Raw genomic sequence first — 109702 nt, forward strand, 5'->3', positions numbered from 1 at the left:
CTAGGCAAGGTGGAGAAGATCACCCTTCGCGAAACCTACGTCCGCCAGCTTTCCAACGAGCTGACGATCATGCCCAATTCGATGCTGTTCAAGAACGCGGTGCAGATCCTGACCGACGACACCGTGCGTCGTAACGAGATCGTCGTAGGTGTGTCCTACGATGCGGATCTCGAGGAAGCGCAGCGGGTGATCGAGGAAGCGATGAAAACCGTCGATGCCATAGTCGATGATCGCCCGATCATTGTCTACGCGCAGGAATTTGGCGGGAGTTCGATCGACTTCCTCGTCCAGTGGTATGCCCAGTCCGCCGCGCGCGACCTGCGCCAGACCAAGAGCGAGGCGATCAAGGCGATCAAGAAGGGCCTCGATGCAGCGGGCATCGGCATCCCCTTCCCGATCCAGACCAACTATTTCGCCGAGCCGCTGCGGATCGAGCAGGTCGCGGTCGAAAAAACGGCGGACTAAGTCAACGAAAGCAATTGGCGCGGCGCGTCTGCTGTGCCATCTTTCCTCTCGAGGGAGAAGGAAGGATGGTGTTCGGCAGGCGCGCCGCGACGCGTGTGGCCGGGACCGGCCCTGTTCTCCGGAAGAAAAACTCTTGGGGGATCAGCCTATGCGCGCTCTAGCCGTCACCACCAGCCTTGCCGTCCTGGCCGCCTGCACCACTGCCGATACGGACGTGCCTGAAAACCCGCGGGGTGTGGCTCTTTCGGCCAACCAGTGCGAATTCCTGGCGACCGAGGAAGCAGGCGATCTGGCACTCTCCACAATCTGGGTGCCGGGCGCGGAGGGCCTCCCCTCCTATTGCGAAGTCACGGCCACGCTGAACCCGGTAGAGGGATCGGACATCGGCGTCGTCTACCGCTTGCCGGAGGACTGGAACGGCAACGTGCTGGGAATTGGCGGCGGTGCCTGGCTTGGCAACACTTCGCTCGATGCGGCGCGCGATGGGCTGCTGAAGGGCTATGCCGTGATGCAGACCAACGGCGGGCACACCAGCACCAATCCCTGGGGTAACGAGTGGGTCATCGACCCGGTGCAGGCCGCCGACTTCAGCTACCGCGCCATTCACGAGATGACACGGACGGGCAAGAACATTGCCGAACGTTTCTATGGCCGGACGCACGACACCGCCGTCTATTCCGGCTGCTCCACCGGCGGACGCATGGGCCTGATGGAAGCGCAGCGTTACCCCGCCGATTACGACGCCGTGATTGTCGGCGCGCCAGTCTACACGCTGCAGGTGCAGACCAGCGCGGTGTTTCGCAACCAGACCTTTGCCCAGCCGCAAGCCGCGTTCACCATGCCCGAGCTGCAGATGGTCCAGGACGCTGCCGTTGCTGCCTGCGACGCAGACGATGGACTGGAAGACGGCCTCATCAACAATCCGCGCGCCTGTTCGTGGCAACCGCGCGCTCTGCAATGCTCGCCGGGCGAAAGCGAGGGCTGCCTCAGCCCGCAGCAGGTCGATGCGCTGAATACGCTTTATAACGGTCGTAAGGCGGCTGACGGCAGCTGGATGATGCACCCGATGAGCCGCGGCGGAGAGGCCGCGTGGGGCTTCTTCAATCGCGCCGACGGCAGCGGCCAGAACGCCGATCCAACGCGCGGCGGCGGCCTGATGGGGCTGCAACCGGTAATCTTCGGCGCAAATCCCGTGGACTGGGAGAACTTTTCCGAAGCGAACTACATGACCGTGCGGGATTCGGACTTCGCCGAGATGTACGAGGCGAAGAACCCCGATCTCTCGGCCTTCTTCGAACGCGGCGGCAAACTTATGCTTTGGCATGGCGAGAACGACGCAGGGCCCAGCCCGGTCCTCTCCAACGACTATGCCCGCGCGGTGAATGCGCAGAACACCGAGGCCCCCGGCCAGTTCAGCTATTACCTCGTCCCCGGCATGGGTCACTGCGCCGGTGGGCCGGGTGCCGACCGTATCGATTACCTCGGCGCGATGGAAGATTGGCTGGAAAGCGGCTCCGCTCCTGATCGTCTGATCGGCACCAAGGCCGACAGCGATCTCGTGCGCCCGCACTGCGCCTGGCCCGACGTCGCCCGCTATGACGGTGCCGGCGATGCTAACGATCCGTCGAACTGGACCTGCGTGCCGCGAAGCTAGTCGCCGTCGCGGCGACTTGGCGAGAGCGACGTCACGATACGACCGTCGGGAGAGGTGTAGCGGCGCGGTGCCTGGGGCGGCTGCGAAGGCTGCGGCTGTCGTGGCCGTGTGGAGATAGTGCTAGTCACGAAGCCACCCGTATTCGCGGTCGAGGCCGGCCGGCTTGCTTGAACGAGTCCTGATGGATTGGGCGTTGCAGGCCGCGGCGGCGCGGCTGGCTGCTGTTCGGGTTCAGGACGCGATTGCGCAGGCTCGGAAGCCGGGGGAGCTTCGGGCGGCCGGTAAGGCTCGATCTTCTCGACCGTGAAGCCAACCTCGCCCTTCTGGCGCAACCACCACCATGCGCCCGCCGCCAATGCGGCAATCGCCAGCACACCTGCCAGAAGCCAGGCGAGCCAACCCCAAGATGTTTCAGCACTGTCCTGCGCCACGGGCGCGGGCACTTGAGATGGGACCGAAGCGTTCGGTGATGCGCTCTCTTCCGCGATATCCGGCCCTGTCGTAACAGAAGTTTCAGGCTCTTCCAGCGGTGCTTGCCCATCCACCGGTTCGGTCGAACGCTGCACTGGCGACGGGGACTGCGGAGTAGTTTCCTCGACCCGCTGCGCAGGTAGCGTAAGTCGCGGCGAAGGCGTGGCGACGGGAGCTGCCAAAGTCGGCGACGGGGTCGGGGACGGCGTCGGCGCAACTTGTCGGGGAACCGCGCTCGGCTGCGGCAGTGGCTGGATCGTCGGTTCGTTCCGATTGCGGCGAACTGTATCGGCCTGTGGTTGCAGGGTGAAATCGTCGGGCACACCCTGGACGCGCTCGATCGGCTGCGATGACGGCGTGGGCGTTGGCGCGGGCGTCGGCTGCCCGCCGCCATCCTGCGCGTGCGCCACGGCAGGAGACAGCAACAGCGCCGCTGAAACAGCAAGGAACGGTATGCGAGCCATGATCCTGAACGCCTAGGCAAAGATCATGTTTCGCTGCGCTGAACAAACGTGAGCGGGTGCGATATCGCGGCAACACCTGCGGCGAGGGGCGCGACACGATCGGCTGATGATCGCTTAGCCGGTGATGCCGCCCGTATCCACCAGGATGCGGCTGATCCGGCCATCCTCCACCCAGATCGCCGTGACGGTGCAGCAGATTTCCGTGCCGTCTCCGAAGACATAGGATTCGCGTTGTACGATCCCTCCGCCCGAGGCCCGGCCCTGTTGTTCTATCCGGGCGCGAGGCGCACCGGGTCCGAAGTTAGGCGCGTAGCTGGCAGCAATGGCCTCCTTGCCGCGATACTCGTGTCCTTCCACGATCACGACAGCGTCCTCGGCGAAAGTTTCCAGGAACCGGTCGAAATCGCCTGCTGTATAAGCGGCGTTGTGCTGGCGGACGACGTCATGGCTTTCCTCGCCGAACGGCTCTGCGGAGAGCGGCATCGCGGTCATTGCGATAGCTCCGCAAGCGGCGGCGGCACCAAAGATCTTGCGCATGGTCGGTCTCCTTCGTCTCTCGACGTTCCAGCTTTACCCGAGCCGCCATGAAGACGCCTTACGGCTTATACCTAAGGCCGGATTTACCCTCGCTCGCCCGCGTAAAAGGAGCTCAGAGCATGACTTCGCCACGCTCTTCCACGAGTTCCACGCGTCCTATCCGTTTACATTTCGTTCTCATGGGCGGTAGTGGAAGGAAATGGCCACCCCCGCCCTCCCCATCGAAGACGTGCCGCTCCCGGCCCTGCATGCCAGTCATGCGGGGAGCTGGCTGTGCGGTCCCGAAGGGTCCGTAAAGGCCGCGTCGAAGGGCGAAGCCGTGATGGCCGCGGCAGATACGCCGCATCTGATCCTCAACGCCCCCCTCGTGGCGACGCGACTGGGCTATCCCGATCTTTCCGGCCTCGACCTGCTGGAGCTTTTCGCCTTCGTCCACCCGGCACGGTTCTGCGTGCCGACCCCGAAGGGATTGGCACACGCGCTGGACCTGCCGGAGCCGGAGGACGGTGCCGAGGTACCCGGCATGTTGCGCAAGGCCGCCGCGCGCCTGCTGGCCACCTGCGAGAGTGAAGACTGGGCTGCGCGTGAAGGAGCGTGGAGTGCATTGCAATCGCTGTCACGATTGCGCTGGCCGTGGGCGGCGGTCCTCTCTCCCCACGTGGCACGCCCGGAACGGGCGGAAAAGTGGCTGTTCTCCCGGCTGCCGGAGTGGGAGGATTCAGGCGAGCGTCCGCCACCCGGGCAGGTCCTGCTGGGCGAAACCGCGATCCTGGGCCAGCTCGGACGGCTGACAGGCGAAGGCGCGGAACAGCGCGAGGGCCAGCGCGCCTACGCTGGCCAGGCCGGCAACATCTTCGCCCCGCGCGAGAAGCGGGACAAGCCGCACGTGCTGCTGGCGCAGGCAGGCACCGGCATCGGCAAGACGCTGGGCTATCTCGCGCCCGCCTCGCTATGGGCCGAGAAGTCGGGCGGCACCGTCTGGGTGTCCACCTATACCAAGAACCTGCAACGCCAGCTTCGCAGCGAAGCCAGCCGCGCATGGCCCGACCGCCGCCCCGACGGCTCGCGCCCCGTGGTGGTGCGAAAGGGGCGCGAGAACTACCTCTGCCTGCTCAATCTGGAGGACGCGCTGCAGGGCGGCTTCGGTGGACGCGCGGCAGTGCTGGCGCAGCTGGTGGCGCGGTGGGCCGCCTATTCGCAGGATGGGGACATGATCGGCGGGGACCTGCCCGGCTGGCTGGGCACGCTGTTCCGCCAGCGCGCCATCCGCAGCCTGACCGACCAGCGCGGCGAATGCATCTACGCGGGGTGCCCGCACTACCGCAAATGCTTCATCGAACGCGCATCGAGAGCGAGCGCGCAGGCAGACCTCGTGATCGCGAATCACGCGCTCGTAATGGTCAATGCCGCACGCGGGCGCGACCACGCGCAACGCCCCACCCGCATCGTGTTCGACGAAGGGCACCACGTATTCGATGCTGCCGATTCCACTTTCGCCGCTGCGCTGACTGGACAGGAGGCGATCGAACTCAAGCGCTGGATCCTCGGCCCGGAGCGCGGCTCCAAGGGACGCAGGCGGGGCCTCGCCGCCCGTCTGGCGGACGTTGCCAGCTATGACGAGGCCGGCGGCGCGGCCATCGATGCAGCATGCGAGGCGGCGCAGGCCCTGCCCGGCGAAGGCTGGATCGGGCGATTGGCCGAGAACGAACCATCGGGCGAGATCGAGCGCCTGCTCGCCGCCGTGCGCGCCGTTGCATACGCTCGCGACGAAAGCGGCGCGTTGGATGCGGGCTACGGAATCGAGACCGAGGCCGCGGGGCTGGAAGGCGATTTCGTCGAGCGGGCACAGATGGCGGCGCAGGCGCTGGCAGAAATCCGCACGCCGCTGATCAAGCTCGGCGTCCGGCTGGAAGCAATGCTGGAAGACCCGCCCGACTGGCTGGATGGCCAGGGCCGTGCGCGGATCGAAGGCGCGCGCTTCTCTCTCAGTTGGCGGATCGATACCCTCGCGGCCTGGGAAGCGCTGCTGGGGCGGCTCGGCGGCCCGGCGGACCCGGAATTTGTCGACTGGCTATCCGTCGAGCGCAACGAATCGCGCGAGTTCGACATCGGGCTCCACCGCCGCTTCCTCGACCCGATGAAACCCTTCGCCCGCGTCGTGCTTGAACCCGCACATGGCGTGATGCTGACGAGCGCGACTCTGACAGATCGGTTGGAAGATGGCCCGGACTGGCCCAGCGCAGTGGCGAAATCCGGCGCTCCGCATATCGAGGTGCAGCCGAAACTGGCCGATGCCATCAGCCCGTTCGACTACGCATCGCGCGCGCAGGTGCTGATCGTCACCGACGTGAAGAAAGGCGACCTGGCCAGCCTTGCCGGAGCCTACGCCCGCATCATCGAGGCCAGCGGCGGCGGCGTGCTCGGCCTTTTCACCGCGATCAGGCGCCTGCGCGCAGTGCACGGCCGCATCGCAGACCGGCTTGCGCGCGAGGGCCTGCCGCTGTTCGCCCAGCACGTCGACCCCATCGACACCGGCACACTGGTGGACATTTTCCGCGACGACCCGCGCGCCAGCTTGCTGGGCACCGATGCCCTGCGCGACGGGGTGGACGTTCCCGGCCATTCGCTGCGCTGCGTGGTGATGGAGCAGGTTCCCTGGCCCAAGCCCAGCATCCTGCACCGCGCGCGCCGTGCTGCGGGCGGCGGCAGCGCCTATGACGATTCGATCATTCGCGGACGCCTGGCGCAGGCCTTCGGCCGTCTGATCCGCAGCCGCGAGGACTCAGGCCAATTCATTGTCCTGTCGCCCGCCTTCCCTTCCCGCCTGCTGTCCGCCTTCCCTCCCGGGGTGCCTGTTATCCGATTGACGCTGGACGAGGCTTTACAACGCGTCGCGGCAGGTGTTTCGTGCGCCGACACCACATTGAAAGAGGACGCGCGCGAGTGAAACGCCTGGGCCTGCTGCGCCACGCCAAATCAGACTGGGACGATATGAGCCTGCGCGATTTCGACCGCGGGCTCAACGATCGTGGCCGTAAGGGCGCGCGATTGATGGGCGATCACATCCGCCAGCAGGGCGGCGCGTGGGACATGGTTCTTGCGAGCCCCGCAGAGCGGGTGAAGCTGACACTCGAAGCCAGCGGGCTCGAAATGCCGGTTCGCTACGAGGAGAGCGCTTATCTCGCCGACAGCGCCACCTTGATCCAGCTTCTGAACACCTGCGACGACGAGGCAGATGCGATCCTGCTGATGGGTCACAATCCCGGCCTTCAGGAACTGGCGCTGGACCTTGTCGCGCCTGATGCGGAGAACGATCTGTTCTCGGAAGTCATGCAGAAGTATCCGACAGCGGCATACGCCGTCCTCGAACTTGCCATCGATAGCTGGTCCGACCTTGCGCAGGGTTGCGGCAAACTGGTTCATTTCGCACGGCCGAGAGACCTCGATCCCGAACTTGGTCCGGTCCGCGTAGGCTAGGCGGCTTTCGCCGGCGCCCTCTTCTGCAAGGCTCTATTCCGCGAGCGCGCTGGCAAGCCGGTCGCGAATTGATTGCAGACCCGCCAACGCTTCGGAACGGTTTTCGTCACGCTCGAAAAGGGTTTGCCGGGGCGATTCGGCCTCGCTGGCGGTGGTTGAGCCGCCCCCTGTCCGCCCACCTTCCTGCAATGCCTTTTTCGCACCTTTCAGCGTGTATCCCTGCTGTTTAACCAACTGGTTGATACGCTCGATCAGCGATATGTCCTCGGCCCGGTAAAGCCGCCGTCCACCGCTGCGTTTCAGCGGCCTGAGCATCGGGAACTGCTGCTCCCAATAGCGCAGGACATGCGGCTTGATGTGAAAGGCAGCCGAGACTTCGCCAATAGTACGCATCGCGTCCGGCGCCTTGCCGTCGTCAAAGCGCGTGCTGCTGGGCGGAACCCCGCTCATGAAGCGTTCGCGATTCGCTCTTTCAGTTTCTGGCTTGCCCGGAAAGTCATCACCCGGCGCGGCGTGATCGGCACCTCGACACCCGTTTTCGGGTTGCGGCCGATGCGCTCCTTCTTGTCGCGCAGCACGAAGCTGCCGAAACCGGAAATCTTCACATTCTCGCCGTCCGACATCGCGTCGCACATCTTTGCCAGAATGGCTTCGACCAAATCGAGGCTTTCGGCGCGCGAAAAACCCATTTTGTGATTGATGGTCTCAGCAAGGTCGGCGCGCGTAAGCGTACCAACGGATCGCATAACATTCATGCGTCCAACTCCTCCAATGCTTACGACCCGAACAGTTTTATGTAGGAAATCAGTCGGGAACGCAAGGTCGCCCTGTCCTGACCGGGAAAATTCCTATGCACGCAGCAGGCTGGCGCCCCAGGTGAAGCCGCCGCCCATCGCTTCCAGCATCACGAGATCGCCCTTCTTGATGCGTCCGTCTTTGCGCGCAACGTCGTAGGCGAGTGGCACCGATGCGGCGGAGGTGTTGGCGTGCTGGTCCACGGTTACCACCACTTTCTCCATCGGCAGTCCTAGCTTGCGAGCCGTGGCATCGAGAATGCGGAAGTTGGCCTGATGCGGCACCACCCAGTCGATATCGGCAGGTTCGTGGCCTGCCTGTTCCAGGACCTCTTTCAGGACGCTGGAGAGGTTGGCCACGGCATGACGGAACACTTCGCGCCCCTTCATCCGCAGCTTGCCGACTTCGCCCGTGGTCGAAGGTCCGCCGTCGACGTAGAGCATCTCGCCATGCTCACCGTCGGCATGGAGGCGCGAGGCGATGATGCCCGCTCCGTCCTCGGCTACATCCTGCGCCTCGATAACGAATGCGCCGGCGCCGTCGCCGAACAGGACGCAGGTGGTGCGGTCATCCCAGTCCAGGATGCGGCTGAAAGTCTCCGCCCCGATAACGATCGCGCGCTTCGCCATTCCCGACCGCAGCATCGCGTCCGCCGTGGTCAGCGCGTAGAGAAAGCCGGAGCACACCGCTCCGACATCGAAAGCCGGGAAACCCTTCCCGCCAAGCCGCATCTGCACCTGCGTAGCGGTGGCCGGGAATGTGTTGTCCGGCGTGGCCGTCGCCAGCACGATCAGGTCGATATCGGCAATGGTGAGACCCGCATCGTCCAGCGCGGCCTGTGCAGCCGCGGCACCGAGCGAACCGGTGGTTTCGCCTTCGGCGGCGATATAGCGCTGCGTGATGCCCGTGCGTTCACGAATCCATTCGTCGCTGGTGTCGACGCGCTTCGCCAGCTCTTCATTGCTGACGCACGCCTTGGGAAGGGCCGAGCCGGTACCTAGAAGGACGGAACGGATCACTTGGTGTTCACCGGCTCTGCCGATGCCGTGCCATTTCCGCTCAATGCTTCCTCGCCCATCTTGCCGAGGTCGGCAGCGATACGGTCGGTCAGGTCATCCTCCAGCAGGCGCGCGGTAACAGCCACGGCGTTGGCGACGCCGTGGGCATTGGCGCTGCCATGCGATTTCACGATAACGCCATTCAGGCCGAGGAAGACCCCGCCGTTATGATTGTTCGGATCAAGATGGTGTTTCAGCAATTCGGTAGCAGGACGCGAGACCAGGAAGCCGATCTTCGAGCGGAGCGAACTGGTGAAGGCGGACTTCAGCAGATCCGTAACGAACCGTGCCGACCCTTCGATGGCCTTCAGCGCGATGTTGCCGGAGAAGCCGTCTGTCACCACCACGTCCACTTCGCCGCGATTGATCTTGTCGGCCTCTACGTAGCCGTCGAAACGCATGTCGAGGCCTTCTGCATCCTTCAGCAGTTGCGCCGCACGCTGCAGGTCGTCGGTGCCTTTGATGCTTTCGGTACCGATGTTCAGCAGCCGCACACGCGGCGTACGGCCCTTGTTGACAATGCGGGAATAGGCGGCGCCCATGATCGCGAACTGCACGAGGTTGCGGGCGTCGCAATCGGTGTTCGCGCCAAGGTCGAGCATGATCACATCATGCTCCTCCAGGGTGGGAAGCAGGGCGGCGAGCGCAGGCCGGTCGATCCCCGGCATCGTGCGCAGGGCCAGCTTGCTCATGGCCATCAGCGCGCCGGTATTCCCCGCGCTGACGGCAGCACCGCAGGAGCCATCCTTCACGGCCTGGATCGCCAGGCCCATGCTGGTGGTCTTGGCACGGCGAAGCGCGCGGCTGGGCTTCTCGTCGCCCGATACCACGTCGTCGCAATGCAGGATTTCGGATGCTTCGCGCATGCCGGGGTGATCTTCGAGCGCCTTCTTGATGCGCTCCTCGTCACCTACCAGCAGGAACTTGAACTTGTCGTGCTGGCGCCTTGCCAGCGCCGCGCCGGACACCATGACGCGCACGCCATGATCTCCGCCCATCGCATCAACCGCGATACGGGGCAGGCTCATGGGCGTACGCTCCTTGGTCCGGTTTGGACTTTACAGGCCCTTGGGCTCGATCACCTGGCGGCCGTTGTAGTGGCCGCAGGCGTTGCAAAGCATATGCGGGCGCTTCAGCTCGCCGCAGTTGGAGCATTCGTGGAAGGCTTCAACCTTCAGCGAATCGTGCGACCGGCGATTGCCCCGGCGATGCGGTGATACTTTTCTCTTAGGGACAGCCATGGCGGCACCTGTTCCTTGAATTCGTTCAAAATCTGTGTCGGAGCCGCCCTAGGCCAAGCCAGTCCGCTGCGCAAGCGCGCCGGAAGACCCATTCGAGGATGCGGCGAAGGCGCGCTCTTTAGCGATTTCTCACGCAGTTGCAAGCGCGCCGGGCTCGTTATAGCGATGACTTGGGACGAACGGGGGATATTATCAATGCTGGAACATCATATCGGTCTGCTCAGCGTGGCGATTGCCGCATTGATCAATTTATGGCTTTCGTGGCGGTGCGGGTCTGCGCGCGGGAAATCGAAGGTGCTTCATGGCGATGGCGGCGACATCGCTTTGCAACGCCACATGCGTGCCCACGCCAACTTCACGGAATACACGCCGATCGCACTGCTGCTGATCCTGGTGCTGGACTATTCGGACCAGAACCCCTGGCTGCTGGCCATCACGGCCCTCGTCTTTCTCGTCGGCCGCATTCTTCATGCCATCGGGATGCAGGCAGACAAGCCCAGTATGCCGCGCATGACTGGCATGCTTACGACGCTGGTCCCCTACCTTATCTGGATCGTCTGGGTAGTGCTGGTGGTGTTCCAGGTGGTCTAGCTACGCGCCATCGCGGCATCGCTCACATAAGGATTGGTCTGCCGTTCCTGCCCGAAGGTACTGGTGGGACCATGTCCCGGCACGAAGGTGACGTTGTCGCCCAGAGGCCACAGCTTCTGGGTGATCGCGTCAAGCAGGTCCTGGTGATTGCCCATGGGGAAATCGGTGCGCCCGATGCTTCCCTGGAACAGCACGTCGCCCACGAAGGCAAAGCCGGTGGCGCGGTGGAAGAACACCACGTGGCCCGGCGTGTGGCCGGGGCAATGCAGCACTTCCATCGTCACCTCGCCGAAGCTGACGGTATCGCCGTCGTTCAGCCAGCGATCGGGCTCAAAGATCTCGCAGGCCATCTGGAAACGCGGACCGTCGTCCTCCAGCCGGCTGATCCAGAACCGGTCGTCCTCGTGTGGCCCCTCGATGGGAAGGCCAAGCTCCTTCGCCAGCATCCCTGCCTGCCCGCAGTGATCGGCGTGGCCGTGGGTGAGCAGAATCTTCTCCAGCGTCACCCCGGCGCGCTGCACCGCGTCCTTCAACTTGTCGAGATCGCCGCCGGGATCGACCAGCACGCCGCGCATGGTCTTCGAACACCACACCAGCGAGCAGTTCTGCTGGAACGCAGTGACGGGAATGATGGCGGCGCGGATTGGGGCTTCGTGTGTCATGGCATGCTAGTTGGCGGTGACGCGGAAGCCTTGCAAGACTAGACAGTGCAGCATGACCGCCCTCACCTACCGCGATGCCACGCCTGATGACCTGCCTTTCATAGCCGCCCTCGGCGATGCAGACGAAGTCGCCGCTGCCCGTGATCCGGCACGTGCTACCATTGCCGAAGAGCAGCGAAAGGCACTCGCGGCAATCACCACCGATCCGAATCACCGCCTGCTCGTGGTGGAGCGCGACGGAGAGCGAGTGGGCAGCTTCCAGCTCAGTTTCATCCCCGGGGTATCGCGACAGGGCGCCTGGCGCGGCCAGATAGAGAGCGTGCGCGTAATCGATTCGCTCCGCGGCCAGGGCATTGGCGAGGCGATGATGCGATGGGCGATCGACCGCTGCGCGGAGAAAGGCTGCGGCGTGGTGCAATTGACGAGCGACCGCCAGCGCGATGCAGCGCACAGGTTCTACGAGAGGCTGGGCTTCGAGCCGACACATACCGGCTTCAAGATGAAGCTTCTCTAGCGGCTAGACCCGCCCACTTTTCCACACCACGCGCCCGATGATGGCAAATTCATCCGCGCTCACGTCGATCGGGGGATAGGCGAGGTTCTGGCTGAGGAGCGAGAAGCGTCCGCCACCCTTGCTCGCGACGCGCTTTACCAGCAGCAATTCGTCGAGCCGGACAACGTGCACACCGTCGCGGAATGGTTGGTCGCGGCGGTCCACAAGGACTTCGTCCCCTTCGCGAAGGAGCGGTTCCATTGAATCGCCCACAACCCGGATGGCGGACAGTTGCGCGCCTTCCAGGCCCTGCTCGGTCAGCCAGCGCTTCGAGAAGCGGAAGGCGTCGAACACCTTGTCGTGTCCATCCGCCGCACCGGGGCCGGCGGAAGCATCCACTTCCAGCCGGGGCACCTCAACCCAACGGCCATCGCCCGGACGGTCATAGGATTTATCCTTGGGGCCGCCGAGTTCCGAATCGTCCACCCCGAGGAACTGAGCGAGAAATCGGCGGTCCTCTTCCTCCAGCTTCCTGGGGCTGCCCTTGGTAATATATTGCTGAAGATAGGTAGGATTACGCGAGAGCATACGCGAAAGCGAGGCGAGGCTCGTGCCTCGCTCTTTCGCCAGATCTGCCAGTTTCTCACGAGGATCCATGCTGTGCTTCCTATACTGTGACGAAATTTCCTCCTACACGATGTATTTTTCCTAGACAAGTAGGATTTCGGCGGCAACACAACGTCCAGCGAGTCGCACAAGTGTCTCGGACAACAAGGGAAACTGGAAGAGGGGTTCGCACCATGCTCATCCGCAAGATCGAAGTATTTCTGCGCCACACGCGCATGCCGCCCACCAAGTTCGGCCGCCTGGCCACGCGCGATCCGCGATTCGTCCTGGATCTGCGCAATGGACGCACCCCGCGAGCCTCTACGGAAAAACGGGTGGAACATTTCATGAACAAATATCGGGAGACCACTGGTGCATACTGATCCGATCACCCCTCCCCCGGCAAAGCGCCGGGGCCAGCGCGGTCCGCGCGAACAGATGGCCGATGCCTTGCGCGCACTCGCAGACGGCAAGGGCCGGATCACGCGGCATTCGGAGAAAAGCTGGGCCAGCATTACTTTCGCGGGGGCACGTCACCGCTTGGAAATTGTTTTCGAGGGCGAGGATGCAGTCGAGGCAGGAGAGTGCTTCATCGCCTTCCTGCCCGAACACGAGTTCGCCATTCGCGGCCAACTGGTAGCCGATGCCGCCGTGGTGGAGGCAAGCAGCACGACCCAGCCGCCGAAACTGTCCGTGACTTGCGAAGTGCTGCTTCTCGAAGAAAGCTAGATCCGCCGGATCACGAGATTCCGGATCTCGGTCATGTCTTCCATGGCAAAGCGGATGCCCTCGCGGCCGAGACCGGAATCCTTCACGCCGCCATAAGGCATGTTGTCCACGCGGTAGCTGGAGACATCGTTCACTACCACGCCGCCGACATCCAGCGTGTCCCACGCATCCAGAACCTTGTGAATGTCGCGCGTGAAAATGCCCGCCTGTAGGCCGAACTTGCTGTCGTTCACCTGGTCGAGAGCGTCATAGAAGTCAGAGAACTTCGACAGGTTCGCCAGCGGACCGAAGGCCTCTTCCTTGCTGGCATTGCAGTCGCGCGGCACGTTCTCCAGCAAGGTCGCTTCCAGCATGTTGCCGTTTGAAAGGCCGCCGCCGCACAACAGTTTAGCACCTGCCTCAACGGCCTCGTCGATCCAGCCTTTCAGTCGCCCGGCTTCCTTGTCGGAGATCATCGGACCGATGAAGGTATCCCGATCCTTGGGATCGCCCGCGACGAGGGTCCTGGTCTTGGCCACCAGCATATCCTTGAATTCGTCGTAGATATCCTCGTGGATGATGATGCGCTGCACGCCGATGCAGCTCTGGCCGCTCTGGTAGAAGGCGCCGAATATGATGCGTTCAAGCGCATGATCGAGGTCTGCGTCCTTGTCGACCACCACAGCCGCATTGCCGCCAAGTTCGAGGATGACGGGCTTCTTGCCGGCCTTCGCCTTCAGATCCCAGCCCACGCCGGGAGAGCCTGTGAAACTGAGCAGCTTCAGGCGCTCGTCTTCTGTAAAAAGGTCCGCCCCGTCGCGACTGGCGGGCAGGACCGAGAACGCCCCGTCGGGCAGGATATCGCATTCAGCCAGCACTTCGCCCATGATGATGGTGCCGAGCGGCGTTTTCGAGGCTGGCTTGATGATGAATGGGCAACCCACCGCAATGGCAGGCGCGATCTTGTGCGCGGCAAGGTTCAGCGGAAAGTTGAACGGGCTGATGAAGCTGCACGGCCCGATCGGCACGCGCTTCCACATGCCCATGTAGCCTTTGGCGCGCGCGGATATGTCCAGCGGCTGCACTTCGCCATAGTTGCGCGTCGATTCCTCGGCAGCGATACGGAAAGTGTCGATCAGCCGGTCGACTTCGCCCTCGGCATCCTTGATCGGCTTGCCCGCCTCCACGCACAGCGAATAGGCGAGCTCGTCGTAACGTTCGCGGAACCGCTCGACACAGTGTTGCAGCACGGCCTGCTTCTCATAGCTGGCCAGTTTCGCCATCGGCTCCGTCGCCCGCACCGTTCCAGCAATCGCCTCCTCGATGATGTCGGGCGTGGCCAGCGCGGTGCGAAAGGCGACCTCGCCCGTGTACTTGTCGGTCACTTCGAGGTCGGTGTTGGGCTGCGCCGCCTTGTTGTTCAGGTAGAGCGGATAAACGTCCTTGAGTTCGGGCATGATGTCCTCCTGACGATACCACTCAGAGCTTGGCACTCAGTTCCTTGATGTCGTGATTTAATATCTGGTCGTTCTCGGAATAATCCACCGGGCAGTCGATCAGGTGCACGCCGTCGGTCGACAGGCAATGAGCCAGCAATTCCTTCAGGTGATCGGCGCTTTCTACGCGGTGGCCTTTCGCTCCGTAGCTTTGCGCGTATTGCACGAAATCGGGATTGCCATAGGTCAGGCCCCAATCCTTGAAGCCCATGTTCGCCTGTTTCCAGCGGATCATGCCATAGGCATCGTCGCGCAGAATCAGCACTGTCATGTTCAGGCCGAGGCGCACCGCGGTTTCCATCTCCTGGCTGTTCATCATGAACCCGCCATCGCCGCAGATTGCCATCACCTTGCGGCCGGGATAGACCATCGCGCTCATCATGGCAGAGGGCAGCCCGGCCCCCATCGTGGCGAGCGCATTGTCGAGTAGCACGGTGTTGGGCAGGTATGCGGTGTAATTACGGGCGAACCAGATCTTGTAGACGCCGTTGTCGAGGCAGATGATCCCGTCTTCCGGCATGGCATCGCGGATCTGCTGCACGAGATGTGGCGGGAAGATCGGGAACCGCGCATCGTCCGCCAGCGATGCGGTGTGGTCCTTCTCGGCCGTGCGGTAGGCCAGCATGTGGTCGAAGTTCCACTTGCCCTGCGGCACCACGTCTTCCTTTATCTGCCAGATGGCATTGGCGATATCGCCGATCACCTCGATCTGCGGGAAATAGACCGGGTCCACTTCGGCGGTCTTGGTAGAGACGTGGATTACGGTGGGCCCGCCCGGCTTCATGAAGAACGGCGGCTTCTCGATAACGTCGTGGCCGATGTTCACGATGCAGTCCGAATCCTCGATTGCGCGGTGGACGAAGTCTCCGGCCGACAGCGCCGCGCAGCCGAGGAACAGCGGATGCCGCTCGTCGATCACGCCCTTGCCCATCTGAGTGGTGACGAAGGGGATGCCGGTCTTCTCGATGAACTGGTGCAGCATGCGCCCGGTCATCTTGCGGTTGGCACCCGCGCCGATCACCAGCACCGGCGACTTCGCTTCCTCCAGCGCCTGTACCGCCATCCGCACCGCCTTCGGCTCGGCCGAAGGTCGACGCGCGACCGAGCGCGGGATCGGCCGGCTGTCGGTCATTTCCTCTGCAATGTCCTCGGGAAATTCGAGGTGCACGGCGCCGGGCTTTTCCTCCTCGGCCAGCCGGAACGCCTCGCGCACGCGGCTGGGGATGTTGTCCCCCGCGGCAAGCTGGTGTGCGAACTTGGTGATCGGTCCCATCATGTCGACCACGTCGAGGATCTGGAAACGGCCCTGTTTCGACTTCTTGATCGGTTTCTGCCCGGTGATCATCATCATCGGCATCCCGCCAAGCTGGGCATAGGCGCCTGCGGTCACGAAGTTGGTCGCTCCCGGCCCCAGTGTCGCGATGCAAACGCCGGTTTTGCCGGTATGCCGCCCGTAGGTCGCGGCCATGAAGCCCGCGCCCTGTTCGTGGCGCGTCAGCACCAGTTTGATCTTGTCGGAGTTCGAAAGGCTTTCGAGGAAATCGAGGTTTTCCTCCCCCGGCACGCCGAAGATGTATTCGACGCCTTCTTCCTCAAGGCATTCGATAAAAAGGTCTGATGCTTTCTGCTTGTCTGCCATGGTCGCTGTTCCCCCGGTTGCAGCGAATGCTTCCCACAGCATCCGCCAATCCCTCACTCGCGACCCGCCGACCCTTGCCGGGCCTGACCGCACAAGGCGTATCAGACCTGCGAAAGCCTGTCAGTTCCTAATATCCGCGCGCCAGATCGACTTCTCCCTCCAGAGGCTCCCCGGCCCGGAACCGCTCGCAGTTGTCGAGGAAGCGCCTCGCCGCCCGTTCGCGGCTGGCTTCGTTGGGAATGCCGCAAAGGTGCATCGTGATCTGCACGTTCTCGAGATCCCACAACCTGTGCTCCGGCGGCAGCGGTTCGGGCAGGGTGAGATCGAGAATGGCACCGCCGATACTTTCGGCTTCCAGCGCTGCGATCAGCGCATCCTGGTCCACCACTTCGGCGCGGCCGTAGTTCACCAGCACTGCGTCCTGCTTCATCGCGGCGAACTCGTCCGCACCGAGCATCCCCGTGGTTTCCGGCGTGTGCGGCAGCGACAGGACGATCCAGTCGAACTCACCGAGCTGCCCGCACCATTCGTCGGGGCCGAGCACGCCGTCGCCCGGCGAACTGCGCACCGGGACGCATTCGACATCGAAACCAGCCAGCATACGCGCGATGGCCTGCCCGATGGAGCCGTACCCCAAGATCAGCGCCCGGCTGCCCGCCATCTCGCGCGTGGAGGGCGGGCGCGACAGCCACTCGTGGCGGTCCGCCGCGCGGATAATCTCGGGGTAGCCGCGCGCGAAGCTGAGCATCGACATGACGGCGAATTCCGCCACCTGTCCCGCCGCCAGCCCAGCCCCGCACGAGAGCCTGACGCCGCGCTGCTGCAAGTCGCCCAGCGGCATCCAGTCGACCCCGGCATAGGCGGAGTTGAGCCATTCCAGCTTGCGCGCTTTCGCCATGGCTTCAAGCGCAGGGGCCTTCACATGCAGGTCGAACCAGCCGATCTCGGCCTCAGGTGCGAGCGCGAGAAGCTGCGCCTCGTCATCCCACCATGTGGCATCGACCCAGTCCGGCAAACGGCTTTGCAGCCGCTTGCGCATCCAGCCGGGGAGGACGGCGCGGGTCACAGCTTCCAGTCCCAGCCCAGCGGATCGCCGTCCATCACCTCGACACCTTTCGCCGCGAGTTCATCGCGGAGGGCATCGGACGCGGCAAAGTCTTTCTCCGCCCGGGCAGCCTTACGGCGTTCCAGCGCGCCCTCGATCTCCGCCTCGGTGATCGTCGCGGCCTTGGGTCGCAAGCGCAGGTCGCTGCGCGAGAGGTCCATCATGCCGAGGCCCAGCACCGCGTCCATCCGCTCCACTACCGCGCGCTTCACGCCCGCATCGACCTTCTTCATCGCCAGCGCGTCTTCCAGCGCGGTGAGCGCGATGGCGGTGTTGAGGTCATCGCTGATCGCGGCGTCGAACTTCTCCAGCAGAGGCGCGAACTTTGGATGATCGGCTTCGCCAGCCGCCGCGTCCTTCAGCCGCTCGGCCTGCATCACCATGCGCTTCAAGCGCGTGAGCGCTGCACCCAGTCCGTCCCAGCTGAATTCCAGCTCGCTGCGGTAGTGCGCCTGTAGGCACATCATCCGGTAGGCAAGCGGGTGGTAGCCCTTGTCGATCAGCAGTTGCAGCCGCAGGAATTCGCCCGACGACTTGCTCATCTTGCCACTGCGTTCGACGAGGAAGTTGTTGTGCATCCACACTTTCGCGCCGCTGTTCACAGCATCGGACAGCCCGCCGCAGCCGCAGAAGGCCTGGTTCTGAGCGATTTCATTGGGGTGGTGGATTTCGCGGTGGTCGATGCCGCCGGTGTGGATGTCGAAGGGGAAGCCGAGCAGCTTGCCGCCCATCACGCTGCATTCCAGGTGCCAGCCGGGCGCGCCCTTGCCCCAGGGGCTGTCCCATTCCATCTGCCGCGTCTCGCCCGCCGGGGTCTTGCGCCAGATGGCGAAGTCGGCGGCGTTGCGCTTGCCTTCCACCGCGTCGATCCGGCCCTCGCCCTCCTCCGTCACGGCGCGGGCTAGCCTGCCGTAGTCCTCCACGGTCGAGACATCGAAGTAGAGGCCGCTTTCCAGTTCGTAGCAGTGCTTGTCCGCGATGGTTTTCGCGAAGTCGATCATCTCCTCGATGTAGTCCGTCGCGACGGACCAGTGCGCGGGCTGGCGGATGTTGAGCGCCTTCACGTCGGCCCAGTAGGCCTCGGTATAGTGCTTCGCGATGTCCCAGATCGACTGCGCCTTTTCCGCCGCCATCTTCTCCATCTTGTCCTCGCCCGCGTCGGCATCGTCGGTGAGATGGCCGACGTCGGTGATGTTGATGACGTGGGTGAGCTTGTAGCCCTTGAAGGTCAGCGTGCGGCCCAGCACGTCCGCGAACACGTAGGCGCGCATGTTGCCGATGTGCGGGTAGTTGTAGACCGTTGGGCCGCAGGTGTAGACGCGCGCCTCGCCGGGGTGGACGGGCACGAACGGCTCCTGCCGCCGCGTGAGGGAGTTGAAGAGTTCGAGGTCAGCCATTGCGCGCCTCGCTTAGAGCGCGCCAGCGCGAGGGACAAGCCGCGAGGTGCGCGGCAAATCCAACTAACCTGGAACACATGGAACAGGGTCCTGGATCGAAAAACCGGATCGGCTGGCCCGCAGCATGGAAAGGGCCTTGCGAAGAATGGCGGGCGCGATGTGCTGGAGTGAAAGCCATGTCCCGTGCTCAAGCATGGCAATAACGGTGTAGGACACCAAAGTCAGGGCAGTTCGAACCCCGTCAGCACCCAGCCAAGGCCGTCGCGCTCGAAGATCAGGTCGGGCGCCTCGGTGCCATCGGCCAGCGTACCGACCGCGCGGAAGTGATCCAGCCCCTCCCGCTCGATATCGAATTCCAGCGGCGGGCCTTGTAGCGCTTTGGGCATCAGATCGCTGGCGAGGCTTTCGGAGAGCAGGATATCGACCATCTCGTTGGGCGTCGGCACGGACTCGCCGTCGCTCCGCCGCAGTACTTCGCCCGCCAGATCGCGCAGGTCACGGATGCTCACCCCCTCCTCGATCCGGCGACGGGCAAGCTCGGTCAGCTGGTCGGCGGCAGAGGCGCGCAATGCGGGAAAGTCGACGCGCCGCTCGATCTCCGCCCGGTCTCCGCTGCGCACAGCGTCCTGCAACCCGTTCAACGCGAGATAGGGCGAAGCGAAATACCACCCGCCGAACGCAAGGCCGACGAGAAGCAGAAGGGTGAGGAGTTTTTTCACTCCACCTCGAACAGGTCGGCAAGCTGCTCGATGATCGTGCCGCCCAGTTGTTCTGCGTCCATGATCGTCACGGCGCGCTTGTAGTACCGGGTCACGTCATGGCCGATGCCGATGGCGACAAGCTGGACGGGCGAGACCTTCTCGATCCACTCGATTACCTTGCGAAGATGCGCTTCGAGGTATCCGGCGTTGTTCACCGACAGGGTGGAATCGTCCACAGGCGCGCCGTCGGAAATCACCATCAGGATGCGGCGGTCCTCCGGACGGGCGAGCAGGCGTTCGTGCGCCCAGAGCAGTGCCTCGCCGTCAATGTTCTCCTTCAGCAGCCCTTCGCGCATCATCAGGCCGAGGCTGCGGCGCGCGCGGCGCATGGGCTCGTCGGCTTTCTTGTAGATGATGTGGCGAACATCGTTCAGGCGGCCGGGGTTTTCCGGGCGGCCGTCGGCCAGCCATTTCTCGCGGCTCTGCCCGCCTTTCCAAGCGCGGGTGGTGAAGCCGAGAATCTCGACCTTCACCCCGCAGCGTTCCAGCGTGCGGGCGAGAATGTCCGCGCTGATCGCGGCGATGGAAATGGGGCGGCCGCGCATGGAGCCGGAATTGTCGATCAGCAGGGTGACGACGGTGTCCTTGAAGTCCTGCTCCTGCTCCTGCTTGTAGCTGAGCGAGGATCCGGGGCTGACGATGACGCGGGCAAGGCGCGCTGCATCCAGCAGACCCTCTTCCTGATCGAAATCCCAGCTGCGGTTCTGCTGCGCCATCAGGCGGCGCTGGAGCCGGTTGGCAAGCCGCGTCACCACGCCCGCAAGGCCCGCAAGCTGGCTGTCGAGGTAGGCGCGCAGGCGGTCCAGTTCCTCGAAATCGCACAGCTCTGTAGCTTCCACCACCTCGTCGAAAGTGGTCGTGAAAGGCTTGTAATCGAAAGTGTTCGGAATGTCCTGCCACGGCGCGTTCTTACGCTGGGGCAGCTGCATTTCCTGCCCGTCGTCGCCGGGATCGCCTTCGGCCAGCTCATCCTCGCCGGGGGTCTGCTCGCCTTCCTCGCCCTCGCCTTCCTCGCCCTCGGCACCTTCGGCGCGGGTTTCCGGCTGGTCGGACTGGTCGGCGCCGTCCTCGTCCTGCTCGTCCTGCCCGTCCTCGGAATCGTCGTCGTCGAAGCCGTCGTCCTCGTTCTCCGGCTCCATCGGCACCATGTCGAGATGGCGCAGCATGTCGAGGCCCAGCTTCTGGAAGGCGGACTGGTCGTGAAGCGCGCCCGTCAGCTGCTCGAAATCGTCGCCGGTGCGGCTTTCCACGAATTCGCGGACCATCTCCACGCCTTCGCGCGCGGCTTCGGGGATCGGCTGGCCGGTCAACTGCTCGCGCAGCATCAGGCCCAGCGCGGTATGCAAAGGCACGTCCTCGGCGGACTGGGCAGTGGTGATGGGATCGCCCGCCAGCCGCTTTTCCTGCATCACCTCCATGTTGACGCGCATGCCGGAATACTCGCTCTCGCCGATGGCTTCGTAGCGAGCGCGCTCGATGGCATCGAAGCAGGCGCTGGCGGCGGCATCGCCGGGGCGCATCTTCGAATGCAGGGCGGGATTGTGATAGCGCAGGCGCAGCGCGAAACTGTCGGCAAAGCCGCGCGCCTCGCGGGCCTGCTCTGCCGTGACGTCGCGGCCCGGCATGGGCACGCGCGCCATCTTGCCCTGCTGATTCGGCTGGTCCGCCGTCCAGCCGATCTCGGCTTCCCGGTCGTGCGCAATGGCGCGCGCCGCGCCGGTCAGCGCGGTCTTGAAACGGTCGAGGGGGGATTCGTCAGACATTCGGCAGCTTTCTCGTCGCGCTGCCTAGAGACAGTCCCGCCCCCTATGCAAGGGACTTAAAGGGCACCCTGCGCACCGAACACGCCGATCAGCACCGGATCGTTGGTGGAGCGCGGGTTGCGGCGGATCTCGCTTTCCTCGAAGCCCATCTCTGTCCAGATGACATCGTCGATGGCGCCCGCGAAGTTTCGCGCCACGCCGCCAACGTCGATGCCGGTCAGGCCCGCCAGCAGTTCGCCCACCAGCGGCTCGTTTGCCAGGCGCATGGCATCGCCGAGTTCGGGCACCATCGCTTCCACCAGCGTTTCGCCCATGCTGCCGCGCAGGAACTGCGTTGCTGCCGTCGGGCCGCCGTTCACCAGCGCCAGCGCGTTGGAAATGCCGATCACCCGCACCGCGTCGGCAACGATGGGCGCAGCGCGATTCGCGCCTTCGATGGCAATATCGGCGAAGGCATCCTCCAGCCGGTTCTTGAAAAGGGTGGAGGTGAGGATGTTCGCCAGCACGCCGCCGCGCGATCCGATCACGTTGTCGAGGCCAAGCTGCGCCACCTGCTCGTCCCAGAAGCCGCCGGGCTGGGTCAGGCGCAGGAAGGCGCGCTCGCTGGAAACATAGAGCAGCTGCCGGATCGCGTCGGTCAGGCTCCATCCGCCAAGGCTCTGGCACGCGGGCAGCAGCAGCGCGCCGGAGGCGAGCGCCCCGCCCATGAAGCGGCGGCGCCCCATGATCGCGGTTTTGCTGGCAGATGTGGTCAATTCGGTCATAAGGCACTTCCTCTTCTTGCAGCCGGGCTGTTGCACCGCCCATATGGCTGGCAATGCCCGCAACCCGCGTCCGCCTCCTCGTCATGAACGCCGCTCTCGGCCCGCTCGACTATCGGGTGCCCGAAGGCATGGCGGTCGAACACGGCTGTGTCGTCGTCGCGCCGCTGGGGCCGCGTCAGGTGACAGGCATAGTCTGGGAAGATGAACGCCTGCCGACCAATCCTGTGCCCGAGGAAAAATTGCGTCCGCTGCTGGGCGTGCTGGACGTGCCGCCGATCGGTGCGCCACTGCGGCGGCTGATCGAGTGGACCGCGGACTACTACGTCGCCCCGCTGGCGGCGGTGGCGCGCATGGTAATCGCCAGCGGCGGGGCTCTGCGCGGCCCTGCCACGATGACCGAATACCGGCTGACCGGCGGCACGCCCGAACGCATGACCCCGCAGCGCGCCGCGGCCATAGAGGCGCTGGACGGCGAGCAGGCGACGATCCGCGAACTGGCGGGCATCGCGGGCGTATCTGAAGGCGTGCTGCGCGGCCTCGTGAACCAGGGTGTGCTGGAGCCTGTGGAAGTGGACGTCGACCGCCCCTACCCCCGTGCCGCCGCGGACCATCACCTTCCCGATCTTTCCGATGATCAGCGCGAAGTGGCCGATCGACTGGTGGAACTGGTGGAGGCGCGGGAATTTGCCCCCGTCCTGCTCGACGGCGTGACCGGCTCCGGCAAGACCGAGACCTATTTCGAAGCCATCGGCGCGGCCATCGCGCAGGATCGGCAGGTGCTGGTGATGCTGCCCGAAATCGCGCTGACCGAGGCGTTCCTCTCGCGGTTCGAGGAGCGGTTCGGCGCCCCGCCCGTCGTCTGGCATTCCTCGCTCAAGAGCACCGAACGCCGCCGCGCCTGGCGCTCCATCGCCAGCGGGGAGGCGCAGGTGGTGGTCGGCGCGCGCTCAGCCCTGTTCCTGCCTTACGCAAACCTCGGCCTGATCGTGGTGGACGAGGCGCACGAAATCAGTTTCAAGCAGGACGACGGCGTGCGCTACAACGCCCGCGACGTGGCCGTGATGCGCGCCCGGTTCGAGAAATTTCCGGTCATCCTCGCCAGCGCCACGCCCGCGCTGGAAAGTCTGCACATGGCCGACACCGGCATCTACGAGAAGCTGGTGCTGCCGAGTCGTTTCGGCGGAGCGCAACTGCCCGAGATCCACCTCGTCGACCTTACCGAGGAAAAGCCCGGCTCCGGCCAGTGGATTGCCCCGCCGCTGCGCCGCGCGCTGTTCGACCGGCTGGAGAAAGGCGAGCAGTCGCTGCTGTTCCTCAACCGGCGTGGCTATGCTCCGCTGACCCTGTGCCGCCACTGCGGCTTTCGCTTCCAGTGTCCCAATTGCAGCGCATGGCTGGTGGAACATCGGCTGAGCAAACGCTTGGCCTGCCACCATTGCGGCCACGAAACCGCGCCGCCCGAGAAATGCCCCGAATGCGGAGAACCCGACTGCCTCGTCGCCTGCGGCCCCGGCGTGGAACGCATCGCCGACGAGGTAGCCGAAATGCTGCCCGAGGCGCGAGTGGCGGTCGTCACCTCCGACACCCTCAACTCGCCCGAAAAGGCTGCGGAATTTGTCGCCATGGCAGAGGCCAAGGCCATCGACGTGATCGTGGGCACGCAGCTTGTCACCAAGGGGTTCCACTTTCCGGAATTGACGCTGGTGGGCGTAATCGACGCCGACCTTGGGCTTGAGGGCGGAGACCTGCGCGCAGCCGAACGCACCTACCAGCAGGTGGCACAGGTGGCGGGCCGCGCCGGACGCGGCGCGAAGCCGGGCGAAGTGCTGATCCAGACGCGCCATCCCGAAGCTGCCGTGATCGCAGCCCTCGAAGCAGGCGACCGCGACGCCTTCTACGAGGCCGAGACCGAAGCGCGCCGCTATGCCCAGGCCCCGCCCTTCGGCAGGTGGGCCGCGATCATCATCTCCAGCGAGGACGAGAAGGAAGCGCGCGAGGCGGCGCAGCGGCTGGGCGATACCCGCCCGATCCTCGATGATGTGCAGGTGCTTGGCCCTGCGCCTGCCCCAATGGCCCTGTTGCGCGGTCGCTACCGTTTTCGCCTACTGCTGAACGCACGTCGCAGCGCGGAACTACAGCAGGTGATTCGCGTTTGGCTTTCAGGGATCGATCATCCCCCGGGAATCCGGATCGGGGTGGATATCGACCCTTACAGCTTTGTCTGAGCGCCCCTCGCAATCGAGGTCGGGATTGCCATATGTCATAGCTTGAAGTCGATTTGTTGCTTAACCGGGCAATGAACGATCGGGGTTGAAGAATTTGCAGGAAACCGAAAAGACGATGAACAAGTCGCTCAGTGAACAGAAGCTTCACCCGGCAATCGACCCCAAGAATCCGCCTCCCTTCCCCGAGGGCATTTCGCGAGAGACGATGGAAGACCTGCCTTTTGCGCTGGTCATCGCGGACGCGCAGCTAGAAGACATGCCGCTGATCTACGTCAACAGTGCGTTCGAGCGGATCACGGGATACGATCGCAGCGCGGTAATCGGGCGCAATTGCCGGTTCCTGCAGGGCGAGAATACCAATCCCGAAGACGCGAAGGACATTCGCGAAGCGCTGGAAGACGGGCGCGAGATCACTGTCGACATTCTGAACTACCGTTCCACCGGCGAAGAGTTCATCAACCGGCTGCTGATCTCTCCGATGAGGCAGAACGGCACGATCACGCATTTCCTGGGCATCCAGTCCGAACAGCCCAAGGATCGCGCCATGGCGGAACGCGCGGCGAAGCTGGACGAGCAATTGCGCGAAGTGCAGCACAGAGTGAAGAACCACCTTGCCCTGCTGCTCTCGCTGATCCGCATGGAATCGAAGAAATCGACCGATACCGGCAGTTCGCTGAAAGTGCTGGCCAACCGGGTCGAAGCCCTGAACATGCTCTACGACGAGTTCTCGCGTGCCGGCAGTTCGGGCGCGGACTCCATCGCATTGGGCGCCTATGTCTCGCGCGTGTGCAGCGCGCTCAACATGCTCGACGGCAAGCGCGAAGTGCGCATGAACCTCGACATGGAGGAAACCCGCGCCTCGCTCGATTCCGCGTCGCAGGTGGGCCTGCTGGTCTCCGAGCTGCTCACCAATGCGTTGCAACACGCTTTCGAGGCTCAGCACGAAGGGGTGGTCAACGTGCGGCTTTGGCGCGACGACACGGACAAGAACGTGTGCCTCGTCGTGAAAGACAACGGCAACGGCATTCCCGACGATGTCGACTGGCCCAACGACGGCAGCCTGGGCGCACGCATCGTACGTGAACTGGTGAAGCGGCTCGACGGAAAGCTGGACGTCGACACCGGCAAGGACGGCACCGAGGTGACGATCACCCTGCCGCTCGCCACGCTCACTGCCGACATCGAAGAAGAGGCCGGGGGCTAGCGCGCTCTTCGCATCATGGCGCAGCCCGTACTCGTCCCGGTGCTGGGAGACCAGCTGACCCGCAACCTTGCCTCGATCCGCGGTCGCACCAAGGACGATACCGTCATCCTGATGATGGAGGTGTGGGACGAGGCGACCTACGTGCGCCACCACAAGCAGAAGATCGCCCTGATCTTTTCCGCCATGCGACATTTCGCCGCCGAGCTGCGAGATGCGGGCTGGCAGGTCGATTACATCCGCCTGGATGACGAGGACAATTCCGGCAGCTTCACCGGTGAAGTCGCCCGCGCCGTGGAGCGCCACGATCCGCGCGCGATCCGCGTGGTGGAAGCGGGCGAATGGCGCGTGCAGCAGGCCATCGAGGAATGGCCGGACAAGTTCGATTGCGAGGTGGAAATCCTGCCCGACGACCGCTTCATCGCCTCCATCGCCGAATTCCGCGAATGGGCGGAAGGCCGCGACACCTTGCGGATGGAGTTCTTCTACCGCGAGATGCGACGGAAAACCGGCCTCCTCATGGACGGCGACAAGCCCGAGGGCGGCGAGTGGAACCTCGACAAGCAGAACCGCGAATCGCCCGAAGACGAGATGGACCCGCCCGAGCGCGCCAAGTTCGAGCCGGACGAGATTACCTGCGAAGTAATCGCGCTGGTGGAGGAAAAGTTCGCCGACCATTTCGGTAGCCTCGACACCTTCCGCTGGCCCGTGACCCGTGACGAGGCAGAAGAAGCCGCCGACCGGTTCTTTGCCGAGCGGATCGAGAAGTTCGGCCCCTACCAGGACGCGATGGTGCACGGGCAGGACGACCTCTACCACTCGATGCTGTCGACCAGCATCAACCTCGGCCTGCTCGACCCGCTGGAGCTGTGCCAGCGCGCGGAGAAAGCTTACCGCGACGGCAAGGCGCCATTGAACAGCGTTGAAGGATTCATCCGCCAGCTGATCGGCTGGCGCGAATACGTGCGCGGCTTCTACTGGTATTTCATGCCGGGGCTGGAAAGCGACAACAAGCTGAACGCCCAGCGCGGCCTGCCCGAATTCTACTGGACGGGCGAAACCGACATGCGCTGCATGGCCGATTGCATCCGCTCCACGCGCGACAATGCCCATGCCCACCATATCCAGCGGCTGATGGTGCTGGGCAACTTTGCCCTGCTGGCGGGCATCAACCCGCGCGAGGTGCAGGACTGGTATCTGGTGGTTTACGCCGACGCCTATGAATGGGTGGAACTGCCCAACGTGGCGGCGATGATCCTCTACGCCGATGGCGGCAAGCTGGCGTCCAAGCCCTATGCGGCGAGCGGCAATTACATCAACAAGATGTCCGATTACTGCCGCGAATGCCGATATTCGGTGAGCAAGAAGACCGGCGAGGACGCCTGCCCCTTCAACCCGCTCTACTGGCATTTCATGGACCGTCACCGCGAACGGCTGGAACAGAACCACCGCATCGGGCGCATCTATTCCACGTGGGACCGGATGGATGAGGCGAAGCGGCAGGACTACCTCGACAGCGCGGAGGCCTTCCTCGATACGCTGAAGCCGGCAGGTAAAGGCTGGGCGCGCGAGGAATAGCCGGAAAAGGCGAAAGTTCAGGTTTCAATCAAAATCGGTCTCTCTAAGGTAGCAACTTCATCGAATCGCTGACTTTTAGGGACTATTGTCATGCGGCTGCTGCTTACCGCCTTTGCTTTCCTGTTCGTGTCCAGCCCGGCCGCTGCCGAGTGGTGGCGGGCGGAAACGAACAACTTCGTCATCATCTCGGATGACAGCGAGGACGAGGTGCGGCTGTTTGCGTCCGAACTGGAACGGTTCGACATGGCTCTTCGCTACCTGCAGAACATGCCGATCGGAGAGCCCCAGCCCACCGATGCCACCAAGCTGACCGTCTATCGCTTCGGCGATGTCGGCGACATCGGCCGCATGGCGGGCGCCTCGGGCGTCGCTGGCTTCTATATCCCGCGCGCAGGCGATTCGGTGGCTTTCAGCCCGGCGCGCGAGGAACGTCGCCGCTCGATGACGGTGGTGAACGTGGATCGCAGCCGTAACCGTGCCGCGCGGCTGGATGCCGTGAGCGTGTTGCAACACGAATACGTACACTATTTCATGATGCAGCATTTCCCCGCCGCCTATCCCGCCTGGTACGTGGAAGGATACGCGGAGCTGCTGGCCACCATCCGTTTCAACGATGATGGATCGTTCCACGTCGGCGATCCGCCGCAATACCGTGCACAGCAGATCTTCCAGCTGCGCCAGTTCCCGATCGAGGACATGCTGGACCAGGAGCACGAGCTTTCGGGCTACGAGGGTTACCAGTTCTACGGCACCGGCTGGCTGCTGACGCACTACCTCAACTTCGATCCAACGCGCCTCGCGCAGCTGAACGAGTATCTTGTCGCCATCGGCCAGGGCGAAGACAGCCTGACTGCCGCGCGCCGCATCTTCGGCGATCTCGACCAGATCGACCGCGAACTGCGAGAATACCGCGAAGGAAACTTCCCCGGCTACGACGTGACCACGCCCGGCTATGTCGAACCCCAGCCGCAGATGCGCCGCCTGACGGAGATCGAGGAAGAGCTGATCCGCGAGGAGATGGAACTGCGCCGCGGCGTCGGCAAGGACGACGCCGCCAAGATCGCGCGCGATATCATCCGCAAGGCAGGCGGTGGCTCCATGCCCGGTCAGTCCCACGCGCTGGGTCTGCTGGCCCGCGCCTATTACTATGCCGAGGACTACGATAACGCCCTGGCCGTGGGCGAGAGGCTGATGGAGGTGGACGACACGAACATCCTCGGTCCGCTGGTCGCCAGCTGGGTCGCTGCCGAACGCTCCGAAGACGATCCCGCGTGGCAGGAGCGCGCCGTTCAGTATGCCGCCGATGCGCTGATGATCGACGAGCACGATCCGCGCACCCGCATTGCCTATTACTACAGCTTCCTCGCCGCCGACATGGAAGTGCCCGAAAATGCGGTGATCGCGCTGGAACAGGCGTTCGACACCGCCGGCAGTGACCCGACCTATCGCGTGTTTCTGGCGCGGCAGCTGCTCTTCGAAGATCGCCTGGGAGACGCGAAAGCCGTGCTCCAGCCCATCGCCTTTCGAGGTCACAACCAGGGATCGAGCGACGACGATGAGGAGCGCGACCCCACCAAGCGTCCGCCGAATCTCGACGAGATCATGGCCGAGATCAACAAAGGCGACCGCGATGCTGCGCTGGCGATGATGGACGAACTTATCGACTGGGAAGAGGACGACGCTTGAGGCGACCGGCTACTTCTTCTCGCGCTCGCGCCGCAGAAGTTCGGCCTTGATCTTGGTGCCATAGGCATAGCCGCCCAGCCTGCCGTCCGCCGCGATCACCCGGTGACACGGGATCAGCACGGCGATGTTGTTCGCCCCGTTGGCCCCGCCCACCGCGCGGCTGGCCTTGGGTGAGCCCAGCGCAGCCGCGAGTTCACCGTAGCTGCGCGTCTCTCCCGGCGGGATGCGGCGCAGTTCGTCCCATACGCGCTGCTGGAATGCCGTGCCCTGCACGTCCAGCGGAATGTCCTGTCCCGTGCCGGGTTTCTCGACCGCCGCCGTTACTTCCTCGAAAAGGGCAGTGAACGAGGCGTGCCCCTCCATCAGCTCGGCGTTGGGGAAGCGCGCCCGCAGGTCGTCCTCGCCTTCGTTGAACGACAGGCGGCACACCCCCTTCTCGGTCGCGGCCACCAGCATCGGCCCCAGCGTCGTCTCGATCAAGGCAAAATGGACCTTTTGTCCTCTGCCACCATCCCGGCGTTCGCTCGCTGCCATGCCCTGCCCTTTCATGTCCTCGTAAAACCGCGAGGGTCCTGAATATCCTGCTGCATATATCGCGTCCGTCACCCGCTCCCCGCCGACCAGCGCCTCTCCCGCCCGCTCCCGCCGTAATGCGCGCGCGTAGGAGGCGGGAGACAGGCCGACGGCGCGGGTAAACACCCGTTGCAGGTGCGTGGGCGAATAGCCGGTGATCGCCCCCAGTTTCTCCAGCGACACCGGCTTTGTCGCATCGCGGAGCAATTCCAGCACCCGTAACACGGCTGCTTCCTCGCGCGATTGCTGGTCCGGCGCGCACCGCTTGCACGGGCGCAGACCCGCCGCCTCGGCATCGAGCGGGGTCGCATAGAAACGCACGTTCTGCCGCTTTGGCGCACGGGCCGGACACGAGGGACGGCAATAGATGCCGGTCGAATGCACGCCCGTAACGAAGGCGCCGTCGAAGCGGCGATCCTTCGCCAGAGCAATGCGCCAGCGGTCTTCATCGGAAAGGTCGTGGTCGGTCATGCCATCTATATGTCAGCTCGCCGCAGGCTGCGCGTCCCGAAGCTTGCGGTCAATGCACACTACTATAGAAGCGCGGGCCTATATGCATCGCATCCTTGCCCTTTTCGCCCTGCTGTTCGCAGCCTTCACGCTCACCTCCGCGCCAGCTTCCGCCGATCCGGCGGATATCGACGCGGCCGCGCGCGGCGTGGTGCGCGTGATCGTGATCGGTCATGACGGGGAGGAAATCTTCCCGGTCTCGCACGGCACCGGCTTTGCCGTCGGCGGCGCGCGCGTCGTTACCAATGCTCACGTCGTGCAGGAAGCGATGGACGACGACCGGCTGGATATCGGCGTGGTGCCCGCAGAGGGCGAACAGGCCGTCTATGCCCGCATCGTGTCGGTCAGCCCGCGCAACGATCTTGCCCTGCTGGAACTGACGGAGCCGCTGGGCCTGCCCCCGCTTACCATTGCGGGCAACCCGCCGCAGTCGGGTGCGGTGACGGCTGTCGGCTATCCCCTCAACGTGGACCGGGCGCAGGGCCTTGGCCAATCGGACATCTTCCGGGCTCAACCGCCCGTTACCGCCACCGGCTTCCTCTCCGGCCGTCGCCCCAGCCGCGAGTTCGATACCATCCTGCACACAGCGCCCATCGCGCGCGGCAATTCGGGTGGCCCGCTGCTGGACGATTGCGGCCGCGTCATCGGCGTCAACAGCTTCGGCACCGAGAGCGCAGGTTCCGATGCGGAATTCTTCTTCGCCATCAGCACGCGAGAGCTGCTGCCCTTCCTGCGCGCCAACGACGTGCAGCCGCGCATCAACTCGCTCACCTGCCGCAGCCTGGCTGACCTGGAGGAAGAAGAGATCGCCCGCGCGGAGGCACAGGCCCGCGCCGAGGCCGACCGCGCCGAGCGCGAGGCCGAGGCGCTCGCCCAGCAGACGGCGGAAGCGCGCCGCACCATTACCTTCGAGGTCATGGATTCGCGCACCAACGGCATGGCGCTGTCGCTGCTTCTTCTCATGATCGCACTTACCGCCGGCGGCGTGGCGGCGTTCGGCCACATGCAGCGCGACATGCGCCTGCGCGCCATCGGCGGCGCGGCCGCACTGGTGGCGATCCTGGGCGCGCTCGTCGCGTGGGTTTCGCGCCCTGCCTTTGCCGAGATCGACGAGCGGGTGCAGGAAACCCTGCGCGAAGGCGCGGTGGACGAAGGCCCCAGCGGCACCATCACCGCGCCGGAGCCGACAGCCTCGGGCGCGGCCAATCTCACCTGTGTGCTGGAAACCGATCGCAGCCGCGTGGTGGGCGACCCTGCGGAAGACATCGACATAGAATGGTCCGGCGATGGCTGCATCAACGGGCGCACCCAGTATGGACTTACCAGCGGACGCTGGACCCGCGTATTCGTGCCCGCCAACGAAGCCGCCGTGTCGGTCAACCGGTTCGACCCCGAAGCGGGCGAGCTGGTTATGGAACGCTACCTGCTGGACCTTGCCGCCATGCGTGAAGCGCGTGCCGCCCGCGGCGAGTTCGTCGCGCCCGAGTGCGGCGCCGACGAGGCCGCCGCGCTCGACCTCGCCAGCAACCAGGGCGCGATCATCAATGCCCTGCCCCAGCGACCCAACGAACGTCTCGTCTATCGCTGCGGCCCGGCGATGGGTGCGGCGGAGGAATAGTTCCTCGCCACCGGGTTGCATGAATCAAACCTCGGTGCTAGGCGCGCGCCAGCCTTAAGGGACGGTTTTGCTGCGCCCGCTAACAAGGCATCCAGTTTTTCCGTTACTCGGACCTTGAAGGACACTCGCGCGTGGAGCTTTCCGCCGGTATTCAGGCCAGCCTGGCAGGGCGTTATGCCTCGGCCCTATTCGATCTCGCCAGTGAAGCTGGCACGGTAACCGCAGTCGAGTCCGATCTCGACACGCTCGATTCCGCCTTGCGCGAATCGGCGGATCTTTCTGCGGTCATCACCAATCCCGAAATCAGCCGTTCGCAGCTGTCAGCCATCATGGCGGGCGTTGCCGATCACCTCGGCCTTTCGGCGCTGACGAAGAACTTCCTCGGCGTGCTGGCGCAGAACCGCCGGGTGTCGAAACTGCCGGGCATGATCCGCGCCTTCCACACCATCGCCGCTGCCCAGCGCGGCGAGGTGCAGGCCGAAGTCGCCTCCGCCCATGCACTCACCGATGCCCAGTTGCAGGAACTGGAAAGCAAGCTGCGGATGCGCGAAGGCCGCACGGTGAAATTGAAATCGCGCGTCGATCCCGAACTTCTGGGCGGGCTCGTCGTCACCATCGGTTCGAAGCGCATCGACAGCTCGATCCGTACCCGTCTCAACTCCCTCGCCCAGGCCATGAAGACCGCCTGAGTAGCCATATCTGAAGAAGGCTGATTGCAATGGATATCCGCGCCGCAGAAATCTCCAAGGTCATCAAGGACCAGATCGCCAATTTCGGCACCGAAGCCGAAGTGAGCGAAGTCGGCTCCGTTCTCTCGGTGGGTGACGGCATCGCCCGCATCCACGGCCTCGACAAGGTGCAGGCCGGCGAGATGGTGCAGTTTTCGAACGGCATTCAGGGCATGGCCCTGAACCTCGAAGCCGATAACGTCGGCGTCGTGATCTTCGGCTCCGACGCCGAGATCAAGGAAGGCGACAGCGTCAAGCGTACCGGCACCATCGTGGACGTTCCGGTCGGCAAGGGCCTGCTGGGCCGCGTGGTGGACGCGCTGGGCAATCCGATCGACGGCAAGGGCCCGATCACCGATGTGAAGCGTATGCGCGTTGAACAGAAGGCCCCCGGCATCATCCCGCGCAAGTCGGTTGACGAGCCCGTGCAGTCCGGCCTCAAGGCCATCGACGCCCTCGTCCCTGTCGGCCGCGGCCAGCGCGAACTGATCATCGGCGACCGCCAGACCGGCAAGAGCGCCGTGGCGATCGACACCTTCATCAACCAGAAGGATGCGCACGCCGGCGACGACGAAAAGAAGAAGCTCTACTGCATCTACGTTGCCGTGGGCCAGAAGCGCTCCACCGTCGCGCAGATCGTGAAGAGCCTCGAGGAAAACGGCGCGATGGATTACACCATCGTGATCGCCGCCACCGCGTCGGAGCCCGCTCCGCTGCAGTACCTCGCGCCCTACACCGGCGCCGCCATGGGTGAATTCTTCCGCGACAACGGCATGCACGCCGTGATCGTTTACGACGATCTTTCCAAGCAGGCCGTGGCCTATCGCCAGATGTCGCTGCTGCTGCGTCGTCCTCCGGGCCGCGAAGCCTATCCGGGTGACGTGTTCTACCTGCACTCCCGCCTGCTGGAACGCGCCGCCAAGATGAACGACGAGAACGGCGGTGGCTCGCTCACCGCGCTGCCGATCATCGAAACGCAGGCTGGCGACGTGTCGGCCTACATTCCGACCAACGTGATCTCGATCACCGACGGCCAGATCTTCCTCGAAACGGATCTGTTTTACCAGGGCATCCGTCCCGCCATTAACGTCGGCCTCTCGGTGTCCCGCGTGGGCGGTGCCGCCCAGACCAAGGCGATGAAGAAGGTGGCAGGCTCGATCAAGCTGGAGCTGGCGCAGTACCGCGAAATGGCGGCCTTCGCGCAGTTCGGCTCGGACCTCGACCCCTCCACGCAGAAGCTGCTGAACCGCGGCGCGCGCCTGACCGAGCTGCTGAAGCAGCCGCAGTTCTCGCCGATGCCGGTGGAAGAGCAGGTCGTGTCGATCTTCGCAGGCACCAACGGCTACATCGACTCCGTTCCTGTGGACCGCGTGACCGAATACGAAGCCGCGATGCTCAGCTATATGCGCAACGAACACGCCGACGTCCTGAAGACGATTGCCGACACCGGCAAGTTCGAGGACGACACCCGTGAAAAAGTGAAGAGCGCGCTCGACACTTTCGCCAAGCAGTTCGCCTGAACCGGTAACTCGAGAACGATAGGGAGCCGAAATGGCTAGCCTCAAGGAACTCAAGGACCGGATCAAGTCGGTCAAGTCCACGCAGAAGATCACCAAGGCGAAGCAGATGGTCGCCGCGGCGAAGCTGCGCAAGGCGCAGGCCGCCGCCGAAGCCGCACGCCCCTATGCGGAGCGGCTGGCCGGCGTCATGGGCTCGCTCGCCAGCAAGGTGAGCGGCGACAGCGCACCGCTGCTGCTGCGCGGCACCGGCTCCACCCAGCGTCACCTGCTGGTGGTGGTCAACACTGACAAGGGCCTGTGCGGCGGTCTCAACGCGAACATCGTGAAAGAGGCCAAGAAGCAGGCGCGCGCGCTGATTGCCGATGGCAAGGACGTGACCTTCTACCTCGTCGGCAAGAAGGGCCGCGCCCCGATCAAGCGCGACTACGCCAGCAAGATCGAGCACCACTACGACACCAGCGAGATGCGCAATCCCGGCTTCGAGGAAGCGGAAAAGATTGCCGATGACCTGGTGGCGCGGTTCGAGAAGGGCGAATTCGACGTCGCCCACCTCGTCTACCCGATCTTCAAGAGCGCGCTGGCGCAGGACCCGACCACGGTGCAGCTGCTGCCCGTGCCGGCCCCGGAAGACACGCCCGCATCCGACGCTGCCGTGGAATACGAGCCGGACGAGGAAGAAATCCTCGAAGACCTGCTGCCGCGTTACATCAAGACGCAGCTATTCGGTGCCCTGCTGGAACGCGAAGCCTCCGAACAGGGCGCCTCGATGACCGCCATGGACAACGCCACGCGCAACGCGGGTGAACTGATCGACAAGCTGACGATCCAGTACAACCGCAGCCGCCAGGCCGCGATCACCACCGAACTCATTGAAATCATCGCGGGCGCCGAAGCCCTTTAACACCGGAAAAGATCTCGTGAAAAAGCTCCTCATCGCCCTCCCGATCATCGCTCTGGCCGCTTGCGCCGAACCCGCTCCCGAGCCCGCTCCGGTGGAAACGGCAACGCCGGAACCGACCCCGTCGGCACCCGCGCCGGACCAGGCGCTGTTCTCCGAGCTTTACGCCGCTGCCTGCCCGGACAATGAAGCCGTCAACGAATCCATCTGCCAGCGTGCGATGGGTGCCGACACCGCCTCGTGCGAATTCAGCCTGGGCGACGACGAATACCTGCGCAACGATGCGACGCTCGAACTCGACGAAACCGGGGAAGCCTGGGTCCTCGCCGACGCCGAAGCCGTCTGCACCCAGTAATTTGAACCCGAACCAGACAAAAATCTGAACGCCACAGGATATCAATCATGGCTACCGCACCTGCAATCAACCAGACCACCAACGGCACCATCGCCCAGGTCATCGGCGCCGTCGTCGACGTGACCTTTGAAGGCGAGTTGCCCGCCATTCTCTCCGCGCTGGAGACCAAGAACGGCGACCAGACGCTCGTGCTCGAAGTGGCGCAGCACCTTGGTGAGAACACCGTTCGCACCATCGCCATGGACGGCACCGACGGCCTGACTCGCGGACAGGAAGTGATCGCCACCGGCGCGCAGATTTCCGTTCCGGTCGGCCCGAAGACGCTGGGCCGCATCATGAACGTGGTCGGCGCGCCGATCGACGAGCGCGGCCCCATCGGCGCCGAAATGACCGCTCCGATCCACGCCGAGGCACCGGAATTCGTCGACCAGTCGACCGAAGCCGACATTCTCGTGACGGGCATCAAGGTGATCGACCTGCTCGCGCCTTACGCGAAGGGCGGCAAGATCGGCCTGTTCGGCGGTGCTGGCGTCGGCAAGACCGTGCTGATCCAGGAACTCATCAACAACATCGCGAAGGGACACGGCGGCGTGTCCGTGTTCGCCGGTGTGGGTGAGCGTACCCGTGAAGGTAACGACCTTTACCACGAATTCCTCGACGCGGGCGTTATCGCCAAGGACGAGGAAGGCAACGCCATCTCCGAAGGGTCCAAGGTGGCTCTCGTGTTCGGCCAGATGAACGAGCCTCCTGGCGCGCGTGCCCGCGTGGCCCTGTCCGGCCTGACGATGGCGGAATACTTCCGCGACCAGGAAGGCCAGGACGTGCTGTTCTTCGTGGACAACATCTTCCGCTTCACGCAGGCCGGTTCGGAAGTGTCCGCACTGCTCGGCCGTATTCCTTCGGCCGTGGGCTACCAGCCGACCCTGTCCACCGACATGGGCAACCTGCAGGAACGCATCACCTCCACCAACAAGGGCTCGATCACCTCGGTGCAGGCCATCTACGTTCCCGCGGACGACCTGACCGACCCTGCCCCTGCAACCTCGTTCGCTCACTTGGACGCGACCACCACGCTGAACCGCGCCATTTCCGAACTCGGCATCTACCCGGCCGTGGACCCGCTGGACTCGACCAGCCGCGTTCTGGAACCGCGCGTCGTTGGCCAGGAGCACTACGAAACCGCTCGCCGCGTCCAGGAAATCCTGCAGAAGTACAAGAGCCTGCAGGACATCATCGCCATTCTCGGCATGGACGAGCTTTCGGAAGAAGATAAGCTGACCGTGCAGCGCGCCCGCAAGATCCAGCGCTTCCTTTCCCAGCCGTTCCACGTGGCCGAGGTGTTCACCAACATCCCCGGCAAGTTCGTGCAGCTGGAAGACACCGTGCGCTCGTTCAAGGCTGTGGTGGACGGCGAGTACGACCACCTGCCCGAAGCTGCCTTCTACATGGTCGGCGGCATCGACGAAGCCGTCGAAAAGGCCCAGAAGCTGGCCGAGGAAGCCTGAGTATCATGGCACTGCACTTCGAACTGGTCACGCCGAGCAAGCTGGTCCGCTCCGAGGACGTCCACATGGTGGTCGTGCCCGGCGCGGAAGGCGAATTCGGCGTGCTGGAGGGCCACGCGCCCTTCATGTCGACCGTGCGCGACGGCACGGTGCAGGTCTACAAGACCGAGGGCGCCGCGCCCGAGAACATCGAAGTGCGCGGCGGCTTTGCCGAAGTGGGCGACAAGGGCCTGACCGTGCTGGCCGAGCACGTCGAGGACTGATCGTCCTGTTGATCGGACACCGATTTACGAGAAGGGTCGCGGCGAAGGCTGCGGCCCTTTTTGCTTGGCGCAGAGTTCTTTGCCCGGATCATTTGGATCGCACCGTGCGAAACGGCGTTTCCCAAAGGATGCGACCTCACCTCTTGCTATCCGCTATCGCCAGCCTGACGCTGACCTCCTGCGTCGATACCAGCCAAGATATTCATTACATTCCCACGCCGCCAGCCGTGGTGAGCGAGATGCTGCGGCTTGCCGAGATCGAGAAAGGCGACGTCCTCTACGATCTGGGATCGGGCGACGGGCGCATCCCCATTGCCGCTGCGCGCGACTACGGCATCCGCGCTGTCGGTATCGAGATCGACGACGGGCTGCTCGAACGCGCCCGGCAGAACGCGCGTGAGGCGGGTGTCGAGCACTTGGTGGAGTTCCGCAAGGAAGACCTGTTCGCGACAGACCTGACCGATGTCGATGTGCTGGCGATCTATCTCGGCACGACGCAGAACCTGCGCCTTCGCGCGCGGATCATGGACCAGATGGAACCGGGCTCCCAGGTTGTCAGCCATGCATTCGGCATGGGCGGGTGGGTCCCTGATGTCGAAAAGGAGGTCGAGAACCGCAAGGTTTTCAAGTGGACCGTTCCCGAAACCTTCATCGACGGTTTTCCCAGCACCGTTCCCCCGGACGAGGCAACGCCAGTCGACTAATGTCAGCGATGGTGGCTCAAGCAAGGCGATTAGCGGAACTGTAACCGACAGGCTGCTAAGACTGTCGCATGCTCACCGGGATCGCTATTGCCGCCGCGCTCGGTAGCGCGCTTGTTGAAGAAGCTGACCGGCTCAACCTCGCGTACACGCAGTGCCTGTTCGAACAGGTACGGGCATCGCGCGAGGCAAGGCTGCCGGAAACGACCATGCTGGCGCGGCTGGACAGCGCCTGCGAGGCAGAGCGGATCGCGCTGGAAACCGTCACGATCGCCATTGGGCAACAGCGCGGCGAAAGCGAGACACAGGCTCGGGCAAACTGGAGCAGGGTTCACGCGAACAGTATCGAGGCAGTCCGCCGCGCCTACTCGCTGAGGCTGGATGAACAGCAACCCTAGCGCTTTCGCCTGGTCGGCGCGTGAAAATCCGGCGGCTTGTCTGCGATCCAGCCAAGAAACTTCGCAACTTCATCATTCGCAAGCAGAGGCGCGCGTTCCCCATCGATCCGTGCCAGCTCTGCGTTCGTGAAATGAAGGTGGATCGTGCGGTGGCAGATCGGGTGGACCGGCACGGTTTCGCGCCCCTTCTTAGCCTTGGGCACGGTGTGATGCCACTGAACGCGCCGCCCCAGCAACCTTTCGCAGAGCCAGCACCTGTCCGGTTTTTCCGCAGTCATAATCGGTTCTTAACCATGTTCGCGCAAGGCTGGCCACCATGTCCGCAGATGCGACCATCGATGTTGCGCCAAAGACCCGTGCCGTGCCTGCATGGTTGCGCGGAGATGCGCCCTGCCTTCTGCTGCTCGCGGCGTTCACCTTTGCCCACCGCGCCGTCTGGTTCGGCGATCCGGTGGCCGATTTCGACGAGCAGCTCTACAGCTTCATCGGCTGGCGGATGCAGTTTGGCGAGGTGCCATTCGTGGACTGGTGGGACCGCAAGCCGTTCGGCCTGTTCGCCATCTTCGGCCTGATCCATGCGTTACTGGGACCGAGCGCGCTTGCCTATCAACTCGCAGCGGCAGGGTTCACCTTCGTCAGCGGCTGGCTGACGTTCCTTCTCGCCCGCCGCTGCGTGGACCGGACAACGGCGACTTTTGCGGCGGCCATCGCGGTGATGCTGGTCGCCGCCTACGCCAACTATTCCGCTAACAGCGAGGTGTTCTTCGCACCGCTTGTGCTGGGCATGGCGGTGCTGCTGGTGGATGCCGAACACCCGCAATTCACCCGGCGGGCGATGCTGGCCATGCTGCTGGGCGGGCTGGCATTGCAGGTGAAATACACTGTGCTGCCGCAGTGCGCATTCTTCGGTGCGTGGGCGCTGTGGGTGGAGCATCGGCGCGGCCGAGCGATCGGATCGCTCGCGAGTCTCGCGGCGGCATTCGCGCTGCTGGGCCTCATGCCGACGCTGGGTGTGGCCCTCTTTTACGCTGCTATCGGACAGTTCGAGGCGTTCTGGTTCGCCAACTTTGCCAGCTTCTTCGAGCGCGCTGCCGGGCCGCAGGGCCGCTGGGCGTCGAACTTCTATGTCGGGGTGTCCCCGCTGGTGGTGCTAAGCGCGGGAGGAATATACGCAGCGTTCCGGATGAAGCGGCCCGAGCCTTTCGCCGCATGGGCCTTCTTCGCTGCGTGGGCGCTGTCGGCGCTGGCCAGCGTGCTGCTGCCGAGCACTGTCTATCTCTATTATTACGCCGCGCTGGCGGCTCCGGTCGCGCTGGTGGCCTTGCCGCTGCTGGACCGCACCGGTCCCTTGCGCATCGCACCAGCCATCCTGCTCTCTGCCGCGCTCCTGTTCCTGCTCTCCTTACCGGCCCGCTACGAACAGTCGCTCGACCAACGAGAGGCTGCGCACCAGCTTGCTGCCACGATCGCGCCGCATGTGGACGGCAAGGACAATTGCCTGTGGGTGTGGGACGGGCCGACCGTGCTCTATCGCCTGTCAGGAAGCTGCGTGCCCACCCGCTATGTCTATCCCGATCACCTCAACAACGCGCTGGAAACGAATGCGCTGGAAGTAGACCAGCTGGCAGAGGTCCGCCGTGTGCTGGCGACGCGGCCCGGCGCTATCGTTACGGCAGACAGGGGCATGACCATCCGCAACCCGGAAGCAATGGCACTGGTGGAGGCGAGCCTGCGGAGAAATTACGAACCGCGTCTCACCGTCACCATGCACGAACGCCAGGTTACCGCGTGGGTAAGGTCTTCATCTTCCGCACGCGCGTCTGCCACCACAGGAACAGCCCCGCGCCGATGATGATCGCCGCGCCCAGCAGCGCCACGGTATCGGGATAATCGTCGAAGAAGATGGCTCCCAGCGCAACGGCCATCAGCAACTGGCCGTAGGTCATGGGCGCAATGGTGCCAGCCCCTGCTCGCGCCGTGCCCATGTAGATCAGCCATTGCGCCAGAGTGGCAGAGCAGCCGATGAAGGCGCAGCGGGCGATGATGGTCCAGTCCGGCCAGTGCATGGTGAAGCCTTCCACGCCGCTGAAATGGCCCGCCGCCGTCGCGAAGATCAGGAAGACCATTGCCGTCGCGGACATCCAGTACTGCATCGAGAGAACGCTGGCGCGCCCGTGAACCTTGCGGTTGAGGATGATGGCAATGGCCATGCCGGCCGCCCCCACCAGCGGCAGGAGGACGCCCCAGCCCGCCGTCTCGAACGTGGGCCGCAGCACGATGAACACGCCGATGCTGGCCGCCAGCGTCGCCAGCCAGGTGCCCAGCTTTGCCCGCTCCCCCAGAAACAGCATGGCAAGCACCGCCGTGATGATAGGCTGGGTGAAGAAGATCGACGTCGCCTCCGACAGGGGCATGGCCCACACCGCCAGGAACATGCCGACGGCCGAACAGCTGATGGCAATACCGCGCATCCATTGCAGACCGGATTTGGGCGGTGCCAACGAGGCAAGGCCATGATGCCGCGCCATCATCACGGACAGCACCAGCGTGCCCACGATATAGCGGGTCGCCGCCATGGCCGTTGCAGGCCACTCGCCTGCCATGCCCTTGATAATCGCATCGCCGATCGAGAGGGTGCAGAACCCTGCGAGGGCAAACAGCAATCCCGCCCTGTCCGATTCCTCCATCGCGTTCATCCCCATCCTGTCACGTTGCCGCTTAAGGACACGGGCGCTCGCCTGCAATCAGCCCCGGTCCTTGGCGATCCGCTGCACGCGGCCGTCGCGCCACAGCCACAGGCCCGCCGCGATGATCAGCGCGGCACCCATCATGGCGACCAAGTCCGGCACTTCGGAAAAGAACAGGTAGCCAACCAGCGAGGCGGCGATCAGCTGGCCGTAGGTCATGGGCGCGACCCGTGCTGCGCCCGCCCTCTCCGTTCCCATGTAGATCAACCAGTGCGCGGTGCTGGCGGTGACGGCAATGATCGCGATGCGCGCGGGGATATGCCATTCCGGCCAATGCAGCCTCAGCTCGGCCATGCCGCTGAAATGGCCAAGCAGCATCGCCGCAACCAGGATCACGCTGGCGAAGATGGCGACATAGGCCTGCATGGCAAGTGCCGATCCGGTGCCTGCCACGGCGCGGTTGGCGGTGACGAGGATCGACATGCCGAAGCCCGCGCCCAGCGGCAGCAGCGCGGCCAGCCCGATCTCCGCAAAGTTGGGACGCAAGACGATCAGCACGCCGACGAATGCCACCAGCGTTGCCGCCACGGTCTGCCAGCGCAGCTTCTCGCCCAGGAATACGGCAGCGAGGACGGCGGTAAACATCGGCTGGGTGAAAACCAGCGCAATCGCTTCTGTCAGGGGCATCAGCCAGACCCCTGCGAAGAAGCAGACCGTCGCGATGCCAACGCCCGCCCCGCGCAGCCATTGTACGCCGGGCCGGGGAATGTCGATGAGCGCGCGCGGTCCCTCTCGCCACACCAGCAGCAGCGACAGGCCGAGGGCACCGAGGCAATAACGAAAGGCCGCAATCGCCGTGGGTGCCCAGGCTCCGCCGATACCCTTCACGATACTGTCGCCGATGGTGAGCGTGCAGAACCCGGCCAGCGCGAACAGCAGCCCTGCCCGATCGGATTGTTGCATTGCGACCTGTCCTTCGTCCTCGAAGGGGCCGCTTAGGAGCATGAGCAAGGCCGGGCAATCGCTTTCCCATGCCTTCCGGCGCCCGACTTTTACGAAGCGTTAAACGGTCATGCTTAACAAAGCCCTATGGCGTGCCTTCGCGTGCGCCGAAGCCGGGGGCCCAATGACCAAGCTGATTATCCAGATTCCCTGCCTCAACGAAGCGGAGACCCTGCCGACGACGCTGGCGGCCCTGCCGCGCCGCGTCGCGGGTGTGGACGTGGTGGAGTTTCTCGTGATCGACGATGGCAGCGACGATGGGACAGCGCAGGTCGCGCGCCAGTGGGGCGTGCACCACGTGGTTTCCCATCGCCGCAACCGGGGCCTTGCCGCCGCATTCCGCAGCGGCGTGGACCGCGCGCTGACGGAAGGCGCGGACATCATCGTGAATACCGACGGCGACGGGCAGTACGAGGGCGGCGACATAGAGGCGCTGGTTACGCCTATCCTGCGCGGGACAGCCGACATCGTGATCGGCGATCGCGGCGTTTCCGACAACGCGCATTTCTCTCCGCTCAAGCGGATGATGCAGCGTGTGGGGAGCGGCGTGGTGCAGCACCTTGCCGGGACCAGGGTTTCCGATGCTGTCAGCGGGTTTCGCGCGATCAGCCGCGATGCCGCCCAGCGCATCAACATCACCACCGAATTCAGCTACACCACCGACATGCTGATCCAGGCCGGGCGCAAGCGCATGGCGATTGCCACGGTTCCCGTGCGTACCCACGCCGCCGCGCGCCCCAGCCGTCTGTTCAAGTCCATCCCGCGCTTCGTAATGCAAACAGGCATCACGATGGCGCGCAGCTTCACAGCCTACAAGCCGCTGCGCGCTTTCGTCGGCACCGGTTCGATCATTGCCTTCATCGGCATGTTGCCTATCGTGCGCTTCCTGTGGTTCTGGAGCCAGGGCGACGGCGGCGGACACGTGCAATCGCTGGTGATCGGTGGTGCACTGCTGGTGCTGGGAACGCTGGTGGCGATTATGGGCATGGTGGCAGACCTTGTCGCCGCGAACCGCAAGCTGATGGAAGAGAACCTCGCTCGCACGCGCAAGCTGGAAGACATGGTGGCTGCGCTCCATCACCAGCGCGATGAGGCCGCAACGGTCCCGGTCAAGCCGAGCCACAAGGATGCCGCGTGACAGCCGAAACGCTTAAAGCGCCGCTCCTGCAACGCGCGCGCGTGACCTTGCCGGGACGTGACGCCATGGTCTGGCCGCTGCTTGCCCTTTTACTGATAACGGGAATGCATCTTTCCATCGCCCTGGAACGCGCGATCAATTGGGACGAATTCTGGCACTATTCCCAGATTCACGCCCGCCTGGCAGGTGAATTGCGCGCGCCGCTGCAAACCTTGCACGCGAGCCTGTTTGCCTGGGCACCCTCCCTACCCGGCGATAATATCGATCACCTGATTGCGTTGCGCAACGTGATGCTGGCGTTCCTTCTTGTAACGGCTGCAGCAACCTGGCTGGTTGCAGAGAAGTTCGCCGGACGGACGGCGGGAATCTTCGCCGCCCTGCTCTATCTTTCTGCAAGTTTCGTGATCGAGAACGGATCCTCCTTCCGTGCCGATCCGATGGCAGCCGCGGGCCTGATGGCAAGCCTGGCGCTGCTGGCGCGCGGAAAGCTGGCGACGGGGCCGACGCTCGCCGCCGGTCTCTGCGCCGGCTTTGCCGCTGCCGTAACCATCAAAAGCGTGTTGTTCGCCCCTGCTTTCGCAGGGATCTGCTGGTGGCTGCTGCAAACCCGCCCTGACACGCTCGATACCCTCAAGCGGCTCTTAGTGTTCGCGGCGTGCGCGCTTGCGAGTTTTGCGGCCTTTTTCCTCTGGCATAGCGCCGGACTGGCGCAAGGCACGGAAACGGCGGCCCACAGTACCGTTTCGCGTTCGTGGTCGCACATGCTTGGCGTAGGAGACCTGCCTTATCTGTGGCACAACGCCGCCGGGGCGATACGCTCACCGGTCTTTACTGGCATAATTCTGGCCGGGATCGCCACGATTGTGTTCACGCGCAAACAGCGGCCCGGCGCGGAAACGTTTGCCATTGCCTGCCTGATGGCGCCGATCCTGTCGATTTTCTTCTACCACAATACTGCACCCTACTTTCACGTCTTTATCCTGCCGCCTGTCGCGGCCGGGAGCGCGATTGCTGTTCCGCTGATCTGTAAACGTTACGGGTCTGCATCACTCGCGGCTTTGCTAGCGCTGAGCGCATTCGCCACCTGGGCCGCAAGCGAACGCGGCGTGCTGGAGAAGCAACGCACACTCGTTCTTGCCGCCGACACCATCTTTTCCGAACCGGTCGCCTATTTCGATTTTCCCGCCATGCTGGGCTCCTATCCCAAGGCCAACGGTTTCATCACGCCGATGGGCCTGCGCAAGTATCTTGATGGCACTGAACCCGGCATGGCGGAAACGATGCGCGCGGTGCCGGTGCCGCTGGTGCTGGAGAACGACCCCATCCTGTCGCAGGCTCTTGGAGACACGGGCCAAACCGCATCGTTGCTGCCTGAAGATATAGCCGCCCTGCGCGAGAATTACGTTCGTTTCTGGGGGCCTTTCTGGCTTGCCGGACGTGACGTCAATGCTGCGGATGGCCCGCATGTCACCGAGTTTCTGGTGCCCGGTCCCTACACCGTGCAGCACAATGCGATGATAATCGACGGCAAGGTGCACGAACCCGGCAGTGTGGTCATGTTGGGAAGAGGCCGCCATACGCTCTCTGCAAGAGATGGAGCCGCCCGCTTGCTGTGGGGAAACAAGCTTTCCCCGCCGCCTTTCGCACCGCCTGTGGAGCCATACTGGTCACAGTTCTAGTTCGCCGCATTCGGGTTCAGATGGCGTGCCGGTCGATCGCATCGACGATGAATTCTGCAAGGTTGCCCTTTCCGGCCAGATACCCTTGGCGCGCTGCTTCGAAACTTTCCTGGACTGCGGGCTCCAACAGGCGCTCCACTTCACCCAGCAAGGCACTTTCACCCGGCTGCCGCAGCGCCATGACCAGGCCATTCGCGGCAAGATCGCGGGTCGTGCCCGGATGGTCCGCCCCGTCATAGATTGCTGGCGTACCCAGTAACGCCGCTTCGTGCGCCATCGTCGCGCTCTCACCCACGTATAATGCGCATTTCGCCATCAGGTGATGCAAATCCTTCGCGTCGCCGCGATAGAGGTATGGCTGCAAGGCGGGAGACAATTCCCTCTCGGTGGAAAGGATGACCTTGCCGCGCGCAGCGAGAAATTCCACCAGCGCGGCAAGCGTTTGATCGCTCCAGCCGGTCTTGCCAATATCGTGATTGGCACCCCAGGCCACGGTGCGGATCAGGAAACAGTCCTTCTCCGGTTGCCACCCTGCCTTTCGCGCGCGATGCTCATCGATCGTGAAATTGTCGGGGTGGAAATAGGACAGTTCCTTGATACCCGGAAACCGCGTCGTGCGGCCCTCGGGCGTTTCTCCTTGATAGACTTCGGGCACGTACAGATGGGTGATGAACGGCCAGGTCAACCGGGTTTGCAGCTTGGCCGTGTCAGCGGCGTAAAAGGCGATGGAAGGGCGTCCCGTCAGCCAGCCGGCATGGGCGATCGAAACGCCGCCAAGACCGATCATGACATCGGGCCGAAAACGCCGGACTTCGCGCCACATACCGAAATCGCGCTGCGCCAGCTCCCGCGCCAGTCCCAGCGTACCGCTTCCCTTGGCCGAGATCGTGCGATGCACGATACCCAATTCATCGAGCAGGCGACAGGCGACGTCCTTCTCGCGCGACACCACGAGCACTTCGTCCCCTCGCGCCCGCAGTCGCGCCATGGGGTGATGGAACAGCAGTACATCTGCCGGATGAACGATATCGAAAAGCACGCGCATTCAGGCATTCTCCTTCGGCCGCATTCCCGCCGCGGCCACCACCGCCAGGGCCGCCGCGAGGCCGACGACCCGGTTTATCGAAAGCGCCAGGAACGCATTCGCGGGAGAGGCTTCGATGAGAAGGGCCAGAACGGATCCCATCGCTTCGGTAACGCCGAGGCCAGCAGGCACAATGCCGACGAGGGTGCCCACCACAGATACGCCTGAATAGGCGACAGCCGGCATCCAGCTGCCGGGCAACCCGATCGCCAGAAAAATGACAAGGATACGCAGAATGGTCAGCCCGATCAGAGCAAGACGGATCATGGTCAGGCGAAGGGCAAACGAGGCCGGTCCCAGCTTCGCCAGCCATACAAGGCTGACCGCCGTACCGCACAGCGCCGCCGCCAACGGCAAGACAGCGAAGGGCCAGGGCAGGACTGCCGCCAGTGTCACCGCTACGGCGAGCGTGGCCCACAGTGCACCGCCGGCCACGATCGCCTGGCTGCTCTTCCCTGCTCCTACCCCCAGCGAATGGAGCTTGGCTCCCCGCAGGATCGCTCCGCCGGGCAATGGAAGCAGGTTCGCCAGCATTGCCCAGCAAGTCACCTGCATTGCGCTGCCCAGGGATATCTCACTGTCCAGCATTTGCGCGGTAACCCGCAGTTCAATTGCGTTGAGCGCGAGCGCAGGGAAAATCAGGGCGATCAGCGCCAGCATCCAGCCCCAATCGATCGCGGCAAGGGAAACCCTGGTTTCTCCCAGCGCCCAGACGATTCCCGCTGCGAACAGCGCCATCGCCGCCAGCGTTGCGATGCCGCGGTGCTGCGCCAGTCTCTCCCGCACCGCTATTACGCGCTGCACCAGCGAAGGAGAGACGAGCCGCTGGGCCTTGTCTTGCATTGCTTTGGCCCCTTCCCTCAATTCAGGTCCCTTTATCGCGCAATCCACGCGCCAGCTACGGAAGTGGCCGAAGATCAGATCATCGTTCCTCGATGACGAACTGAGGCCTTCATCCAGTGGCGATCGGCCGTAGCGACCGCACCCGAGGGCGACCTTAGCTGCACAAACTTAACCAGTTCTTCACCTAAATTCGCAAGAAGCAGCATTCAGGAAATCCGCCGAAATCTTCGCGAAGACGGCCAGACTGGAATTTTAGGGGGTTTGCGAGAATGAGCGCATTCGGACGCAAGAGTGGCGCAGGCGGCATGTCCAAGGGTGCCCGCCCCAGCTTTGGCGTGGCAAAGCCCATGCGCGGCGGAAGCAGCCAGCCCAGCGGTCATTCCGCCGAAGACCAGGGCGCGCCCGTGCCCGGCGGCGATCAGTTCCCGCCCGTGCCTGCCGAAGGCGCACCGGTAGACGGCAAGCAGGGCGATGCGATGAGCCGGCTGGCCGATCGCTCCAACGCCGTTCACGACAACACCAGCGAACTCGGCGGGTTCGAAGCCAGCGTCCACAAGATCAAGGAACAGGTGCTGCCGCGCCTGCTGGAACGCGTCGATCCCGAAGCAGCGGCCACGCTGACCAAGGAGGAGCTTTCCGAGGAATTCCGCCCGATCATCATGGAAGTGCTGGCCGAGCTGAAGGTCACACTGAACCGCCGCGAACAATTCGCGCTGGAAAAGGTGCTGATCGACGAACTCCTCGGCTTCGGCCCGCTGGAAGAGCTGCTGGGCGACCCGGACGTGTCCGATATCATGGTGAACGGGCCGGACCAGACCTACATCGAAAAGGGCGGCAAGCTGCAGCTCGCCCCGATCAAGTTCCGCGATGAAAGCCACCTGTTCCAGATCGCCCAGCGCATCGTGAACCAGGTCGGCCGTCGCGTGGACCAGACGACGCCGCTTGCCGACGCCCGCCTGAAAGACGGTTCACGTGTGAACGTGATCGTGCCGCCGCTGTCCCTGCGCGGCACCGCGATCTCGATTCGTAAGTTCTCCGAGAAGCCCGTCACCCTCGATAATCTCAAGGGCTGGGGTTCGATGAACGACAAGATGTGCACCGCGCTGAAAATTGCGGGTGCCTGTCGCATGAACATCGTCATCTCGGGCGGTACGGGTTCGGGCAAGACGACCATGCTCAACGCCCTGTCCAAGATGATCGATCCGGGCGAACGCGTGCTGACGATCGAGGACGCGGCCGAACTTCGCCTGCAGCAGCCGCACTGGCTGCCGCTGGAAACGCGCCCGCCGAACCTTGAAGGCCAGGGTGCCATCACCATCGGCGACCTGGTGAAGAACGCCCTGCGTATGCGACCTGACCGCATCATCCTGGGTGAAATTCGTGGCGCCGAGTGCTTTGACCTTCTCGCCGCCATGAACACCGGCCACGACGGCTCGATGTGTACGCTCCACGCCAACTCCCCGCGTGAGTGCCTGGGCCGTATGGAGAACATGATCCTGATGGGTGACATCAAGATCCCCAAGGAAGCCATCAGCCGCCAGATTGCCGAATCGGTCGACCTGATCGTGCAGGTGAAGCGCCTTCGCGACGGATCGCGCCGCACTACCAACGTCACCGAGGTAATCGGCATGGAAGGCGACGTGATCGTGACGCAGGAGCTGTTCAGTTTCGAGTATCTGGACGAAGGCGACGACGGCAAGATCATCGGCGAACACCGTTCGTCCGGCCTGCGTCCCTACACGCTGGAAAAGGCCCGCCAGTTCGGTTTCGACCAGGCGTATCTGGAAGCCTGCTTGTAAGCAGGCCCCTCAAGCGCCGGGCGCGATGCGTCCGCATCGCTCTCCTCGCAAAAGCTCGGGCGGGCGTTCGCAGCGGGCGCAGCTTGCTGCGCATCTAGCGAGGACGAAAGCGCGGAGGCGCTTTCGCAAACCGACAATCTAGGCTCCGCCGATCCACCCAACTCCGGCAAAGGCCATCAGGGCTAAGCCGGCGAAGCCTGTAAGCGCACCGATATCGCGCCACGGCATGATGCCCACGCGGTCGATATCCTTGCGCCCTCGCCGTCTGTGCTCTCGCCATGAGGCGAAGGCGGATATGGCCAGCAGCGCCCCGCCCCACATTCCGTAGATCGTCGCTTCACTGGCGAAGAGGATGAAATCGGGCAGGTGCATCGGTCGCGCGCATATGGGTAAGCCGCCGTGCGCTGACAACGCTTGATCGCATCCGGCCAGGGCCTATGGCCCGGGGCATGACTTCCGCCGCAAGAGACGATTCCAGCGACCGGCCCATGCTGGCGCTGCTGATGCGGCTGGCAGGCGTTGCAGGCTTTGCGCTGATGGCCGCCCTGATCAAGCTGGCGTCGGAAACCGGCATCCACATCGCCGAATTGCTGTTCTGGCGGCAACTCGTTTCCATACCGATCCTGCTGGGCTGGGCCGTGTTGGCAGGCGGCATCGTGCAGCAGCTTTCCACCAGCAGGCCGAAGGCGCACGGGGTCCGCGCGCTCTACGGCATCGTGGGCATGGTGCTGAATTTCGGCGGGGTGATCCTGCTGCCGCTGGCGGAGGCGACAACGCTGGGCTTCACCGCGCCGATGTTCGCCGTGATCCTGTCAATCGTCCTGCTGCGCGAGAGCGTGGGCATCTGGCGCTGGTCCGCCGTGGCAGCGGGTTTCGTGGGGATCGTGATTATCGCGCAGCCGGGCGGTGGGCACCTGCCGCTCTACGGCGCGGCCGTGGCTCTGGGCGGGGCCTTCATGATCGCCCTCATTTCCATCCAGATCCGAGACCTATCGCGCACGGAAACGCCGCTGGTGATCGTATTCTGGTTCGCCGCCGCTTCCGTCGTCGCGACATTTCCGTTCATGCTGTTCGTGCATGAACCCCTGTCCGCCCACCAGTGGATGTTGGTGATCGGCATCGGCCTCGCGGGCACATGGGGACAGGTGATGATTACCAGCGCGCTGCGGTTCGGAAAGGTCTCCAGCGTGATTGTGATGGACTATTCCAGCATCATCTGGGCGACGATCTACGGCTGGCTGTTCTTCAGCAACCTGCCGCCCCTTACCACCTGGATCGGCGCTCCGCTGGTGATCCTGGCCGGACTGATCATCAGTTGGCGCGAGCACGTCCTCGCCCGCCGCGCATTCGTTGACCAGCGACAAGCCACAGGAACCTGATTCAATCTGGGCGGTTGATAGGCGCAGTGACCTAAATGATTGGTCCGCAAAAGGAGAAGCCCCCATGCGCAAGACGCTTACCGCCGTAGTGGCTGCCGTTTTCGTCCTCTCGACCGCCGCCTGCAACACCGTTCGCGGTGCCGGTGAAGACCTCGAGTCCGCCGCCGACGCCGTCGACGAGGAAACCTGATCCCAAAGAGCCCTTTTCCAGGGTCGCAAGCGCCCGCCGACTGGTTTCGGCGGGCGTTTCACGTTCGGCGGTAGACCAGCATCAGGTTGTTCGCCGGCATCGCGTGGCGCGCCGTGCGGCGTAGTCCATTTGCTTCCGCCACGGCGTCTATCCATGAGAGGTCGCGCAGTCCCCATTGCGGATCGCGCGCTCTCAGACTGGCATCGAAATCGAGGTTCGACTGCGTCGTCTCGACATCGGCTTCAAGGAACGGACCGTAGATTATCAAGGGCGCGGCAGGGTCAAGCAAGCGACCGGCAGCAGAGAACAGCCCCTTGGTGGCGGCGCGCGGGCTGATGTGGGTCATGTTGACGCACAGCATGGCATCGGCCCGCTCCACCGGCCACTCGGACGCGGACGCATCGAGTTGCACCGGCGGCAGGAGGTTTGCGCCCCCCTCTTCGTCCCGCCAGACCGCGATCGAGGCGATTGCCTCGGGATCGGGATCGGTAGGCTGCCATTGCCAATGCGGGAAAGCGTTCGAGAGGTAGACGGCGTGTTCGCCGGTCCCCGCCGCAATTTCCAGCAGCAGCCCGCCGCGCTCGGGCAGTTCCTCCTTCAGCACTTGCCGGATGGGTTCTCGGTTACGCTCTGTCGCAGGCGCGTACTTCTTGCTCATGACCTGATCCGTGCTCCCTTGCGTCCGGTTTTGCGTGCTCGTCTCTCGCGAATGATGAACCATAGCAGCAGGCCAGCAGGTCCGGCCACGAACGTCAGCAGCAGGACGGGAGCCTGCACCCAGCGCGAGAACTGTTTCTGGTCCGCATCCTTGGCAATCCAGAGCCCGGCGAACAGGTCCAGCGCGAGGTAGTGGATCCAACCCACCGTCACCCCGCCATCGGACATGAAGATGCCGCGCACGCCCTCAATCGTGGTGAAATTCGCGCCGCCACCGCCATCCACGGCATTCGCGTCCACGAAGCCGCCCGTCACCAGCACCAGGAGGACCGCGTAAGCAAGGCACAGCAGCCCCACGCCAGCGTAGAACACCACGCTCTGCAAGAAAGCACCGCGCGGCAGCAGGATCAGCGCGGCCCAGCAGGCCATGGCCCAGAGGTTGGCAAGTCCGAAAAGGCTATCCCACATCGTTTTCACTCCTGGCTTGCCGCGCCCAGATACCGGCGAGGAATGAGCCTATCACCACATGATAGACCGATGAAATGGCCGATGGCACAGGCGCGAGCGCCGCCTGCATCGGATTGGAAAACTGGCTGACGAAGCTGGGGGCAGAAGCCAGACTGGCCCCCAAGCCTGAATTCTGCATCCCCACCTCGATGCTGAGCGTGCGGCATTCGGGCGCGGCAAACCCCAGTAGCCGTGGTAGCAGGTAGCCGAGCGTGAAGCCTACGACATGCAAGGCGAAGACGGCCAGCAGCAGCACGCCGAAATGCGCCTCGATCAGCGATTTCGATACGCCGACAATGCCACCCACGATCAGCACCACGACGACGACGGAAACCAGCGGCGAGACCTTTGCCACCTTCCGCGTGATGACGGGCAGCAATCGCCGCATGGCCACGCCCAGCACGACCGGCACGAGCACGATCGCCACCATCTGCTGGAACAGCGCCCAGCGGTCGATGGCGATGAAGACACCGCCCAGCCAGCCTGTCAGCAGCGGCGTCATCACGATGGCCACCAGTGTGGAAGCCATGGTCATCGTCACCGATAGCGCGAGATTCGCCCGCGCCAGGTAAGCAACGACGTTGCTGGCCGTGCCGCCGGGGCAGCAGGAGACGAGGATCAGGCCCACGGCTAGGCCCGTCTCCAGCCCGCTCATCAGCGCCAGCGAAACGCCCGCCAGCGGCATGACCGTGAATTGCAGCACCACGCCTGCGGCAACGCCTCTCGGCATTTTCAGGACGCGGGCGAAGTCTTCCACAGTCAGCGTCAGGCCCATGCCCAGCATGATGATGCCGAGCAGCACGCTGATCAGAGACTGCCCCGCCACCTGCGTGGTGGTGATCCATGTGAAGTGCGCAGGGACGATCCATGCCCAGCCAACGCCGAGCACGGTCCAGACGGCAAACAGCGCCGTGGCGCGCTCGACAATCCGTTGCATCCCCCTCCCCCCGTTGTGCTTTAGCCCGACTGTGTTGCGACCTTTTCTGCCAGCGTGCGCCTGAAGTCCCGGATCAGCCGCATTATCGAATCGTGCTCGTGCACGAACTGCCCGCCAGCCTTCTGCATCGCGCAGGCGAGAGCCGCATCGGCCACGTCTATTGCCTTGATCGAGCGATACTTCGCCTTGGAGCCTTGCAGGAAAAGGTCGCCCAGCGGCGCGGCGACTTGCCCGAGCTTTTCCAGCGGGCGCAGGTCATTCTGCCTTTGTCCGCGCAGCAGGCTTGGGCGAAGGATATCCAGCCGTCGCAGTTTCAAGGCACGCAGATCCTTTTCCGCCTCGCCTTTCACCTTCAGGTAGGCGTTGCGGGAGAAGGGATCGGCACCCACGGACGAAACCTGCACGAAGTTCTTCACGCCCGCCGCCTTGGCCGCCTTGCCCACTTCCAGCACGAGATCGTGATCGACCTCGCGAAATGCCTCGTCGCTTCCCGCCTTCTTGCGCGTCGTGCCGAGCGCACTGATGATGGCGTCGGGCTCCAGCTGGGTGATGATCCCCGGCCATTCGTCGCTTTTCGCCAGCACCAGTTCCATGCGTACGCCGGGCGGGAATGGAATCTCGCGCCGCGCCAGCCCTTGCAGGCTGATACCGCCTATATCGGGAGAGCGCGCGATGATGGTGCGGCCGATCAGGCCGGTCGCTCCCACCAGCAGGATGCGCCGCGGGTCAGACATTGGATAACCCTTCCGGCCGCTCGCCATAGACGCGCGAATATTGGTTCATGGCAAAGCGATCCGTCATACCGGCGATGAAATCGGCAATGTGTCGCGCCCGCTCCGGCTGCGCGTCGGGCAGCGTCTCGCTCCAGCCGGAATTCATCAGCGCCGGCTCCTGATCGTAGGCGACGTAGAGCTTGGCGATGACGCTGCGGGCGGCCTGCGCGGCGCGCTTCTGCGCCTCATGGTGATAGAGATTAGCGTACATGAAAGTCTTCAGCGTGCGTTCCTGCTTCGCCATGTCGGGCGAGAAGGTGGCGAGCGCGCATCCCGCGCCGCGCACCTGCTCGATGCTGTCGATACCTTTCAGGTTGGCCCGCGTCGTTTCCAGCAGATCGTTCACCATCACTCCAATCTGCGACCGCACCATTTCGCGCAATTGCTCATCGCGGCGGGCATTGGGGAAGCGTTTTTCGACATCGCGCCACAGGTCGGCGATGAAATCCAGTTCCAGCAACTGGTCGAGTTCCAGAAACCCAGCGCGCAGGCCATCGTCGATGTCGTGATTGTCGTAGGCAATGTCGTCCGCCAGCGCCGCAACCTGCCCTTCCAGAGAGGACCATTGCGACAGTTCCAGCGGGAAAGCCGCGTTCAGTTCCGTCAGCGCCCAGCCCGGCTGCGCGACCGGGCCGTTGTGCTTGGCCAGCCCCTCCAGCGTTTCCCATGTCAGGTTGAGGCCGGGACAATCGCAGTAAGGCGCGTCCAGTCGCATGACGGTGCGCAGGGCGTGCTCGTTGTGATCGAACCCGCCGTGTCTTTGCAGGGCTTCATCCAGCGCGTTCTCGCCCGGATGGCCGAAGGGTGGGTGGCCGAGATCGTGGCTGAGGCACAGGGCCTCGGTCAGGTCCTCGTCCAGCCCCAGCGCGCGGGCAATCACCCGGCCAATCTGCGCCACTTCCAGGCTGTGCGTCAGGCGAACGCGATAATGGTCCCCATCGGGCGCGACGAAGACCTGCGTCTTGCCCGCCAGGCGGCGGAAGGCGATGGAATGGATGATCCTGTCCCGGTCGCGCTGGAACGCGCTGCGCGGCCCACGTGCACCGTGGCCCGGCTGGTCGAATTCGCGCCCGCGCGTCTTTGCGGGATCGGCGGCGTAGGGCGCGCGGGACATGGCTAGTGGCGACATGGCTGCTGGCTAGGTGAGCGCAGGCAGGCAGGCAACGGGAACAGCGCGGGAACGCCGCGAAATAGCGGCTGTTCGTCGCCGATTATCCGCCGATTATTCGCCGATGATCCACCGGGCCGCCGCATCGGCGTGGATGCCCGTGCAATCGTAGATCGGCAGGATGTTGGCATCCACGTCCACCACAAGCTGCAATTCGGTGCAGGCGAGGATCACCGCCTGCGCGCCATCCTTCTGCAGGTTGGTGAACATGGAGCGCAGGGAACGCTGCGCATCACGCGTCGCACGCCCCACCATCAATTCTTCGTAGATGATGCGGTCCAGTTCCTCGACGTAGTTCATGTCCGGGGGCAGCAGGTCGACGCCGTGCGATACCAGGCGGCGGCGATAGAAGCTTTCAGTCATCACGTTGCGCGTGCCGATCAGGGCCGCGCGCTCGATGCCGTCGGCCTTCATCTTCTCGCCCACGCATTCGGCGATGTGCAGGATCGGGGTGGAGACGCGCGCTTCCACGTCACGGTAGACCTTGTGCATGGAATTCGCGCCGATCACGATCATTTCGGCACCCGCGTCGGACAGGCGCTGCGCACTCTCGGCGATCACGTCGGTGGCGTGCTCCCAGTCTTCCTTGCTCTGCGCCCGGTAGACGCGCGCAAAATCCAGGCTTTCGATCAGCATCGGTGCAGACGAGGTCGCACCCACCTGCCGCTGCACGAAGCGGTTGATGCGTTCGTAGTAGGTGCGGGTCGAAACCCAGCTCATGCCGCCGATCAGGCCAAGTTTGCGCAAGGTCAGGATGCCCCCGTCTGGTGTTTGGTCAGGTATGTGATTTCGTCTGGCCGGATTGGCCTGCGCCAATGTTCCGAACGTGCCATCGGCTTGACTTGTTCCAGCCTCAGTCCAGCGCCTTGACGATTTCCTCGACCATCTTCTTGGCATCGGACAACAGCATCATGGTCTGGTCCATGTAGAACACGTCGTTGTCGACGCCTGCATAGCCAACGCCCCCCATCGAGCGCTTGATGAAGAACACCTGCTTGGCCTTGTCCACGTCGAACACGGGCATGCCGTAAATGGGGCTGGACTTGTCAGTCTTGGCCGCCGGGTTCACCACGTCGTTCGCGCCGATGATGAAGGCAACGTCGGCCTGTGCAAATTCGGAATTGATGTCTTCCAGTTCGAACACCTTGTCGTATTCGACCGAGGCCTCCGCCAGCAGCACGTTCATGTGCCCCGGCATGCGGCCTGCGACCGGGTGGATGGCGTATTTCACTTCCACGCCGCGCTCTTCCAGCAGGTCCGCCATTTCGCGAAGGGCGTGCTGCGCCTGAGCAACGGCCATGCCGTAGCCGGGGATGATGATGACCTTCTCGGCCTGCTCCAGCATGTAGGCCGCATCCGCCGCGCTGCCCTGCTTGTAGGGGCGCTGCTCGCGCGGTTCGCCGCTGCCGCCGCCGCTGTCGTCCGCGCCGAAGCCGCCCGCGATCACGCTGATGAAGCTGCGGTTCATGGCGCGGCACATGATGTAGCTGAGGATCGCGCCCGAGGAGCCGACCAGCGCGCCGGTGATGATCATGGCGGTGTTGCCCAGCGTGAAGCCCATCGCCGCTGCGGCCCATCCGGAATAGGAGTTCAGCATCGAGACCACGACCGGCATGTCCGCCCCGCCGATGGGAATGATCAGCAGGAAGCCGATCAGGAACGCGAGCACCGTTACCGCCACGATCAGCGGCAGGGTGTCGGCAGGCCCGGCGAGGGCAAACAGCGCGGTCAGCACGATGATCGCGCCCAGCACGCCCAAGTTGATAACATGGCGACCGGGCAGCAGGATCGGCGATCCGCTCATCTTGCCCGAAAGCTTGGCAAAGGCGATCACGGAGCCGGAGAAGGTGATGGCACCGATGGCAATGCCGAGGCCCATCTCCACCTTGCTGACGGCGGAGATGCCGTCCCCCACCAGCAATCCGAACGCGCCGGGGTTGAGGTAGGCCGCCCACCCCACAAGCACGGCGGCAAGGCCCACCAGCGAGTGGAAGCCCGCCACCAGTTCGGGCATGGCTGTCATGGCGATCTTGCGGGCGATGGTGACGCCGATGATGCCGCCCAGGAAGATGGCGATGCCGATCTCCACGATGTTGGCGATGTCGTGCGTCACCAGCGTGGTAATGACGGCGATGGCCATGCCGATCATGCCGTTGCGATTACCTGCACGGCTGGTCGCCGGGCTGGAAAGCCCGCGAAGGGCGAGGATGAAGAACACGCCGGCAACGAGGTAGGCGAGCGCCACCCAAGGATTTACCGGACCGTGCGCGCCAACATCGGCGGCAGGAGCGAGGAAGGACAACATGCTCACTTATCCTTCTTCTTGTACATCGCGAGCATCCGCTCGGTAACGGCAAAGCCGCCGAAGATGTTGACGCTGGCGAGCACCACAGCTGCCAGCCCCAGCCACTTAGCAACATCGCTGCCTGCCTCCGCCGAGGCGATCAGGCCGCCCACGATGATCACCGAGGAAATCGCATTGGTCACCGCCATCAGCGGCGTGTGCAGCGCGGGCGTGACCGACCAGACCACGTAGTAGCCGACGAAGCACGCCAGCACGAAGATCGAGAGGATTGATATGAAGTCCATTGTCAGGCGCCCCCTTCCGCGCTCTCGGTCGTCGTCATCCAGCGCCCCAGGTTCTGGCCGCCGATATAGGCGATGATCGCGACCAGGATGAGCACGATGACGAAGATCACCATGATACCCTTCCCCTTCACGAAGCCGCCTGTAGACGCGGGTTCACCACTTCGCCGGCGCGTGTGAGCCTGATGGCATCGCCGATTTCTTCGTCAAGCACCGGCTTGCCCGCGTCCTCGTCCCAGAAGGCGTTGAGGAAGTTGAACAGGTTGCGGCTGAACAGCGCGCTGGCATCGGCGGGAAGGTGGGCGGGTGTGTTGGAGAAACCCATGATAGTCACGCCGTGCTTCTCGACCAGCTGATCGGGCACGGAGCCTTCCACGTTGCCACCCTGCGCCACGGCGAGATCGAAGATGACGCTGCCCTGCTTCATGCTGGCGATCTGCGCGTCGGAAACGAGGCGCGGCGCGGCGCGTCCGGGAATCAGCGCGGTGGTGATGACGATATCCTGCTTCGCGATGTGGTTCGTCACCAGTTCGGCCTGCGCGGCTTTCTGCTCATCAGTCAGTTCGGCGGCGTAACCGCCCTCGCCAGAGGCTTCGAGCCCCTCGGCGAATACCGGCTTACCGCCGAGGCTCTTGATCTGCTCGGCCGTTTCAGGGCGCACATCGGTGGCGGAGACCTGCGCGCCCAGACGCTTCGCCGTGGCGATGGCTTGCAAGCCCGCAACGCCGACGCCCATCACGAAGACCTTGGCTGCCGAAATCGTGCCTGCCGCCGTCATCATCATCGGGAAGGCGCGGCCATACTGGTCCGCCGCCGCGATCACGGCCTTGTATCCGGCAAGGTTGGACTGGCTGGAGAGCACGTCCATCGACTGCGCGCGGGTGATGCGCGGCATGAATTCCAGCGACAGCGCCTCCAGCCCAGCCTTGGCATAGGCTTCCACGCGTTCACGCTGGCCGAAGGGGTCGAACGTGGCGGCAACCCACGCGCCCGGCTTCGCGCCGGACAATGCGGCAACGTCGGGCGCCTGCACGCCCATCACCATGTCGGCACCTGTCACCACCTTGGCCGCCGGGCCCACCTCGGCACCGGCCTCGGCATAGGCGGCGTCGGGGATGGCAGCGGCCTCGCCAGCGCCCTCTTCCACCGCAAGGCTCGCGCCCAGGGCAGCAAGCTTCTTGACCGTTTCGGGCGTGGCAGCGACGCGGGTCTCGCCCGCAGCGCGCTCTTTCAGGACCGCAATTTTCATCCCCCCCATGCGGCGCCTCAGGCGATCAGGATGATGACGAATAGTGCGATGACGCTGATCAGCGGCACCGACCACTTGAGGGTGCCGATAAAGCTCTCGTAAGTGCCCTTCGCCGCCTTCATGTCGTGCGGGTTGCTCATGGTATGTCTTCCCTTTGGGGTTTGAACTGTTGCCCGATGTCCTATCGCTGCTTTCCTGTCTGCTCAAGTGCACAAAAGCGAAAGAACTGCCTTAATCGGCTCTTTACCCCCTGCTGCTAGGCCACGGGTTCGACTTCCCGCAAACGGCGGGCCAAGAGGATGGACGCGCATGGTAGAGCCCGAACAGCGACTGCTGATGCTGATCGACAAGGATCCGGCGCAATGCCGCCTTGTCGGCGCGCTTGCAGGCCGTGAAGGCTGGCGCATGATGTCAGTGCAGGACAGCGAGACGGCGATTGCGACGCTGGGCACCCGCCAGGGTATGCAGCTTTCCGCCATAATCCTCGACCAGAGCGTGCCGGGCGACCGCGCCTGCGAACTGATCGCAGAACTCAAGTCGCGCCGCCCTGCCCTGCCAATCCTGATGCTGACCGGCAGCACCAGCCCGCAACTGGCCGTAGAAGCCATGCGCGCGGGCGCGACCGATTACCTGGTCAAGCCAGTCTCGCCCGACCGGCTGATGCAGGCCCTGCGCAACGCAACCACGCGGGAGGCACCGGGCGACGAACTTATCCCGATGTCGGAGAAGATGTCCTCACAACTGGACTTCGACACGATGGTAGGCACCGCGCCCGCCTTCCGTGATGCGCTGGCCAAGGCGGCCAAGGCCGCGCGCGGACATGGTCATGTGCTGATCGAGGGCGAAAGTGGCACCGGCAAGGAAATGCTGGTGCGCGCCATGCAGGCCGCCAGCCCGCGGGCAAAAACGGCGTTCCGCATGATCAATATCGCCGGGATTTCCGCCAACAGCCTCGAATCGCACCTGTTCGGCCACGAAAAAGGCGCTTTTGCCGGCGCTTTCGACAGGCAGGACGGTGCTTTCCAGCATTGCGACGGCGGCACCCTCGTGCTCGACGAGATCGACCGGCTTTCGCTGGAAATGCAGGATCGGCTTGTCACGGTGCTGGAGAGCGGCAGCGTGAAGCCGCTGGGCGCGCAGTACGGTTTCAAGGTCGATGTCCGCGTGATCGCTGCCAGCAACCTTCCGCTGGCGGACATGGTGGCCGCCGGACATTTCCGCGCCGAACTGCTGGCTTTGCTTTTGCGCACCTACATCGTTCTGCCGCCGTTGCGCGAACGCGACCGCGATCTTGGCGCGCTGGCCCGCTATTTCCTCCACCAGATCGGCCAGCAGCCGGGCCTGCGCCCGCTCGGCATCACAGGCGATGCGCTGCGGCTTCTCGGGGCCTTTGAATGGCCCGGCAACGTGCGACAGCTTCAGGCCGTGCTGTTCCGCGCCGCCGTGTTCTGCGACGGGGACGCGCTGACCGCCGAGGATTTTCCGCAATTGCGCGAGTTGGTCGGAGAAACTGAACAACCGGTGCGTAATGGCCCCATCCGCGAAAGCGCCGGGGTGCAGCTTTACACCGAGGACGGCAACCTGCGTCCGCTGGAAGATATCGAGGCCGATGTCATCCGCCTCGCCATCGGCCATTACCGTGGCCGGATGACCGAAGTCGCGCGTCGCCTCGGCATCGGGCGCTCGACGCTGTACCGCAAGCTGAGCGATCTCGGCATCGACAACGCTGCATAGACAAATATCATAAAAGCCGCGTAGTTGCGTGGAACTCAAGTGAATTTGGCGCGCTTTCACAACATGGTTAAACCTCGATACGCACTGGCAATTGCCGCAGCTTCGCTCGCCCTTGCGTCTTGTGGGGATAGCGATCCCGGCGCTGGCGAACAGCCGCCGGAGACTCTCGCGACACGTTCATCTGCCGCCATGCAGAGCGGCACCCTCGGGCCTTTCACCTACGAATTCGACCAGGATGCCCTGACCGCGGCGGATGTCGAAATGCGGATCCCGCCGACATACGAAGAGTCCATGCCGGTCACCAAGCTGATCCCCGAAGCCCGCGCTCAGCAGCTTGGCGAACAGGCATGCCGGTATGGCGAATCCGGACAGGTGAGCGAGTGCAACGCGCGGCAGGAGATCGGCCTTGCCTTGGCATTGCTGCCCCGCCCGATCGACGAATACCGCGCGGCTTTTTCCGAAGAGGGTATTGGCAGCGCCGACCTTCCGGCTGTCAGCCTGGACGGCGCCGATGGTTTCGCCTTCACCGCCGAGGCCGAGGGTGCCGGCACCGAATACCAGTTCTACGGCTTCGACAATCGCACCATACTCCTAGCTAGGCGGTTCGACGGGTCGAGCGATGACGCGGAGACTGAAGAGGCAATGGACGACGTGATGCGCAGCCTCGCGCAATCGTTGAAGGAACAGCGCGAACTGGCGGGCTGAGCGCTGAGCGTCACTCGCCCAGCATCGCGAAATCAGTGAGCGCCGCGTCGCGCAAGCCGCGCCATACGTTGCGCGCCTGCACCGTCTCCGCCACGTCGTGCACCCGCAGCAGTTGAACGCCTGCATCCATCCCGACCTGCGCAATCGTCAGCGAGCCGCCGAGCCGCTTGTGCGCCGGTGCCTCGTTCGAGAGCGCGCCGATGAAACGCTTGCGACTGGCGCCCAGCAGCAGCGGCTGGCCCAGCGCGTGGAACAGCGGCAGCGCGTTGAGCAAGGCGAGATTGTCGCTCAGGGACTTGCCGAAGCCGATGCCGGGATCGAGGACGATCTTCTCGCGCGCGATCCCTGCCCCGATGGCCCTGTCACGCGCATCCTTCAGGAAGTCGAACACGTCGAACACCACGCTGGTATAGTCCGGGTCCGCATGCAGGTCCGTGCCCTTGCCCGGCGCGTGCATCAGCACGACGGGAGCGCCGGAGGACGCCGCGAACTCCAGGCTGCGGGGGTCGTAACGAAGGGCGGAGACATCGTTGATGATGTGCGCGCCTGCATCCAGCGCGGCCTCCATCACGGCCGGGCGGCGCGTATCCACACTGACAGCCGCGCCCATGCCGACGCAGTGACGAATGGCGGGCTCGACGCGCTTGATCTCCTCGCCTTCCCACACCTCTTTCGCACCGGGCCGCGTGCTCTCGCCGCCGATGTCGATGATCGCGGCGCCCGCCTCGTGCATGGCGGCAGCCTGTGCCTGCATGGCATCGGGCTTGTCCATGAACTCCCCGCCGTCGGAGAAGCTGTCTGGCGTGACGTTGAGTATGCCCATCACCTGCGGCTGGTCGAGCCGGATCGTGCGTGCGCCAAGCTCCAGCGGGGTGTGCGCCATGCGCAGGTTCGACCACTGCGCTTCGCCTTCCGCGCCGACCTCTTCGGGCAGGGCCGCCAGCACATCGTCGATAGTGGAGCGCGTGACGATGCGGCGTTCGATCACCTGTCCGTCGCGCCGCAGCATCACCGCGAACTCGCGGGCGTAGACCATGCCGCCCGCCAGCCGCACGGCCTCACCCTCCACGGTCTGCGGTCCGGGCACGAAGGTCAGCGGCTGGATGTAGATCTGGTCGGCCATTCAGGGTCTCTCGTCATTTCCAACTAATGTGGAACACATGGAACAGTGTCCTGAAGCAAGAAAGTCCCCTCGTGTCACTGCCCGCGTCCAAGGTGTCACCTTGGGCCGGGAACTGGGCCGAGAGGGACTTGTCATCCCGCCCCCAGTGGACCACCCGACGCCCGGTAGGAAACCTCAGTCCTCCGCCGCCAGCAGATAGAGCCCGCGCGCGGCATCGATGGGTTTCACCTCGCCGCCCGCCTCGTAGTGCCAGAAGGTCCAGCCGTTGCAGCTGGGCGCGTCCTGCAAGGTCTTGCCGACATGGTGGATGGAGCCGCTTTCCTTGCCGCACTCGATGGAGCCATCGGCGCGCACGGTCGCCTTCCAGCGGCGCTTCTTGTCGAAGATCTCGGTGCCCGGCTTCAGCAATCCTGCTTCCACCACCGCGCCGAAGGCAACGCGCGGCTGGGTCTTGCGGCTCTGCATCGTGGTGAGTGCGCTTTCGTCCAGCGGCAGTTCCTTGTCGATGCGCGCGCGCGCCACCTTGCGATAGCTTTCTTCCCGCTCGCAGCCGATCCATTCGCGGCCCAGCCGCTTGGCAATCGCGCCCGTCGTGCCGGTGCCGAAGAACGGATCGAGCACAACGTCGCCCGCCTCGGTCGTCGCCAGCAGCACGCGGTAAAGCAGCGCTTCGGGCTTCTGCGTCGGGTGGGCCTTGTGGCCGGTATCGTCCTTCAGCCGCTCCCCGCCGGAGCAGATCGGGAAAGTCCAGTCGCTGCGCATCTGCAGCTCGTCGTTCAGCGTTTTCATCGCGCGGTAGTTGAACTGGTAGCGTGCCTTTTCCCCCTGGCTCGCCCAGATAAGTGTTTCGTGCGCGTTGGTGAAACGGGTGCCGCGGAAATTGGGCATGGGATTGGTCTTGCGCCAGACGATGTCGTTCAAGATCCAGAACCCCAGGTCCTGCAACACCGCGCCCACGCGGTAAATGTTGTGATAGCTGCCGATCACCCACAATGCGCCGTCGGGCTTCAGCACGCGGCGGCACTCAGCCAGCCAGGCGCGGGTGAAGGCATCGTAGGCACCGAAGCTGTCGAACCGGTCCCAATCGTCGGTCACGGCATCGACATGGCTGCCGTCGGGGCGGTTGAGATCGCCGCCCAATTGCAGGTTGTAGGGCGGATCGGCGAAGACCAGGTCCACGCTGTTGTCGGGCAACTGCCGCATCGCCGCCACACAGTCGCCATCGAGGATCTGCCCCAATGGCAGGTCTGCCTTGTCGACTGCGGGAGCCTTCATCTTGCGCACGACCCTGGCCGTGCGAACCTTCGTCAATTCGCCCATGAACAGTATTTCCCTCACTTATCCACAGGGGTGTGAGTCCTTCGAGTCCGCGGGTCAAGGTGCAATTTGGCCGCACCTGTCCAGCCTTCGTAGGGAACGAAAAGAGTCCGCCACAAGATATTGAGTCCCCTGCCCTTTGCAGGACTCGACATTGTGTGGTGTGGCCGCGAGGACTCGCACATCCGGAAATGCCGAAAAAATCAGCTATCCGCTTCTGGATACCTGGTTTCGGCCATTACCGTCGGTGACTTTTCCCGGCTGGACAGGAACAGCCACGGCACCACGCCGGGCTGGAAGCGGCTGCGATCATTGCGGTCGAAGAACGGCGGGAAATGGTCGCCCACCACCAGCACGTCTGTCGGCGGCAGGTCGGGGTCCATCGCCATCGCGTCCAGCGCGTCGGCAAGCTGGCCCTGCAGCAGGAACAGACGGCATAGCTGCGGGTTGGCGCGCGCCCATGCCTCTCCGCCAAGGCGGCAGTTGTCTGTGCCCAGCGCGGCGTCGCTCTTGATCGGCAGGTGGGTGTTGAGGGTAAGGAAATAGACGAGCTGCGGCGCATCGGCCTGTTTCAGTCGATGCGTTATCAGCGCGGGCACTTCGCGGTCGCAGGCTCCAGCAAACACGCCGTCACAGTGCGAGATGCCGCGCCCGGTCAGGTCGTCACGAAACGCGAAATCGTCGAAGCCTATCTGGGGATACCATTGTTCGCGCGAGAAGAAATTGCGCGAGAAGCCGTGGTAGGCGGACGTCTCATAACCGGCATCGCGATAGCGCGCGGGCAGGCATTCTCCAGCGAACTGGCCGACCTGCGAATAGGCGGCATAGCGGCCGCACAGCTCGCGCAATTCGCCGCTGGTGGTGGATCCGTAGAAAGGCACAGCGCCATGGGTCACGTCATAGCGATCGCGCCATTCGGGGCGGTTCCAGGCCCGCTGGAAGATGGCTTCCTCGGTATCGCCCACGGGCACGCCCCAGCCTTCCACCATCACGATGACGAGGTGACGCCCAGCCTCGCCCGGCCGCATCACGCTGGCGAGCGTGCTGGCAGAAGTGAACTGCGCGCCTTCGGGCGGCACTCGGCTGTAAGTGCTGCGGGTGTCCTTCGTGGCGATGTAGTCTGCGGTGAGCAGGCCCATGGTGCCCAACACGGCGAGGCAATAGGACATGGGCGAGGCAAACCGGCGCACGTTCGGTGCCTTGACCAAGGCCAGCCCGGCGGTGGCGACAAAAACCACGAAAGCGACAATATATTCCGGCGAACGGAACGGCTGGATTTCCAGCAGGAACGGCAGGAGTGAATCGAACTTGCCGGTATCGAGGTTGAACAGCACGCAGACGTAATAGAATGCGGCGTAACCGATCAGCCCTGCCAGGATCAGCCGCTTGGGCCAGGTCCAGGGCAATTGCGCGGCGACCACGGCAATCACCGCCCACAGCGCGAAAACCGGCACCATCGGCGGGCCGCCCACGAACCACATCAGCATGAAAGCAAGGTTCGGGATAATCATCCAGAACAGGAACCAGCGCGCCGGGAAGTCTTTCAGGATCGCTGAATTCGCGGACAAAATTGTTCCTCCGTTGGCGGTCCGCAATCTGTAGGAAATCTTGGTGAACAGCCGGTAAAGATCACCCCTGTTGAAGGGCGTTGCCGCGCGGGCAGGCTTAAGGCACACTCCCGCGCTACAGGGGGGTATTACGCATGACACTCGAAGTGATCGCCGCAGGGCTTGGCCGCAACGCCACGTTCTCGATGAAGTTCGCGCTGGAACGCCTCGGCTTCGGCCCGTGTCACCACATGAGCGAGGTTTTCGCCGATGGTCGCAGGCAGGTGCCCTTGTGGATCGAGGCATCGCGGGGAAATCCCGACTGGGACGCGATCTTTGCCAACTTCCGTTCCTCCAGCGACTATCCATCAGCCAGCTACTGGCGCGAACTGGCGGAGTACTATCCTGATGCCAGGGTGGTGCTGACCACGCGCGATCCCGACGACTGGTTCGATTCCGTCAGCGAGACGATCTTCTCGCCGCGCATGATGGATTCGCTGAAAGGCTCACCCGTCGAGGTAATGATGAACGGCGTGATCTTCGACCACTTCAACGGAGACATTACCGACCGTGCTTTCATGACAGACTGGTACGTGAAGCGGAACCGGGAGGTCGTTGACACCCTGCCGCCCGAGCGACTGCTGCAATTCCACCCGAAGATGGGCTGGCAGCCGCTGTGCGATTTCCTGGGCGTGGAGGTGCCGGACGTGCCCTTCCCCCGCGTCAACAGCCGCGACGAACTCGGCGCGGCAAGTGACGAGATGGGCGGCATTCCGGCAGACCCCGACGAGGCCGAACGCTTCGGCCGCGAATACATCCAGCAGTTGCGGGCAAAGGCCTTCGGCTAGGCCAGATTAAACCTAAGCAGGCGCGAGGCCGGGGTCGATTCCGGTCAGTTCTACCGACTTGTCCCACAGCCGCGCGGCCAGCTCTTCGTCCTGCGCACGTTTGCTCTGCACCGCCCGGCCAGAGGTCTTGCCGCCCGTTTCCTTGAAGCCATAGGGGCCGTAGTAATCGCCACCTTCGGCTGCGGGGTCCGTGGCCGCCTGGAGCGCGGGCAAGGCGCCTTCTTCCGAGGTGTTGAGCACGGTACCCACGATGGAGGAGAAGAACTTCCCGCCCTTGATGTGGCGCGTCAATTCGCTCGCCGCGATGCCGGGGTGGCTGGCCAGCGCATGCGCTTTCGACCCGGACTTGCGCAGACGGCGGTCCAGTTCGTTGGCGAACAGCAGGTTCGCAAGCTTGCTCTGCCCGTAGAACTTCGTCTTGTCGTAGCCCTCGCTGCCGTCGAGATTGTCGAAATCGATATCCGCGCCGCGGTGCGCGATGCTGGATTGCATCACCACTCGGCCACCCTCTTCCGAAAGCTTGTCCAGTAGCAGCGAGGTAAAAGCGAAGTGGCCAAGGTGGTTCACGGCGAACTGCAATTCGCAGCCAGCCGTCGCGGTGGAGAACGGGGGCATCATCACGCCCGCGTTGTTCACCAGCATGTCGATCCGCTCTTCCTTCGCGGCCTTTTCCGCTGCTTCGCGCACGCTGGCGAGGTTGGCGAGGTCGAGGTGCAGGTACTCGGTCTCCCCGCCCTGCTCTCGCCCGCCGTCGATGCGGGCGATGGCGTCTGCCGCCTTGTCGCCATCACGGCAGGCCAGCAGCACGCGCGCGCCCTTGGCGGCCAGAGCGCGGGCGATTTCGAACCCGATGCCGGTGTTGGCGCCGGTGACGATAGCCGTGCGGCCCTGCTGGATCGGAATATCTCCGAAAGTGAAACTCATCAGAACATCTCCATTTGCGCGACCGGCGCGAAGCTGCGGCGGTGCAGCGGCGTCGGTCCATGTGTGCGCAATGCTTCGAGATGCTCTTTCGATCCGTAACCTTTGTTCCGCTCCCACCCGTAATGCGGATGCGAGCGCGCGGCCTCGGCCATCATCCGGTCGCGGTATTCCTTGGCGATGATGCTGGCAGCGCCGATGCACGCCTCCTTCCCGTCGCCGCCCACGATGGCGCGCGCGGGCCAGCGCCACTCGGCGCAACGACCCGCAGGCGTGAGGTTGCCGTCGATCAGCGCCTCCAGCCGGTCCTCCCGCAGCACCGCGCACAGGTTCTGCATGGCAAGGCTCATCGCCAGCATGGTCGCGCCGAAGATGTTGAGCCGGTCGATCGCCTCCACGTCCACCACGCCGATGCCGAAGGCGCAGCGGCGGCGGATCGCCACTTCCGCCTCGGCCCGCGCCTTCGCGGTCAGCTTTTTCGAATCGCCTACGCCCTTTGGTCGGGGCTTGCACAGCAGCACCGCCGCCGCCACAACCGGCCCGGCAAGCGGCCCGCGACCCGCCTCGTCAACCCCTGCCACAAGGGGGCCGGGGCCAAGCGAGGCACAAAATTCGTTCGAGGGAGTTCCGGAGAGCATGCGTAACAAAGTCCTGACCGCCATCATATTCCCCACCGTCGCTCTCGCAAGCTGCAACAGCGCCGCAACCGGGGATACCGCTCCCTCCGCCAGTGCCACGGAAGAAACCGTTACCGCTGTTGCGGGTGGTGAGCCTGTGGAACTGCAATCCACCTCTCCTTTCGACGCAGCCAGCTACGGCGCTTTCAACGAGCCCTGGGCTCTGGCGTTCGAACCCGGCACCGGCGTGATCTTCATCACCGAGAAGCCCGGCACGATGAAGTTCTACGATCCCGCAAGCGGCCGCATGGGCACGGTTACAGGAATGCCGTCCGTCGCCTATCGAGGCCAGGGCGGGCTCGGCGCGCTTGCCTTCGCGCCGGACTACGCCACCAGCGACACGATCTATCTCTCGTGGGCGAAGGAATCGGGCGAAGGCACAAAGGCCGCCGTCGGGCGCGGGACGCTGGTGTGCGACGCAGCGGATGCCTGCCGCGTCGACGGCCTTACCGAAATCTGGGAGCAGAGCCGCGCGGGTGAGCGCCCGGGCCACTACTCCCACCGCCTCGCGTTCTCGCCCGATGGCCAATACCTGTTCGTCTCCAGCGGAGACCGGCAGGAGCAGGACCCCGCGCAGAACCTGGAAAACAACCTTGGCACCGTGGTGCGCCTGAATCTCGACGGCACGCCCGCTGCTGGCAATCCCTTCGCCGACCGCGGCAGCCCGACCGACCAGATCTGGTCCTACGGCCAGCGCAACATGCTGGGGCTGGAGTTCGATTCCTCCGGCAACCTGTGGGCGCTGGAGCATGGTCCGGCCGGCGGGGACGAGCTGAACCTTGTCGAGCCCGGTAACAACTACGGCTGGCCCACCCGCTCCAATGGCGACAACTACTCCGGCAGCGACATTCCCGATCACACTGCGGACGATCCCTTCGTGAAGCCCGCGATCAGCTGGAACCCGGTGATCGCGCCGGGCGGCATGACCTTCTACACCGGCGACATGTTCGCCGACTGGCAAGGCCAACTGCTAATCGCCAACCTGCGCACCCAGTCGATCAGCCGCGTTACCGTGAACGCCGCCGCCAATTCGGCGGATGAAGCCTCTCGCTACGAGTTCCCGCGCCGCCTGCGCGACATTGCACAGGCACCGGACGGTGCCCTCTGGGTGATCGAGGATGGCGCGGAAGGTCGCCTGATCCGTCTGACGCCCAAGGGTTAAGCGAAAAGGTATCGCGCGAAACAGTTGCGCCTGTGGGCGCGCCGCCCTATCGGCGCGCCCCCTATGACCGACGTTACCGCCACCCTGATTCCGCTCGCCGAAGTGGACCCCGCCATGGTCGAGGAATTGCTCGACCGTGCCTTTGGCGAGGATCGCCAGTCTCGCACGGCCTACAAGGTGCGCGAGGGGACGGACTGGCTACCCGCATTGAGCTTCGCCGTGGTGGACGACAACCGCTATCTCGTCGGCACCATACAGGTGTGGCCCGTCGCGCTGACGGACGATCAGGGCCGCCGCCACCCGATGCTGATGGTCGGCCCCGTCGCCGTGGTGCCCGAACGGCATAACCAGGGGTTCGGGCAGGCGCTCTTCGCCGCCATGTTCGATGCGATGAATCCGTCCGCCGCGCTGCCGCAGGTGCTGATCGGCGACCCGGAATACTACGGCCGGTTCGGATTCCACGGCGCGCCGACGCAAGGATGGGACCTGCCCGGTCCCTTCGAGCGGCATCGTCTGCTGGTCCGCACGGACAATCCCGGCGTATTGCCCGACCACGGCACTTTGGGCCCTTGGCTTGGCTGACATCAATGGCCATCTGGTATGAACCATGGCCTACGATATCCCGCCCGACCTTGCCGGAATGAACCTGCTGGAAATTGCCGAGCAGGTCGAAGCGCGCAAGCTGCCTCCCGTCGATACCTGGAAGCCGGAGGCGACCAGCAACAGCAACATGCGCATCGCCGCCGATGGCACCTGGTATCACGACGGCAGCCCGATCACCCGCCCCGCGATGGTGCGCGCCTTTGCCAGCCTGCTGTGGCGCGATCCGGAGGACGGGCAGTACTACCTCGTCACCCCGCACTACCGGCAGACGATCGAGGTGGAGGACGCCGCCTTCATTGCCACCGACATGCGCGAGGACGACGATGCCTTGGCCTTCCGCCTCAACACCGATGAACTGGTGATCGCCGGGCCGGACAATCCCCTGCGCGCTGCGGGCGATGCCGACGCGCCCACCATCTACCTCGCCGTGCGCCACGGGTGCGAAGCGAAGCTGGACCGTTCCACCTGGATGCAACTGGCGCAGTATGCGCTCGATCAGGGGCACGAGCCGCTTGCGGTCACCAGCAGAGGCGAAACCTTCTCCTTGGTGCCTGCCGAATGAGCCTGCTGTTCGACCGCTTGCATCGCCATTTTGCCGACACGCAGCATATTGGCATGGCGGGCATTCGGGACGACAGCGAATTCGTGGTGGGGCAGGAACTGCGCGATGCCGCCGTCCTGATCGCCGTGACGGAGCGGGCCGAACCCGGCGTGCTCCTCACCCACCGCCCCCTCACCATGCCCAGCCATCCCGGCCAGGTTTCATTTCCCGGCGGCAAGCTGGAAGCGGGGGAAACCGTGATCGAGGCCGCCCTTCGCGAAGCGGAGGAGGAACTGGCTATCGATCCCGCCCGGGTGCGCGTGGTGGGAGAGGCGACGACTTTCGCCACCGGCAGCGGATACCGCCTTACGCCTGTTCTGGGCGTCATCCCCTCCGATATCGAAATTCGCCCCGACCCGCGCGAGGTTGCCGACTGGTTCGAGGCGCCGCTGCGCCACCTGCTCGACCAGTCGAACCACAAGCCCAAGATCGGCATGTTCAACGGCAACGAGCGGCCCTACGTCGAGATCGACTGGCAGGGTCATCGCATCTGGGGCATTACGGCGGGCATCATCGCCCACTTGTCGCACCGCTTGTCGGTGGACGATCTGGTTGAATAGCGGGGCGCTTCGTGCTGAAGGCGAAGCGTGACGAAGGCCACTCTCTTCCAAGCCGAATGGACGCAGCGCGCAGACCTTGCGCAGCTTGTCGCCGCCATTGGCGCGGATAACCTGCGCTGGGTGGGCGGCGCGGTGCGCGATACGCTGCTAGGCCTCGCGGTAAAGGATATCGACGCGGCCACGCCGCTCCATCCCGAAGAGGTTATGGCGCGCCTGAAGGAGGCGGGTATCAAGGTCGTGCCGACGGGCCTCGATCACGGCACCGTCACCGCGGTTGTGGATGGCGGGCCGGTGGAAGTCACCACGCTGCGCAAGGACGTCGCCACCGACGGCAGGCGCGCGACCGTTGCCTTTGCCGACAACTGGCAGGACGATGCCGCCCGGCGCGATTTCACGATCAACGCGCTCTACGCCCATCCCGAAACGCTGAAAATCAGCGACTATTTCGGCGGGCTGGACGATCTGGAGGCACGACGCGTGCGCTTCATCGGCGATGCGCGCGAGCGTATCCGCGAGGATCACTTGCGCATCCTGCGCTATTACCGCTTCCAGGCACGGTTCGGCTCAACGCTGGATGACGAGGGCGAGAATGCCTGCGCCGAATTGGCGCCCATGCTGAAGGGTCTCAGCCGTGAACGCGTGGCAATGGAACTGCTCGGCCTGCTGGACCTTGCAGACCCGGTACCCACCGTGCGCCGCATGTTCGATCGCGGCGTGCTGCCGGTGATCCTTCCTGAAGTTGGCGAGGACGGCCTTGCCCGCCTCTCCACCCTGACGCAGACCGAAGAGACGCAAGGTGCGGGGCCCAACGCCATACGCCGTCTTGCCGCCATGCTGCCCGCTGAGCCGAAAACCGCCGAACAGGTCGCGGCGCGCCTGCGCCTTTCGAACGCGCACAAGAAGCGCCTCTCCCGCCTTGCCGCCCGCGCCCGCCGTCCCGGCGACGCCCGCGTGCTCGCCTACCGCGAGGGAATGGACGTAGCGCGCGATCTGCTGCTGCTGGCTGAGCAATCGACGGCGGCGCTGAAGGGGTGGGAGATACCGAATTTCCCGTTGAAAGGCGGCGAAATTGTCGAACGCGGAGTGGATGCCGGACCGGAAGTCGCACGTGTATTGCGAGCGGTCGAAAATCGCTGGCTGGAAGAAGGTTTCCCCGATCGGACCCGTGTCGATCAATTGCTGCGCGCAGAATTGCCTGGCGACAATTAGTACGCATCGCTTACAGTTTCTCCTTGAAATTGGCTGCCGGGCTGGTGCAGGTAGTGTTCAGAAGCCGTCTGCTAGAAGGCTTTTTAACGGGATCGGCGCTGTGTTTGCGCCGTCTGTGTCTGCCCCGGCAATTGATCGGGTGCTTGCCGCCCGTGTGCCATTTCCGGCGCCTTTCAGGCCATGTCGGACGAATTTGAACTCCCGGACCCGCACCATGCGAAGGGTCTGGATGGAAGGGGATTACTTGCATGAAAAAGATCGCACTCACCGCCGCCGCAGCCGTTGCTGCCCTCGCCGCCAACCCTGCCTTGGCGCAGGACGTGGGCGACACCGTGATGGGTAACGACGGCAATGCCATCGGCACCGTCGCGCAGACCAACGAACAGGCCGTGCTGCTGTCTGTCGACGATTACCAGATCGCCCTGCCCGCCAACCTGTTCGGCGAAGGCGAAACCGGCCCGACCCTGAACGTCACCAAGGCCCAGCTGGTACAGATGCACGAACAGCAGTTGGCCGAGGCCGAAGCCGCGCTTGCCGCCGCCCTCGTTGAAGGCGCAGCCGTCGTCACCGCCGATCCTCAGCCGCTGGGCACCGTCGACACCATCGATGAAGCCAACGTCGTGATCGTGCGCGAAGACGAAAGCAAGGTCACGCTGCCGAAGGATATGTTCGCAGTCGACCAGAACGGTGCGCTCGTCGCCCGTATCATGATGGCCGACCTCGAAGCTGCTTTGGCCGCACAGGCCGGCTAAGCTTCCCGCTTACCAAGATCACCAAGGAGCCCGGCAGGAGCGATCCTGCCGGGTTTTTGTGTAGGAAAACGGCGTGCGATTGGCGCGCCGCAAGGCCGAACGGCCGCCCGCAGCGGGCGCGGAGCGTAGCGCAGCGCGTCTAGCGAGGACGAAGCCGCGCAAGGCGGCTTCGCACAACAAACTACCTTAAAACTTGTTATCTTTCGGGAAGCCCTGCGGCGGCAATCGGCCAGCTGCGCCGCGTGCCACTTTCCACATGCCGATTTCGTTCTCGGTCCGGGTGCGGTCGCCCTTGCCGCCCATCTGCCAGCTCAGGCCCTCTTCCAGCGTGAAGGTGGTGGCATCGGAGAGGCCGCCGTCGCGGTAGCGTTGCAGAGTCACGCCCTGCCCGCGCGTCATGACTGGCATTTCCTCCAGCGCGAAAATCACCAGCTTGCGGTTCTCGCCCACCACGGCAACGTGATCGTGTGCGGGCGCCACTTCACGCGCCACGGTCAGCTTCGCATCGCCTTTCAGGTTGACCACCTGGCGGCCCTTGCGGGTCTCGGCCAGCAGCTCGTCGGTAATGGCGACGAAGCCCTTGCCGATGGTGGAGGCGAGCAGCACCTGCTTGTCCTTCTCGTGCACCACCACGGCGATGATCTGGGTGGAGGCGTCGATATCCAGCGTGTTCCTCACCGGCTCGCCAAAGCCGCGCGCGCTGGGCAGCTTGTCCGCCCCCAGCGTGAAGAAGCGCCCGTCGGCCCCTGCCAGCAGCAGCTTGTCAGTCGTCTGGCAATGAACGGCGAAGGCCGGGCCATCGCCCTCCTTGTACTTGAAATCGCCGCAGCCGTCCTCGCCAAGGTCCACGTGGCCCTTCGCGGCGCGCACCCAGCCCTTGGCCGAGAGGATCACCGTTACCGGCTCCTTCTCGATCATGGCATCGGGATTGAATTCTACCGTCGGCGCAGCCTCGGCAATCGTCGTGCGGCGCGCGCCGATGGCGGTATCCTCGCCATATTCCTTGCGCAGGGCGGCCATGTCTCGCTTCAGCCGGGTGCGCTGGCGCGCCGGGCTTTCTAGCAGTTTCGTCAGCTCGTCCTGCTCTTTCAGCAGTTCGTCCTTCTCGGTGCGAAGCTGCATCTCCTCCAGCTTGCGCAAGCTGCGCAAACGCATGTTCAGGATGGCCTCGGTCTGCCTGTCGGTAAGGCCGAATTCCTCCATCATCACCGGCTTTGGCTCATCCTCTGTGCGGATGATCTCGATCACCCGGTCGAGGTTGAGGAAAGCGATGATGTAGCCTTCCAGCAGTTCCAGCCGGTCCGCGATCTTGGCCAGCCGGTGCGACGTGCGGCGTTGCAGAATCTCGATCTGGTGCGTGACCCAGTTCTGCAGCAGCTCCTTGAGCCCCATCACCATCGGCGTGCGGGTATGGTCCAGCACGTTGAGGTTGAGGCTGAAGCGCGTTTCAAGGTCCGTCAGCTTGTAGACGCTTTCCTTCAGCAGTTCGGGATCGACGTTGCGGCTGCGCGGCACCAGCACGATGCGTACCTGCTCGTCACTCTCGTCGCGCACGTCTTCCAGGATCGGCAGCTTCTTGTCACCGATGGCGGCGGCGATCTGCTCGATCAGCTTGCTCTTGGGCACCTGGTAAGGGATTTCGGAAATGACGAGCTGGTATCCGCCGCCTTTCTGCCGTTCGATCCCGGCCTCGCGGTCGGCTGTGTTCTCCGCCTCCGCCGCAAAGAAACGCCCACGCACGCGGAAGGACCCACGGCCCGTTTCGTAGGCGTTGGAAATTGCCTCCGGGCTGTCGACCACAAGGCCGCCTGTGGCAAAGTCCGGCCCCTTGAACACGGTCATCAGCTCTTCGTGGGTAACGTCCTTGTTGAACATCACCATCTCGGCCGCATCCAGCACTTCGGCGACGTTGTGGCTGGGGATGCTGGTCGCCATGCCCACGGCGATGCCACTCGCCCCGTTCGCCAGCAGGTTGGGGAAGAGGCCGGGCATGATGACCGGTTCTTCTTCCTCGTTGTTGTAGGTGGGGATGAACTCGACCGTGCCCTCGTCCAGCCCGTCCATCAGCTGCATCGCGGTGCGCGTCAGCTTGCATTCGGTATAGCGGTAGGCGGCGGCGTTATCGCCGTCGATATTGCCGAAGTTGCCCTGCCCCTCCACCAGCGGATAGCGCAGCGTGAACGGCTGGGCGAGGCGCACCATCGCATCGTAGACCGCCACGTCGCCATGCGGGTGATACTTGCCGATCACGTCGCCCACGACGCGGGCAGACTTCTTGAACGTGCTGTCGGGCGAGAGGCGCAACTGCCGCATCGTCCACAACAGGCGGCGGTGGACCGGCTTCAGACCATCGCGCAGGTCCGGCAGCGAACGCGCTGTAATCGTTGACAGGGCGTAGACGAGATAACGCTCCGAAAGCGCGCTTTCGAAAGGTTCGCGGGTAATGCCCGCGCCGGAATCACTGGGTTCTTCAACGGTTGCCATGCGGTTTGCCCTATCACCGTCTCCATTCGGCGGACAGCGCGGAACGTGGGCCTTTCCCCACCCGTTGCAGGGTCAAACACCAAATCACGAAACAGGAGCACACATCATGGCACAACGCGTAATGATCCTCGCCACCAACGGCTTCGAACAGTCGGAACTGGAAAAGCCCAAGGCGAACCTCGAAGACGCGGGTTACGAGACCGTCGTCGTCAGCCTGGAAGACGGTCAGATCAAGGGCTGGGACAAGGATGACTGGGGCAGCCCGGTCGATGTCGACCTCACGTTGGACGAGGCGACAGAAGCCGAATTCGATGCGCTCGTCCTGCCCGGCGGCCAGATCAATCCGGACCTGCTTCGCGTGGAAGACAAGGCCGTGCAGATGGTCAAGGATTTCAACACTGCCGGTAAGCCCATCGCCGCGATTTGCCACGCTCCGTGGCTGCTGATCGAAGCGGGCCTGCTGAAGGGTCGTGGCGCTACCAGTTACACCTCGATCCGTACCGACCTTGCCAATGCCGGCGCAAACGTGATGGACAAGGAAGTGGTGGTTGACGGCAACCTCATCACCAGCCGCAACCCGGACGATATCCCTGCATTCTCCAATGCCATCATTGATGCGCTGAAGCGTCAGAGTGCGAAGTTTACGGAAGCCGCCTGATCCCCGGAAACGACCCGACCTCCAACCTGGTCCGGGGATACCGGACTTCGACAAAGCCCCGCCGTGCTGAGCAAGCGCGGCGGGGCTTTCTTGTGCGGGCCGGACCCTTCCCCGCCGCCGCGCATTGGAAATTCGATGGGGAAGACAATGCTTGATATCATCCGCCTGAAAACAGGCGCGCTGTTGCTCACGTTCTTGCTGGCCTTGGTATCTGCCGCACAGGCGCAGGACGGACGCACGGTCGCTGCCAGTTCGGAACCGTACGTCTACCAGGTCGAGCAGCTGCAGAACGGCGGTGGCTCCGGCACCCCGCTGGAACTCGATACGCCGATGGGCATGATCGAGACGTTCATGGCGGCAGGGGCGCAAGCAGACTGGCAGGCGGCCTCTGCAGCGATGGATTTTGCCAACGTCGATGCCGATGCGGGCGCGCGGCAGGAACTGGCGGCGCAGCTTTACGATCTGGTGCACCGATCCGTGTCGATAGAATGGGCGGACCTGCCCGACCGGCCCGACGCGGTCGATATCCTTGCCAGCGACAAGAACCCCATGGCCGGCGTTGCGCGCCGTTCGATACGGCTGGCAACGCTGGACATGGACGGGCGGACTGTCCCCGTGCGCCTCGCCCGCGTGCAGGAACCGGGCGGAGAGCCGGTGTGGGTGTTCAGCCGCCAGACGGTCGCCAACGTGCCGCAGCTCTATGCCATTTACGGGCCCACGAAGTTCGAGCAATCGCTGCCGCCGATGCTGCGCAAGCAGGCATTCTGGACGCTGGCCTGGTGGGAAGTGATCGCGCTGCCGCTGATACTGCTGCTGGGCGCGCTGGCCGCTGCGCTCACCTACCGCGCCATCGGGCATTTCCGTGACCGGATGGACGAGGACGGCAAGATTTTCGGTGTCTTGCAGGCCGTGCATCTTCCGGCAACGCTGCTGGCCTTCGCCGGGACATTCGCCCTCATCCGGGGCACTTTCTTCCGGCTGTCCGGTCCCGTCGCCGACCTGCTCAATCCCCTGCAGTTGCTCCTGATCATCGCAGCGGTGATCGGCATCATGCTTTCGGCGCTCGATTTCCTGTTCGATTTCGCCACAACGCGGCGCACCAGCAAGCTGGAAGCGCCGGAGAACAACGAGGACCGCAACTTCTACACCAAGATGAGCGCGATCCGCCGCATCCTCACCGCCGTGCTGCTGCTGGCGGGCATCGGGTTCCTGCTGGTGGCCAGCAACATGTCAAACACGCTGGGCTTCTCGATAATCGCTTCTGCCGGGGTGCTGGGCCTGGTGCTGGTCTTCGCCGCGCGCAAGGTGCTGGGCGATATCATGGCCAGCGTGCAGATCGCCTTTGCCCGCAGCGCGCGGATTGGCGATGCCGTCTACTACGACGACCAGTGGTGCTACGTGGAGAAGATCGGCTTTACCCACCTGCGCCTGCGCAGCTGGGACGAGCGCCGCGTGATCGCACCTGTCAGCGCCTTCACCAGCGAGAGTTTCGAGAACTGGACCAAGCAGGACCCGAGCCTGATGGTGCATGTCGAGCTGGAGCTGGATCACCGCGCCGATGTGGATGCGCTACGCGGCCCGTTCCGCGAATTCGTCGAGAGCGACGAGGAGGTGATGGACCCCGACGATGCCGTTTGCGAGGTGGTGGGACACAAGGCCAATGCCATGATTGTGCGATTCATGGCGCGCGCGCAGGACCCCAAGGTCGGCTGGAAAATGCACTGCCGCCTGCGCGAACACATGCTCGCCGCCGCCGCCCGACTGGACGCCGGCGAAGGGAACGAACCCGGCCCCGCCTTCCTGCCCCGCGAACGCGAGGTGCGAATGGACCTGGCGGTGGAGGAGGAAGTGGGCTGAACCTAGCTTTCTGCTGCCAGGGCAGATGCGAGCGAGAGAACGCGGTCCGAACCGACTTCTCCTGCCAGCGCGTAGGCAAACGGTCCGCTTTCCCAGTAGGCCAGCGAACGGCCTTCGCGCGTCTCGAGCAAGGGCAGTTTCTCGGCCGGCGTTTCCGCCCGCGTCGCAAACATCGACACGCTCTCGCCAGCCGCCGTCTCCATCACCAGCGCCACGGCAGGGCCGTGATCGGACGGATAAACCTGCACATCTTTCAGCGCCCAGTCGGCAGGGATAGCAGGCAGATTTATACCCGTGGCGCTGGCGATCTCGCGCCGGTCCAGCAGCGGCGATTCGAGTTGCGAGGCCATGCGAAGGCGCGCCTGTGAGGCATGGTAGGAGGCGTCGGCTTCTTCGATGAAGGATGCAGCGCTTGCCGGTTGTTCGCCCACGGTGGCGTTGACGATCCAGCCCCCGGCGAAAGCCAGCGCCAGCATCGCCGCCCGCTGCCAGCCGACCGATCGAGCAGGCGCGGCCTTCTGCGGGAAGGCCACGACCTCGGCGCTGCGGCGCTTGCGGCCGACCAGCGTGCCCTTCGTGCTGCCCGCCACACGCTCGAAATCGATCTGCGGCCAGCGTTCGCGCCAGCGCCGCGCGACGATCCGCTCTCCCGGCCGCGCGCCGTCGTCCAGCAGGACGATGGCTCCGGGCGAAAGGCGCTCGAACAGGCAATCCGCCGCCCCGCGAACGAAAGGATGGACGGACCACGGCGGCCCGTCGATGATGAGCAGGTCAATGGTGTCAGGCAGGTTCGACAGGTCGTACCACCGGCCCGGCCAGCCCGGTACGCTGGCGGTCAGCGGAGCGTGAGCCATTCGCGCATTCGCACCTTCCTCGGCCAGCCATTCTCTCGTTGCCTGAACGAAGCCCGCGTGCTGGTCATAGCTGTGCAGTGTGCCGCCGCCGTTCTGTTCCAGCGCCTTCGCGCAGACGAGCGAGGTTGCCCCGGCCCCCAGCTCGACCACGTTGGCAGGACGCAGTTCTTCCACCGCGTCCACGATGCGATGCAGGAAGCCGGTGTCCGCCTTCCAGCTGCCGAGGTTCGGCAAGGCATCCTCGCGCAGGCCCACGCGTTCCAGCAGGCGGCGCTTCTCGGCCTTGCGCCCGCCCCACAGGCTGAACAGCAGCCACGGCCATCCGATTGCACCGAACGCCAGCCGATAGGCCATGTCGGAGGCTGGGGTGCTCGAAGCGGGCGCCTCGTCCTCGTCGCTGGCGAGGGAGAAAAGCGGCGTGGTGTTGCGAGAGGTCATGGAATTGGGTCCGGAGCAGCTATGCGCGCAGGGTGGGCCCGGCGCTGGTAGAATCGAACGCGCCTGTTAGCCAACGGATTCTCGCCCAGTCATGAATGGCGGATATTGAACGGCCGGTCAGAACCCCTGCGCGTCGTTGCTGTCGCTGGGAATGCGCACTTCGAGGCCGTCCAACTCTTCGGTCAGCAGGATCTGGCAGGACAGGCGGCTGGTGGCGTGAACGTCGGCGGCAAGGTCGAGCATGTCCTCCTCGTCCTCCACCGCTTCGGGCAATTTGCCGAACCATTCGCGCGCCACGATCACGTGGCAGGTGGAGCACGCCATCTGCCCCTCGCACGTGCCTTCCAGCGGCATACCCGCGGCCTGGCCGACTTCCAGCAGCCGGTCGCCGGGGGAAGCTTCTGCCTCAACCCTTTCGCCCTTGCGTGTAATGAAGGTGACTTTGATGGCGTCTATCCTTGCTGCGATGCAGCATTGATAAGCTTTTCGGCGGCCAGTTCAAGCTGCTCCATGCTGGTGTAGCGCCCGAAGCCCAGCCGGATGGAGCTTTTTGCCTTCTTCGCGCTCAGCCCGATGGCCTGGAGCACGTGGCTGGGCCTGCCCGATCCGCTGGCGCAGGCCGAGCCTGCCGAGAACATCACGTCGCGGCAGTCCGACATCAGGCGCGCCACGTCCAATCCCTTGCGGCGGATATTGAGATTGCCGTGCCAGCGCGCTTCCGCGCTGCCGTTCAGCTCCCAGTCCGCGAACAGTTCGCGCGCGCGGTGCCACAGCGCCTCGACGTGGGCGGCATCGTCCTCCATCCGCTCCTTCGCCACCATGGCCGCCGCGCCGAAGCCTGCGCACAGAGCCGGGCTAAGCGTGCCTGAGCGAATATTCGCCTCCTGGCCGCCGCCGGTCTGTTGCGGTTCGAGTTCGATACCGTTCCTCACCCACAGCGCGCCGATGCCCTTGGGGCCGTGAATCTTGTGCGCGGAAACGGCGATCATGTCCGCGCCTGCCAGCGGCATCTTGCCATAGGCCTGCACCGCGTCGCACAGGTAAAGCGCGCCCGCTTCCTTCGCCTTGCGATGGAATTCCACCGTGGGCTGGATCACGCCGATCTCGTTGTTCACCTGCATCACGCAGACGAGCTTGGTGTCGTTCGGAATGTCCTGCTTCACGTTGCACTGCCCGTCCTTGGCGACGTTCAGTTCGTGCGCCTTGCCAATGGCGTGGGCGGTATCGAGCACGGCGGCATGTTCGATGGCGGACACGCTGATCGCGCCCTTGCCGGGGCACCCGCGCATGGCGAGATTGATCGCCTCGGTCGCGCCGCTGGTGAAGATCACCTGCCCGTTCGGCGGAAACAGCGCCGCCACCCTGTCCCGCGCGAGGTCTATCGCCGCGGCGGCTTGCCTGCCCATGCGGTGCGGAGAGTGCGGATTGCCGAACGCGGTGCCATCAGGCCCGTCGAGCCATTGCAGCATGGCATCGCGCGCTTCGGGCGCGAGGGGAGTGGTTGCCTGGTAGTCGAGGTAGATCACTACAAACCCTTTTAAACCGAACGGGCTGAGCTTGTCGAAGCCCTGCTTTTCCCGTTCACTAAAGAAGGACAGCCCTTCGACAGGCTCAGGGCGGTCGGATCAGAGAAGCGACTTCCAAGCCTGCGCAAAGGCATCAAGTTCCTCTGCCGTGGTGTTCCAGCCAAGCGAGACGCGGATAGTGCGGCTGGCGACATCATCGGGCACACCAAAGGCATCGAGCACCCGGCTTTTCTTGAGCGTGCCGGACGAGCAAGCACTACCTGCCGAAACGGCAAAACCCGTCGCATCCAGCCGGATCAGCAGCGCCTGCGCGCTCAAGCTGGGATGCGCTACCGAATAGATATGCGAGGCCTGCAAGCCCGGCATCAGAACCTCACCCCCGGAATAAAGCGCGTTCTTGAAATCGAATTGCTGCTCTACCGTGGTGGCCCAACGTTCGATCCCACCACATTCAAGCGCCGCAGCCATACCCATGATTGCAGGGAGGTTCTCGGTTCCCCGGCGATATCCGCGTTCGTGGCCGCCGCTGGGTTTCAGCAGGGCATAGTCCCTGACCAGCAACGCGCCGATCCCTATCGGCCCGCCGAACTTGTGCGCTGCCACGATGGCCATGTCCGCGCCGTCAGGGATGGGATACTTGCCGGCACTCTGCGCGCAATCGACCAGCAGCAGACCATTGGCATCGTGGACCGTCTGCGCCACCTTTGTTATATTCTGGATCGTCCCCGTCTCTGAATTGACGTGTTGGACCGCGACGAGCGTCCTGTTCTCTCCGCCAGTCTCGAGCACGGCAGACGGCTCGCAAGCCTGCGCCACAAAGGTGAGATCGACTTCACCATCCTCGCCAATCGGAATCTCGGTCTCGCCCTCACCAACGTAGCGGTGCAGGGCATCGTGTTCGACCGCGCTGATTGCGGTGTGAATTGTCTGCGCCTGTCCAAAGGCCAGCGCCGCCGCCTCGCTCGCGCCCGAGGTGAAGATCAGTTCGCCGTCCCAGCCAAGCGCCGCCTTGCACCGCGCCCGCGCATCTTCCAGCGCCGCCTTTGCCTTGCGCCCTTCGCCATGGGGTGAGGACGGGTTGGCCCAGATTGCAAAGCCCTCTTCCACCGCAGCTTTCGCTTCGGGGCGCAGCGGAGTCGTGGCGGCGTGATCGAGATAGATGCGCTGGTCTGGCACGGCGCTCACGTAACAATTGCGAAAATCGGCATAATCCCTATATAGCCGCCACCTTGTGCCGCGCTACCCGCAGGCGCCCAACATTCCAGCAGAGCAACAAACGCCCATGCCTCACGTTATCTTCCCCGGCCCAGAGGGTCGTCTCGAAGGCCGTTTCTCCCCCGCCCCGCGCCCCCGCGCACCTGTCGCCATGATCCTGCACCCGCACAGCCAGGGCGGCGGCACGATGAACGACCGGATCGTGCAGCAGCTCTACAAGAACTTCGTCGGACGCGGCTTTGCCACCCTGAGGTTCAATTTCCGCGGTGTCGGCAAGAGCCAGGGCAGCTTCGACAACGGTATCGGTGAACTGTCCGATGCGGCGAGCGCGCTCGACTGGGTGCAGCAGATCCATCCCGAAGCGCAGACCACCTGGGTCGCCGGCGTATCCTTCGGCGCGCTGATCGGGATGCAATTGCTGATGCGCCGCCCGGAAATCCGCGGCTTCATCTCCATCGCGCCGCCTGCGAACATGTACGATTTCTCGTTCCTCGCGCCTTGCCCCGCATCGGGCATCTTCATCCAGGGCACGGCGGACACCGTGGTGCAGCCGCAATCGGTGCAGAAGCTGGTCGACAAGCTGCGCACGCAGAAGCACATCACGATCCACCACGACGAGATTCCGCGTGCCAACCACTTCTTCGAGAACGAGCAGGAAGAACTGATGAAGTCGGTCGACAACTACCTCGACTTCCGCCTCGATCCGAGCTGCCCGATCACCTGATCTGGCACATCTTCAAAGGCTTGCAATACGCGCGTCGAAGCTTCGGTTCCGACGCGCGTTTTCGTTGGGTCTTGCAATTCCCCGCCAAATATGTGACAGTATAACATGACTCACTCGCGAAAGAGTGAGCATCGGGAAGAGGAAGAGCAATATGTCCTACACCAACGCCACAGTCAGCCCTGCGGCCCGCCTGCGCGCGGCGACGGGGGTAATCGCCCTCCATGCCCTTGTCGGCGCTGGCGTGATCGCCGGTCTCAGCATCACCGGCGTGATCCCCACGGAAGATAAGGGCCTGATATCCTACTTCACGCCGGAAACCGTGCCACCCCCGCCCCCGCCGGAGCCGGTAGCACAACCGCAGGAACAGGCCTTTGCCCCCGTCACCGCGCCGCAGCCGCCGATCGAACTCGATCGCACCGCGCCTGTCGAGGCCGAGCCTGTCACACCCAATATCTCCGACCAGGTCGTGCTGAAGCCCACGCCCGAATTCGTCGAGATACCCGGTCCCGTGGTAACGCCCAGCGTCGCCCCCGCCATCGAACCGGTGCCCGCACGCCCGCGCAATGGCCCGGCAGGCTGGATCACCACCAACGACTATTCCCGCAGCGACCTGACCCGCGAACGCGAGGGCACGGCAAGCTATCGCCTTGTGATCGGCAGCGACGGGCGGGTGGATGCCTGCGAGATCACGCGCAGCAGCGGCCACTCCACGCTGGATCGCAACACCTGCCGTCTGCTGGAAAGCCGCGCCCGCTTCGATGCGGCGACGAACAACAAGGGTGAGCGGACGGTCGGCACCTATTCCGGCTCCGTCACCTGGCAGATACCGGACTGATCGGCCCCGGGAGAGGCCGGATTACTCCTGCCCGGCCTCTTCCTCGGCCACGGCGCTGTCCGCTGCCTCAATCGGCGTTTGTCCGCCGTCCATCGGCACCAGCCAGATTGCCACGTTGGCGAACATGACAAAGGCCAGCACCGCCATCAGCAGCGCCTGCTTCGTGATCCCCTTGCGCCACAGAACGAAAGCCCCTGCGGCAAGGGCAATGGCGGCCAGGAGGATGATCGAGATGACAAGGTCGAACATGATCACTCTCTAGCTTCCGTCCCTGTGTGTCGCCAGCGCTATCATGCTTGACTGATACGGTTGCATCGGCAACCACCTGTTCCATGCAGAAAATCATCGACAGCTCGCTATCCCGCCGTTCCTTCATCGGGGCGCTGGGCGCTTCCACCGCGCTTACCGTGCTGCCCGGCTGCGTCACCGCGCCTGCCGCCACCGGCAGCAATTCTGCGGCAGAGGCGCTGCTGGACGACGTCGCGTGGAACCTGCTGCGGCACGAGCCCACGCGTGCCACCTCGCTGGGGGTGGATACCGGCGCACATGCTGCGCTGCGCCGCCAGCTTGGCGCGGCGGGGCCTGAGGCACAGGATGCCAAGGCCGCTACCCTGCGCGCCGATCTTGCACGGGTTCGCGCCTTCCCGACAGAAGGACTGGACCCCGCCACCCGCACCAGCTTTGAAGTGGTGGAAAGCGCCTACGCCACCGCGATCGAGGGGATGGAACTTCCCTACGGCGATATTCCCGTCGGCTCCTGGCGTACCGCGCCCTACGCCGTAATCCAGAACGTGGGCGCCTATATCGACCTGCCTCGCTTCCTCGATTCAGACCATCCGGTCACCAATGAAGGTGATGCCGAGGCCTACATCGCCCGGCTGGAAGAAATGCCCGGCGTGCTGGCAGGCGAACTGGAGAAGATCAGCGATGCCCGCGCTATGGGGGTCGTGCCGCCAGACTTCCTGCTCGACCGCGCCCTCGACCAGATGGAGCGTCAGGTGGCGGACGCGCGGCAGGGCGGAGCGCTGGTCGAATCGCTCGTTCGCCGCACCCGAGAGCAAGGCATTGCCGGCAGCTGGGAAGCGCGCGCGACCGAGATCGTCACCGGGCAGATCGCACCCGCTCTCGAAGCGCAACTGGCTGAATTGCAGCGCGAACGCGCCCTCGCAACCAGCGCGCCGGGAATGGATGCCCAGCCGCAGGGCGAGGAATGGTATCGCTGGTCGCTCAAGTCCAGCACCACCACGAACATGTCGCCTGCCGAGATTCACCAGCTTGGCCGCGATACCCTGGCCAGCATCGATGCGGAGATGGACCCGATCCTGCGTTCGCTCGGCTATACCGAAGGCACGCCCGGCCAGCGCATGACCCAGCTCTCGCAGGACGACCGCTTCAAGTTCGCCGAGGGCGATGCAGGCCGCGCGGAGATCATGACGTTCCTCAACGAACGGATCGACTGGATCCGCGGCCAGATGCCCCGCGCCTTTGCCCGCGTGGTCGATCCCGAGGTCGAAGTGCGCCGCATCCCGCCGAACGAGGAACTGGGCGCGCCCACGGCCTATGGCGGCGCGCCCGCCGTGGATGGTTCGCGCCCCGGCACCTTCTGGATCAACCTGCGCGATACGGACCTGCACCGAACCTACGATCTCGTCACCCTCGCCCATCACGAGGCCATTCCCGGCCACGTGTGGGAAGGCGAATATTCCAACCAGCTGCCGCTGATCCGAGCGATCCTCGCCTTCAACGCCTTCAGCGAAGGCTGGGCGCTTTATGCAGAACAGCTGGCAGACGAGCTTGGCGCATACGACGACAACCCGGCATGGCGGCTTGGATACCTGCAGGCAGCGGCCTACCGGGCGGTGCGGCTGGTGGTGGACACCGGCCTCCACGCTCAGGGGTGGCAGCGTCAGCAGGCGATCGACTACTTCCACACCAACACCGGCGTGGGCCTTGCCGAGACCACGAACGAGATCGACCGCTATTGCAGCTGGCCCGGACAGGCGACCGGCTACATGGTCGGCAAGCTGGAAATCCTGCGCCAGCGCGACCGCGCCCGGGCCGCGATGGGCAGCGGTTACGACCTTCGCACTTTTAACCAAGCGGTGGTGGAAGGCGGCAACGCCCCGCTCGACGTGCTGGCCGGAAATATCGACCGCTACATCGGCACGAATGGATAGAGAACCACCGCGCGTGCTGAATACCTGCCCTTAACCTGCCTGCACTAAGCCTGCGAGATCAGGCCAGCCGCAGGGTGCGGCTCGTGCGTGTACGGAGATCGTCAGCAGGCGCTGGGCATGGTTGCGCTCTACATAACCATCGATACCGAATACGAGTTCGGTTTCACACGGCGTCACGGGCCGGGTTCGCGTGCGGAAAACTTCCGCCGGTCGATCCGGTGTGCCACGCCCGACGGCGACGTGGGCATCTTTCACCAGATGGACGTGTTCGATAGGCACGGACTGAAAGGCGTGTTCTTCGTTGATCCGCTGCCCGCCCTGCTGTGGGGCACTGGACCGATAGCCGACATCGTGGAGCCGATTGTCGCACGCGGTCACGACGTGCAGCTGCACCTACATACGGAGTGGCTGGAACTGGCTGGCAAGGCCAACCCGCTGGGGACGCGCACCGGTGCGAACATCAAGGATTTCGCGCGAGACGAACAGGCTGTGCTGCTGGAGCTGGGCATCGACCTGCTGATGCAGGCAGGCGCGCCGCGTCCGGTGGCCTTTCGCGCGGGCAATTACGGAGCGAATGACGACACTCTGCGAGCGATGGTGCAGGTCGGCCTTTCCCACGATACCAGCCACCCGCCCGGCCTGATGGACGGCGAATGCGAGATCGGCCTCGATGAACGGCACCGCCGCCCGCTGCGTCGCCATGGCGTGATCGAGGTGCCCATTGGCTGCATCGGCGATGCATTGGGCGGACTGCGCCATGCCCAGCTGACAGCGCTATCCTACCGCGAGATCGTGGCAGCCCTGCGCCACGCGCGGGCCAACGAACTGGGCTGCTTCACCGTCGTTTCCCACAGCTTCGAGCTGCTGTGCCGCCAGCGCACGCGGATCAACCGCATCGTAGAGCGTCGGTTTGAAAAGGTGTGCGCCCATGTCGCGGCGATGGAAGGCGTTACCACCGCCACCTATGCCGAGCGCCTTCCCAATGTTGCCAAACGCCCCGTCGGTGCACCGGTGCTCGCCCCTGCCCCGTTACTCAACGGTACGCGCATGGTGGAGCAGGCTGTCGCCAATGCACTCTATGGCCGCGAAACAGCCGCTCATGTGGAAGGCGACGGCGCGAAAGAGCCTAATGCCGTCGCAAAGGCGGTTCGCTACCTGGAAATAGCCAACCAGGCACGCGTTCGCTGACAGCGCGGCAATCCCATCTCCGAAAGTTGCAGGGATATTGAGCGGCCAGGCAGGTTTAAATCCTGCTAACCATGTCCGACAAGCCCGGCTTAACCAGCGCGGTGCACTTTTCCTTCATTCGAGAAAGAAGGTTTGCCGCCATGATGAACTACGTGGTCGTGGGAGCGACAGGACTGTTGCTCCTGATGCTCGTGCCGGACTCCAAGGTTCGATGGCAGCGCCTTTCCGCACGCGGGGGCGCTGCCATGCTCTTCGGCCTCGGCCTGTTCGGCACGGTCTATTCGGTGATGGCGCCCTGACGACGGGCGCCGTCCACCCGCCTATCTCTTGCCGAACAGGTTGCCCGCCATGCCCGCGATATCGTTCAGCGGGTTACCATCGTGGTCCTGGTCGAGGATCTGCATGAACGAGGCGAGCGAGCCTTCGCCGCCGACATGTTCCATCACCTGCGTGAGAATGTTCGCGTCGATGCCGCTCTTCTGCTGCGCCACCTCCACCGTGTCGCCGCTGGCCTGATGGCCCTCGGTCAGCGCGGCAATCGCCTTCTCTGCGGTCGCCTGGTCGATGCCCAGCTTATCTGCCATGTTCTTGACAGTGGGGTGGTTGTGCGCTGCGCCCAGGATCTGGTCGAAAATGCTCATGGCGAATCCTCCTAATTGTGGTTCCGCCGTCACGTTACGCCGCGCGACTCGCATGTAAAAGGCCCCGCACCGGTCTTGCGCCGGGCGGGGCCTCTCCTCTCCAGCTCGGAAACTGGTTGTCAGGCCGCTTGCGGAGCCGCCTGCCGGACGCCTTCGTCCACGTGCTCGGCAAACTGGCGGAAGTTCTCCACGAACAGTTCCACCAGCTTGTGCGCGGTGGCGTCGTATTCGTCCTTGTCGGCCCAGGTGCTGCGCGGATCGAGCACGGTCTGGTCGATACCGGCCTCGTCCAGCGCGGGCACGTGCACCGGCACATCGAAGCCGAAGTTCGGATCCTTGCGGAATTCCACGTTATCCATCTTGCCGTCGAGTACCGCGTTCAGCAGGCCGCGAGTGGCCTTGATCGGCATACGGCTGCCGACGCCGTACTTGCCGCCGGTCCAGCCGGTGTTGAACAGCCAGCACTGCACGTCGCCCTTGGCGATACGTTCCTTCAGCAGGTTGCCGTAGACCGACGGGTGGCGCGGCATGAAGGCAGCGCCGAAGCAGGTGCTGAAGGTGGCTTCCGGCTCGGTCACGCCGATCTCCGTCCCTGCCACCTTGGCGGTGTAGCCGGAAAGGAAATAGTACATTGCCTGATCTGCCGTAAGGCGCGCGATCGGAGGCAGGACGCCGAAGGCATCGGCCGTCAGCATGATGACGTTCGACGGTGCCGGACCGAGGTTCTTTTCCGAAGTGTTCGGAATGTACTCGATGGGATAGGCGCCGCGGGTATTCTCCGTCTTGCTGCCATCCGTGAAGTCCAGCTCGCGCGTGTCCTCGTCCATCGTCACGTTCTCGATGATCGTGCCGAACATCTTGGTCGTCGCGTAGATTTCCGGCTCACCCTCTGCCGAGAGGTTGATCATCTTGGCGTAGCAGCCGCCTTCGAAGTTGAAGACCGCATCGTCGGACCAGCCGTGCTCGTCATCGCCGATCAGCGTGCGGCTGGCATCGGCGGAAAGCGTGGTCTTGCCGGTGCCGGAAAGGCCGAAGAAGATCGCCGTCTTGCCATCCGGGCCAATGTTGGCGGAGCAGTGCATGGGCATCACGCCCTGTTCCGGCAGCAGGTAGTTCAGAAGGCCGAACACGCCCTTTTTCATCTCGCCCGAGTATTCGGTGTTGCCGATCAGGATCAGCTTTTCCGTCAGGTTGACCGCAATCACCGTGTCGCTGCGGCAACCGTGGCGTTCGGGATCCGCCTTGAAGCTGGGCAGGTTGATGATGGTGTATTCGGGATCGAAGCTGGCCAGTTCTTGGGGGGTCGGGCGCACCAGCAGGGTGCGGGCGAACAGGTTATGCCACGCCATCTGCGTGATGACGCGCACGTTCACGCGGTATTCCGGCTGGCTGCCGCCGAACAGGTCCGCCACGTAAAGCTCGGTCTGATCCTTCGTCGCGGCGAGGAAATCGGCCTTCAGGTTGTCCCAGTGCTCCTGGTCCATCGGCTGGTTGATCTTTCCCCAGTCGATCGTGCTCTCGGTCGTCGCGTCGCGGACAATGAACTTGTCCTTCACGCTGCGACCAGTGAACTTGCCGGTATCGACCAGCAGCGCGCCGTGCTGCGTCAGCTGCCCCTCACCCTTGGCGATGGCATGTTCGACGAGGGCAGCGGTGCCCAGGTTCGGGTGAATAGTGGCGGTGGTCGCAATGCCCTGGTCGGACAGCGACTTGGAAAGTTCGTATGACACGTAGGCTCCTCGTTACGGTCAAGATGGCAACGGCGCATTCGTATGCACTCGATTGTGCGGCCCGCATAAGGTCGAAAGCTGGGCGCGTCAATTTACCGGGACCGGTTTGACTTAGTCCGGGATTACTTACCTTTGAGACCATTTTGGCGGGGCTATCGAGGGCCTGCCAGTTGTCACGTCGCCGGCAAGGGATTACCTCGCTTGTGGGACAAGGAGAAGCATGACGCAGGCATCCGACAATATCGCCACAGAAGCGCAGAATTTCGCGGCTGACGGCCAGCGAACAATCGCGCTGGTGGACGACGATCGCAACATCCTGACCACGCTTTCCATCGCCCTCCAGGCCGAAGGTTACGCCACCCGCGTCTACTCCGACGGAGAAGCTGCGCTCGCAGCGCTGCAACAAAATCCTCCGGACCTGGCCGTGTTCGACATCAAGATGCCTCGCATGGACGGCATGGAATTGCTGCAGAAGCTGCGCGAATCGTCGGACCTGCCGGTGATCTTCCTGACCAGCAAGGATCAGGAGGAGGACGAGGAAGCCGGTCTTGCCATGGGCGCGGACGATTACATCGCCAAACCGTTCAGCCAGCGCCTCCTGCTGGCCCGCATCCGCACCATACTGCGCCGTGCCGCCCCGTTGCCTGAAGGCCATGAGGATACCACACCCGCGCCCAGTGCGCACAGCGAAGTGATCGCGCGCGGCCGCCTGGCGATGGACCCGGCGCGCCACCAGGTCACCTGGGATGGCAAGCCCGTCAGCCTTACGGTTACGGAGTTCCTCATCCTTGAGGCGCTGGCCGTGCGTCCCGGCGTTATCAAGAGCCGCAACCAATTGATGGATGCAGCCTACCCGGACGACGTGTTCGTGGACGACCGCACCGTCGATTCGCACATCAAGCGCCTGCGCCGCAAGTTCCGCGCGGTAGACCCGGAGTTCGGCGCGATCGAAACGCTGTACGGCGCGGGCTACAGCTTCTCCGATGGCTGACGACAGCGGCGACACGGGGTTGCAGGCGAGCCGCCTGGAGCGGCTGGCCTTTCCAGTTGGCCGTTCGCTCACCGCGCGCATCCTCGCCGTCAACCTGATCCCGCTGCTGGTGCTGGCGGGCAGCCTGTTCTTTCTCGATTCCTATCGTAGGCAGCTGCTCGACGAACGTTTCAAGCTGGCCCGGATCGAAGCGCAGATCACGGCCGAGGCACTGGCCGGGGCCACGCGCGAGCGGCAGGAGGCACTGCTCAGCCAGATCGGCCGCGAACAGCGGATGCGGATGCGGCTCTACGATGCATCGGGCGCGCTGATTGCCGACAGTTTCGAATTGGACGCTCCCAGCTTTACCTTCGACGATCCCGTGGCGGAGCCATTCCTTGAAGACCTCGCCCGGTGGACGGATAGCGCGGTCAACATCGCCGTCGGTGCACCCTCCCCTCCGCGTTACGTCGAGCCTGAGGATACCGCCGCCGACAACTGGCCCGAACTCGCCCGCGTGCGCCAGCAGGGCCTGTCGCAGATCGAGCTTCGCCGCGCGCCGGACGGAACCCCGGTGATCAACGCGGCCGCGCCCGTCGGCGTCAACGGAGCCAGCCTGCTCACCACGCGCAACGCATCGGACATCACGCAGGCCGTGCGCAACGCGCGCAGCAGCCTGATGACGATCATCATGCTGGCGCTCGCCGTTTCCATCGTACTCTCGCTCTATCTTGCCAGCACCATCATCCAGCCGCTGCGGCGCCTGGTAATCTCCACCCAGCGCGTGCGCCTGGGCCGCGACCGCGAAGTGGAAGTGCCCCGTATGGACGAGCGCGCCGACGAGATCGGCCTGCTCGCCCGCGCCGTTTCCGACATGACAGCCACGCTGCGCCACCGCATCGACGCGGTGGAAACCTTTGCCGCCGATGTCGCGCACGAGATCAAGAACCCACTGGCATCGCTACGCAGCGCGACGGAATCGCTGCCCCGCGTCAAGGAGCCGAAACTGCACGCTCAGCTGGTGGAAGTGGCCGCCCATGACGTGCGCCGGATCGACCGCCTCGTGACCGAAATTTCAGAGGCCAGCCGGATCGATGCCGAACTCAGCCGCGCCACTTTCGAACCGGTGGAACTGGGTCAGTTGTTCGCCAACGTGGTCTCCCGCAAGATGGAGCGGAGCGAAAACCGCGGATGCGTGATCACCATCGACATGGACACCACCCGCGACCTGGTAATGGGCGTGCCGCTGCGTCTGGAGCGGATCGCCGAGAACCTGATCGACAACGCGGTGTCCTTTTCGCCCGAAGGCGGGCGCATCACTGTCACCATTTCCCGCGCCGGCGGCCGGGTCTCCGCGACGGTCTGCGACGAAGGACCCGGCATTCCCGAAGCCGAGCGGGAAAAGGTCTTCCGCCGGTTCCACTCGCATCGCCCGGAAGGCGAAGAATATGGCAACCATTCGGGGCTAGGCCTCGCCATCGGCCGTACCATTGCCGAAGCGCACGATGGCAGCCTGAGCGTGGCGGATCCCCCGGATTCGCTGGGCGGGGCCTGTCTCGTTCTCGAATTGCCAGCCGCGTAAGAGTTTTCGAATGAGCGAAGTCCTGCCCAATGTCAGCTGCATTGCCCTGCGCGGGCGCGCCGTCCTGATCAGCGGGCCACCGGGAAGCGGCAAGTCCAGCCTCGCCCTGGCGCTGATGGACCGGGGCGGCGAACTGGTCGGCGATGACGGCGTGACCCTCTCGCAGGTCGGCGAACTGATCGTCGCGACCCCTCCGCCCAACACCGAGGGCCTGATCGAGATTCGCAATGTCGGCCTGCTGGAAGTGCCCACCGGCCGTGCACCGGTGGCCATTGTGATCAACCTGACCACCGATGCCGAACGCTTGCCGCTAGGCCACGGCTACAGGCTCCTGCTGGGTCGCCAGGTCCCGCAGGTCGACCTCTATCCCGGCACGCCATTCCTTGCCCTGCGAGCAGAGGCCGCGCTGGAAATGCACGGGCTGGACTGATTGCCATTTCGGGACTGCCCCCAAGTCCCTCTTCACATTTGCCCGGCAAGCGCGCAAACCGCGTCGCTATGGGAGAAACGGACCATTCGAACGAGCCCGCACGGCCGCAGAGCCGCATTCTGCTGGTGACTGGCATGCTGGGCGCAGGAAAAACCACCGCGCTGCGCGAACTGGAAGACCTCGGCTGGGAATCCATCGACAATTTCCCGATCCGCCTGCTCGACAGGCTGGTGGGCGGCGATGGTAACGATCACCCGCTCGCCATCGGTTTCGATTGCCGCACGCGCGGCTTCGTTCCGGCCGAGATCATAGAGCAAGTGAAGCGCTGGGTGGAGGACGATGGCCTCGCCATCACCACCCTGTTTCTCGATTGCGCGGGGCACGAGCTGGAGCGGCGCTTCAACGAAACCCGCCGCCGCCATTTCCTGGCGGGCGACCTGCCCGTATCTTCCGGCATTTCGGCGGAGCGCGAACTGCTGTCCCCCCTGCGCCGCTGGGCCGACGTGCTGATCGACACGACGGATTTTTCCACCAACGACCTCAGGCAGACGATCCGCGAGCAGTTCAGCCAGACTGCGCCGCAACAGATGACGGTCACGGTATCCAGCTTCGGATTCGCCCGCGGCAAGCCGCCCACGGCGGACCTGGTGTTCGACATGCGTTATCTCGACAACCCGCACTGGGAAGAGGCCTTGCGCGAACAGACCGGGCTGGATGCGCCGGTGGGCGAGTTCATCGAACGCAGTGCGGTTTTCGCCTCTACCTTCGACAAGATTCGCGGCCTGTTGCTGGAACTGCTGCCGCGCTATGCCGAGCAGGGAAAGGCCTACGTCAACATCGCGTTTGGCTGTACCGGCGGGAGACACCGGTCGGTTTACACGGCGGAGAAGATGGCGCAGGTCTTGCGCGAAGGCGGCTTTTCGCCCACCGTGCTGCACCGCAACCTGGGATCGCGCGCGGAAGACCTTGTCGAAGGGACACAGCAACCGTGACCGATCCCCTTGAATGCCTTGCGAAATTTGAGAGCCGGAAAAGCATCGCCCCCCAATGATCGGACTGATTCTCGTTACCCACGGCCGTCTGGCCGAGGAATTCGTTTCCGCCATGGAGCACGTGGTCGGCCAGCAGGATGCGATCGCCACGATCTGCATCGGCCCCAATGACGACATGGAAGACCGCCGCCAGGAGATCGCGGATGCCATCGACAGGGTGGACAGCGGCTCCGGCGCGATCATGCTGACAGACCTGTTCGGCGGCACCCCGTCGAACCTTGCCATCTCCCTGCTGCAACAGGGCCGCACCGAAGTAATTGCCGGAATCAACCTGCCCATGCTGATCCGCCTCGCGGGCGCGCGCAAGGAAATGAAGCTGGGCGCCGCTGCCGCCGCCGCGCGCGAAGCGGGCCGCAATTACATCACGCTGGCTTCCGAATTCCTCGGCCAGGATGCCTGAGGAGACGCGCGCAATGAGTGAAGTGAGTCAGCAGGTCGTCATTCCCAACAAGCGCGGCCTGCACGCACGCGCCAGCGCCAAGTTCGTCGCCGCCGTCACCGAAATGCAGGGCCATCACGTGTTCGTGGAGAAGGACGGGCAGGAAGCCGCCGGTGGCTCCATCCTCGGCCTGATGATGCTGGGCGCGGCCAAGGGTGACACCGTGAATATCCGCGTTGCCGGAGACGATGCCGAGGCGCGGCTGGCGGAGCTTGTCGCGCTGGTCGAAGGCAAGTTCGGCGAAGAGTAATGCCCTCACCCATCCGGCGTGAAATCACCGGCTTTTCCAATCCCACGGTAAAGTATCTGCGCAGCTTGCGGGAGAAAAAGCACCGCAAGCGCGAGGGCGTGTTCCTTGCCGAGGGGCTGCGGCTGCTGACCGACGCGCGCGAATGTGGGCACGTGCCGCAGATGCTGGTGATGGCCGCAGGGCGCGATCCGCACCCGCTGATCGACGCGCTGGAGGCTGCCGTTGCCGAAGCCGGCGGCGAAGTGATCGTCACTTCGCCCGATATCCTTTCCAAGATTACCGGCAAGGACAATCCGCAGAGCGTGGCGGGCGTGTTTGCCGAATTCGATACCTCGCTGGCCGGGGTGGACAGGTCTGCCGCGAAGATCTGGCTGGTGGCACAGGCGCTCCGCGATCCGGGCAACCTTGGCACCATGCTGCGCACTGGAGACGCAGTGGGCGCAGGCGGCCTGATCCTGATCGACGACTGCGCCGACCCCTTCAGCGTGGAAGCCGTGCGCGCCAGCATGGGCGCTGTCTTCACGCAGAAGATCGCACGCGCCGGGTGGGACGAATTCCTGCCGTGGCTGCGGGGAGGAGAGGGCCAGCTTGTCGCCGCCAGCTTGCGCGACGCGGTGCCCTATCGCGGCGCACCCTATGCAGCGCCGTGTTTCGTGATGGTGGGCAACGAATCGCAAGGCCTGCCCGAAACCTACGAAATGGCCTGCGACCTGCGCGTCACCATGCCCATGCGCGGCCGCGCGGACAGCCTGAACGCTGCGGTGGCAGCGGCGGTGCTGGCTTACGAGGTGCTGGACGCCTTAGAGGGGTGATGTCTGGAGTTGGGTGGTTAGCGGACATCTAGTAGGTTTGGCAGTTGGGAGCTGGCAGATGCTCAATTTCTACCATTCGCTCAGGCCAAATCTCTCTTCCCCAAAGACCCAAATGCCCGCCGCCACCAGGTCTCTCTCTTCCGACAAAGCGCACATGATACGCCGCTATTGGATAGCAGCCTAATTCTTCATCGTAGTCGAAAATGTCTATGCCACTTGGCTCTCTGACCGGATCGTACTGCAGCCACGCAGTCTCTTCGAACGGGGGGCGCTTCGTTGGAACTTCGTCGCCCCCTTCAATGAAAGTCGAGCCCTCGAATTGGTTTATCCAGATACCGCTATAATCACGCAATTCTGAAAAGCGGTAACAATCCGGTCCTATGTCGTGGAAGATCACACCGTCTTCACGCGTTTCGCAAGGCAAGCCAAACGCCAGTGCGATTGGGACCGAAGTCTTAAAGCGATCTTCCCACTTGACGAAGTCTCCGGGGTTTCCAAGCCAAGGCCAAAATACAATGGCGACGGATACTACGATTGCGAAACCAAAGATTTTTCTGCGACTCATCCAAGCATTCTGTCCGCAAAGCCAAATGTCCGCAATCGGGTCGTTAGCAGACGCCCATCAATCCCCCGCCACCAGAGCGGTAATCCGCCAGCGGTCGTTGCGGCGGCTGGCGATCAGGCGGTAGTCGATGATGGAGCGCAGGCTGGTCTTGGCGATGTAGCCTTCGACTTCCTGCCGGGTTGCCGGGTCTGTCCAGCGGACGTGGGCGAAGTCGCTCTCGCCGGTCTGCGGCAGGGTGACGACAGCTTCCCATGAAAGCTGCGCCTGCACCGGCGTGTCGCTGGCGGGCCCTTCATAGAGCGGGATGCCGTTCCCAGTGACGATAGCCCCCGCGTAGGGATCGACCGGTATTTCCTGCGCGAAATACCACGGGATGGTCATGCCCGCGGCGTCGTCTGCCGCGCAGCCCAGTTCCAGCATCCGGGCAAGTTCGCGCCAGAAGGTGCCGTTCTCGGCAGAAAGGCGTTCGCGCAGTTCGTTCTTGCCCGCGCCGCCGCCGAAATCGAGCTTTATGTCGTCCGCCGCCAGAGCGAGAAACGCGTCGGTATCGCGCGTGTCGATGGCGGCCTGCACGCTGGCGAGGAAATCCACCCCGCCTGGCAGATCGCGGCATTCGTTGCGCGGGGCCCATGTGCCGACCGGCTCCGGCACGGCTGCGGCGGTGTTCTCCACCTCGGAAACCAGTTCCTCCGCCGCGCGCTCCAGCCGGTCCGACGGCGGATCGCTGCGATCGCAGGCGCTCAAGCTGGCCGCCAGGGCCACGGTGACGCCGATGGCGCGGGTGAATTTCATTAGGTTTCCGAAGCCTCCTCGCTCTCCTTGCTATCAATAAGCAAGGCTTCGGCAGGTTCCGCAAGATCGGACAAACCGTAGGTCGGCGTTCTCTCGATCGGCTCGATGTCCTCGATTTCCTTCTTCCCGATCTCAATGCCCTTCTCGGCAAGGCGGCGACCGGACGACAGCACGTTGCGCTCGAAGCTGCCCACGAACTTGTTGTAGTTGTTCACCGCGCTTTCCAGCCCGCCGCCCATGCGCTTCAGGTGTTCCGAAGCGACACGCAGCCGGTCGTAAAGCTCGGCCCCCATGCGACCGATTTCCTGCGCTTCCTGCGCCAGCGCGTCCTGCCGCCATACTTGCGCCACGGTGCGCGCGATGGCGACGAGGTTGGTGGGCGTTGCCAGCAGAACCTTGTTGTCGAAAGCGAAGTCCCAAAGCGTGGGGTCGGCCTCCAGAGCGGCCGCGACGAAGTGTTCTCCCGGCACGAACATTACGACATAATCGGGCGCCTCTTCGAACTGGCTCTGATAGCTTTTTGCCCCCAGCGTCTGGACGTGTCCTCGCATCGACTTCGCATGAAGCGCCAGTTGCCGCTTGCGCTCCTCGTCATCGTCCGCCTCGAATGCGGCCTGATAGGCGTTGAGCGAGACCTTGGAATCGATCACCAGCTTCTTCTGTCCCGGCACATTGACGATGGCATCGGGGCGCAGCCGCCCTTCGCTGGTATCCATCGACTGTTCGAGGTGGAAATCGGTGTGCTCGGCAAGGCCGCACTGTTCCAGCAGGTTCTGCAAGGCCCGTTCGCCCCAGCGCCCGCGCGCCTTGGGGGCATTGGTGAGCGAGTTGCCCAGCCGCTGCGCCTCGCGTCGCACCTCTTCCTGCCCCAGCCGCATCGCCTCGATCTGCTGGTGCAGGCGGGAGAAGGCGTCGCTGCGCTGCCGCTCCAGCGTGCCGACCTGCTCCTCGTACTTCTGCAACCGCTCGTTCACCGGGGCGAGCAGGTTCGCCACGGCTTCCTTGTTGGCCTTTTCTGCATTGCCCAGCCGCTCGGCGGCATCGGCGATGAATTTCTCCTGCGCCTTGCTGAGCACTTCGCTGCCTGCGGCGCGGAACTGGGTGAGCAATTCCTCGCGCGCTTCCTTCATCAGGATGATCTGCCGCTCGTGATTGGCGGCATCGGCTTCCAGCGTGGCAAGCCTGTTGCGCGCTACATCGCGCTCCTCGCGCACGGTGTTCAGCTGCTCTTCCAGCCCGTCCGCCCTCTGGGCGCGCACCGTGGCATTCTCGAGATCGACCACGGCCTTGCGGAACTTCTCGTCCAGCTCCTTCGCCTCGGCATCGCGCGCCGCATGGCGTTCCCGCCACTCCGCCACGGGGCGCTGACCCAGCCAGTAGCCCAGCCCTCCCAAGACGAGAGCCAGCACGATAAGGGCGAGAACGACAGGATCCATAAACAGCCTTCAAACGATAGGAACGAAACGCGAACCTAGACGAGCACGCAACGACCGACAAGCGCCGCGCTCGCCTCATCCCCAGCCGCTGGCAAAATTTGTATGCTTCACTTACAATTCGGAATTGCGAAATTTTCGCAATTGTGAAACAAGGCTGGCCGAACACGCGTGCGCAGCGAATCGCGCCTGCGCAAGAACATGACATCGAGAGAGGATCATCCATGCCCACAGATATCGAGATTGCCCGTCAGGCCAAGCTTATCCCGATCACCGAGGTTGCCGCCAATGCCGGCGTGCCGGACGATGCGCTGATCCCCTACGGCAAGTACAAGGCGAAGGTCGATACCGACCAGTTGCCCGATAACCCGAACGGCAAGCTAATCCTAGTTACCGCGATCAACCCCACCCCGGCTGGTGAAGGCAAGACCACGACCTCTGTCGGCCTGTCGGACGCTCTGCACCGCATCGGCAAGAAAACGATGCTGTGCCTGCGCGAACCCTCTCTCGGCCCGTGCTTCGGCATGAAGGGCGGCGGTGCCGGTGGCGGCAAGAGCCAGGTGATGCCGATGGACGAGATCAACCTGCACTTCACGGGTGACTTCCACGCCATCACCAGCGCGCACAACCTGCTGTCCGCCATGATCGACAACTCGATCTACTGGGGCAACCCGAACGATATCGACGTGCGCCGCGTGACGTGGAAGCGCGTGCTGGACATGAACGACCGCGCGCTGCGCCAGATTGTCGGCCCGCTGGGCGGCGTTGCCAACGGCTTCCCGCGCGAAAGCGGCTTCGACATCACCGTGGCCTCAGAGATCATGGCCATCCTGTGCCTCGCCAGCGACCTGAAGGACCTTCAGAAGCGCCTGGGCGATATCATCATCGGCTACAAGCGCGACCGCAGCCCGGTCTACTGCCGAGACGTGAAGGCCGACAGCGCGATGACCGTGCTGCTGAAGGATGCCATCCTGCCCAACCTCGTGCAGACGCTGGAAAACCGCCCGGCCTTCCTGCACGGCGGCCCCTTCGCCAACATCGCTCACGGCTGTAACTCCGTGATCGCCACCAAGACCGCGCTGAAGATGGCCGACTATGTCGTGACCGAAGCCGGTTTCGGTGCCGACCTCGGGGCTGAGAAGTTCCTTGACATCAAGTGCCGTCTTGCCGGTCTGAAGCCCGACGCCATCGTGCTGGTCGCCACCGTCCGCTCGCTCAAGATGAACGGCGGGGTGCCCAAGAACCAGCTGACCGAGGGCGAGAACGTGGAAGCCGTTCGCGCCGGTGCCGTGAACCTGAAGCGCCACATCGAGAACCTGAAGAAGTTCGGCGTGACCCCGACGATCGCCATCAACCACTTCTATCTCGACACCGACGCCGAAATCGCCGTGATCCAGGAAATGGCCAAGGAGTTCGGTGCCGAGGCCGTGATCTGCAAGCACTGGGCCGAAGGCGGCGCAGGGGCGGAAGAACTGGCGCGGATCGTTTCGGCCAAGGCCGATGCAGGGGCACCCGATTTCAACCAGCTCTACCCCAGCGACATGCCGCTGGCCGACAAGATCACTACGGTCGCTACCGAAATCTACCGTGCGGGCGAAGTCAGCATTTCGCCGGCCATTCGCAAGCAGCTGAAGCAGTGGGAAGAGATGGGCTACGGCAACTACCCCATCTGCATGGCGAAGACGCAGTACAGCTTCTCCACCGATCCCACGGCACTCGGCGCGCCGGAAGATCACACCGTGGAGATCAACGAAGTGCGCCTCTCGGCAGGCGCTGGCTTCGTGGTCGCCATTGCCGGTGGCATCATGACCATGCCGGGCCTGCCCAAGGTGCCCAGCGCGGAAAACATCTACCTCGACGAGAACGGCCAGATCGAAGGCCTGTTCTGAGGAAACCTACCCCCCGTAGCGAACATACCCCCCAAACGTGTTCGCTCGAGAAAGGGCCGTCCAGCCGGGCGGCCCTTTTTTCGTGACCGGCTGTCGGAACCGGCACGCCTCCTCGCCCGTCGATAGGGCAGAAGGAGAAATGCCATGTCGATCAAGGAAATGATCAAGGAACACCCGCAGGTAGGGTCCGACTACAACGAACAGCTGGGCGAAGCTGTGAAGCACGCAATGTACTGCGCAGCCATCTGCAATTCGTGCGCCGATGCCTGCAACGCCGAAGAAGGCGACATGAGCGAATGCATTCGCAAGTGCCTCGATTGCTCGGAGATCTGCCAGGCCGTCAGCCGCGTCGCCGCCCGCCGCACGCATGGCAATACCGTGGTGATCAAGTCGCTGCTGGAAGCCTGCATCATCGCCTGCAAGGTCTGCGCGGAGGAATGTGCGAAGCACGACAACCCGCATTGCCGACGCTGCGAGAAGATGTGCCGCGAATGCATGGAAGACTGCGTGAAGGCGCTACAGGGAATGCAGGCAGAAGCCGCCGCGTAATTCCGGTTTCGTTCAGATAGACGGGGGCAGGGTTTCGGCCTAACGTTTACCCGTGGCGCGACACGCAACCGCGCCCGTTATCTGGATTGGAACGACGATGCGATTGAAGACCGCCCTTATCGGCCTGCTGCTGGGCAGCACCGTGCTGGGACTTTCCGCCTGCAACACCGTGCGCGGCATGGGGCAGGATCTGGAATCCGTTGCCAACACCAGCGAGGAAGCCATCAACTGATACGAAAAAGGGCGCCGATCTGGCGCCCTTTTTTGGTCTAGAGAACTTTCGAAAGCTCTCAGGCCGCGCGCGCCTTTTGCAGCTTCTTCAGCGCCATGTTACGCTTCAGGCGGCTGAGGTGGTCGATGAAAAGAATGCCGTTCAGGTGGTCCATCTCGTGCTGGATGCACACCGCCAGCATGCCGTCCATTTCCTCTTCGTGCGTGTTGCCCTCAAGGTCCTGCCAGCGCACGCGGCACTTGGCAGGGCGCTCCACGTCGGCAAAGATATCGGGCACCGAAAGGCAGCCTTCCTGGTAGCTCTTCGTGTCGTCCGACGGATCGAGGATTTCCGGGTTCACGAACACGCGCGGGTCGTTCTTCACCGGCTGGTGCGTGTGGGCGTGGCCATCGTGGTTGCACTCCACCGGCTCCGCATCGGGGTCCTCTTCCTGAAGGTCGATCACCAGCAGGCGCAGCGGCTCACCCACCTGAATTGCGGCGAGGCCGATGCCGTGGGCATCGTACATCGTCTCGAACATGTCCTCGACGAGGGTCTTCAGATTGTCGTCGAACGTCTCGACAGGAGACGACACGACTTTCAGCCGGGGGTCCGGCGCTTCCAGGATTTCACGAATAGCCATGCAGGTAATATAGGCCCAACCGGCTGAACCTTCAATTGCTGTAAGCTGGCCGGTGTTCAGCCAAGAGGCCTGCGCGCCCTCAATGCCTGCGCCAGGGTGCCTTCGTCGAGGTAATCGAGTTCGCCGCCGACCGGCAGGCCGTGGGCGAGCTGGGTGATGCGAACGGCGTGGTCCTCCAGCCGTTCGGCGATGTAGTGTGCCGTGGTTTGCCCCTCCAACGTGGCGTTCATGGCGAGGACGACTTCGTCTACCCCGCCCTGCTCCACGCGGCCCAGCAGGCTGTCGATGGCAAGATCCTCCGGCCTGATGCCGTCCAGCGCGGAAAGTCGACCGCCCAGAACGTGGAATGTGCCGGTGAACAGCCGCGCACGGTCCAGCGCCCACAGGTCCGCCACGTCCTCCACCACGCAGATGCTTTTCGCATCGCGTTTGGGATCGGCGCAGATGGTGCATGGGTTCTGGGTGTCGACATTGCCGCAGGTATCGCACTCCACCAGCTTGTCCTTCACCGCGCCCAGCGCGTCCAGCACCTGCTCCAGCGCGGTTTCGCGGTGTTTTACCAGCCACAGCACGGCGCGCCGCGCGGAGCGCGGGCCGAGGCCCGGCAGGCGCGCCAGGGCAGAGGCCAGGTTCTCGATCTCTTGCGATGCCATGCACTGCCAGATAGGGCGGCGCGCAAGGAATAGAAAGGCTGGCAATGCGCCTTGTTTTCATGGGAACGCCTGATTTCGCCGTGCCGACGCTGGATGCGCTGGTGGAGGCGGGGCACGACGTAGTGGCCGTGTACAGCCAGCCGCCCAGCCGTGCCGGGCGCGGCAAGAAGGAACGGCCCTCCCCCGTCCATGCCCGCGCCGAGGAACTCGGCATCGAAGTGCGTCACCCCGTCAGCCTGAAAGGCGCGGACGAGCAGGCCGCCTTCGCTGCGCTGGAGGCCGACGCAGCGGTCGTCGCTGCCTACGGCTTGCTGCTGCCGCAGGCCGTGCTGGACGCGCCGAAACACGGTTGCCTCAACGTGCACGGTTCGCTGCTGCCGCGCTGGCGGGGCGCAGCGCCTATCCACCGGGCCATACAGGCGGGCGACGAGCAGACCGGCATCACCATCATGCGCATGGAGAAAGGGCTGGATACCGGCCCTATGCTGCTGAAAGGGTCAACGCCCGTCGATCACAAGACCACCGGCGAACTGCACGATGAACTGGCGGCGATGGGTGCCGCGCTGATGGTAGAGGCGCTCGCACAGATCGAAACGCTGGAGTCCGAAGCGCAGGACGATGCCCTTGCCACCTATGCTCCCAAGATCAGCAAGGACGAGGCGAAATTGGATTTCACCAAGCGTGCCGAAGTGCTGGAGCGCGAAGTGCGCGCGTTCTCGCCCTTCCCCGGAAGCTGGTTCGAACTGGACGGCGCGCGCATCAAGCTGTTGCGAGCGGAACTGGTGGATGCCGATGGCGCACCCGGCACCGTGCTGGACGACCGGCTCACCATCGCCTGCGGCACGCGCGCTATCCGCCCGGTCACGCTGCAACGCGCCGGCAAGCCCGCCATGGCGCTGGACGACTTCCTGCGCGGCAACGCGATTGCGGCGGGCATGATTGCCGGATGACCCGCTTTGCCCTCACCATCGAATTCGACGGCGGCCCGTTCTTCGGCCTGCAACGGCAGGACAATGGCCCCAGCGTCCAGCAGAGCATCGAGGATGCGGCCCACGCCATCACCGGCGAGACGGTGACGCTGCACAGCGCCGGTCGCACCGACAGCGGCGTGCATGCCCTCGCCATGCGCAGCCACCTCGATATCGAGAAGGACATCGAGCCGTTCCGCCTGATGGAAGCCCTGAACGCGAAGCTGCGCCCCGATCCGGTCGCCGTCATCCACTGCGAGATTAAACCCGACGACTGGCACGCGCGGTTTTCGTGCATTGGTCGATCTTACGAATATCGCATCCGCAATCGCCGCGCGCCGTTGACGCTGGAAAAGGGACGCGCATGGCACGTGGCGCGTCCGCTGGATGCAACTGCCATGCACGAAGCCGCGCAGGCACTGGTGGGGAACCATGACTTTACCACCTTCCGCAGCGCCCACTGTCAGGCGGCCAGCCCCGTCAAGACGCTCGACCGGCTGGATGTCAGCCGCGAAGGCGATGCCGTGATCATCCGCGCTGCCGCGCGCAGTTTCCTTCACCATCAGGTCCGCTCGATGGTAGGCTGCCTCACCCTTGTTGGACATGGCACCTGGGGGATAGATCAGATGGCTGAGGCGTTGGAAGCGAAAGACCGCTCCGCGCTGGGCCTGAATGCCCCGCCAGAGGGGTTGTACTTCGTCAAAGCCACCTACCCAGAAGAGGAACAAGCCGCATGACCACCACTGGCCGCCAGCTCATCTCCACGCTCAATTCCGACAACACCATGGTCCTGTCGCTGGAGCAAAAGACCTTTCCGGAGCCCAAGGGCAACCAGGTGCTGGTGAAGATGGAAGCAGCGCCCATCAACCCCTCCGACCTGTTCCTGATGACAACCGGGGTGGACTTCAAAAACGCCACGTTCGAGGCGGGCAAGGTCACGATGCCGATCGCCCCGCAAGTCGCGGCCGGACAGGCCGCGCGCATGGGCAAACCGCAGACCGTCGGTAACGAAGGCGCGGGCGAAGTGATCGCGGCAGGCGACGGCGAAATGGCGCAGAGCCTGCTGGGCCAGCGGGTTGCCTGCGTGCCGGGCAGCGCCTTCGGCGAATATGCCCTTGCCGATGCCATGATGTGCCTGCCGCTGGGCGATCACTCTTCGGAAGACGGCGCAAGTTCCTTCGTCAATCCCATGACCGCGCTGGGTTTTGCCGAGACGGCAAAGCGCGAGGGGCACAAGGCAATCATCCATGCGGCTGCCGCCTCGAACCTTGGCCAGATGCTCAACCGCATTTGCCAGGAAGACGGCCTCGGCCTCGTCAACATCGTGCGCAAGGACGAGCAGGCGCAGCTCCTGAAGGATCAGGGCGCGGCGCACGTGGTGAACAGTTCGGACGATGATTTCGAGGCAAAGCTTGCCGAAGCGGTGGGCGCGACCGGGGCCTTCCTGGGCTTCGATCCCATCGGCGGCGGGCGCACCACCGACACCTGCCTGCGCGCGATGGAGCGCGTGGCGGCGAAGGAAATGACCGAATACAGCCGCTACGGCTCCAACAAGCCGAAGAAGATGTACATCTACGGCCGCCTGGAACTGGCGCCCACGGTGCTCACGCCGAGTTATGGCTTCGCCTGGACGGTATCGGGCTGGCTGCTGATGCCGTTCCTGGAAAGCTGCGACCTGCAGACCCTGATGGGCCTGCGCCAGCGCGTTAAGGACGGGCTGAAGACGACTTTCGCCAGCTCCTACAAGACCCGGGTCGACCTGGAGGGGATGCTGACCAAGGACGCAATGATGGATTACGCGCAGATGGCGACGGGCGAGAAATACCTCGTCACGCCGCACGGCTGAGCCGAGCCCGCTACTGCTGCGCCGCTTCTTCCACCCGCCGCTCCAGCTCGCGCTGGGCGGCGGCTTCATCGATATCCAGCGAAAACTCGCCGTCGCGGATACGCATTTCCAGCGGCACCCCCTCGATGTCGGTCGACAGCACCGCCTCTTCATCGTTGATGATCAGGCGGCGACCGTCGCCCAGCGGAATATCCTGCAAGTCCGGCACGTCCTGCGGCTGCACAGGGCCGCTGGGATCGGGTGACGGCGTGGGACGCGGCGGGGCGGCGCTGGCGCCAAGGGCGGCCTGCATGAAATCGCGCCATATGCGCGCGGGCAGTCCGCCGCCGGAAATGTTGCCGAGCGGCGAATTGTCGTCGTTGCCGATCCACACACCCACCACCAGCCGGTTATCCCCCTCGCCCGCGTAGCCGACGAACAGCGCGTCGCGGTTGTCCTGCGTGGTGCCGGTCTTTCCGAAATTGGCGATAGAGAGCGTTGCGGCACGGCCCGTGCCCGAATTGATCGCGCCGCGCAGCATGTCCTCCATCTCGCGCCGGTCGCTCGACGACAGGTTACCGCGCCCGTCCAGCAGCCAGTCGAACCATCCACCTTCCCCGGCGGGAAAGGCGTGCGGTTCCACCGGGAAGCTGTTGGCGGCAACGCCCGCATAGGCGGCAGTAAGTTCCAGCAGGCTCATAGTGGAGGTGCCCAGCGCCATGCTCGGGTCGCCCTCCGGCAGGGGCGAGGTCACGCCCAGTTCGCGCGCGGTTTCGATCACGGCCTTGCTGCCCACCTCGTTCAGCAGTCGCACAGCCGCCACGTTGGAGGACTGGGCGAAGGCTTCGCGCAGGGTGATGCTTTCCGAATAGCGGCCGCTGGCATTGCTCGGCCGGTAGCTGCCTTCGGTGAAGGGCTGATTCGAAATCCGGTCGTCCGGGCTCCAGCCGTTACGCAGCGCGGCGAGGTAGACGAACAGCTTGAAGGTGGAGCCGGGCTGGCGGCGCGCCTGCGTGGCGCGGTTGAAGGGGCTTTGCGAGTAATCCTTGCCGCCCACCATCGCGACCACCTCGCCATTTGGCCGCATCGCCACCAGCGCCACCTGCGCCCCGCCCAGCGGCGCGCGCTGGATCACGCGATTGGCGGCCGCCTGTAGCTGGCTGTCCAGCGTGGTGGTGATGGTCTGGCGCGAGTAACTCATCTCGCTATCGGCACGCGCGGCGGGCAGCGCCCAGTCCGCGAAATAGGTGCCGGTGGGCAGGTCGTTGCTGGTGCGCACGTCGGTTTGCGGCACGGCCATCGCATCGGCCTCGGCCTGCGTGATGTAACCTGCGGCCACCATCGCGCCTTTGACGAGGTTGTAGCGCTGCGCCGCAAGGTCCGGATTGCGCGTGGGGGCAAGGCGGCTGGGCGCTTGCAGCAGCCCGGCCAGCATCGCCGCCTGTTCGGGGCGCAGGTTCTCGGGCTGGCGGTAGAAATAGTGCAGCGATGCAGCGCGCAGGCCGTACATGTTGTCGCCGAAATAGGCGTTGGAAAGGTAGCGTTCGAGAATCTCGTCCTTCGTCAGCCATGCCTCCAGCCAGAAGGCGATCAGCGCCTCGCGCGCCTTGCGCGTCAGGGTCTGCTCTGGCGTGAGGAAGGTGAACTTGGCAAGCTGCTGGGTGATGGTGGAGCCGCCGCCCACCCCGGTAAACAGCGCCCGCGCCACGCCGCGCGGGTCGACGCCCCAGTGTCCGTAGAACCGCCTGTCTTCGATCGCGAGGAACGGCTGCGTCACGTGGGCTGGCAGTTCGGAAACCTGCACGGGCTCGTCCACCACGGCCCCGTTGCGCGCGATGGGTGTGCCGTCGGCGGCCAGCAGAGTGATCTGCGGCGGAGCAATCGGCTCCAGGCTCTTTGAAAGCGGCGCAGTGACGGCCAGCCAGGCGACCAGAAGAATGAATATGCCTATGAGCGCCGCGACGATGCGGCTGCCCCACCAAAGCTTTCCGCGCCCCCTCGCCCTTTCGGGCAGGAAGCGACGCCAGCCGCTGCGATACCGTTCGCGGTCGTAATAGCGGGGCGGCGCGGCGCGCGGGCCGAAGTCATCGTCGTCTAGATCGGACAGCGGCGTCCACGGCGCAGACTCGAGCGCGAGGTCGCGCTCGGTCCAGCGAGCGTAGTCGGGCTTTCGCCGCCTGAAGGGATTGCGCCACATCCGAGTCACAATGGTGTATTAACAGAACAATACACGTTATGCGAGGGTGGAGATGAAACTGCGATGAAGCAGCCTTACTCTTCCCCCGCGATCCTTCCCCCGAACGTCTCGCCGAAGAAATCGCCGGGCTGCCAAGCCGGCGTCTCCTCCATGTTGGCGACGTTGCGGGCGATGGCGTGGTTCACCGCCACGAACCGTTCGAGAGCGGCAAAGTCGATCAGGCTCACCTCGTCCGAAGGCTTGTGATAGTGGTTGTCGAACACCACGCCCTGCGCGTCCTCCCCACCATTGGCGAAACCAAGGTCGAGATAGACTGCGGGCACACCCTGCCGCACGTAGGAATACTGGTCCGAGCGGGTGAAGAAGCCCTGCTCGGGCTGCGGATCGGGGCTGAGCGTCAGACCATGGGCTTCGGTTGCCGCGACCACATGCGGGTAGAGGTTGGAGCGTTCCGCGCCGAAGGCCACCACGTCGGCAAAATCGTAGGTGATGACCGGCATGTCCAGATTGACGTTCGCCACCACCTGCTCTGCGGGAACGGTGGGATGGGCAGCGTTGTAGCTGGAGCCGAGCAGGCCCTTCTCCTCCGCTGTCAGAGCGATCACCAGCACCGGGCGGCGCGGCGGCTCCTCGCCCAGCAGGCGGGCAACCTCGATCATGCTGGCAACCCCCACGGCATTGTCGAGCGCGCCGTTGTAGATTTCGTCGTCGCCTTCTTCCTCGGTCGGCTGGATGCCCACGTGGTCGAGGTGCGCGGTCAGGACGACGTATTCGTCCGCAACCGTGGGGTCGTTTCCGGGAAGCATTCCGATCACGTTGGGCGTGTCGATCTCCTCGAAGGTGCTGGCGAATTCGATGGTCACGTCGCGGCCAAGGGCGAAGCTGGGAAGGCGCGCTTCGGGCGTGGCTTCGGCGGCGGCGAGATCGTCGTAATCGAACGCCAGGCCTTCCAGCAGTTGCCGCGAGACTTCCGGCGAGAGCGAGCCCGAGGCAAGGATACCCGGACCGCTGGAATAGGCCACACCATCCGGCCCCACCCAGGTCATCGAACTGCCGTGGCTGGAGATATCGACAAGGCGATCCCAGTCGTAGATCTGCCCCAGCTTGGGCGTATGCATCAGCAGCACGCCGATGGCACCGCGATCAGAAAGGCGCTGGTTCAGGGTGGAGCGCAGATGGGCGTTCTCTTCCGTGTTCAGACCTGCCGGGCCGCCATAGGTGCGGATGGCCACTGCCCCTTCGAGGTCCACCCCGGCAAAATCGTCCCGCCCCTCAATGTCGAGGCCGTAGCCGATGAACACCAGCGGCGCGGTGATCGTGCCGCTTTCCTGCTGGGCCGTACCGGAAACGATGTAGTCCTCGAACACCTCCAGCTCGCCCAGCCCTTCGATGGCAATGGTGTTTCCCACCTCCGCGCGCGTATAGCGGCGCATCGGCACGGACTGGAAATAGGTGCCGTTTTCGCCCGCAGGCTCCAGACCCATCGCAGCAAAGCGACCGGCAACGTAGCCCGCCGCCCGCTCGTGCCCGCGCGTGCCGGCCTCGCGTCCTTCCATGTCGTCGGCGGACAGGATCGTGGTGTCCCGCTCCAGCGCCTCGCGGTCGACGGTTTCGGCAGCGGCGGCGAGGGAGATCGCAAGCGAGGCGGCAATAGCCAGCCCGCCAGCGGAAAGTCGGTTTATCAAGCAGAAAGTCCCCGTTTCAGGTGAAAGCGCCTTGCTACCGCCGTGCGCGTGGCTGGCAAGTGAACAATCGACGAAACGCGAACAGCCGTGGATTTACGCCTTGCCGACAACGCTTTCGGGCAAGTCCTCGCCCATCACGCGCTGATAGTATTCCGCCACCAGCATCCGCTCCGCCTCGTCACACTTGTTGAGGAAGCTGAGACGGAACGCGTAGCCCGCGTTGCCGAAGATCTCGGTGTTCTGCGCCCAGGTGATGACGGTACGCGGGCTCATCACGGTGGAGATATCGCCGTTCATGAAGCCCTGCCGCGTCAGATCCGCCACGCGGATCATGTCGGCCACCATCTTCTCGTCCAGCTTCGTCTTGGCGCCCACGATGGCGCGTTCGGTCTCGGCGGGCAGGTAGTTCAGGCCGACGACGATGTTCCAGCGGTCCATCTGGCCCTGGTTGATCGCCTGCGTGCCGTGATACATGCCGCTGGTATCGCCCAGGCCCACGGTGTTGGCCGTGGCGAACAGGCGGAAGAACGGGTTCGGGCGGATCACGCGGTTCTGGTCCAGCAGGGTCAGCTTGCCCTGCTGTTCCAGCACGCGCTGGATCACGAACATCACGTCCGGACGGCCCGCGTCGTATTCGTCGAACACCAGGGCGACCGGGTGCTGCAACGCCCACGGCAGCAGACCCTCGCGGAATTCCGTCACCTGCAAGCCGTCGCGCAGCACGATGGCATCGCGCCCGACAAGGTCGATGCGGCTGATGTGCGCGTCGAGGTTGATGCGGATCAGCGGCCATTTCAGGCGCGCGGCAACCTGTTCGATATGGGTCGACTTGCCGGTGCCGTGATAACCCTGGATCATCACGCGGCGATTGTGAGCAAAGCCCGCCAAGATCGCCAGCGTGGTGTCCGGATCGAACACGTAGCTGTCGTCGATATCGGGCACGCGGTCGTCCCGGACGGTGAAGGCCGGGACCTTCATGTCGACATCGATACCGAAGGTTTCGCGAACGTCGACTTCGATGTCCGGCGCTTCCATTTCGGTGGTGCCGGTCTCGTGGGGATTGATAAGCTTGGTCATGTCGCGTGCTGCCTATACGCGTGGCCCTTCGCCTGCAACACAGATGTGCGGCGATACGGGCCAAGGTCTGCACGCGCTGTCTTGACCGTTTCACACAAAAGGCAGAGCGTGGCGCCACTACGGGGAAGGAGAGTGCCGATGTATGTGCAGGGTTTCCTGATCGCCGTGCCCGAAGGCAACAAGGACGCCTACCGCGACCTTGCCGCGCGCGCTGCGGAAAAGTTCGCCGAATACGGTGTCACCGAAATCATGGAGGCATGGGAGGAAGATGTTTCCGATGGAAAGGTGACGGACTTTCGCAAGGCCACGCAGGCCGAGGACGGGGAACGGATCGTGTTCTCCTGGATGATCTGGCCCGACAAGCAGACCTGCGATGCCGCGCACCAGAAGATGCAGGACGACGAGTTCTGGACGCAGGGCATGGAGATGCCGTTCGACGGGATGCGCATGATCTGGGGCGGTTTCTCTCCGCTTTTCACCATGGGCCGGGATTGACGGCATCGATCTCGTTCGTCAAATGTTCTCGCCCGAATCACCGGGACGGAGGCAACGATGAGCTACACCCTCTTCTTCAACCCGATGAGCCGTGCGCTGATCGTGCAGTGGGCCTTTGCCGAAGCGGGGGTGGAGCCGGAGCTCGCCCTGGTTGAGTGGGAGAACAAGCCCGCTGCACTGCTCGAGGCGAACCCGATGGGCAAGATACCCACCATCGTTCACCACCATGAGACCGGCGAAAAGGTGGTGAGCGAAGGCGCGGCCATCTGCCACTACCTTGCCGAGATGGAAGCGCCCGACCTGCTGCCGCGCGACGAGGAAAAGGCAGCTTATTTCCGCTGGCTGTTCTTCGCCGCTGGTCCGATGGAAGCCGCCATCACCAACCGCGCGATGGGGTGGGAGCCGAAGGATGCGAAGCAGGAGATGACATCCGGCTTCGGCAGCTTCGACCGTGTGGTGGATGCGCTGGACACATGGTTCCAGAGCCATGACTTCACCTGCGGAGATCGTTTCACCATGGCTGACGTCTATGTCGGCAGCCAGGTCGACTGGGGCCTCAACTTCGGCACCCTTACGGACCGGCCCTCTTTCCGCGCCTACCAGTCGCGGTTGCAGGCGCGCGATGGCTACAAGGCGACGCTCGGCAGTCTGGGCAGCTAGGCCCTCGCATTTCCCCGCGCCCTGCCCCACATTGGCGGGATGACGCGTCCGGATCCAATCGAATTTGCACGGTTGAAGCTGGTGCAAGGCGTGCGCGCGGCTTTCAACGATACGGCAAGGGGCGAAACCCCGGTGCCTCCTTCGGACGACGCATTGTTCGAAAAGGATTCGCCGATCCGCATGGTCCACGCCGACGTGGTGAGCATGATGGTGGGCGGCATGGCGGCGCTGTTGTTGCAGATGCTCCACCCCCACGCCTTGCGCGGCGTGCTGGATTTCTCCAACTTTCGCGCCGACATGCACGGCCGCCTGCGTCGCACCGCGCGCTTCATCGCCGTCACCACCTACGGCCACCGAGACGATGCCCATGCGGCGATTGCGCGGGTGAACGCCATTCACGCCAAGGTGCAAGGCACGCTGCCCGACGGAACGCCTTACTCCGCCACAAATCCGCGCACGCTCGCGTGGGTCCACGTCACCGAGTCGCTGATGTTCCTCGAAGCCTGGCTCACCCACGTGCGACCGGACATGCCGATGGCAGAACAGGACGAATACTTTCGCCAGTTCGCCGTCATCGCCCGCCGTCTGGGTGCGGACCCGGTGCCCGAAACGAAGGTAGAGGCGCAGGCGATCTTCCGCGAGATGCGCGGGGACCTGCGCACATCGCCCGAAGCGCGCGAGGTGGCACAACTGATCGTGAACAAGCGGATCGAGGGCGCGACCGGCGCGGTGCAACCGTTCCTCGCGAACGCGGCGGTGGACCTTGTGCCGCCGTTCGCCCGCACAATGCTGGCGCTGGATCGTCCCGGCTGGCAAGCAACGCCGTCGAAGCTCGTGACAAATGCGCTGGGCGGC

At 64.1% G+C, this 109702-nt stretch carries 113 protein-coding genes (2 of these 113 only partly in view); 59 read left to right on the forward strand and 54 right to left on the reverse strand.

What is annotated here, in order from left to right:
• Together D4Q51_RS04600 and D4Q51_RS04605 are read left to right on the forward strand one after the other, a co-directional pair.
• Positions 1 to 465 carry the 3' portion of a mechanosensitive ion channel family protein gene (locus D4Q51_RS04600; RefSeq protein ID WP_120076585.1) on the forward strand. The gene continues 411 nt to the left of window position 1, outside the view, so the window shows 465 of its 876 coding nt (coding positions 412–876); its start codon lies off the left edge, out of view; its stop codon occupies positions 463 to 465.
• 148 nt (positions 466 to 613) lie between these two features.
• Positions 614 to 2119 (forward strand): tannase/feruloyl esterase family alpha/beta hydrolase, encoded by a 1506-nt coding sequence (locus D4Q51_RS04605; RefSeq protein WP_162925144.1) that lies wholly within the window; start codon positions 614 to 616, stop codon positions 2117 to 2119.
• On the opposite strand, the gene D4Q51_RS15635 is transcribed toward D4Q51_RS04605, so the two are convergent.
• Together D4Q51_RS15635 and D4Q51_RS04610 are read right to left on the reverse strand one after the other, a co-directional pair.
• Positions 2116 to 3054: a hypothetical protein gene (locus D4Q51_RS15635; protein ID WP_162925145.1), complete on the reverse strand. Its 939-nt coding sequence runs from the start codon at positions 3052 to 3054 to the stop codon at positions 2116 to 2118. The genes D4Q51_RS04605 and D4Q51_RS15635 overlap by 4 nt on opposite strands.
• A 114-nt stretch (positions 3055 to 3168) precedes the next feature.
• On the reverse strand, positions 3169 to 3591 hold the full coding sequence (locus D4Q51_RS04610; protein ID WP_120076587.1) for a nuclear transport factor 2 family protein: 423 nt from the start codon (positions 3589 to 3591) through the stop codon (positions 3169 to 3171).
• A gap of 199 nt (positions 3592 to 3790) precedes the next feature.
• On the opposite strand from D4Q51_RS04610, the gene D4Q51_RS04615 reads away from it, so the two are divergent.
• On the forward strand, positions 3791 to 6538 hold the full coding sequence (locus D4Q51_RS04615; RefSeq protein ID WP_205689435.1) for an ATP-dependent DNA helicase: 2748 nt from the start codon (positions 3791 to 3793) through the stop codon (positions 6536 to 6538).
• The gene (locus D4Q51_RS04620; RefSeq protein WP_120076588.1) at positions 6535 to 7068 is read left to right on the forward strand and encodes a SixA phosphatase family protein; all 534 of its coding nucleotides are present in this window, start codon (positions 6535 to 6537) and stop codon (positions 7066 to 7068) included. Before D4Q51_RS04615 ends, D4Q51_RS04620 begins: the two co-directional genes overlap by 4 nt.
• Positions 7069 to 7101: 33 nt before the next feature.
• Here the strand turns inward: D4Q51_RS04620 and D4Q51_RS04625 are convergent, their stop codons facing one another.
• From D4Q51_RS04625 to rpmF, 5 genes are all read right to left on the reverse strand, one after another.
• Positions 7102 to 7518, reverse strand: coding sequence for a MerR family transcriptional regulator (locus tag D4Q51_RS04625; RefSeq protein WP_120076589.1), 417 nt, complete (start codon positions 7516 to 7518; stop codon positions 7102 to 7104).
• Positions 7515 to 7814, reverse strand: a complete 300-nt coding sequence (locus tag D4Q51_RS04630) for an integration host factor subunit alpha (protein WP_120076780.1) — start codon at positions 7812 to 7814, stop codon at positions 7515 to 7517. Before D4Q51_RS04630 ends, D4Q51_RS04625 begins: the two co-directional genes overlap by 4 nt.
• Before the next feature lie 102 nt (positions 7815 to 7916).
• Positions 7917 to 8882 carry a beta-ketoacyl-ACP synthase III gene (locus tag D4Q51_RS04635; RefSeq protein WP_120076590.1) on the reverse strand — a complete coding sequence of 322 codons (966 nt, stop codon included), beginning with the start codon at positions 8880 to 8882 and terminating at the stop codon, positions 7917 to 7919.
• Entirely contained in the window at positions 8879 to 9949 is a 1071-nt protein-coding gene (plsX, locus tag D4Q51_RS04640) for a phosphate acyltransferase PlsX (RefSeq protein ID WP_120076591.1), read from the reverse strand. The genes D4Q51_RS04635 and plsX overlap by 4 nt, the downstream gene beginning before the upstream one ends.
• Positions 9950 to 9979: 30 nt before the next feature.
• The gene (gene rpmF, locus D4Q51_RS04645; RefSeq protein ID WP_082126465.1) at positions 9980 to 10162 is read right to left on the reverse strand and encodes a 50S ribosomal protein L32; all 183 of its coding nucleotides are present in this window, start codon (positions 10160 to 10162) and stop codon (positions 9980 to 9982) included.
• 195 nt (positions 10163 to 10357) lie between these two features.
• Here rpmF and D4Q51_RS04650 point away from each other — a divergent pair, with 195 nt between their 5' ends.
• Positions 10358 to 10753, forward strand: coding sequence for an MAPEG family protein (locus D4Q51_RS04650; RefSeq protein WP_162925146.1), 396 nt, complete (start codon positions 10358 to 10360; stop codon positions 10751 to 10753).
• Here D4Q51_RS04650 and D4Q51_RS04655 read toward each other — a convergent pair.
• The gene (locus tag D4Q51_RS04655) at positions 10750 to 11415 is read right to left on the reverse strand and encodes an MBL fold metallo-hydrolase (RefSeq protein WP_276309486.1); all 666 of its coding nucleotides are present in this window, start codon (positions 11413 to 11415) and stop codon (positions 10750 to 10752) included. The genes D4Q51_RS04650 and D4Q51_RS04655 overlap by 4 nt on opposite strands.
• Positions 11416 to 11467: 52 nt before the next feature.
• On the opposite strand from D4Q51_RS04655, the gene D4Q51_RS04660 reads away from it, so the two are divergent.
• Positions 11468 to 11929 (forward strand): GNAT family N-acetyltransferase, encoded by a 462-nt coding sequence (locus tag D4Q51_RS04660; protein WP_120076593.1) that lies wholly within the window; start codon positions 11468 to 11470, stop codon positions 11927 to 11929.
• A gap of 3 nt (positions 11930 to 11932) precedes the next feature.
• Here D4Q51_RS04660 and D4Q51_RS04665 read toward each other — a convergent pair whose 3' ends face one another.
• On the reverse strand, positions 11933 to 12565 hold the full coding sequence (locus D4Q51_RS04665; RefSeq protein WP_120076594.1) for a LexA family transcriptional regulator: 633 nt from the start codon (positions 12563 to 12565) through the stop codon (positions 11933 to 11935).
• 143 nt (positions 12566 to 12708) lie between these two features.
• On the opposite strand from D4Q51_RS04665, the gene D4Q51_RS04670 reads away from it, so the two are divergent.
• Positions 12709 to 12897, forward strand: a complete 189-nt coding sequence (locus tag D4Q51_RS04670) for a hypothetical protein (RefSeq protein ID WP_120076595.1) — start codon at positions 12709 to 12711, stop codon at positions 12895 to 12897.
• Positions 12887 to 13243, forward strand: a complete 357-nt coding sequence (locus D4Q51_RS04675) for a hypothetical protein (protein WP_120076596.1) — start codon at positions 12887 to 12889, stop codon at positions 13241 to 13243. The genes D4Q51_RS04670 and D4Q51_RS04675 overlap by 11 nt, the downstream gene beginning before the upstream one ends.
• On the opposite strand, the gene D4Q51_RS04680 is transcribed toward D4Q51_RS04675, so the two are convergent.
• The 7 genes from D4Q51_RS04680 to D4Q51_RS04710 form a co-directional block, all read right to left on the reverse strand.
• Positions 13240 to 14679: an aldehyde dehydrogenase family protein gene (locus tag D4Q51_RS04680; protein ID WP_120076597.1), complete on the reverse strand. Its 1440-nt coding sequence runs from the start codon at positions 14677 to 14679 to the stop codon at positions 13240 to 13242. The genes D4Q51_RS04675 and D4Q51_RS04680 overlap by 4 nt on opposite strands.
• 22 nt (positions 14680 to 14701) lie before the next feature.
• Entirely contained in the window at positions 14702 to 16357 is a 1656-nt protein-coding gene (locus tag D4Q51_RS04685) for an acetolactate synthase large subunit (protein ID WP_120076782.1), read from the reverse strand.
• Positions 16358 to 16484: 127 nt separating this feature from the next.
• Entirely contained in the window at positions 16485 to 17423 is a 939-nt protein-coding gene (locus D4Q51_RS04690; protein ID WP_120076598.1) for a D-2-hydroxyacid dehydrogenase, read from the reverse strand.
• Entirely contained in the window at positions 17420 to 18859 is a 1440-nt protein-coding gene (cysS, locus tag D4Q51_RS04695) for a cysteine--tRNA ligase (protein WP_120076599.1), read from the reverse strand. Before cysS ends, D4Q51_RS04690 begins: the two co-directional genes overlap by 4 nt.
• A 221-nt stretch (positions 18860 to 19080) precedes the next feature.
• Entirely contained in the window at positions 19081 to 19578 is a 498-nt protein-coding gene (locus D4Q51_RS04700; RefSeq protein WP_120076600.1) for a DUF2939 domain-containing protein, read from the reverse strand.
• On the reverse strand, positions 19575 to 21383 hold the full coding sequence (gene cobT, locus D4Q51_RS04705) for a cobaltochelatase subunit CobT (protein WP_120076601.1): 1809 nt from the start codon (positions 21381 to 21383) through the stop codon (positions 19575 to 19577). Before cobT ends, D4Q51_RS04700 begins: the two co-directional genes overlap by 4 nt.
• Before the next feature lie 56 nt (positions 21384 to 21439).
• Positions 21440 to 22147: a DUF4197 domain-containing protein gene (locus D4Q51_RS04710; RefSeq protein ID WP_120076602.1), complete on the reverse strand. Its 708-nt coding sequence runs from the start codon at positions 22145 to 22147 to the stop codon at positions 21440 to 21442.
• A gap of 53 nt (positions 22148 to 22200) precedes the next feature.
• On the opposite strand from D4Q51_RS04710, the gene D4Q51_RS04715 reads away from it, so the two are divergent.
• From D4Q51_RS04715 to D4Q51_RS04730, 4 genes are all read left to right on the forward strand, one after another.
• Positions 22201 to 24372 carry a primosomal protein N' gene (locus D4Q51_RS04715; RefSeq protein WP_120076603.1) on the forward strand — a complete coding sequence of 724 codons (2172 nt, stop codon included), beginning with the start codon at positions 22201 to 22203 and terminating at the stop codon, positions 24370 to 24372.
• 115 nt (positions 24373 to 24487) lie between these two features.
• Complete coding sequence (locus tag D4Q51_RS04720; protein ID WP_162925147.1) at positions 24488 to 25576, forward strand: PAS domain-containing protein; 1089 nt, start codon at positions 24488 to 24490, stop codon at positions 25574 to 25576.
• A 15-nt stretch (positions 25577 to 25591) separates the two neighbouring features.
• Positions 25592 to 27151 carry a cryptochrome/photolyase family protein gene (locus D4Q51_RS04725; RefSeq protein WP_120076605.1) on the forward strand — a complete coding sequence of 520 codons (1560 nt, stop codon included), beginning with the start codon at positions 25592 to 25594 and terminating at the stop codon, positions 27149 to 27151.
• A 90-nt stretch (positions 27152 to 27241) separates the two neighbouring features.
• Positions 27242 to 28837: a tetratricopeptide repeat protein gene (locus D4Q51_RS04730; RefSeq protein ID WP_120076606.1), complete on the forward strand. Its 1596-nt coding sequence runs from the start codon at positions 27242 to 27244 to the stop codon at positions 28835 to 28837.
• A 9-nt stretch (positions 28838 to 28846) separates the two neighbouring features.
• On the opposite strand, the gene D4Q51_RS04735 is transcribed toward D4Q51_RS04730, so the two are convergent.
• The gene (locus D4Q51_RS04735; RefSeq protein WP_120076607.1) at positions 28847 to 29881 is read right to left on the reverse strand and encodes a bifunctional transcriptional activator/DNA repair enzyme AdaA; all 1035 of its coding nucleotides are present in this window, start codon (positions 29879 to 29881) and stop codon (positions 28847 to 28849) included.
• A 52-nt stretch (positions 29882 to 29933) separates the two neighbouring features.
• On the opposite strand from D4Q51_RS04735, the gene D4Q51_RS04740 reads away from it, so the two are divergent.
• The 9 genes from D4Q51_RS04740 to D4Q51_RS04780 all read left to right on the forward strand — a co-directional run bounded on the left by D4Q51_RS04740 (position 29934) and on the right by D4Q51_RS04780 (position 37906).
• A complete protein-coding gene (locus D4Q51_RS04740; protein WP_240624570.1) occupies positions 29934 to 31538 on the forward strand; it encodes a S1 family peptidase in 1605 nt (534 codons plus the stop codon).
• Between the two features lie 131 nt (positions 31539 to 31669).
• A complete protein-coding gene (locus D4Q51_RS04745; protein ID WP_120076609.1) occupies positions 31670 to 32227 on the forward strand; it encodes a F0F1 ATP synthase subunit delta in 558 nt (185 codons plus the stop codon).
• A gap of 29 nt (positions 32228 to 32256) precedes the next feature.
• On the forward strand, positions 32257 to 33786 hold the full coding sequence (atpA, locus tag D4Q51_RS04750) for a F0F1 ATP synthase subunit alpha (protein WP_120076610.1): 1530 nt from the start codon (positions 32257 to 32259) through the stop codon (positions 33784 to 33786).
• Positions 33787 to 33817: 31 nt separating this feature from the next.
• Positions 33818 to 34687, forward strand: a complete 870-nt coding sequence (locus D4Q51_RS04755) for a F0F1 ATP synthase subunit gamma (RefSeq protein ID WP_120076611.1) — start codon at positions 33818 to 33820, stop codon at positions 34685 to 34687.
• A gap of 16 nt (positions 34688 to 34703) precedes the next feature.
• Complete coding sequence (locus D4Q51_RS04760) at positions 34704 to 35039, forward strand: hypothetical protein (protein ID WP_120076612.1); 336 nt, start codon at positions 34704 to 34706, stop codon at positions 35037 to 35039.
• A gap of 47 nt (positions 35040 to 35086) precedes the next feature.
• A complete protein-coding gene (gene atpD, locus D4Q51_RS04765; RefSeq protein WP_120076613.1) occupies positions 35087 to 36544 on the forward strand; it encodes a F0F1 ATP synthase subunit beta in 1458 nt (485 codons plus the stop codon).
• Between the two features lie 5 nt (positions 36545 to 36549).
• Positions 36550 to 36807: an ATP synthase F1 subunit epsilon gene (locus D4Q51_RS04770; RefSeq protein ID WP_119585092.1), complete on the forward strand. Its 258-nt coding sequence runs from the start codon at positions 36550 to 36552 to the stop codon at positions 36805 to 36807.
• 128 nt (positions 36808 to 36935) lie between these two features.
• A complete protein-coding gene (locus D4Q51_RS04775) occupies positions 36936 to 37511 on the forward strand; it encodes an SAM-dependent methyltransferase (RefSeq protein WP_205689436.1) in 576 nt (191 codons plus the stop codon).
• Positions 37512 to 37579: 68 nt separating this feature from the next.
• The gene (locus D4Q51_RS04780) at positions 37580 to 37906 is read left to right on the forward strand and encodes a hypothetical protein (RefSeq protein ID WP_120076614.1); all 327 of its coding nucleotides are present in this window, start codon (positions 37580 to 37582) and stop codon (positions 37904 to 37906) included.
• Here the strand turns inward: D4Q51_RS04780 and D4Q51_RS04785 are convergent.
• On the reverse strand, positions 37903 to 38184 hold the full coding sequence (locus D4Q51_RS04785; RefSeq protein ID WP_120076615.1) for an HNH endonuclease: 282 nt from the start codon (positions 38182 to 38184) through the stop codon (positions 37903 to 37905). The genes D4Q51_RS04780 and D4Q51_RS04785 overlap by 4 nt on opposite strands.
• A gap of 38 nt (positions 38185 to 38222) precedes the next feature.
• Here D4Q51_RS04785 and D4Q51_RS04790 point away from each other — a divergent pair, with 38 nt between their 5' ends.
• The gene (locus D4Q51_RS04790; protein WP_120076616.1) at positions 38223 to 39758 is read left to right on the forward strand and encodes a glycosyltransferase family 39 protein; all 1536 of its coding nucleotides are present in this window, start codon (positions 38223 to 38225) and stop codon (positions 39756 to 39758) included.
• On the opposite strand, the gene D4Q51_RS04795 is transcribed toward D4Q51_RS04790, so the two are convergent.
• Positions 39688 to 40602 (reverse strand): DMT family transporter, encoded by a 915-nt coding sequence (locus D4Q51_RS04795; RefSeq protein WP_240624571.1) that lies wholly within the window; start codon positions 40600 to 40602, stop codon positions 39688 to 39690. The genes D4Q51_RS04790 and D4Q51_RS04795 overlap by 71 nt on opposite strands.
• Before the next feature lie 48 nt (positions 40603 to 40650).
• Positions 40651 to 41556: a DMT family transporter gene (locus D4Q51_RS04800; RefSeq protein ID WP_120076785.1), complete on the reverse strand. Its 906-nt coding sequence runs from the start codon at positions 41554 to 41556 to the stop codon at positions 40651 to 40653.
• Positions 41557 to 41719: 163 nt separating this feature from the next.
• Here D4Q51_RS04800 and D4Q51_RS04805 point away from each other — a divergent pair, with 163 nt between their 5' ends.
• On the forward strand, positions 41720 to 42733 hold the full coding sequence (locus tag D4Q51_RS04805) for a glycosyltransferase family 2 protein (protein WP_120076617.1): 1014 nt from the start codon (positions 41720 to 41722) through the stop codon (positions 42731 to 42733).
• A complete protein-coding gene (locus tag D4Q51_RS04810; protein WP_162925148.1) occupies positions 42730 to 44412 on the forward strand; it encodes an ArnT family glycosyltransferase in 1683 nt (560 codons plus the stop codon). Before D4Q51_RS04805 ends, D4Q51_RS04810 begins: the two co-directional genes overlap by 4 nt.
• A 16-nt stretch (positions 44413 to 44428) precedes the next feature.
• Here the strand turns inward: D4Q51_RS04810 and D4Q51_RS04815 are convergent, their stop codons facing one another.
• Complete coding sequence (locus tag D4Q51_RS04815) at positions 44429 to 45457, reverse strand: DUF354 domain-containing protein (RefSeq protein ID WP_120076619.1); 1029 nt, start codon at positions 45455 to 45457, stop codon at positions 44429 to 44431.
• Complete coding sequence (locus tag D4Q51_RS04820) at positions 45458 to 46339, reverse strand: hypothetical protein (RefSeq protein WP_120076620.1); 882 nt, start codon at positions 46337 to 46339, stop codon at positions 45458 to 45460.
• Positions 46340 to 46608: 269 nt separating this feature from the next.
• Here D4Q51_RS04820 and D4Q51_RS04825 point away from each other — a divergent pair, with 269 nt between their 5' ends.
• Positions 46609 to 48138: a TadA family conjugal transfer-associated ATPase gene (locus D4Q51_RS04825; RefSeq protein WP_120076621.1), complete on the forward strand. Its 1530-nt coding sequence runs from the start codon at positions 46609 to 46611 to the stop codon at positions 48136 to 48138.
• 138 nt (positions 48139 to 48276) lie between these two features.
• Here D4Q51_RS04825 and D4Q51_RS04830 read toward each other — a convergent pair whose 3' ends face one another.
• Positions 48277 to 48510: a hypothetical protein gene (locus D4Q51_RS04830; RefSeq protein WP_120076622.1), complete on the reverse strand. Its 234-nt coding sequence runs from the start codon at positions 48508 to 48510 to the stop codon at positions 48277 to 48279.
• Positions 48511 to 48587: 77 nt separating this feature from the next.
• Between D4Q51_RS04830 and D4Q51_RS04835 the strand changes: the two genes are divergently transcribed.
• Both D4Q51_RS04835 and D4Q51_RS04840 read left to right on the forward strand, forming a co-directional pair.
• Positions 48588 to 49517 (forward strand): DMT family transporter, encoded by a 930-nt coding sequence (locus D4Q51_RS04835; RefSeq protein WP_240624572.1) that lies wholly within the window; start codon positions 48588 to 48590, stop codon positions 49515 to 49517.
• A gap of 64 nt (positions 49518 to 49581) precedes the next feature.
• Positions 49582 to 49707: an entericidin A/B family lipoprotein gene (locus D4Q51_RS04840; RefSeq protein ID WP_120076624.1), complete on the forward strand. Its 126-nt coding sequence runs from the start codon at positions 49582 to 49584 to the stop codon at positions 49705 to 49707.
• 58 nt (positions 49708 to 49765) lie between these two features.
• On the opposite strand, the gene D4Q51_RS04845 is transcribed toward D4Q51_RS04840, so the two are convergent.
• The 10 genes from D4Q51_RS04845 to D4Q51_RS16025 form a co-directional block, all read right to left on the reverse strand.
• On the reverse strand, positions 49766 to 50365 hold the full coding sequence (locus tag D4Q51_RS04845) for a DUF938 domain-containing protein (protein ID WP_120076625.1): 600 nt from the start codon (positions 50363 to 50365) through the stop codon (positions 49766 to 49768).
• A complete protein-coding gene (locus D4Q51_RS04850; protein ID WP_120076626.1) occupies positions 50362 to 50832 on the reverse strand; it encodes an ABA4-like family protein in 471 nt (156 codons plus the stop codon). Before D4Q51_RS04850 ends, D4Q51_RS04845 begins: the two co-directional genes overlap by 4 nt.
• Positions 50822 to 51808, reverse strand: coding sequence for a bile acid:sodium symporter family protein (locus tag D4Q51_RS04855; RefSeq protein ID WP_162925149.1), 987 nt, complete (start codon positions 51806 to 51808; stop codon positions 50822 to 50824). The genes D4Q51_RS04850 and D4Q51_RS04855 overlap by 11 nt, the downstream gene beginning before the upstream one ends.
• 20 nt (positions 51809 to 51828) lie before the next feature.
• Positions 51829 to 52542: an NAD(P)H-binding protein gene (locus D4Q51_RS04860; protein ID WP_120076627.1), complete on the reverse strand. Its 714-nt coding sequence runs from the start codon at positions 52540 to 52542 to the stop codon at positions 51829 to 51831.
• Positions 52535 to 53695 (reverse strand): deoxyguanosinetriphosphate triphosphohydrolase, encoded by a 1161-nt coding sequence (locus D4Q51_RS04865; RefSeq protein ID WP_120076628.1) that lies wholly within the window; start codon positions 53693 to 53695, stop codon positions 52535 to 52537. The genes D4Q51_RS04860 and D4Q51_RS04865 overlap by 8 nt, the downstream gene beginning before the upstream one ends.
• A 108-nt stretch (positions 53696 to 53803) precedes the next feature.
• On the reverse strand, positions 53804 to 54496 hold the full coding sequence (locus D4Q51_RS04870) for an aspartate/glutamate racemase family protein (RefSeq protein ID WP_120076629.1): 693 nt from the start codon (positions 54494 to 54496) through the stop codon (positions 53804 to 53806).
• A gap of 106 nt (positions 54497 to 54602) precedes the next feature.
• Positions 54603 to 56054, reverse strand: a complete 1452-nt coding sequence (locus D4Q51_RS04875; RefSeq protein ID WP_120076630.1) for an NAD(P)(+) transhydrogenase (Re/Si-specific) subunit beta — start codon at positions 56052 to 56054, stop codon at positions 54603 to 54605.
• 2 nt (positions 56055 to 56056) lie between these two features.
• Positions 56057 to 56338 carry an NAD(P) transhydrogenase subunit alpha part 2 gene (locus D4Q51_RS04880; RefSeq protein ID WP_120076631.1) on the reverse strand — a complete coding sequence of 94 codons (282 nt, stop codon included), beginning with the start codon at positions 56336 to 56338 and terminating at the stop codon, positions 56057 to 56059.
• 127 nt (positions 56339 to 56465) lie between these two features.
• Entirely contained in the window at positions 56466 to 57584 is a 1119-nt protein-coding gene (locus D4Q51_RS04885; protein WP_120076632.1) for an NAD(P) transhydrogenase subunit alpha, read from the reverse strand.
• A 17-nt stretch (positions 57585 to 57601) separates the two neighbouring features.
• Positions 57602 to 57724: a hypothetical protein gene (locus tag D4Q51_RS16025; RefSeq protein WP_276309487.1), complete on the reverse strand. Its 123-nt coding sequence runs from the start codon at positions 57722 to 57724 to the stop codon at positions 57602 to 57604.
• 169 nt (positions 57725 to 57893) lie between these two features.
• Here D4Q51_RS16025 and D4Q51_RS04890 point away from each other — a divergent pair, with 169 nt between their 5' ends.
• Positions 57894 to 59318 carry a sigma-54-dependent transcriptional regulator gene (locus tag D4Q51_RS04890; RefSeq protein ID WP_120076633.1) on the forward strand — a complete coding sequence of 475 codons (1425 nt, stop codon included), beginning with the start codon at positions 57894 to 57896 and terminating at the stop codon, positions 59316 to 59318.
• Positions 59319 to 59381: 63 nt separating this feature from the next.
• Positions 59382 to 60023, forward strand: a complete 642-nt coding sequence (locus tag D4Q51_RS04895; RefSeq protein WP_162925150.1) for a hypothetical protein — start codon at positions 59382 to 59384, stop codon at positions 60021 to 60023.
• A 10-nt stretch (positions 60024 to 60033) separates the two neighbouring features.
• Here D4Q51_RS04895 and folP read toward each other — a convergent pair whose 3' ends face one another.
• The 3 genes from folP to D4Q51_RS04910 form a co-directional block, all read right to left on the reverse strand.
• Positions 60034 to 61146, reverse strand: coding sequence for a dihydropteroate synthase (gene folP / locus D4Q51_RS04900; protein ID WP_120076635.1), 1113 nt, complete (start codon positions 61144 to 61146; stop codon positions 60034 to 60036).
• Between the two features lie 174 nt (positions 61147 to 61320).
• Complete coding sequence (locus D4Q51_RS04905; RefSeq protein ID WP_120076636.1) at positions 61321 to 62466, reverse strand: site-specific DNA-methyltransferase; 1146 nt, start codon at positions 62464 to 62466, stop codon at positions 61321 to 61323.
• 200 nt (positions 62467 to 62666) lie between these two features.
• The gene (locus D4Q51_RS04910) at positions 62667 to 64031 is read right to left on the reverse strand and encodes a sulfatase-like hydrolase/transferase (protein ID WP_120076637.1); all 1365 of its coding nucleotides are present in this window, start codon (positions 64029 to 64031) and stop codon (positions 62667 to 62669) included.
• A gap of 134 nt (positions 64032 to 64165) precedes the next feature.
• On the opposite strand from D4Q51_RS04910, the gene D4Q51_RS04915 reads away from it, so the two are divergent.
• Entirely contained in the window at positions 64166 to 64858 is a 693-nt protein-coding gene (locus tag D4Q51_RS04915) for a sulfotransferase family protein (RefSeq protein ID WP_120076638.1), read from the forward strand.
• A gap of 12 nt (positions 64859 to 64870) precedes the next feature.
• Here the strand turns inward: D4Q51_RS04915 and D4Q51_RS04920 are convergent, their stop codons facing one another.
• On the reverse strand, positions 64871 to 65782 hold the full coding sequence (locus D4Q51_RS04920) for an oxidoreductase (protein ID WP_120076639.1): 912 nt from the start codon (positions 65780 to 65782) through the stop codon (positions 64871 to 64873).
• Positions 65782 to 66417, reverse strand: coding sequence for a ribonuclease HII (locus D4Q51_RS04925; RefSeq protein ID WP_120076640.1), 636 nt, complete (start codon positions 66415 to 66417; stop codon positions 65782 to 65784). Before D4Q51_RS04925 ends, D4Q51_RS04920 begins: the two co-directional genes overlap by 1 nt.
• On the opposite strand from D4Q51_RS04925, the gene D4Q51_RS04930 reads away from it, so the two are divergent.
• From D4Q51_RS04930 to D4Q51_RS04955, 6 genes are all read left to right on the forward strand, one after another.
• Positions 66416 to 67618: a PQQ-dependent sugar dehydrogenase gene (locus tag D4Q51_RS04930; RefSeq protein WP_120076641.1), complete on the forward strand. Its 1203-nt coding sequence runs from the start codon at positions 66416 to 66418 to the stop codon at positions 67616 to 67618. The two genes, D4Q51_RS04925 and D4Q51_RS04930, sit on opposite strands and share 2 nt — an antisense overlap.
• A gap of 63 nt (positions 67619 to 67681) precedes the next feature.
• Complete coding sequence (locus D4Q51_RS04935) at positions 67682 to 68200, forward strand: GNAT family N-acetyltransferase (protein ID WP_120076642.1); 519 nt, start codon at positions 67682 to 67684, stop codon at positions 68198 to 68200.
• Between the two features lie 25 nt (positions 68201 to 68225).
• Positions 68226 to 68783: a DUF1285 domain-containing protein gene (locus D4Q51_RS04940; RefSeq protein ID WP_120076643.1), complete on the forward strand. Its 558-nt coding sequence runs from the start codon at positions 68226 to 68228 to the stop codon at positions 68781 to 68783.
• On the forward strand, positions 68780 to 69382 hold the full coding sequence (locus D4Q51_RS04945) for a CoA pyrophosphatase (RefSeq protein WP_120076644.1): 603 nt from the start codon (positions 68780 to 68782) through the stop codon (positions 69380 to 69382). Before D4Q51_RS04940 ends, D4Q51_RS04945 begins: the two co-directional genes overlap by 4 nt.
• Positions 69383 to 69409: 27 nt before the next feature.
• Positions 69410 to 70591 (forward strand): CCA tRNA nucleotidyltransferase, encoded by a 1182-nt coding sequence (locus D4Q51_RS04950; RefSeq protein ID WP_120076645.1) that lies wholly within the window; start codon positions 69410 to 69412, stop codon positions 70589 to 70591.
• A 248-nt stretch (positions 70592 to 70839) separates the two neighbouring features.
• Complete coding sequence (locus D4Q51_RS04955) at positions 70840 to 71343, forward strand: hypothetical protein (protein ID WP_120076646.1); 504 nt, start codon at positions 70840 to 70842, stop codon at positions 71341 to 71343.
• Positions 71344 to 71529: 186 nt separating this feature from the next.
• Here the strand turns inward: D4Q51_RS04955 and parC are convergent, their stop codons facing one another.
• Positions 71530 to 73827, reverse strand: a complete 2298-nt coding sequence (gene parC / locus D4Q51_RS04960; RefSeq protein WP_120076647.1) for a DNA topoisomerase IV subunit A — start codon at positions 73825 to 73827, stop codon at positions 71530 to 71532.
• A 106-nt stretch (positions 73828 to 73933) separates the two neighbouring features.
• Between parC and D4Q51_RS04965 the strand changes: the two genes are divergently transcribed.
• Positions 73934 to 74485, forward strand: coding sequence for a type 1 glutamine amidotransferase domain-containing protein (locus tag D4Q51_RS04965; RefSeq protein WP_120076648.1), 552 nt, complete (start codon positions 73934 to 73936; stop codon positions 74483 to 74485).
• A 147-nt stretch (positions 74486 to 74632) separates the two neighbouring features.
• On the forward strand, positions 74633 to 76342 hold the full coding sequence (locus D4Q51_RS04970) for a mechanosensitive ion channel family protein (protein WP_120076649.1): 1710 nt from the start codon (positions 74633 to 74635) through the stop codon (positions 76340 to 76342).
• Positions 76343 to 76344: 2 nt separating this feature from the next.
• Here the strand turns inward: D4Q51_RS04970 and D4Q51_RS04975 are convergent, their stop codons facing one another.
• From D4Q51_RS04975 to D4Q51_RS04990, 4 genes are all read right to left on the reverse strand, one after another.
• Complete coding sequence (locus D4Q51_RS04975; protein WP_120076650.1) at positions 76345 to 77634, reverse strand: class I SAM-dependent methyltransferase; 1290 nt, start codon at positions 77632 to 77634, stop codon at positions 76345 to 76347.
• A 117-nt stretch (positions 77635 to 77751) separates the two neighbouring features.
• Complete coding sequence (locus D4Q51_RS04980; RefSeq protein WP_120076651.1) at positions 77752 to 78081, reverse strand: 2Fe-2S iron-sulfur cluster-binding protein; 330 nt, start codon at positions 78079 to 78081, stop codon at positions 77752 to 77754.
• A gap of 5 nt (positions 78082 to 78086) precedes the next feature.
• The gene (locus tag D4Q51_RS04985) at positions 78087 to 79160 is read right to left on the reverse strand and encodes a cysteine desulfurase family protein (protein ID WP_120076652.1); all 1074 of its coding nucleotides are present in this window, start codon (positions 79158 to 79160) and stop codon (positions 78087 to 78089) included.
• A 99-nt stretch (positions 79161 to 79259) separates the two neighbouring features.
• Entirely contained in the window at positions 79260 to 80336 is a 1077-nt protein-coding gene (locus tag D4Q51_RS04990; protein ID WP_120076787.1) for a cysteine desulfurase family protein, read from the reverse strand.
• 106 nt (positions 80337 to 80442) lie between these two features.
• Here D4Q51_RS04990 and D4Q51_RS04995 point away from each other — a divergent pair, with 106 nt between their 5' ends.
• Both D4Q51_RS04995 and D4Q51_RS05000 read left to right on the forward strand, forming a co-directional pair.
• Positions 80443 to 81099, forward strand: a complete 657-nt coding sequence (locus D4Q51_RS04995; RefSeq protein ID WP_120076788.1) for an alpha/beta hydrolase — start codon at positions 80443 to 80445, stop codon at positions 81097 to 81099.
• 151 nt (positions 81100 to 81250) lie between these two features.
• A complete protein-coding gene (locus D4Q51_RS05000; protein ID WP_120076653.1) occupies positions 81251 to 81934 on the forward strand; it encodes a TonB family protein in 684 nt (227 codons plus the stop codon).
• 21 nt (positions 81935 to 81955) lie between these two features.
• Here D4Q51_RS05000 and D4Q51_RS05005 read toward each other — a convergent pair whose 3' ends face one another.
• A complete protein-coding gene (locus tag D4Q51_RS05005) occupies positions 81956 to 82183 on the reverse strand; it encodes a hypothetical protein (protein ID WP_120076654.1) in 228 nt (75 codons plus the stop codon).
• Between the two features lie 83 nt (positions 82184 to 82266).
• On the opposite strand from D4Q51_RS05005, the gene D4Q51_RS05010 reads away from it, so the two are divergent.
• From D4Q51_RS05010 to D4Q51_RS15640, 3 genes are all read left to right on the forward strand, one after another.
• Positions 82267 to 84111, forward strand: a complete 1845-nt coding sequence (locus D4Q51_RS05010) for a DUF885 domain-containing protein (protein ID WP_120076655.1) — start codon at positions 82267 to 82269, stop codon at positions 84109 to 84111.
• 87 nt (positions 84112 to 84198) lie between these two features.
• Complete coding sequence (locus D4Q51_RS05015) at positions 84199 to 85299, forward strand: polysaccharide deacetylase family protein (RefSeq protein ID WP_205689437.1); 1101 nt, start codon at positions 84199 to 84201, stop codon at positions 85297 to 85299.
• 71 nt (positions 85300 to 85370) lie between these two features.
• The gene (locus D4Q51_RS15640) at positions 85371 to 85598 is read left to right on the forward strand and encodes a hypothetical protein (protein WP_162925151.1); all 228 of its coding nucleotides are present in this window, start codon (positions 85371 to 85373) and stop codon (positions 85596 to 85598) included.
• 21 nt (positions 85599 to 85619) lie between these two features.
• On the opposite strand, the gene D4Q51_RS05020 is transcribed toward D4Q51_RS15640, so the two are convergent.
• Entirely contained in the window at positions 85620 to 85940 is a 321-nt protein-coding gene (locus tag D4Q51_RS05020; protein ID WP_120076656.1) for a hypothetical protein, read from the reverse strand.
• 119 nt (positions 85941 to 86059) lie between these two features.
• A complete protein-coding gene (locus D4Q51_RS05025) occupies positions 86060 to 87670 on the reverse strand; it encodes a phosphoenolpyruvate carboxykinase (protein ID WP_120076657.1) in 1611 nt (536 codons plus the stop codon).
• Between the two features lie 220 nt (positions 87671 to 87890).
• Between D4Q51_RS05025 and D4Q51_RS05030 the strand changes: the two genes are divergently transcribed.
• The 7 genes from D4Q51_RS05030 to D4Q51_RS05060 all read left to right on the forward strand — a co-directional run bounded on the left by D4Q51_RS05030 (position 87891) and on the right by D4Q51_RS05060 (position 93205).
• On the forward strand, positions 87891 to 88661 hold the full coding sequence (locus tag D4Q51_RS05030) for a response regulator transcription factor (protein ID WP_120076658.1): 771 nt from the start codon (positions 87891 to 87893) through the stop codon (positions 88659 to 88661).
• The gene (locus tag D4Q51_RS05035; protein WP_120076659.1) at positions 88654 to 90222 is read left to right on the forward strand and encodes a stimulus-sensing domain-containing protein; all 1569 of its coding nucleotides are present in this window, start codon (positions 88654 to 88656) and stop codon (positions 90220 to 90222) included. The genes D4Q51_RS05030 and D4Q51_RS05035 overlap by 8 nt, the downstream gene beginning before the upstream one ends.
• 10 nt (positions 90223 to 90232) lie before the next feature.
• On the forward strand, positions 90233 to 90652 hold the full coding sequence (locus tag D4Q51_RS05040; protein WP_120076660.1) for an HPr kinase/phosphorylase: 420 nt from the start codon (positions 90233 to 90235) through the stop codon (positions 90650 to 90652).
• 68 nt (positions 90653 to 90720) lie between these two features.
• A complete protein-coding gene (rapZ, locus tag D4Q51_RS05045) occupies positions 90721 to 91644 on the forward strand; it encodes an RNase adapter RapZ (protein WP_120076661.1) in 924 nt (307 codons plus the stop codon).
• A gap of 55 nt (positions 91645 to 91699) precedes the next feature.
• The gene (locus D4Q51_RS05050; protein WP_120076662.1) at positions 91700 to 92104 is read left to right on the forward strand and encodes a PTS sugar transporter subunit IIA; all 405 of its coding nucleotides are present in this window, start codon (positions 91700 to 91702) and stop codon (positions 92102 to 92104) included.
• Positions 92105 to 92117: 13 nt separating this feature from the next.
• Positions 92118 to 92393: an HPr family phosphocarrier protein gene (locus tag D4Q51_RS05055; protein WP_120076789.1), complete on the forward strand. Its 276-nt coding sequence runs from the start codon at positions 92118 to 92120 to the stop codon at positions 92391 to 92393.
• Positions 92393 to 93205 (forward strand): TrmH family RNA methyltransferase, encoded by an 813-nt coding sequence (locus D4Q51_RS05060; RefSeq protein ID WP_120076663.1) that lies wholly within the window; start codon positions 92393 to 92395, stop codon positions 93203 to 93205. Before D4Q51_RS05055 ends, D4Q51_RS05060 begins: the two co-directional genes overlap by 1 nt.
• 28 nt (positions 93206 to 93233) lie before the next feature.
• On the opposite strand, the gene D4Q51_RS15645 is transcribed toward D4Q51_RS05060, so the two are convergent.
• From D4Q51_RS15645 to D4Q51_RS05070, 3 genes are read right to left on the reverse strand one after another with little or no spacing between them, the layout of a single operon-like run.
• Positions 93234 to 93770, reverse strand: a complete 537-nt coding sequence (locus tag D4Q51_RS15645) for a hypothetical protein (RefSeq protein ID WP_162925152.1) — start codon at positions 93768 to 93770, stop codon at positions 93234 to 93236.
• A 57-nt stretch (positions 93771 to 93827) separates the two neighbouring features.
• Positions 93828 to 94562: a hypothetical protein gene (locus tag D4Q51_RS05065; protein ID WP_120076664.1), complete on the reverse strand. Its 735-nt coding sequence runs from the start codon at positions 94560 to 94562 to the stop codon at positions 93828 to 93830.
• Positions 94562 to 95998 (reverse strand): DNA recombination protein RmuC, encoded by a 1437-nt coding sequence (locus tag D4Q51_RS05070; RefSeq protein ID WP_120076665.1) that lies wholly within the window; start codon positions 95996 to 95998, stop codon positions 94562 to 94564. Before D4Q51_RS05070 ends, D4Q51_RS05065 begins: the two co-directional genes overlap by 1 nt.
• 221 nt (positions 95999 to 96219) lie before the next feature.
• Between D4Q51_RS05070 and D4Q51_RS05075 the strand changes: the two genes are divergently transcribed.
• The 3 genes from D4Q51_RS05075 to D4Q51_RS05085 all read left to right on the forward strand — a co-directional run bounded on the left by D4Q51_RS05075 (position 96220) and on the right by D4Q51_RS05085 (position 98665).
• Positions 96220 to 97884 carry a formate--tetrahydrofolate ligase gene (locus D4Q51_RS05075; RefSeq protein ID WP_120076666.1) on the forward strand — a complete coding sequence of 555 codons (1665 nt, stop codon included), beginning with the start codon at positions 96220 to 96222 and terminating at the stop codon, positions 97882 to 97884.
• Positions 97885 to 98028: 144 nt separating this feature from the next.
• Complete coding sequence (locus tag D4Q51_RS05080) at positions 98029 to 98433, forward strand: four-helix bundle copper-binding protein (RefSeq protein ID WP_120076667.1); 405 nt, start codon at positions 98029 to 98031, stop codon at positions 98431 to 98433.
• A 103-nt stretch (positions 98434 to 98536) separates the two neighbouring features.
• Entirely contained in the window at positions 98537 to 98665 is a 129-nt protein-coding gene (locus D4Q51_RS05085) for a hypothetical protein (RefSeq protein ID WP_420807527.1), read from the forward strand.
• Between the two features lie 58 nt (positions 98666 to 98723).
• Here the strand turns inward: D4Q51_RS05085 and def are convergent, their stop codons facing one another.
• Together def and recR are read right to left on the reverse strand one after the other, a co-directional pair.
• A complete protein-coding gene (gene def, locus D4Q51_RS05090; RefSeq protein ID WP_120076669.1) occupies positions 98724 to 99287 on the reverse strand; it encodes a peptide deformylase in 564 nt (187 codons plus the stop codon).
• Positions 99288 to 99343: 56 nt separating this feature from the next.
• A complete protein-coding gene (recR, locus tag D4Q51_RS05095) occupies positions 99344 to 99940 on the reverse strand; it encodes a recombination mediator RecR (RefSeq protein WP_120076790.1) in 597 nt (198 codons plus the stop codon).
• 44 nt (positions 99941 to 99984) lie between these two features.
• On the opposite strand from recR, the gene fmt reads away from it, so the two are divergent.
• Genes fmt through D4Q51_RS05110 form a run of 3 tightly spaced genes read left to right on the forward strand, consistent with a single transcriptional unit; the run spans position 99985 to position 102754 of the window.
• Positions 99985 to 100890 carry a methionyl-tRNA formyltransferase gene (gene fmt, locus D4Q51_RS05100; RefSeq protein ID WP_120076670.1) on the forward strand — a complete coding sequence of 302 codons (906 nt, stop codon included), beginning with the start codon at positions 99985 to 99987 and terminating at the stop codon, positions 100888 to 100890.
• Positions 100887 to 101645: a tRNA pseudouridine(38-40) synthase TruA gene (gene truA, locus D4Q51_RS05105; protein ID WP_120076671.1), complete on the forward strand. Its 759-nt coding sequence runs from the start codon at positions 100887 to 100889 to the stop codon at positions 101643 to 101645. The genes fmt and truA overlap by 4 nt, the downstream gene beginning before the upstream one ends.
• The gene (locus tag D4Q51_RS05110; protein WP_120076672.1) at positions 101642 to 102754 is read left to right on the forward strand and encodes an alcohol dehydrogenase catalytic domain-containing protein; all 1113 of its coding nucleotides are present in this window, start codon (positions 101642 to 101644) and stop codon (positions 102752 to 102754) included. The genes truA and D4Q51_RS05110 overlap by 4 nt, the downstream gene beginning before the upstream one ends.
• 10 nt (positions 102755 to 102764) lie before the next feature.
• Here the strand turns inward: D4Q51_RS05110 and D4Q51_RS05115 are convergent, their stop codons facing one another.
• The 3 genes from D4Q51_RS05115 to cobS all read right to left on the reverse strand — a co-directional run bounded on the left by D4Q51_RS05115 (position 102765) and on the right by cobS (position 107692).
• Positions 102765 to 104930, reverse strand: a complete 2166-nt coding sequence (locus D4Q51_RS05115) for a transglycosylase domain-containing protein (protein WP_120076673.1) — start codon at positions 104928 to 104930, stop codon at positions 102765 to 102767.
• 74 nt (positions 104931 to 105004) lie between these two features.
• A complete protein-coding gene (locus D4Q51_RS05120; RefSeq protein ID WP_120076674.1) occupies positions 105005 to 106615 on the reverse strand; it encodes a M28 family peptidase in 1611 nt (536 codons plus the stop codon).
• 93 nt (positions 106616 to 106708) lie between these two features.
• Positions 106709 to 107692 carry a cobaltochelatase subunit CobS gene (cobS, locus tag D4Q51_RS05125; protein ID WP_120076675.1) on the reverse strand — a complete coding sequence of 328 codons (984 nt, stop codon included), beginning with the start codon at positions 107690 to 107692 and terminating at the stop codon, positions 106709 to 106711.
• Positions 107693 to 107830: 138 nt separating this feature from the next.
• On the opposite strand from cobS, the gene D4Q51_RS05130 reads away from it, so the two are divergent.
• The 3 genes in view from D4Q51_RS05130 to D4Q51_RS05140 are tightly spaced (at most 57 nt apart) and all read left to right on the forward strand, a layout consistent with a single transcriptional unit that may run on beyond the window.
• Positions 107831 to 108187: a DUF1428 domain-containing protein gene (locus tag D4Q51_RS05130; RefSeq protein ID WP_120076676.1), complete on the forward strand. Its 357-nt coding sequence runs from the start codon at positions 107831 to 107833 to the stop codon at positions 108185 to 108187.
• 57 nt (positions 108188 to 108244) lie between these two features.
• Positions 108245 to 108847, forward strand: coding sequence for a glutathione S-transferase family protein (locus D4Q51_RS05135; protein WP_120076677.1), 603 nt, complete (start codon positions 108245 to 108247; stop codon positions 108845 to 108847).
• 39 nt (positions 108848 to 108886) lie between these two features.
• On the forward strand, positions 108887 to 109702 hold the 5' portion of the coding sequence (locus D4Q51_RS05140) for an oxygenase MpaB family protein (protein ID WP_120076678.1). 45 nt of this gene lie beyond the right edge of the window; only the first 816 of its 861 coding nucleotides appear in the window; its start codon is at positions 108887 to 108889; the stop codon falls past the right edge of the window.

Source organism: Aurantiacibacter odishensis, assembly GCF_003605195.1.
In the GTDB taxonomy this organism is placed as follows: domain Bacteria; phylum Pseudomonadota; class Alphaproteobacteria; order Sphingomonadales; family Sphingomonadaceae; genus Alteraurantiacibacter; species Alteraurantiacibacter odishensis.

What these genes read in the sequence shown, in the direction of transcription:
- D4Q51_RS04880 (WP_120076631.1), bottom strand. Translation starts at nt 56,338, where the DNA reads ATGGACTTCATATCAATCCTCTCGATCTTCGTGCTGGCGTGCTTCGTC.
- D4Q51_RS04655 (WP_276309486.1), bottom strand. Translation starts at nt 11,415, where the DNA reads ATGACACACGAAGCCCCAATCCGCGCCGCCATCATTCCCGTCACTGCG.
- D4Q51_RS05075 (WP_120076666.1), top strand. Translation starts at nt 96,220, where the DNA reads ATGCCCACAGATATCGAGATTGCCCGTCAGGCCAAGCTTATCCCGATC.
- rapZ (WP_120076661.1), top strand. Translation starts at nt 90,721, where the DNA reads ATGGGAGAAACGGACCATTCGAACGAGCCCGCACGGCCGCAGAGCCGC.
- D4Q51_RS05050 (WP_120076662.1), top strand. Translation starts at nt 91,700, where the DNA reads ATGATCGGACTGATTCTCGTTACCCACGGCCGTCTGGCCGAGGAATTC.
- D4Q51_RS04920 (WP_120076639.1), bottom strand. Translation starts at nt 65,782, where the DNA reads ATGAGTTTCACTTTCGGAGATATTCCGATCCAGCAGGGCCGCACGGCT.
- recR (WP_120076790.1), bottom strand. Translation starts at nt 99,940, where the DNA reads ATGGCATCGCAAGAGATCGAGAACCTGGCCTCTGCCCTGGCGCGCCTG.
- D4Q51_RS04805 (WP_120076617.1), top strand. Translation starts at nt 41,720, where the DNA reads ATGACCAAGCTGATTATCCAGATTCCCTGCCTCAACGAAGCGGAGACC.
- parC (WP_120076647.1), bottom strand. Translation starts at nt 73,827, where the DNA reads ATGGCAACCGTTGAAGAACCCAGTGATTCCGGCGCGGGCATTACCCGC.
- D4Q51_RS15645 (WP_162925152.1), bottom strand. Translation starts at nt 93,770, where the DNA reads ATGAGTCGCAGAAAAATCTTTGGTTTCGCAATCGTAGTATCCGTCGCC.
- D4Q51_RS04965 (WP_120076648.1), top strand. Translation starts at nt 73,934, where the DNA reads ATGGCACAACGCGTAATGATCCTCGCCACCAACGGCTTCGAACAGTCG.
- D4Q51_RS04625 (WP_120076589.1), bottom strand. Translation starts at nt 7,518, where the DNA reads ATGAGCGGGGTTCCGCCCAGCAGCACGCGCTTTGACGACGGCAAGGCG.
- D4Q51_RS04725 (WP_120076605.1), top strand. Translation starts at nt 25,592, where the DNA reads ATGGCGCAGCCCGTACTCGTCCCGGTGCTGGGAGACCAGCTGACCCGC.
- D4Q51_RS05030 (WP_120076658.1), top strand. Translation starts at nt 87,891, where the DNA reads ATGACGCAGGCATCCGACAATATCGCCACAGAAGCGCAGAATTTCGCG.
- D4Q51_RS15640 (WP_162925151.1), top strand. Translation starts at nt 85,371, where the DNA reads ATGTCCGACAAGCCCGGCTTAACCAGCGCGGTGCACTTTTCCTTCATT.
- D4Q51_RS04605 (WP_162925144.1), top strand. Translation starts at nt 614, where the DNA reads ATGCGCGCTCTAGCCGTCACCACCAGCCTTGCCGTCCTGGCCGCCTGC.
- D4Q51_RS04975 (WP_120076650.1), bottom strand. Translation starts at nt 77,634, where the DNA reads ATGACCTCTCGCAACACCACGCCGCTTTTCTCCCTCGCCAGCGACGAG.
- D4Q51_RS04890 (WP_120076633.1), top strand. Translation starts at nt 57,894, where the DNA reads ATGGTAGAGCCCGAACAGCGACTGCTGATGCTGATCGACAAGGATCCG.
- D4Q51_RS04755 (WP_120076611.1), top strand. Translation starts at nt 33,818, where the DNA reads ATGGCTAGCCTCAAGGAACTCAAGGACCGGATCAAGTCGGTCAAGTCC.
- D4Q51_RS05005 (WP_120076654.1), bottom strand. Translation starts at nt 82,183, where the DNA reads ATGTTCGACCTTGTCATCTCGATCATCCTCCTGGCCGCCATTGCCCTT.
- D4Q51_RS04840 (WP_120076624.1), top strand. Translation starts at nt 49,582, where the DNA reads ATGCGCAAGACGCTTACCGCCGTAGTGGCTGCCGTTTTCGTCCTCTCG.
- cobT (WP_120076601.1), bottom strand. Translation starts at nt 21,383, where the DNA reads ATGTCTGACGAATCCCCCCTCGACCGTTTCAAGACCGCGCTGACCGGC.
- rpmF (WP_082126465.1), bottom strand. Translation starts at nt 10,162, where the DNA reads ATGGCTGTCCCTAAGAGAAAAGTATCACCGCATCGCCGGGGCAATCGC.
- D4Q51_RS05135 (WP_120076677.1), top strand. Translation starts at nt 108,245, where the DNA reads ATGAGCTACACCCTCTTCTTCAACCCGATGAGCCGTGCGCTGATCGTG.
- plsX (WP_120076591.1), bottom strand. Translation starts at nt 9,949, where the DNA reads ATGAGCCTGCCCCGTATCGCGGTTGATGCGATGGGCGGAGATCATGGC.
- D4Q51_RS04630 (WP_120076780.1), bottom strand. Translation starts at nt 7,814, where the DNA reads ATGCGATCCGTTGGTACGCTTACGCGCGCCGACCTTGCTGAGACCATC.
- D4Q51_RS04915 (WP_120076638.1), top strand. Translation starts at nt 64,166, where the DNA reads ATGACACTCGAAGTGATCGCCGCAGGGCTTGGCCGCAACGCCACGTTC.
- D4Q51_RS04895 (WP_162925150.1), top strand. Translation starts at nt 59,382, where the DNA reads ATGGTTAAACCTCGATACGCACTGGCAATTGCCGCAGCTTCGCTCGCC.
- D4Q51_RS04955 (WP_120076646.1), top strand. Translation starts at nt 70,840, where the DNA reads ATGAAAAAGATCGCACTCACCGCCGCCGCAGCCGTTGCTGCCCTCGCC.
- D4Q51_RS04935 (WP_120076642.1), top strand. Translation starts at nt 67,682, where the DNA reads ATGACCGACGTTACCGCCACCCTGATTCCGCTCGCCGAAGTGGACCCC.
- D4Q51_RS05035 (WP_120076659.1), top strand. Translation starts at nt 88,654, where the DNA reads ATGGCTGACGACAGCGGCGACACGGGGTTGCAGGCGAGCCGCCTGGAG.
- D4Q51_RS04885 (WP_120076632.1), bottom strand. Translation starts at nt 57,584, where the DNA reads ATGAAAATTGCGGTCCTGAAAGAGCGCGCTGCGGGCGAGACCCGCGTC.
- D4Q51_RS04925 (WP_120076640.1), bottom strand. Translation starts at nt 66,417, where the DNA reads ATGCTCTCCGGAACTCCCTCGAACGAATTTTGTGCCTCGCTTGGCCCC.
- D4Q51_RS04905 (WP_120076636.1), bottom strand. Translation starts at nt 62,466, where the DNA reads ATGGGCGAATTGACGAAGGTTCGCACGGCCAGGGTCGTGCGCAAGATG.
- D4Q51_RS04770 (WP_119585092.1), top strand. Translation starts at nt 36,550, where the DNA reads ATGGCACTGCACTTCGAACTGGTCACGCCGAGCAAGCTGGTCCGCTCC.
- D4Q51_RS04995 (WP_120076788.1), top strand. Translation starts at nt 80,443, where the DNA reads ATGCCTCACGTTATCTTCCCCGGCCCAGAGGGTCGTCTCGAAGGCCGT.
- D4Q51_RS15635 (WP_162925145.1), bottom strand. Translation starts at nt 3,054, where the DNA reads ATGGCTCGCATACCGTTCCTTGCTGTTTCAGCGGCGCTGTTGCTGTCT.
- D4Q51_RS04940 (WP_120076643.1), top strand. Translation starts at nt 68,226, where the DNA reads ATGGCCTACGATATCCCGCCCGACCTTGCCGGAATGAACCTGCTGGAA.
- D4Q51_RS05115 (WP_120076673.1), bottom strand. Translation starts at nt 104,930, where the DNA reads ATGTGGCGCAATCCCTTCAGGCGGCGAAAGCCCGACTACGCTCGCTGG.
- atpD (WP_120076613.1), top strand. Translation starts at nt 35,087, where the DNA reads ATGGCTACCGCACCTGCAATCAACCAGACCACCAACGGCACCATCGCC.
- D4Q51_RS04855 (WP_162925149.1), bottom strand. Translation starts at nt 51,808, where the DNA reads ATGCAACGGATTGTCGAGCGCGCCACGGCGCTGTTTGCCGTCTGGACC.
- D4Q51_RS04835 (WP_240624572.1), top strand. Translation starts at nt 48,588, where the DNA reads ATGACTTCCGCCGCAAGAGACGATTCCAGCGACCGGCCCATGCTGGCG.
- D4Q51_RS04790 (WP_120076616.1), top strand. Translation starts at nt 38,223, where the DNA reads ATGTCCGCAGATGCGACCATCGATGTTGCGCCAAAGACCCGTGCCGTG.
- D4Q51_RS16025 (WP_276309487.1), bottom strand. Translation starts at nt 57,724, where the DNA reads ATGAGCAACCCGCACGACATGAAGGCGGCGAAGGGCACTTACGAGAGC.
- D4Q51_RS05040 (WP_120076660.1), top strand. Translation starts at nt 90,233, where the DNA reads ATGAGCGAAGTCCTGCCCAATGTCAGCTGCATTGCCCTGCGCGGGCGC.
- D4Q51_RS04685 (WP_120076782.1), bottom strand. Translation starts at nt 16,357, where the DNA reads ATGGCAGACAAGCAGAAAGCATCAGACCTTTTTATCGAATGCCTTGAG.
- D4Q51_RS04680 (WP_120076597.1), bottom strand. Translation starts at nt 14,679, where the DNA reads ATGCCCGAACTCAAGGACGTTTATCCGCTCTACCTGAACAACAAGGCG.
- D4Q51_RS04715 (WP_120076603.1), top strand. Translation starts at nt 22,201, where the DNA reads ATGCCCGCAACCCGCGTCCGCCTCCTCGTCATGAACGCCGCTCTCGGC.
- D4Q51_RS05010 (WP_120076655.1), top strand. Translation starts at nt 82,267, where the DNA reads ATGCAGAAAATCATCGACAGCTCGCTATCCCGCCGTTCCTTCATCGGG.
- D4Q51_RS05110 (WP_120076672.1), top strand. Translation starts at nt 101,642, where the DNA reads ATGACCACCACTGGCCGCCAGCTCATCTCCACGCTCAATTCCGACAAC.
- D4Q51_RS04650 (WP_162925146.1), top strand. Translation starts at nt 10,358, where the DNA reads ATGCTGGAACATCATATCGGTCTGCTCAGCGTGGCGATTGCCGCATTG.
- D4Q51_RS05080 (WP_120076667.1), top strand. Translation starts at nt 98,029, where the DNA reads ATGTCGATCAAGGAAATGATCAAGGAACACCCGCAGGTAGGGTCCGAC.
- D4Q51_RS04775 (WP_205689436.1), top strand. Translation starts at nt 36,936, where the DNA reads ATGCGACCTCACCTCTTGCTATCCGCTATCGCCAGCCTGACGCTGACC.
- D4Q51_RS05060 (WP_120076663.1), top strand. Translation starts at nt 92,393, where the DNA reads ATGCCCTCACCCATCCGGCGTGAAATCACCGGCTTTTCCAATCCCACG.
- D4Q51_RS04660 (WP_120076593.1), top strand. Translation starts at nt 11,468, where the DNA reads ATGACCGCCCTCACCTACCGCGATGCCACGCCTGATGACCTGCCTTTC.
- D4Q51_RS04860 (WP_120076627.1), bottom strand. Translation starts at nt 52,542, where the DNA reads ATGTCTGACCCGCGGCGCATCCTGCTGGTGGGAGCGACCGGCCTGATC.
- D4Q51_RS04945 (WP_120076644.1), top strand. Translation starts at nt 68,780, where the DNA reads ATGAGCCTGCTGTTCGACCGCTTGCATCGCCATTTTGCCGACACGCAG.
- D4Q51_RS05020 (WP_120076656.1), bottom strand. Translation starts at nt 85,940, where the DNA reads ATGAGCATTTTCGACCAGATCCTGGGCGCAGCGCACAACCACCCCACT.
- D4Q51_RS04780 (WP_120076614.1), top strand. Translation starts at nt 37,580, where the DNA reads ATGCTCACCGGGATCGCTATTGCCGCCGCGCTCGGTAGCGCGCTTGTT.
- D4Q51_RS04970 (WP_120076649.1), top strand. Translation starts at nt 74,633, where the DNA reads ATGCTTGATATCATCCGCCTGAAAACAGGCGCGCTGTTGCTCACGTTC.
- D4Q51_RS04735 (WP_120076607.1), bottom strand. Translation starts at nt 29,881, where the DNA reads ATGACCGACCACGACCTTTCCGATGAAGACCGCTGGCGCATTGCTCTG.
- folP (WP_120076635.1), bottom strand. Translation starts at nt 61,146, where the DNA reads ATGGCCGACCAGATCTACATCCAGCCGCTGACCTTCGTGCCCGGACCG.
- D4Q51_RS04740 (WP_240624570.1), top strand. Translation starts at nt 29,934, where the DNA reads ATGCACACTACTATAGAAGCGCGGGCCTATATGCATCGCATCCTTGCC.
- D4Q51_RS04730 (WP_120076606.1), top strand. Translation starts at nt 27,242, where the DNA reads ATGCGGCTGCTGCTTACCGCCTTTGCTTTCCTGTTCGTGTCCAGCCCG.
- D4Q51_RS04710 (WP_120076602.1), bottom strand. Translation starts at nt 22,147, where the DNA reads ATGACCGAATTGACCACATCTGCCAGCAAAACCGCGATCATGGGGCGC.
- D4Q51_RS04830 (WP_120076622.1), bottom strand. Translation starts at nt 48,510, where the DNA reads ATGCACCTGCCCGATTTCATCCTCTTCGCCAGTGAAGCGACGATCTAC.
- D4Q51_RS04795 (WP_240624571.1), bottom strand. Translation starts at nt 40,602, where the DNA reads ATGAACGCGATGGAGGAATCGGACAGGGCGGGATTGCTGTTTGCCCTC.
- D4Q51_RS04865 (WP_120076628.1), bottom strand. Translation starts at nt 53,695, where the DNA reads ATGTCCCGCGCGCCCTACGCCGCCGATCCCGCAAAGACGCGCGGGCGC.
- D4Q51_RS04785 (WP_120076615.1), bottom strand. Translation starts at nt 38,184, where the DNA reads ATGACTGCGGAAAAACCGGACAGGTGCTGGCTCTGCGAAAGGTTGCTG.
- D4Q51_RS05070 (WP_120076665.1), bottom strand. Translation starts at nt 95,998, where the DNA reads ATGGATCCTGTCGTTCTCGCCCTTATCGTGCTGGCTCTCGTCTTGGGA.
- fmt (WP_120076670.1), top strand. Translation starts at nt 99,985, where the DNA reads ATGCGCCTTGTTTTCATGGGAACGCCTGATTTCGCCGTGCCGACGCTG.
- cobS (WP_120076675.1), bottom strand. Translation starts at nt 107,692, where the DNA reads ATGACCAAGCTTATCAATCCCCACGAGACCGGCACCACCGAAATGGAA.
- D4Q51_RS04670 (WP_120076595.1), top strand. Translation starts at nt 12,709, where the DNA reads ATGCTCATCCGCAAGATCGAAGTATTTCTGCGCCACACGCGCATGCCG.
- D4Q51_RS04610 (WP_120076587.1), bottom strand. Translation starts at nt 3,591, where the DNA reads ATGCGCAAGATCTTTGGTGCCGCCGCCGCTTGCGGAGCTATCGCAATG.
- D4Q51_RS04665 (WP_120076594.1), bottom strand. Translation starts at nt 12,565, where the DNA reads ATGGATCCTCGTGAGAAACTGGCAGATCTGGCGAAAGAGCGAGGCACG.
- D4Q51_RS04720 (WP_162925147.1), top strand. Translation starts at nt 24,488, where the DNA reads ATGAACAAGTCGCTCAGTGAACAGAAGCTTCACCCGGCAATCGACCCC.
- D4Q51_RS05000 (WP_120076653.1), top strand. Translation starts at nt 81,251, where the DNA reads ATGTCCTACACCAACGCCACAGTCAGCCCTGCGGCCCGCCTGCGCGCG.
- truA (WP_120076671.1), top strand. Translation starts at nt 100,887, where the DNA reads ATGACCCGCTTTGCCCTCACCATCGAATTCGACGGCGGCCCGTTCTTC.
- def (WP_120076669.1), bottom strand. Translation starts at nt 99,287, where the DNA reads ATGGCTATTCGTGAAATCCTGGAAGCGCCGGACCCCCGGCTGAAAGTC.
- D4Q51_RS04825 (WP_120076621.1), top strand. Translation starts at nt 46,609, where the DNA reads ATGAGCGCATTCGGACGCAAGAGTGGCGCAGGCGGCATGTCCAAGGGT.
- D4Q51_RS05055 (WP_120076789.1), top strand. Translation starts at nt 92,118, where the DNA reads ATGAGTGAAGTGAGTCAGCAGGTCGTCATTCCCAACAAGCGCGGCCTG.
- D4Q51_RS04845 (WP_120076625.1), bottom strand. Translation starts at nt 50,365, where the DNA reads ATGAGCAAGAAGTACGCGCCTGCGACAGAGCGTAACCGAGAACCCATC.
- D4Q51_RS04800 (WP_120076785.1), bottom strand. Translation starts at nt 41,556, where the DNA reads ATGCAACAATCCGATCGGGCAGGGCTGCTGTTCGCGCTGGCCGGGTTC.
- D4Q51_RS04820 (WP_120076620.1), bottom strand. Translation starts at nt 46,339, where the DNA reads ATGCAAGACAAGGCCCAGCGGCTCGTCTCTCCTTCGCTGGTGCAGCGC.
- D4Q51_RS05130 (WP_120076676.1), top strand. Translation starts at nt 107,831, where the DNA reads ATGTATGTGCAGGGTTTCCTGATCGCCGTGCCCGAAGGCAACAAGGAC.
- D4Q51_RS04615 (WP_205689435.1), top strand. Translation starts at nt 3,791, where the DNA reads ATGGCCACCCCCGCCCTCCCCATCGAAGACGTGCCGCTCCCGGCCCTG.
- D4Q51_RS04875 (WP_120076630.1), bottom strand. Translation starts at nt 56,054, where the DNA reads ATGTTGTCCTTCCTCGCTCCTGCCGCCGATGTTGGCGCGCACGGTCCG.
- D4Q51_RS05065 (WP_120076664.1), bottom strand. Translation starts at nt 94,562, where the DNA reads ATGAAATTCACCCGCGCCATCGGCGTCACCGTGGCCCTGGCGGCCAGC.
- atpA (WP_120076610.1), top strand. Translation starts at nt 32,257, where the DNA reads ATGGATATCCGCGCCGCAGAAATCTCCAAGGTCATCAAGGACCAGATC.
- D4Q51_RS04930 (WP_120076641.1), top strand. Translation starts at nt 66,416, where the DNA reads ATGCGTAACAAAGTCCTGACCGCCATCATATTCCCCACCGTCGCTCTC.
- cysS (WP_120076599.1), bottom strand. Translation starts at nt 18,859, where the DNA reads ATGGCTGACCTCGAACTCTTCAACTCCCTCACGCGGCGGCAGGAGCCG.
- D4Q51_RS04850 (WP_120076626.1), bottom strand. Translation starts at nt 50,832, where the DNA reads ATGTGGGATAGCCTTTTCGGACTTGCCAACCTCTGGGCCATGGCCTGC.
- D4Q51_RS04815 (WP_120076619.1), bottom strand. Translation starts at nt 45,457, where the DNA reads ATGCGCGTGCTTTTCGATATCGTTCATCCGGCAGATGTACTGCTGTTC.